The 112,996-nt window shown below is 72.3% G+C and carries 106 protein-coding genes, 2 tRNA genes, 4 pseudogenes and 1 riboswitch (2 of these 113 running past the window's edge); of the genes and pseudogenes, 82 read left to right on the plus strand and 30 right to left on the minus strand.

Features of this window, described 5'->3' with window-relative positions; genetic code table 11:
• On the plus strand, positions 1-416 hold the 3' portion of the coding sequence (locus ACFY0K_RS24260) for a GlxA family transcriptional regulator (protein ID WP_390641622.1). 553 nt of this gene lie to the left of the window's left edge; 416 of the gene's 969 nt are visible here — the last part of the coding sequence; its start codon lies beyond the left edge, outside the window; the stop codon is at positions 414-416.
• A 7-nt stretch (positions 417-423) separates the two neighbouring features.
• The gene (locus tag ACFY0K_RS24265) at positions 424-1,074 is read left to right on the plus strand and encodes a DJ-1/PfpI family protein (RefSeq protein ID WP_390641623.1); all 651 of its coding nucleotides are present in this window, start codon (positions 424-426) and stop codon (positions 1,072-1,074) included.
• Here ACFY0K_RS24265 and ACFY0K_RS24270 read toward each other — a convergent pair.
• On the minus strand, positions 1,046-1,801 hold the full coding sequence (locus tag ACFY0K_RS24270) for an enoyl-CoA hydratase/isomerase family protein (RefSeq protein WP_390641624.1): 756 nt from the start codon (positions 1,799-1,801) through the stop codon (positions 1,046-1,048). The genes ACFY0K_RS24265 and ACFY0K_RS24270 overlap by 29 nt on opposite strands.
• A gap of 266 nt (positions 1,802-2,067) precedes the next feature.
• On the opposite strand from ACFY0K_RS24270, the gene ACFY0K_RS24275 reads away from it, so the two are divergent.
• Complete coding sequence (locus ACFY0K_RS24275) at positions 2,068-2,562, plus strand: ATP-binding protein (RefSeq protein ID WP_351956417.1); 495 nt, start codon at positions 2,068-2,070, stop codon at positions 2,560-2,562.
• 9 nt (positions 2,563-2,571) lie between these two features.
• Here the strand turns inward: ACFY0K_RS24275 and idi are convergent, their stop codons facing one another.
• Complete coding sequence (gene idi, locus ACFY0K_RS24280; protein ID WP_390641625.1) at positions 2,572-3,165, minus strand: isopentenyl-diphosphate Delta-isomerase; 594 nt, start codon at positions 3,163-3,165, stop codon at positions 2,572-2,574.
• 204 nt (positions 3,166-3,369) lie between these two features.
• On the minus strand, positions 3,370-4,311 hold the full coding sequence (locus tag ACFY0K_RS24285; RefSeq protein WP_390641626.1) for a cation diffusion facilitator family transporter: 942 nt from the start codon (positions 4,309-4,311) through the stop codon (positions 3,370-3,372).
• 424 nt (positions 4,312-4,735) lie between these two features.
• Between ACFY0K_RS24285 and ACFY0K_RS24290 the strand changes: the two genes are divergently transcribed.
• The 20 genes and pseudogenes from ACFY0K_RS24290 to ACFY0K_RS24385 all read left to right on the plus strand — a co-directional run bounded on the left by ACFY0K_RS24290 (position 4,736) and on the right by ACFY0K_RS24385 (position 25,937).
• Complete coding sequence (locus ACFY0K_RS24290; RefSeq protein ID WP_390641627.1) at positions 4,736-6,502, plus strand: DUF5941 domain-containing protein; 1,767 nt, start codon at positions 4,736-4,738, stop codon at positions 6,500-6,502.
• Positions 6,499-7,251 carry a sugar phosphate nucleotidyltransferase gene (locus tag ACFY0K_RS24295; RefSeq protein ID WP_390641628.1) on the plus strand — a complete coding sequence of 251 codons (753 nt, stop codon included), beginning with the start codon at positions 6,499-6,501 and terminating at the stop codon, positions 7,249-7,251. Before ACFY0K_RS24290 ends, ACFY0K_RS24295 begins: the two co-directional genes overlap by 4 nt.
• On the plus strand, positions 7,239-8,300 hold the full coding sequence (locus ACFY0K_RS24300) for an iron-containing alcohol dehydrogenase family protein (protein ID WP_390641629.1): 1,062 nt from the start codon (positions 7,239-7,241) through the stop codon (positions 8,298-8,300). The genes ACFY0K_RS24295 and ACFY0K_RS24300 overlap by 13 nt, the downstream gene beginning before the upstream one ends.
• A 13-nt stretch (positions 8,301-8,313) precedes the next feature.
• Complete coding sequence (locus tag ACFY0K_RS24305; RefSeq protein ID WP_390641630.1) at positions 8,314-9,057, plus strand: CDP-alcohol phosphatidyltransferase family protein; 744 nt, start codon at positions 8,314-8,316, stop codon at positions 9,055-9,057.
• An 8-nt stretch (positions 9,058-9,065) separates the two neighbouring features.
• Entirely contained in the window at positions 9,066-9,938 is an 873-nt protein-coding gene (locus ACFY0K_RS24310; protein WP_351956418.1) for a glycosyltransferase, read from the plus strand.
• Between the two features lie 222 nt (positions 9,939-10,160).
• Positions 10,161-11,090, plus strand: coding sequence for an ABC transporter permease (locus ACFY0K_RS24315; protein WP_351955933.1), 930 nt, complete (start codon positions 10,161-10,163; stop codon positions 11,088-11,090).
• Complete coding sequence (locus tag ACFY0K_RS24320) at positions 11,083-11,862, plus strand: ABC transporter ATP-binding protein (RefSeq protein ID WP_351955934.1); 780 nt, start codon at positions 11,083-11,085, stop codon at positions 11,860-11,862. Before ACFY0K_RS24315 ends, ACFY0K_RS24320 begins: the two co-directional genes overlap by 8 nt.
• Before the next feature lie 358 nt (positions 11,863-12,220).
• Positions 12,221-13,123: a squalene synthase HpnC gene (gene hpnC / locus ACFY0K_RS24325; protein ID WP_390641631.1), complete on the plus strand. Its 903-nt coding sequence runs from the start codon at positions 12,221-12,223 to the stop codon at positions 13,121-13,123.
• Entirely contained in the window at positions 13,120-14,073 is a 954-nt protein-coding gene (hpnD, locus tag ACFY0K_RS24330) for a presqualene diphosphate synthase HpnD (RefSeq protein ID WP_390641632.1), read from the plus strand. The genes hpnC and hpnD overlap by 4 nt, the downstream gene beginning before the upstream one ends.
• A pseudogene (locus ACFY0K_RS24335) lies at positions 14,073-14,150 on the plus strand (DUF6380 family protein); the annotation flags it as partial. The gene hpnD and the pseudogene ACFY0K_RS24335, both read left to right, overlap by 1 nt.
• Positions 14,141-15,631, plus strand: a pseudogene (gene hpnE / locus ACFY0K_RS24340) (hydroxysqualene dehydroxylase HpnE); the annotation flags it as partial. The pseudogenes ACFY0K_RS24335 and hpnE, both read left to right, overlap by 10 nt.
• Positions 15,628-16,764, plus strand: a complete 1,137-nt coding sequence (locus ACFY0K_RS24345; protein WP_351955938.1) for a polyprenyl synthetase family protein — start codon at positions 15,628-15,630, stop codon at positions 16,762-16,764. The pseudogene hpnE and the gene ACFY0K_RS24345, both read left to right, overlap by 4 nt.
• Before the next feature lie 117 nt (positions 16,765-16,881).
• Positions 16,882-18,873 carry a squalene--hopene cyclase gene (gene shc / locus ACFY0K_RS24350; RefSeq protein WP_390641633.1) on the plus strand — a complete coding sequence of 664 codons (1,992 nt, stop codon included), beginning with the start codon at positions 16,882-16,884 and terminating at the stop codon, positions 18,871-18,873.
• On the plus strand, positions 18,873-19,514 hold the full coding sequence (locus ACFY0K_RS24355; protein ID WP_382726558.1) for a 1-hydroxy-2-methyl-2-butenyl 4-diphosphate reductase: 642 nt from the start codon (positions 18,873-18,875) through the stop codon (positions 19,512-19,514). Before shc ends, ACFY0K_RS24355 begins: the two co-directional genes overlap by 1 nt.
• A gap of 5 nt (positions 19,515-19,519) precedes the next feature.
• A complete protein-coding gene (gene hpnH, locus ACFY0K_RS24360; protein WP_089107242.1) occupies positions 19,520-20,542 on the plus strand; it encodes an adenosyl-hopene transferase HpnH in 1,023 nt (340 codons plus the stop codon).
• A 4-nt stretch (positions 20,543-20,546) separates the two neighbouring features.
• Positions 20,547-21,704: a flavodoxin-dependent (E)-4-hydroxy-3-methylbut-2-enyl-diphosphate synthase gene (gene ispG, locus ACFY0K_RS24365; protein ID WP_390641634.1), complete on the plus strand. Its 1,158-nt coding sequence runs from the start codon at positions 20,547-20,549 to the stop codon at positions 21,702-21,704.
• Positions 21,705-21,731: 27 nt separating this feature from the next.
• Positions 21,732-23,744 carry a 1-deoxy-D-xylulose-5-phosphate synthase gene (gene dxs / locus ACFY0K_RS24370; RefSeq protein ID WP_390641635.1) on the plus strand — a complete coding sequence of 671 codons (2,013 nt, stop codon included), beginning with the start codon at positions 21,732-21,734 and terminating at the stop codon, positions 23,742-23,744.
• The gene (locus tag ACFY0K_RS24375) at positions 23,741-25,126 is read left to right on the plus strand and encodes an aspartate aminotransferase family protein (RefSeq protein ID WP_390641636.1); all 1,386 of its coding nucleotides are present in this window, start codon (positions 23,741-23,743) and stop codon (positions 25,124-25,126) included. The genes dxs and ACFY0K_RS24375 overlap by 4 nt, the downstream gene beginning before the upstream one ends.
• Before the next feature lie 59 nt (positions 25,127-25,185).
• On the plus strand, positions 25,186-25,818 hold the full coding sequence (locus ACFY0K_RS24380) for a helix-turn-helix domain-containing protein (RefSeq protein ID WP_390641637.1): 633 nt from the start codon (positions 25,186-25,188) through the stop codon (positions 25,816-25,818).
• Positions 25,815-25,937 carry a DUF6126 family protein gene (locus ACFY0K_RS24385; RefSeq protein WP_351955945.1) on the plus strand — a complete coding sequence of 41 codons (123 nt, stop codon included), beginning with the start codon at positions 25,815-25,817 and terminating at the stop codon, positions 25,935-25,937. Before ACFY0K_RS24380 ends, ACFY0K_RS24385 begins: the two co-directional genes overlap by 4 nt.
• Before the next feature lie 21 nt (positions 25,938-25,958).
• On the opposite strand, the gene ACFY0K_RS24390 is transcribed toward ACFY0K_RS24385, so the two are convergent.
• Positions 25,959-26,756: a tyrosine-protein phosphatase gene (locus ACFY0K_RS24390; protein WP_390641638.1), complete on the minus strand. Its 798-nt coding sequence runs from the start codon at positions 26,754-26,756 to the stop codon at positions 25,959-25,961.
• Between the two features lie 198 nt (positions 26,757-26,954).
• Between ACFY0K_RS24390 and ACFY0K_RS24395 the strand changes: the two genes are divergently transcribed.
• The 3 genes from ACFY0K_RS24395 to ACFY0K_RS24405 all read left to right on the plus strand — a co-directional run bounded on the left by ACFY0K_RS24395 (position 26,955) and on the right by ACFY0K_RS24405 (position 31,436).
• Positions 26,955-29,027 (plus strand): alpha-galactosidase, encoded by a 2,073-nt coding sequence (locus ACFY0K_RS24395; protein ID WP_390641639.1) that lies wholly within the window; start codon positions 26,955-26,957, stop codon positions 29,025-29,027.
• 308 nt (positions 29,028-29,335) lie between these two features.
• Positions 29,336-29,492, plus strand: a riboswitch (cyclic di-AMP (ydaO/yuaA leader).
• 4 nt (positions 29,493-29,496) lie between these two features.
• Positions 29,497-30,423, plus strand: coding sequence for a peptidoglycan DD-metalloendopeptidase family protein (locus ACFY0K_RS24400; RefSeq protein WP_390641640.1), 927 nt, complete (start codon positions 29,497-29,499; stop codon positions 30,421-30,423).
• 227 nt (positions 30,424-30,650) lie between these two features.
• The gene (locus ACFY0K_RS24405) at positions 30,651-31,436 is read left to right on the plus strand and encodes an SGNH/GDSL hydrolase family protein (RefSeq protein ID WP_351955949.1); all 786 of its coding nucleotides are present in this window, start codon (positions 30,651-30,653) and stop codon (positions 31,434-31,436) included.
• A gap of 44 nt (positions 31,437-31,480) precedes the next feature.
• On the opposite strand, the gene ACFY0K_RS24410 is transcribed toward ACFY0K_RS24405, so the two are convergent.
• Positions 31,481-32,083 carry a TetR/AcrR family transcriptional regulator gene (locus ACFY0K_RS24410; protein ID WP_390641641.1) on the minus strand — a complete coding sequence of 201 codons (603 nt, stop codon included), beginning with the start codon at positions 32,081-32,083 and terminating at the stop codon, positions 31,481-31,483.
• A gap of 42 nt (positions 32,084-32,125) precedes the next feature.
• Positions 32,126-32,650, minus strand: coding sequence for a GNAT family N-acetyltransferase (locus tag ACFY0K_RS24415; RefSeq protein ID WP_382726528.1), 525 nt, complete (start codon positions 32,648-32,650; stop codon positions 32,126-32,128).
• Here ACFY0K_RS24415 and ACFY0K_RS24420 point away from each other — a divergent pair.
• The 3 genes and pseudogenes from ACFY0K_RS24420 to ACFY0K_RS24430 all read left to right on the plus strand — a co-directional run bounded on the left by ACFY0K_RS24420 (position 32,649) and on the right by ACFY0K_RS24430 (position 34,419).
• Complete coding sequence (locus tag ACFY0K_RS24420; protein ID WP_390641642.1) at positions 32,649-33,260, plus strand: helix-turn-helix domain-containing protein; 612 nt, start codon at positions 32,649-32,651, stop codon at positions 33,258-33,260. The genes ACFY0K_RS24415 and ACFY0K_RS24420 overlap by 2 nt on opposite strands.
• Positions 33,218-33,775 (plus strand): annotated as a pseudogene (locus ACFY0K_RS24425) (MFS transporter); the annotation flags it as partial. The gene ACFY0K_RS24420 and the pseudogene ACFY0K_RS24425, both read left to right, overlap by 43 nt.
• Before the next feature lie 101 nt (positions 33,776-33,876).
• Complete coding sequence (locus ACFY0K_RS24430; RefSeq protein ID WP_390641755.1) at positions 33,877-34,419, plus strand: MFS transporter; 543 nt, start codon at positions 33,877-33,879, stop codon at positions 34,417-34,419.
• 12 nt (positions 34,420-34,431) lie between these two features.
• Here the strand turns inward: ACFY0K_RS24430 and ACFY0K_RS24435 are convergent, their stop codons facing one another.
• Positions 34,432-35,610, minus strand: a complete 1,179-nt coding sequence (locus tag ACFY0K_RS24435) for a Glu/Leu/Phe/Val dehydrogenase dimerization domain-containing protein (RefSeq protein ID WP_390641643.1) — start codon at positions 35,608-35,610, stop codon at positions 34,432-34,434.
• A gap of 140 nt (positions 35,611-35,750) precedes the next feature.
• Between ACFY0K_RS24435 and ACFY0K_RS24440 the strand changes: the two genes are divergently transcribed.
• The 7 genes from ACFY0K_RS24440 to ACFY0K_RS24470 all read left to right on the plus strand — a co-directional run bounded on the left by ACFY0K_RS24440 (position 35,751) and on the right by ACFY0K_RS24470 (position 42,941).
• Positions 35,751-36,938, plus strand: coding sequence for an MBL fold metallo-hydrolase (locus ACFY0K_RS24440; RefSeq protein WP_390641644.1), 1,188 nt, complete (start codon positions 35,751-35,753; stop codon positions 36,936-36,938).
• A gap of 887 nt (positions 36,939-37,825) precedes the next feature.
• Positions 37,826-40,132 carry an ATP-binding protein gene (locus ACFY0K_RS24445; RefSeq protein WP_390641645.1) on the plus strand — a complete coding sequence of 769 codons (2,307 nt, stop codon included), beginning with the start codon at positions 37,826-37,828 and terminating at the stop codon, positions 40,130-40,132.
• Positions 40,133-40,224: 92 nt separating this feature from the next.
• Entirely contained in the window at positions 40,225-40,659 is a 435-nt protein-coding gene (locus tag ACFY0K_RS24450; protein ID WP_390641646.1) for a roadblock/LC7 domain-containing protein, read from the plus strand.
• Positions 40,660-40,661: 2 nt separating this feature from the next.
• Positions 40,662-41,033, plus strand: coding sequence for a DUF742 domain-containing protein (locus ACFY0K_RS24455; protein ID WP_351714358.1), 372 nt, complete (start codon positions 40,662-40,664; stop codon positions 41,031-41,033).
• A complete protein-coding gene (locus ACFY0K_RS24460) occupies positions 41,011-41,610 on the plus strand; it encodes an ATP/GTP-binding protein (RefSeq protein ID WP_351955959.1) in 600 nt (199 codons plus the stop codon). Before ACFY0K_RS24455 ends, ACFY0K_RS24460 begins: the two co-directional genes overlap by 23 nt.
• A 61-nt stretch (positions 41,611-41,671) precedes the next feature.
• Entirely contained in the window at positions 41,672-42,253 is a 582-nt protein-coding gene (locus tag ACFY0K_RS24465; protein WP_351955960.1) for a GAF domain-containing protein, read from the plus strand.
• A 67-nt stretch (positions 42,254-42,320) separates the two neighbouring features.
• Positions 42,321-42,941, plus strand: coding sequence for a TetR/AcrR family transcriptional regulator (locus ACFY0K_RS24470; protein ID WP_390641647.1), 621 nt, complete (start codon positions 42,321-42,323; stop codon positions 42,939-42,941).
• Between the two features lie 19 nt (positions 42,942-42,960).
• Here the strand turns inward: ACFY0K_RS24470 and ACFY0K_RS24475 are convergent, their stop codons facing one another.
• Complete coding sequence (locus tag ACFY0K_RS24475) at positions 42,961-44,100, minus strand: YbfB/YjiJ family MFS transporter (protein ID WP_390641750.1); 1,140 nt, start codon at positions 44,098-44,100, stop codon at positions 42,961-42,963.
• Between the two features lie 98 nt (positions 44,101-44,198).
• Entirely contained in the window at positions 44,199-44,501 is a 303-nt protein-coding gene (locus ACFY0K_RS24480) for a muconolactone Delta-isomerase family protein (protein ID WP_390641648.1), read from the minus strand.
• Between the two features lie 107 nt (positions 44,502-44,608).
• Between ACFY0K_RS24480 and ACFY0K_RS24485 the strand changes: the two genes are divergently transcribed.
• From ACFY0K_RS24485 to ACFY0K_RS24540, 12 genes are all read left to right on the plus strand, one after another.
• Positions 44,609-45,538 (plus strand): LysR family transcriptional regulator, encoded by a 930-nt coding sequence (locus tag ACFY0K_RS24485; RefSeq protein WP_390641649.1) that lies wholly within the window; start codon positions 44,609-44,611, stop codon positions 45,536-45,538.
• 129 nt (positions 45,539-45,667) lie between these two features.
• On the plus strand, positions 45,668-46,384 hold the full coding sequence (locus ACFY0K_RS24490; RefSeq protein ID WP_390641650.1) for an SDR family NAD(P)-dependent oxidoreductase: 717 nt from the start codon (positions 45,668-45,670) through the stop codon (positions 46,382-46,384).
• A 62-nt stretch (positions 46,385-46,446) separates the two neighbouring features.
• Positions 46,447-46,818 (plus strand): YybH family protein, encoded by a 372-nt coding sequence (locus ACFY0K_RS24495; protein WP_390641651.1) that lies wholly within the window; start codon positions 46,447-46,449, stop codon positions 46,816-46,818.
• A gap of 176 nt (positions 46,819-46,994) precedes the next feature.
• A complete protein-coding gene (tdh, locus tag ACFY0K_RS24500; RefSeq protein ID WP_351955966.1) occupies positions 46,995-48,023 on the plus strand; it encodes an L-threonine 3-dehydrogenase in 1,029 nt (342 codons plus the stop codon).
• Positions 48,024-48,066: 43 nt separating this feature from the next.
• Positions 48,067-49,260 carry a glycine C-acetyltransferase gene (locus ACFY0K_RS24505; RefSeq protein ID WP_390641652.1) on the plus strand — a complete coding sequence of 398 codons (1,194 nt, stop codon included), beginning with the start codon at positions 48,067-48,069 and terminating at the stop codon, positions 49,258-49,260.
• A gap of 82 nt (positions 49,261-49,342) precedes the next feature.
• The gene (locus ACFY0K_RS24510; protein ID WP_351955968.1) at positions 49,343-50,245 is read left to right on the plus strand and encodes a LysR family transcriptional regulator; all 903 of its coding nucleotides are present in this window, start codon (positions 49,343-49,345) and stop codon (positions 50,243-50,245) included.
• 46 nt (positions 50,246-50,291) lie between these two features.
• Positions 50,292-50,867, plus strand: coding sequence for a helix-turn-helix domain-containing protein (locus tag ACFY0K_RS24515; protein WP_390641653.1), 576 nt, complete (start codon positions 50,292-50,294; stop codon positions 50,865-50,867).
• Positions 50,864-51,400, plus strand: coding sequence for a GNAT family N-acetyltransferase (locus tag ACFY0K_RS24520; RefSeq protein ID WP_390641654.1), 537 nt, complete (start codon positions 50,864-50,866; stop codon positions 51,398-51,400). Before ACFY0K_RS24515 ends, ACFY0K_RS24520 begins: the two co-directional genes overlap by 4 nt.
• Before the next feature lie 30 nt (positions 51,401-51,430).
• Positions 51,431-51,793 carry an MmcQ/YjbR family DNA-binding protein gene (locus ACFY0K_RS24525; RefSeq protein ID WP_390641655.1) on the plus strand — a complete coding sequence of 121 codons (363 nt, stop codon included), beginning with the start codon at positions 51,431-51,433 and terminating at the stop codon, positions 51,791-51,793.
• A 154-nt stretch (positions 51,794-51,947) separates the two neighbouring features.
• Positions 51,948-52,021: transfer RNA gene (locus ACFY0K_RS24530), tRNA-Pro, on the plus strand.
• 149 nt (positions 52,022-52,170) lie between these two features.
• Positions 52,171-53,079 carry a TIGR01777 family oxidoreductase gene (locus ACFY0K_RS24535; protein WP_390641656.1) on the plus strand — a complete coding sequence of 303 codons (909 nt, stop codon included), beginning with the start codon at positions 52,171-52,173 and terminating at the stop codon, positions 53,077-53,079.
• A 106-nt stretch (positions 53,080-53,185) separates the two neighbouring features.
• Positions 53,186-53,698, plus strand: a complete 513-nt coding sequence (locus ACFY0K_RS24540; RefSeq protein ID WP_390641657.1) for a PadR family transcriptional regulator — start codon at positions 53,186-53,188, stop codon at positions 53,696-53,698.
• Between the two features lie 38 nt (positions 53,699-53,736).
• Here ACFY0K_RS24540 and ACFY0K_RS24545 read toward each other — a convergent pair whose 3' ends face one another.
• The 5 genes from ACFY0K_RS24545 to ACFY0K_RS24565 all read right to left on the minus strand — a co-directional run bounded on the left by ACFY0K_RS24545 (position 53,737) and on the right by ACFY0K_RS24565 (position 58,923).
• Entirely contained in the window at positions 53,737-54,264 is a 528-nt protein-coding gene (locus ACFY0K_RS24545; RefSeq protein WP_181808617.1) for an NUDIX hydrolase family protein, read from the minus strand.
• A 42-nt stretch (positions 54,265-54,306) separates the two neighbouring features.
• Positions 54,307-55,449 (minus strand): amidohydrolase family protein, encoded by a 1,143-nt coding sequence (locus tag ACFY0K_RS24550; protein WP_388598216.1) that lies wholly within the window; start codon positions 55,447-55,449, stop codon positions 54,307-54,309.
• On the minus strand, positions 55,449-56,852 hold the full coding sequence (locus ACFY0K_RS24555) for a glutamine synthetase family protein (RefSeq protein WP_388598215.1): 1,404 nt from the start codon (positions 56,850-56,852) through the stop codon (positions 55,449-55,451). The genes ACFY0K_RS24550 and ACFY0K_RS24555 overlap by 1 nt, the downstream gene beginning before the upstream one ends.
• A gap of 136 nt (positions 56,853-56,988) precedes the next feature.
• Complete coding sequence (locus ACFY0K_RS24560; protein ID WP_390641658.1) at positions 56,989-57,912, minus strand: SDR family NAD(P)-dependent oxidoreductase; 924 nt, start codon at positions 57,910-57,912, stop codon at positions 56,989-56,991.
• A gap of 123 nt (positions 57,913-58,035) precedes the next feature.
• On the minus strand, positions 58,036-58,923 hold the full coding sequence (locus ACFY0K_RS24565) for an SDR family NAD(P)-dependent oxidoreductase (protein WP_390641659.1): 888 nt from the start codon (positions 58,921-58,923) through the stop codon (positions 58,036-58,038).
• A 71-nt stretch (positions 58,924-58,994) separates the two neighbouring features.
• Here ACFY0K_RS24565 and ACFY0K_RS24570 point away from each other — a divergent pair, with 71 nt between their 5' ends.
• Positions 58,995-59,960 (plus strand): LysR family transcriptional regulator, encoded by a 966-nt coding sequence (locus tag ACFY0K_RS24570; RefSeq protein ID WP_390641660.1) that lies wholly within the window; start codon positions 58,995-58,997, stop codon positions 59,958-59,960.
• Between the two features lie 43 nt (positions 59,961-60,003).
• On the opposite strand, the gene ACFY0K_RS24575 is transcribed toward ACFY0K_RS24570, so the two are convergent.
• Positions 60,004-60,474, minus strand: coding sequence for a Dps family protein (locus tag ACFY0K_RS24575; protein ID WP_093497751.1), 471 nt, complete (start codon positions 60,472-60,474; stop codon positions 60,004-60,006).
• A gap of 131 nt (positions 60,475-60,605) precedes the next feature.
• On the opposite strand from ACFY0K_RS24575, the gene ACFY0K_RS24580 reads away from it, so the two are divergent.
• The 5 genes from ACFY0K_RS24580 to ACFY0K_RS24600 all read left to right on the plus strand — a co-directional run bounded on the left by ACFY0K_RS24580 (position 60,606) and on the right by ACFY0K_RS24600 (position 63,000).
• The gene (locus tag ACFY0K_RS24580; protein WP_390641661.1) at positions 60,606-61,379 is read left to right on the plus strand and encodes a sulfite exporter TauE/SafE family protein; all 774 of its coding nucleotides are present in this window, start codon (positions 60,606-60,608) and stop codon (positions 61,377-61,379) included.
• Positions 61,380-61,506: 127 nt separating this feature from the next.
• Complete coding sequence (rpmG, locus tag ACFY0K_RS24585; RefSeq protein WP_093497749.1) at positions 61,507-61,671, plus strand: 50S ribosomal protein L33; 165 nt, start codon at positions 61,507-61,509, stop codon at positions 61,669-61,671.
• Positions 61,672-61,712: 41 nt separating this feature from the next.
• On the plus strand, positions 61,713-61,973 hold the full coding sequence (locus tag ACFY0K_RS24590) for a type B 50S ribosomal protein L31 (RefSeq protein ID WP_390641662.1): 261 nt from the start codon (positions 61,713-61,715) through the stop codon (positions 61,971-61,973).
• Between the two features lie 34 nt (positions 61,974-62,007).
• Entirely contained in the window at positions 62,008-62,130 is a 123-nt protein-coding gene (ykgO, locus tag ACFY0K_RS24595; protein ID WP_046728129.1) for a type B 50S ribosomal protein L36, read from the plus strand.
• Between the two features lie 123 nt (positions 62,131-62,253).
• Complete coding sequence (locus ACFY0K_RS24600; protein ID WP_390641663.1) at positions 62,254-63,000, plus strand: cobalt-precorrin-6A reductase; 747 nt, start codon at positions 62,254-62,256, stop codon at positions 62,998-63,000.
• Between the two features lie 80 nt (positions 63,001-63,080).
• Here the strand turns inward: ACFY0K_RS24600 and ACFY0K_RS24605 are convergent.
• From ACFY0K_RS24605 to ACFY0K_RS24615, 3 genes and pseudogenes are all read right to left on the minus strand, one after another.
• Positions 63,081-63,439 (minus strand): annotated as a pseudogene (locus tag ACFY0K_RS24605) (MFS transporter); the annotation flags it as partial.
• Between the two features lie 55 nt (positions 63,440-63,494).
• Positions 63,495-64,277 carry a precorrin-6A synthase (deacetylating) gene (gene cobF, locus ACFY0K_RS24610; protein WP_390641664.1) on the minus strand — a complete coding sequence of 261 codons (783 nt, stop codon included), beginning with the start codon at positions 64,275-64,277 and terminating at the stop codon, positions 63,495-63,497.
• A gap of 45 nt (positions 64,278-64,322) precedes the next feature.
• On the minus strand, positions 64,323-64,832 hold the full coding sequence (locus ACFY0K_RS24615; RefSeq protein ID WP_351955984.1) for a DUF309 domain-containing protein: 510 nt from the start codon (positions 64,830-64,832) through the stop codon (positions 64,323-64,325).
• Positions 64,833-64,938: 106 nt separating this feature from the next.
• Here ACFY0K_RS24615 and ACFY0K_RS24620 point away from each other — a divergent pair.
• Positions 64,939-65,012 (plus strand) — tRNA-Pro (locus tag ACFY0K_RS24620).
• A gap of 69 nt (positions 65,013-65,081) precedes the next feature.
• Here ACFY0K_RS24620 and ACFY0K_RS24625 read toward each other — a convergent pair.
• Both ACFY0K_RS24625 and ACFY0K_RS24630 read right to left on the minus strand, forming a co-directional pair.
• Complete coding sequence (locus ACFY0K_RS24625; protein WP_390641665.1) at positions 65,082-65,936, minus strand: GNAT family N-acetyltransferase; 855 nt, start codon at positions 65,934-65,936, stop codon at positions 65,082-65,084.
• 198 nt (positions 65,937-66,134) lie between these two features.
• Positions 66,135-66,815, minus strand: a complete 681-nt coding sequence (locus tag ACFY0K_RS24630; protein WP_390641666.1) for a hypothetical protein — start codon at positions 66,813-66,815, stop codon at positions 66,135-66,137.
• Positions 66,816-66,879: 64 nt separating this feature from the next.
• On the opposite strand from ACFY0K_RS24630, the gene ACFY0K_RS24635 reads away from it, so the two are divergent.
• The 20 genes from ACFY0K_RS24635 to ACFY0K_RS24730 all read left to right on the plus strand — a co-directional run bounded on the left by ACFY0K_RS24635 (position 66,880) and on the right by ACFY0K_RS24730 (position 94,496).
• Entirely contained in the window at positions 66,880-67,371 is a 492-nt protein-coding gene (locus tag ACFY0K_RS24635) for a CGNR zinc finger domain-containing protein (protein WP_390641667.1), read from the plus strand.
• A gap of 232 nt (positions 67,372-67,603) precedes the next feature.
• A complete protein-coding gene (locus tag ACFY0K_RS24640; protein ID WP_390641668.1) occupies positions 67,604-68,341 on the plus strand; it encodes a DUF1275 family protein in 738 nt (245 codons plus the stop codon).
• Between the two features lie 188 nt (positions 68,342-68,529).
• Entirely contained in the window at positions 68,530-70,650 is a 2,121-nt protein-coding gene (locus ACFY0K_RS24645; RefSeq protein ID WP_390641669.1) for a glycoside hydrolase family 27 protein, read from the plus strand.
• 14 nt (positions 70,651-70,664) lie between these two features.
• Positions 70,665-71,954, plus strand: coding sequence for an ABC transporter substrate-binding protein (locus ACFY0K_RS24650; RefSeq protein WP_390641670.1), 1,290 nt, complete (start codon positions 70,665-70,667; stop codon positions 71,952-71,954).
• Position 71,955: 1 nt separating this feature from the next.
• Entirely contained in the window at positions 71,956-72,891 is a 936-nt protein-coding gene (locus ACFY0K_RS24655) for a carbohydrate ABC transporter permease (RefSeq protein WP_382732909.1), read from the plus strand.
• Positions 72,891-73,739 carry a carbohydrate ABC transporter permease gene (locus tag ACFY0K_RS24660; protein ID WP_390641671.1) on the plus strand — a complete coding sequence of 283 codons (849 nt, stop codon included), beginning with the start codon at positions 72,891-72,893 and terminating at the stop codon, positions 73,737-73,739. The genes ACFY0K_RS24655 and ACFY0K_RS24660 overlap by 1 nt, the downstream gene beginning before the upstream one ends.
• On the plus strand, positions 73,736-75,799 hold the full coding sequence (locus ACFY0K_RS24665) for an alpha-galactosidase (protein WP_390641672.1): 2,064 nt from the start codon (positions 73,736-73,738) through the stop codon (positions 75,797-75,799). The genes ACFY0K_RS24660 and ACFY0K_RS24665 overlap by 4 nt, the downstream gene beginning before the upstream one ends.
• Positions 75,800-75,839: 40 nt before the next feature.
• A complete protein-coding gene (locus tag ACFY0K_RS24670; protein ID WP_390641673.1) occupies positions 75,840-76,613 on the plus strand; it encodes an SDR family NAD(P)-dependent oxidoreductase in 774 nt (257 codons plus the stop codon).
• 52 nt (positions 76,614-76,665) lie between these two features.
• The gene (locus ACFY0K_RS24675; protein WP_390641674.1) at positions 76,666-77,421 is read left to right on the plus strand and encodes a FadR/GntR family transcriptional regulator; all 756 of its coding nucleotides are present in this window, start codon (positions 76,666-76,668) and stop codon (positions 77,419-77,421) included.
• On the plus strand, positions 77,418-78,563 hold the full coding sequence (dgoD, locus tag ACFY0K_RS24680; protein ID WP_390641675.1) for a galactonate dehydratase: 1,146 nt from the start codon (positions 77,418-77,420) through the stop codon (positions 78,561-78,563). The genes ACFY0K_RS24675 and dgoD overlap by 4 nt, the downstream gene beginning before the upstream one ends.
• Positions 78,560-79,387, plus strand: coding sequence for a hypothetical protein (locus tag ACFY0K_RS24685; protein WP_390641676.1), 828 nt, complete (start codon positions 78,560-78,562; stop codon positions 79,385-79,387). The genes dgoD and ACFY0K_RS24685 overlap by 4 nt, the downstream gene beginning before the upstream one ends.
• A gap of 20 nt (positions 79,388-79,407) precedes the next feature.
• Complete coding sequence (locus ACFY0K_RS24690) at positions 79,408-80,043, plus strand: bifunctional 4-hydroxy-2-oxoglutarate aldolase/2-dehydro-3-deoxy-phosphogluconate aldolase (RefSeq protein WP_390641677.1); 636 nt, start codon at positions 79,408-79,410, stop codon at positions 80,041-80,043.
• The gene (locus ACFY0K_RS24695) at positions 80,040-81,032 is read left to right on the plus strand and encodes a sugar kinase (RefSeq protein ID WP_390641678.1); all 993 of its coding nucleotides are present in this window, start codon (positions 80,040-80,042) and stop codon (positions 81,030-81,032) included. Before ACFY0K_RS24690 ends, ACFY0K_RS24695 begins: the two co-directional genes overlap by 4 nt.
• A gap of 484 nt (positions 81,033-81,516) precedes the next feature.
• The gene (locus ACFY0K_RS24700; protein WP_390641679.1) at positions 81,517-84,543 is read left to right on the plus strand and encodes an alpha-mannosidase; all 3,027 of its coding nucleotides are present in this window, start codon (positions 81,517-81,519) and stop codon (positions 84,541-84,543) included.
• 7 nt (positions 84,544-84,550) lie between these two features.
• Positions 84,551-84,988: an NAD(P)-dependent oxidoreductase gene (locus tag ACFY0K_RS24705; RefSeq protein WP_390641680.1), complete on the plus strand. Its 438-nt coding sequence runs from the start codon at positions 84,551-84,553 to the stop codon at positions 84,986-84,988.
• 208 nt (positions 84,989-85,196) lie between these two features.
• The gene (locus ACFY0K_RS24710) at positions 85,197-87,221 is read left to right on the plus strand and encodes a DUF2264 domain-containing protein (protein WP_390641681.1); all 2,025 of its coding nucleotides are present in this window, start codon (positions 85,197-85,199) and stop codon (positions 87,219-87,221) included.
• On the plus strand, positions 87,214-90,315 hold the full coding sequence (locus ACFY0K_RS24715; RefSeq protein ID WP_390641682.1) for an alpha-mannosidase: 3,102 nt from the start codon (positions 87,214-87,216) through the stop codon (positions 90,313-90,315). Before ACFY0K_RS24710 ends, ACFY0K_RS24715 begins: the two co-directional genes overlap by 8 nt.
• A gap of 114 nt (positions 90,316-90,429) precedes the next feature.
• Positions 90,430-91,650, plus strand: coding sequence for an ROK family transcriptional regulator (locus tag ACFY0K_RS24720; protein WP_382732872.1), 1,221 nt, complete (start codon positions 90,430-90,432; stop codon positions 91,648-91,650).
• Positions 91,651-91,820: 170 nt separating this feature from the next.
• Positions 91,821-93,641 carry an ABC transporter ATP-binding protein gene (locus ACFY0K_RS24725; protein WP_390641683.1) on the plus strand — a complete coding sequence of 607 codons (1,821 nt, stop codon included), beginning with the start codon at positions 91,821-91,823 and terminating at the stop codon, positions 93,639-93,641.
• Between the two features lie 189 nt (positions 93,642-93,830).
• Positions 93,831-94,496 (plus strand): NUDIX domain-containing protein, encoded by a 666-nt coding sequence (locus ACFY0K_RS24730; protein ID WP_390641684.1) that lies wholly within the window; start codon positions 93,831-93,833, stop codon positions 94,494-94,496.
• Positions 94,497-94,664: 168 nt separating this feature from the next.
• Here ACFY0K_RS24730 and ACFY0K_RS24735 read toward each other — a convergent pair whose 3' ends face one another.
• The 7 genes from ACFY0K_RS24735 to iolD all read right to left on the minus strand — a co-directional run bounded on the left by ACFY0K_RS24735 (position 94,665) and on the right by iolD (position 104,219).
• Positions 94,665-96,677: a beta-galactosidase gene (locus ACFY0K_RS24735; RefSeq protein WP_390641685.1), complete on the minus strand. Its 2,013-nt coding sequence runs from the start codon at positions 96,675-96,677 to the stop codon at positions 94,665-94,667.
• Positions 96,674-97,996, minus strand: coding sequence for a glycoside hydrolase family 36 protein (locus ACFY0K_RS24740; protein ID WP_390641686.1), 1,323 nt, complete (start codon positions 97,994-97,996; stop codon positions 96,674-96,676). Before ACFY0K_RS24740 ends, ACFY0K_RS24735 begins: the two co-directional genes overlap by 4 nt.
• Before the next feature lie 26 nt (positions 97,997-98,022).
• Positions 98,023-98,913 (minus strand): carbohydrate ABC transporter permease, encoded by an 891-nt coding sequence (locus tag ACFY0K_RS24745; protein ID WP_351956009.1) that lies wholly within the window; start codon positions 98,911-98,913, stop codon positions 98,023-98,025.
• On the minus strand, positions 98,910-99,890 hold the full coding sequence (locus ACFY0K_RS24750) for a carbohydrate ABC transporter permease (RefSeq protein WP_390641687.1): 981 nt from the start codon (positions 99,888-99,890) through the stop codon (positions 98,910-98,912). The genes ACFY0K_RS24745 and ACFY0K_RS24750 overlap by 4 nt, the downstream gene beginning before the upstream one ends.
• Positions 99,891-99,898: 8 nt before the next feature.
• Positions 99,899-101,212 (minus strand): ABC transporter substrate-binding protein, encoded by a 1,314-nt coding sequence (locus tag ACFY0K_RS24755; RefSeq protein ID WP_390641688.1) that lies wholly within the window; start codon positions 101,210-101,212, stop codon positions 99,899-99,901.
• A gap of 321 nt (positions 101,213-101,533) precedes the next feature.
• Positions 101,534-102,319: a GntR family transcriptional regulator gene (locus tag ACFY0K_RS24760; protein WP_390641689.1), complete on the minus strand. Its 786-nt coding sequence runs from the start codon at positions 102,317-102,319 to the stop codon at positions 101,534-101,536.
• 28 nt (positions 102,320-102,347) lie between these two features.
• Positions 102,348-104,219: a 3D-(3,5/4)-trihydroxycyclohexane-1,2-dione acylhydrolase (decyclizing) gene (iolD, locus tag ACFY0K_RS24765; protein WP_390641690.1), complete on the minus strand. Its 1,872-nt coding sequence runs from the start codon at positions 104,217-104,219 to the stop codon at positions 102,348-102,350.
• Between the two features lie 317 nt (positions 104,220-104,536).
• On the opposite strand from iolD, the gene ACFY0K_RS24770 reads away from it, so the two are divergent.
• The 6 genes from ACFY0K_RS24770 to ACFY0K_RS24795 all read left to right on the plus strand — a co-directional run bounded on the left by ACFY0K_RS24770 (position 104,537) and on the right by ACFY0K_RS24795 (position 109,095).
• The gene (locus ACFY0K_RS24770; protein WP_351956014.1) at positions 104,537-105,556 is read left to right on the plus strand and encodes a sugar ABC transporter substrate-binding protein; all 1,020 of its coding nucleotides are present in this window, start codon (positions 104,537-104,539) and stop codon (positions 105,554-105,556) included.
• A 5-nt stretch (positions 105,557-105,561) separates the two neighbouring features.
• The gene (locus ACFY0K_RS24775) at positions 105,562-106,632 is read left to right on the plus strand and encodes an ABC transporter permease (RefSeq protein ID WP_390641691.1); all 1,071 of its coding nucleotides are present in this window, start codon (positions 105,562-105,564) and stop codon (positions 106,630-106,632) included.
• 4 nt (positions 106,633-106,636) lie between these two features.
• Positions 106,637-107,548 (plus strand): ATP-binding cassette domain-containing protein, encoded by a 912-nt coding sequence (locus tag ACFY0K_RS24780; protein ID WP_390641692.1) that lies wholly within the window; start codon positions 106,637-106,639, stop codon positions 107,546-107,548.
• 4 nt (positions 107,549-107,552) lie between these two features.
• Complete coding sequence (locus tag ACFY0K_RS24785; RefSeq protein WP_390641693.1) at positions 107,553-108,455, plus strand: sugar phosphate isomerase/epimerase family protein; 903 nt, start codon at positions 107,553-107,555, stop codon at positions 108,453-108,455.
• 133 nt (positions 108,456-108,588) lie between these two features.
• Positions 108,589-108,759: a hypothetical protein gene (locus ACFY0K_RS24790; RefSeq protein WP_390641694.1), complete on the plus strand. Its 171-nt coding sequence runs from the start codon at positions 108,589-108,591 to the stop codon at positions 108,757-108,759.
• A 48-nt stretch (positions 108,760-108,807) separates the two neighbouring features.
• Positions 108,808-109,095 (plus strand): hypothetical protein, encoded by a 288-nt coding sequence (locus tag ACFY0K_RS24795; RefSeq protein WP_390641695.1) that lies wholly within the window; start codon positions 108,808-108,810, stop codon positions 109,093-109,095.
• Positions 109,096-109,346: 251 nt separating this feature from the next.
• Here the strand turns inward: ACFY0K_RS24795 and ACFY0K_RS24800 are convergent, their stop codons facing one another.
• A complete protein-coding gene (locus ACFY0K_RS24800) occupies positions 109,347-110,351 on the minus strand; it encodes a Gfo/Idh/MocA family oxidoreductase (protein WP_351956019.1) in 1,005 nt (334 codons plus the stop codon).
• Positions 110,352-110,494: 143 nt separating this feature from the next.
• Positions 110,495-111,661, minus strand: coding sequence for a phytanoyl-CoA dioxygenase family protein (locus tag ACFY0K_RS24805; protein ID WP_390641751.1), 1,167 nt, complete (start codon positions 111,659-111,661; stop codon positions 110,495-110,497).
• 122 nt (positions 111,662-111,783) lie between these two features.
• Between ACFY0K_RS24805 and ACFY0K_RS24810 the strand changes: the two genes are divergently transcribed.
• Complete coding sequence (locus ACFY0K_RS24810) at positions 111,784-112,815, plus strand: LacI family DNA-binding transcriptional regulator (RefSeq protein ID WP_382732564.1); 1,032 nt, start codon at positions 111,784-111,786, stop codon at positions 112,813-112,815.
• Between the two features lie 26 nt (positions 112,816-112,841).
• Here ACFY0K_RS24810 and ACFY0K_RS24815 read toward each other — a convergent pair whose 3' ends face one another.
• Positions 112,842-112,996: the 3' portion of a cupin domain-containing protein gene (locus ACFY0K_RS24815; protein ID WP_390641696.1), read on the minus strand. It continues 193 nt past the right edge of the window; 155 of the gene's 348 nt are visible here — the last part of the coding sequence; the start codon falls outside the window, past its right edge; its stop codon occupies positions 112,842-112,844.

Below are 112,996 nucleotides of genomic sequence, written 5' to 3' on the forward strand. Positions count from 1 at the left end.
ACCTGGTGGTGTTCCTGCGCAGGCCCGGCAACCAGGCCCAGTTCAGCGCCCAGCTCGCCGCCCAGACGGCGCGGCGCGCACCGCTCAGGGAGGTCCAGCAGTGGATCACCGAACACCCGGAGGACGACCTGAGCGTTGAGGCCCTGGCCGCTCGCGCCACGCTCTCGCCCCGCCACTTCGCCCGCGCCTTCCAGGCCGAGACCGGGACGACACCCGGCCGCTACGTCGACCGGGTCCGGCTGGAACACGCCCGCCGGCTCCTGGAGGACACCGGCGAGGGCGTCGAGGAGGTCTCCCGCGCCAGCGGCTACGGCACGCCCGAGGCGATGCGCCGCGCCTTCCTCCGGGCCGTCGGCACGACCCCCGCCGAATACCGGCGCAGGTTCAGCCCGGCCCCCGCCGGTCCACCCCGTTAGGAGAGCCATGCAGATCGCGATCGCCCTCTACGACCGCTTCACCGCCCTCGACGCCGTGGGGCCCTACGAGACCCTGGGCCGGATCCCGGACTCCGAGACCGTCTTCGTGGCCGAGCAGGCCGGCCCCGTCCGCACCGACAACGGGCAGCTCGCCCTGACCGCGGCGAAGACGTTCGCCGACGTGCCGCACCCCGATGTCGTGGTCGTCCCGGGCGGCCCGGGCCAGACCGCCCAGATGACGAACACGGCCCTCCTCGACTGGATCCGCGCCGCCGACGCCACCAGCACCTGGACGACCTCCGTGTGCACCGGCTCCCTGCTGCTCGCCGCCGCGGGCCTCCTCGGCGGACGGCGGGCCACCTCGCACTGGCTGGCCCTGGACGAGCTGCGCGGCTTCGGCGTCGAACCGACGGGGGACCGGGTGGTCCTCGACGGCAAGTACGTCACCGCGGCCGGTGTCTCCGCCGGCATCGACATGGGTCTGACCCTGATCGGCCGGATCTCCGGGGACGCGGTCGCCCAGGCGGTGCAGCTCGGGATCGAGTACGACCCGCAGCCGCCCTACGACGCGGGTTCCCCGCAGAAGGCGCCCGCCGAGGTCGTCGGCCTGCTCCGCTCGACGAGCCGGTTCATCCTCGGGGCGGAACTGCCCACGTGAACCGCGGCTGACGGCGCTCCAGGAAGGCGGCGACCCCCTCGGCGGTGTCGCCGCTGCCGCGCGCCTGCTCAGCCCAGTGCGCGTCCCGGTCCGTACGGCCGTTCGCGAACTCCTTCGCGGCGGCCTGCGTCAGCTGCGAGCGGCCGGCCAGGATCCGGGTGAACTCGGCCACCCGCTTGTCCAGTCCGCCCTCCGGCAGCACCTCGTCGACCAGACCGGTGCGCAGCGCCCGCTCCGCGTCGATCAGCTCGCCGGAGAAGAGCAGGTACTTGGTGGCGGCCGGGCCGACGAGGGACACCAGGCGGCGGGTGGAGGCGGCCGGGTAGACGATGCCGAGTTTGGCCGGTGTCACCCCGAACAGCGCGCCCTCCTCGGCGAACCGCAGGTCGCAGGCGGCGGCGAGCTGCGAGCCGCCGCCGACGCAGTGGCCGCGCACCGCGGCGAGCGTCGGCTTGGGGAACGCGGCGAGGGCCTCCTCGGCGGCGACGGCGAGGGACTGCGCCTCGGCGGGGGAGCCCCGGAGGGTGGAGATGTCGGCGCCGGCGCAGAAGGTGCCACCCTCGCCGGTGAGCACGAGGGCCCGCACGGCGGGGTCGCCCGCGAGGCCGTCCAGGAGCGGCGGGAGGGCGCGCCACATCTGCGCGGTCATCGCGTTGCGTTTGGCCGGGTTGCCGATGACTACCGTGGCGACGGCTTCTTCGACCCGGTGGGTCAGGCGGGACTCCATGGCCGGGATGCTATAGGCGCGGGCGGACCGTGCCCCTGGCGGCTGCCGTCGTATCTGCCGGAAAGTTCTCATACCCGTACAACACGAATAGTTCGCGAAGTCGGCATCGAGGAGGGCAAGAGTCGTTCCACAACTGACCTTGTCATACGCCAACGGTCAGATCCGCTCGATATTTGCTGACTTGTGTTCAGTCCTCCGGAGTGGAGCGGGTCGTTGCCAACACTCGACGTGTGGTGACAATCGAGCGCGAGGGTGGCGACCGGACGATGGAGAACCACGGGCGCGGGCACGACCCGCGTCCAGAGGGAGGCGGCCCACCGCCGCCGGATCCGCTGCCGTACGAAGGAGTCTGGCGGTTCACCGCCCCCGCCGTGGACGCCTCGGTCCCGCAGGCGCGGCGCGCCGTACGGGACCTGCTCCAGCGCCAGGGCGTCCCGGTCTCGGAGGACCTGGTGTACGGGCTGTTGCTGATCGTCTCCGAACTGGTCACCAACGCGGTCAAGCACGCGGCGCTGCTGTCGCCGGTGCTCGCCGTGGAGGTCGCCGTCGGCGCCGAGTGGGTGCGGGTGTCGGTGGAGGACAACCATCCCTACCGCCCGACCGCCCTGGAGGCCGACCACGGCCAGACCGGCGGCCGGGGGCTGCTGCTGGTGCGGGAGGTGGCCCGGGAGGCGGGCGGGGTCGTGGACGTGGAGCACACGTCGAGTGGCGGCAAGGTGATCTGGGCCGCCCTGCCGCTCAAACCCGCGACGGTGCCCTGAGCGGCCGGTTCACCAGCCCGCCGACGGGCCCGTCAGCTCCCTGATCGCCGGGCGGGCCGCGTCCAGCACGGTCATGAACCAGGACGAGAAGGGGTCCTTCGCGTGCCGCCCGGCCAGCTCGGCGGCCGTCACGAAGACGGTCGCCTCGACCTCCTCCGGATCCGGCGCGGGCGTCGCCTGCACCATGCCGACGAACAGGTGGTTGAACTCCTGCTCGACCAGGCCGGAGGCCGGGTCCGGGTGGTTGTAGCGGACCGTACCCGCCTCGGCGAGCAGCGACGGGGAGACCCCCAGCTCCTCGAAGGTCCGCCGGGCCGCCGCCGCGAAGGGCGACTCGCCGGGGTAGGGGTGGCCGCAGCAGGTGTTGGACCACACTCCGGGGGAGTGGTACTTGCCCAGGGCCCGCTGCTGGAGCAGCAGCCTGCCGTGTTCGTCGAAGAGGAAGACGGAGAAGGCCCGGTGCAGCTGCCCGGGCGGCTGGTGCGCGGCCAGCTTCTCCGCGGTGCCGATGGTCACACCCTTCTCGTCGACGAGTTCAAGGAAAATCGCGTCTGCGGTCCCTTCCGACGTGCTGTGCGTCGCGGTGGCAGGTGTGATCGGCATACCCATCCTTCGCCTCGGTCTTCGCACCAAGTCTGCCGTACGAATCCGACACTCCCGGCACTTCCCGGCACGGGCACGCCGGAAGAGGGACCCGGTACTTGATCGTGCCCTACGGGTGCGAGAGGGAACCGTCCGGGGGTCTCGAACACAAGGACGCCGGGGGAGTGCGGAGCGCTGTGTTCCGGGGCCCCGGGCCCGGCGGGGTCAGTGGCAGAGCCGGGCCTCGTGCTCCGCGTGCCCGCCCGGCTCCAGCTGGAAGGTGCAGTGCTCCACGTCGAAGTGGTGGCCCAGGCAGCCCTGCAGCTCGTGCAGCATCTTCTCGTGGCCGATGGCGCTCAGCACGTCCGAGCGGACCACCACGTGCGCCGACAGCACCGGCATCCCCGAGGTGATCGTCCAGGCGTGCAGATCGTGGACGTCCTCCACCCCGTCGAGCGCCAGGATGTGCGACCGCACCTGAGCCATGTCGACGTCCCGTGGCGCCGCCTCCAGCAGGACGTCCAGGGTCTCGCGCAGCAGCTTCAGCGTCCTCGGCACGATCATCAGGCCGATCACCAGCGAGGCGATCGGGTCCGCCGCCTGCCAGCCGGTGGTGAGGATCACCACGGCCGAGATCAGCACCGCCAGCGAGCCCAGCGCGTCCGCCGCCACCTCCAGGAAGGCGCCGCGCACGTTCAGGCTCTCCTGCTGGCCGCGCACCAGGAGCGTGAGCGAGATCATGTTGGCGACCAGGCCGATCAGACCGAACACGATCATCTGGCCGCCGTGCGTGTCCGCGGGGGTGAGGAACCGCTGGACCGCCTCGTACAGCACGTAGCCGCCGACCACGAGCAGCAGCAGGCAGTTCGCCAGGGCGGCGAGGATCTCGGCCCGGGCGAGGCCGAAGGTGCGGTTGGTGCTCGGCGGGCGGTTGGCGAAGTGGATCGCCAGCAGGGCCATACCCAGGCCCAGCGCGTCGGTCGCCATGTGGGCCGCGTCCGCGATCAGTGCGAGCGAGTCGGCCACCAGGCCGCCGACGATCTCGACCACCATCACCCCGAGGGTGATGGCGAGCGCCACCCGGAGCCGGCCGCGGTACGCCGCCGCGGCCGTACCGGTGGGCGGCGCGTGGGTGTGGCCGTGGCCGTGGTCGTGCCCTGCCCCCATGGGATACGCCTCCAGTGTTCGCCCGGGATCACAGTGAACTACGGGTGGGGGGTATCCGGCAACGCGGCACTGAACACCGTTGTCATGTGCCCTGACCTGCGGAAACGAACCCCAGGTCAGGGCAGCCTCAGTTGCCTCGGGTGCCGGGCCGGGCGCCGCGGGCGACCGGCCCGGCACCCGAGGCGCGGTGTCCCCAATGCCCGTTCTGCGATCGCCATTTGTGGGCCGGGGCCCGGATCGCGGATGATGATCTCGGCAAAGGCAGGGGCAGAGCGGGCCGACCGTGCCGTGAACGGCCGGTGAACAAGCAGTCCTCACCATCCGCTAACCTCTGCCGAATGCCGTCCGGGGGCCACCAGGCACACCCCGCCCCACCACGCAGCAGACCGGCGTCCGGACGCCGGCACCCAGGGAGTGAGTTCGGTTGTCGACCGCCATCGTCACCGGTCCGCCGGTGCCCGGATCGTCACTGGAGAGCGATCTGCGGGCCCTCGGCTTCGAGGTGCGGGCGGCGTCGGACACCGCCGAGGCCGAGGCCCTGCTCACGGCCGTACCCGCCGACCGGCGCGTCGCCGTCGTCGACGCCCGCTTCGTCGGCCACGTGCACGCCCTGCGCCTCGGCCTCACCGACCCCCGCTTCCCGCTCGCCGCGATCCCCGGCGCCGTCACCGCCCAGCCGGCCGCCCGTCCGGCCCTGGCCCGGGCGCTGGCCCGGGAGGCCGCCGCCGGCGGCGCCACCGCCCTCGCCGTGGACGGCCTGGTCACCGCCCTGGACGCCGACGTCCACCGCCCCGAGCTGGGCAGCCTGGTCGCCGCCGTCCCCACCGACCCGCAGGTCCGCAACGAGGCCCGGCAGGCCGTCGCCGGCGTGGACGACGAGGCGATACGCCTCAAGTCGGCCGTGAAGTCCCGGGACGGCTTCTTCACCACCTTCTTCGTCAGCCCGTACTCGCGGTACATCGCCCGCTGGTGCGCCCGGCGCGGACTGACCCCCAACCAGGTCACCACCGCCTCGCTGCTCACCGCCCTGATCGCCGCGGCCTGTGCGGCCACCGGTACCCGGACCGGCTTCGTCGCCGCCGGCGTCCTGCTGATCTGCTCGTTCGTCCTGGACTGCACCGACGGCCAGCTCGCCCGCTACTCCCTGCAGTACTCCACCCTCGGCGCCTGGCTGGACGCCACCTTCGACCGGGCCAAGGAGTACGCCTACTACGCGGGCCTCGCCCTGGGCGCCGCCCGCGGCGGCGACGACGTGTGGGCCCTCGCCCTCGGCGCGATGATCCTGCAGACCTGCCGGCACGTGGTCGACTTCTCCTTCAACGAGGCCAACCACGACGCCACCGCCAACACCAGCCCCACCGCCGCCCTCTCCGGCAGGCTCGACAGCGTCGGCTGGACGGTCTGGGTGCGCCGGATGATAGTCCTGCCCATCGGCGAACGATGGGCACTGATAGCCATCCTCACGGCCGCTACCACCCCGCGGATCACGTTCTACGTGCTGCTGGCCGGCTGCGCCTTCGCCGCCACCTACACCACGGCCGGACGGGTGCTGCGGTCGCTGACCCGGAAGGCCAGGCGGACGGACCGGGCGGCGCGGGCCCTCTCGGACCTGGCGGACAACGGTCCGCTCGCCGGGTTCGTGTCCCGCACCCTGCGCGCGCCGCTCGGCTCCCCCTTCCTGGTGGCCCTCGCCGGCGTGGCGGTTCTCACCGTCTCCCTCTTCTCCGGTGTGACGTGGGCCCCGGTCGCGGGCGCCGTCGTCTACGCCCTCGCCTCCGGCCAGGCCCTGGCCCGGCCCCTCAAGGGCGCCCTCGACTGGCTGGTCCCGCCCCTCTTCAGGGCCGCCGAGTACGGCACCGTCCTCGTCCTCGCAAGCAAATCCGGGGTGAACGGAACCCTTCCCGCGGCTTTCGGTCTGGTGGCCGCCGTCGCCTACCATCACTACGACACGGTGTACCGCATCCGCGGCGACGCCGGGGCGCCGCCGGCCTGGCTGGTACGTGCCGTCGGGGGGCAGGAGGGGCGGACGCTGCTCGTCACCGTCCTGGCCGCGGTGCTCACCGCCGCGCAGTTCAAGGCCGCGCTCACGGTCCTCGCCGTGGTCGTGGCCGGGCTGGTGCTCGTCGAGAGCATCCGCTTCTGGGTGTCCGCAGGGGCGCCCGCCGTACACGACGAAGGAGAACCCGCATGATCGGCCTCGTGCTGGCGGCCGGCGCCGGCCGGCGTCTGCGCCCCTACACCGACAGCCTGCCCAAGGCGCTGGTGCCGGTGGGGCCCGCCGGGATAGAGGACTCGATCACGGTGCTCGACCTGACCCTCGGAAACTTCGCCGAGATCGGCCTGACCGAGGTCGCGATCATCGTCGGCTACCGCAAGGAGGCCGTCTACGAGCGCAAGGCGGCCCTGGAGGCCAAGTACGGGCTCAAGCTCACCCTCATCGACAACGACAAGGCCGAGGAGTGGAACAACGCCTACTCCCTGTGGTGCGGCCGTGACGCCCTCAAGGACGGTGTGATCCTCGCCAACGGCGACACCGTGCACCCGGTCTCCGTCGAGAAGACGCTGCTCGCCGCCCGCGGCGACGGCCGGCGGATCATCCTCGCCCTGGACACCGTGAAGTCCCTCGCGGACGAGGAGATGAAGGTCGTCGTCGACGCCGGCAAAGGCATGACGAAGATCACCAAGCTGATGGACCCCGCCGAGGCCACCGGCGAATACATCGGCGTCACCCTCATCGAGGGCGACGCCGCGCCCGAGCTGGCCGACGCGCTGAAGGCGGTCTGGGAGACCGACCCGCAGCAGTTCTACGAGCACGGCTACCAGGAGCTGGTCAACCGCGGCTTCCGCATCGACGTCGCGCCGATCGGCGACGTCCGGTGGGTCGAGATCGACAACCACGACGACCTCGCCCGGGGACGGGAGATCGCGTGCCAGTACTGACCCGGCTGATCCCCTCGCCCGTCGTCGTCGACATCCGCCCGGGGGCCCTCGACGACCTCGCCGGCGTGCTCGCCGACGAACGCATCTCGCACTCCGGCCGGCTCGCGGTCGCCGTCAGCGGCGGCTCCGGTTCGCAGCTGCGCGAGCGCGTCTCGCCGAGCCTGCCCGGCGCCACCTGGTACGAGGTCGGCGGCGGCACCCTCGACGACGCGATCCGGCTGGCCGGCGAGATCAAGGCCGGCCACTACGACGCGGTCGTCGGCCTCGGCGGCGGCAAGATCATCGACTGCGCCAAGTTCGCCGCGGCCCGGGTCGGCCTGCCGCTGGTCGCCGTCCCGACGAACCTCGCGCACGACGGCCTGTGCTCGCCCGTCGCCACCCTCGACAACGACGCGGGCCGCGGCTCGTACGGCGTGCCGAACCCGATCGCGGTCGTCATCGACCTCGACGTCGTCCGGGAGGCCCCGGCGCGCTTCGTGCGCTCCGGGATCGGGGACGCCGTCTCCAACATCTCGGCGATCGCGGACTGGGAGCTGTCCCACCGCGTCACCGGCGAGAAGATCGACGGTCTGGCGGCCGCCATGGCCCGGCAGGCCGGCGAGGCGGTGCTGCGCCACCCCGGCGGCATCGGCGAGAACGACTTCCTGCAGGTCCTCGCCGAGGCGTTGGTGCTCAGCGGGATCGCCATGTCGGTGTCGGGCGACTCCCGCCCGTCCTCCGGCGCCTGTCACGAGATCAACCACGCCTTCGACCTGCTCTTCCCGAGGCGTGCCGCCAGCCATGGCGAGCAGTGCGGGCTCGGCGCGGCCTTCGCGATGTACCTGCGCGGAGCCCACGAGGAGTCCGCGTTCATGGCCGATGTGCTGCGCCGGCACGGACTGCCGGTGCTGCCTGAGGAGATCGGCTTCACCGTGGACGAGTTCGTCCGGGTCGTCGAGTTCGCCCCGGAGACCCGGCCCGGCCGCTACACCATCCTCGAACACCTCGACCTCAAGACCCACCAGATCAAGGACTTCTACGTCGACTATGTCAAGGCCATCGGTAGCTGAACTCCGTCCGGTCGTGCACCCCGTGGGGGTCAAGGACCGGCGCAGCGGTGAGCACTGGATGGGGCGCCTCTACATGCGTGAGGTGTCCCTGCGGGTCGACCGCTACCTGGTGAACACCAGGGTCACGCCCAACCAGCTCACGTACCTGATGACCGTCTTCGGCGTCCTCGCCTGCCCGGCCCTGCTGGTGCCGGGCGTCTGGGGCGCGGTGCTCGGCGTGGTCTGCGTCCAGATGTACCTGCTGCTCGACTGCGTCGACGGCGAGGTGGCCCGCTGGAAGCAGCAGTACTCGCTGGGCGGCGTCTACCTGGACCGGGTCGGTGCCTACCTCACCGACGCCGCCGTCCTGGTGGGCCTCGGGCTGCGTGCCGCGGACCTGTTCGGCAGCGGCCGCATCGACTGGCTGTGGGCCTTCCTGGGCACCCTGGCCGCGCTCGGCGCCATCCTGATCAAGGCCGAGACCGACCTGGTGGGCGTGGCCCGGCACCAGGCCGGCCTGCCGGTGGTCAAGGAGGCCGCCGCCGAGATGCGCTCCTCCGGGATGGCGCTCGTCCGCCGGGCCGCCGCCCTGTTCCGGTTCCACCGGCTGATCCTCGGTATCGAGGCCTCGCTGCTGATCCTGCTGCTCGCCGTCGCCGACCACTACCACGGCGACCTCTTCTGGACCCGGCTCGGCACCGCCGTGCTGGCCGGCATCGCGCTGCTGCAGACCCTGCTGCACCTGGTCTCGGTCCTCGCGTCGAGCAGGCTGCGGTGAGCGCCGGGCTGAAGGTCGGCGCGGTCGTCATCACCATGGGCAACCGCCCCGACGAACTGCGCGCCCTCCTCGACTCGGTCGCCAAGCAGGAAGGCGACCGGGTCGAGGTCGTCGTCGTCGGCAACGGCTCGCCCGTCCCGGACGTGCCGGACGGCGTCCGCACCCTGGAGCTGCCCGAGAACCTCGGGATCCCCGGCGGCCGCAACGTCGGCATAGAGGCCTTCGGCCCCAGCGGCCGCGATGTCGACATACTGCTCTTCCTCGACGACGACGGTCTGCTCGCCGAGCACGACACCGCCGAACTGTGCCGCCAGGCGTTCGCCGCCGACCAGCGGCTCGGCATCATCAGCTTCCGCATCGCCGACCCGGACACCGGCCAGACCCAGCGCCGGCACGTGCCGCGGCTCCGGGCCTCCGACCCGATGCGCTCCTCCCGGGTCACCACCTTCCTCGGCGGCGCCAACGCCGTCCGCACCCAGGTCCTCGCCGAGGTCGGCGGCCTGCCGGACGAGTTCTTCTACGCCCACGAGGAGACCGACCTGGCCTGGCGGGCCCTGGACGCCGGCTGGATGATCGACTACCGCTCCGACATGGTCCTCAACCACCCCACCACGGCCCCCTCCCGGCACGCGGTCTACCACCGGATGGTCGCCCGCAACCGGGTCTGGCTGGCCCGCCGCAACCTGCCCGCCCTCCTGGTGCCGGTCTACCTCGGGGTGTGGATGCTGCTGACCCTGGTGCGCCGCCCCTCCCGCCCCGCCCTGCACGCCTGGTTCGCCGGCTTCCGCGAGGGCTGGACCACCCCGTGCGGACCCCGCCGCCCGATGCGCTGGCGGACCGTGTGGAAACTCACGCGACTGGGCCGTCCACCGGTGATCTGACAAGCTCTGAGGTGCGTGTCCGCGCGTACGGCGTGCGGACACGCCTCGGGAACGGCCGTGCACGGCGGACGGACGCCCCCGGGGAATGTGTCTGACGGCGGGGACGTGTCGTCCCCAGTAGCACAATTCCGTAAGGCGAACGTAAGAAGCATCCGAGGGCGGGTTCGAAGGCGAATCCGACGACGGACGCGAAGACGGATCCGAAGACGAAGGCATCCACCCTTGAGTGAGACAACGCATGACGGCGGGATCGCGGTGACCGCGGTGCCGTCCCCCGACGAGGGCCTCACGGCGGCGCAGCTGGCCGCCAGGTACGGGCTCGCGGTGAGCGGCGCACGCCCCCCGCTGGCCGAGTACGTACGCCTGCTCTGGGGACGGCGCCACTTCATCCTGGCCTTCTCGCAGGCGAAGCTCACGGCCCAGTACAGCCAGGCCAAGCTCGGCCAGCTCTGGCAGGTGGCCACGCCGCTGCTCAACGCGGCGGTGTACTACTTCATCTTCGGCGTGATCCTGCACGCGAGCCGGGGCATGTCGCAGGACGTCTACATTCCGTTCCTGGTCACCGGCGTGTTCACCTTCACGTTCACCCAGAGCTCGATCATGACGGGCGTGCGGGCGATCTCGGGCAACCTCGGTCTGGTGCGTGCACTGCACTTCCCGCGGGCCTCGCTGCCGATCTCCTTCGCGCTCCAGCAGCTCCAGCAGTTGCTGTTCTCGATGATCGTCATGGTCGCGGTGGTGGTCGGCTTCGGCAGCCGGCCGGGCCTGTCCTGGGTGCTGGTCGTCCCGATCCTGTTCCTGCTGTTCCTCTTCAACACCGGCCTGGCCCTCGTCGTGGCCCGGCTGGGCGCCAAGACGCCGGACCTCGCCCAGCTGCTGCCGTTCATACTGCGCACCTGGATGTACATGTCCGGTGTGATGTTCTCGATCACCAAGATGATGGAGGGCCGGCCGGAGTGGGCGCGCACGCTGCTCCAGGTCAATCCCGCCACCGTCTTCATGGACCTGATGCGCTTCGCCCTCATCGACGGCTACGGCGCCTCGAACCTGCCGCCGCACGTCTGGGCCGTCGCGCTGGCCTGGGCCGTGGTCGTGTTCGCCGGTGGTTTCGTGTACTTCTGGAAGGCTGAGGAGCGGTACGGCCGTGGCTGAGCAGAGCATAGGGGAGCGGATCCCCACCGTCATCGCGGAGGACGTGCACATCGTCTACCGCGTCAACGGCGCCAAGACCGGCAAGGGCAGCGCGACGGCCGCCCTCAGCCGCATCTTCAGGCGCGGCGACGAGCGGGGCGTCCGCAAGGTGCACGCGGTCCGCGGCGTCTCCTTCGTCGCCTACCGCGGCGAGGCCATCGGCCTGATCGGCTCCAACGGCTCCGGCAAGTCCACCCTGCTGCGTGCCATCGCCGGCCTGCTGCCCGCGGAGAAGGGCAGGGTCTACACCAACGGCCAGCCCTCGCTGCTCGGTGTCAACGCGGCCCTGATGAACGACCTCACAGGTGAGCGCAACGTCATCCTGGGCGGCCTGGCCATGGGCATGTCCCGCGAGGACATCCGGGCCCGCTACCAGGAGATCGTCGAGTTCTCCGGCATCAACGACAAGGGCGACTTCATCACCCTGCCGATGCGCACCTACTCCTCCGGCATGGCGGCCCGCCTCCGCTTCTCCATCGCGGCCGCCAAGGACCACGACGTCCTCATGATCGACGAGGCGCTGGCCACCGGTGACGCGGCTTTCCGCAAGCGCTCCGAGGACCGGATCCGGGAACTGCGCGAGCACGCCGGCACGGTGTTTCTGGTCAGTCACAACAACAAGTCGATCCGCGACACGTGCGACCGCGTGCTGTGGCTGGAGCGCGGTGAGCTGCGCATGGACGGCCCGACCGAAGAGGTGCTCAAGGAGTACGAGAAGTTCACGGGCAAGTAGCCCCGTCCGGCCCAGGCCCCGCCGGAACCTTTCCGGCGGGGCCCGCGTCTGCAAAGGAAACGTCAACTCGGGCTCGCCTTAGGAATCTTGACGCCAATCGGTGTGTTGTTGTGATCTGCGGGACACCCCGACGAACCTCGATGCGTTGTACAACGTAAGCTGTACCGGTCCCGGAAAGCGGCAAGAGGGGCGATAATGCGCGACACCCTCCGCCGGGCCGCCCCGCGGGCCGCTGGGCGGCGTGTCCGAAATAGTGTGTATTGGGTCGGCAGTGTAGAACGGGAGATGTGACGGCAATGGCTACGGAAACTCCCCAGCTCAACGCAGGCCGCGCCGTCCCCGCCCCGGGCAGCGAACGGTGACGGCAGCCGGCCCGGTGCGCACCGGAGGCCCGGAGCGCGGCACCCTGGACAAGGCCGCGGACGAGAACTTCCCCGTGGCCCCTTTCTTCCTGCCGAAAGCCTGGCGCGACGACCTGATGGCGGTGTACGGCTTCGCCCGCCTCGTCGACGACATCGGCGACGGTGACCTCGCCCCCGGCGGCGCCGACGCCCGCCTCCTCGGGGTCTCTCCGGAGCAGGCCGAGGACCGCCTGGTCCTGCTCGACGCCTTCGAGGCCGACCTGCGACGCGTCTTCGACGCCGTCCCGCACCACCCCCTGCTGCGCCGCCTGCAGCCCACGGTCCGCCGCTGCGGACTGACCCCCGAGCCCTTCCTCGGCCTGATCGCGGCCAACCGCCAGGACCAGCTCGTCAAGCGCTACGAGACCTACGACGACCTCCTCGCCTACTGCGAGCTGTCCGCCAACCCCGTCGGCCGTCTGGTCCTCGCCGTCACCGGTACCTCGAACTCCGAGCGCATCCGGCTCTCCGACTCGATCTGCACCGCACTCCAGATCGTCGAACACCTCCAGGACGTGGCCGAGGACCTCGGCCGCGACCGGATCTATCTGCCCGCCGAGGACATGAAGCGCTTTCACGTCCAGGAGGCGGATCTCGCCAGGAAAACCGCAGGCGCATCGGTGCGTGCACTGGTTGCATACGAAGCACAACGCGCCCGCGATCTCCTGAATGAAGGCGCCCCCCTTGTGGGTAGCGTCCACGGCAGGTTGAAGCTGCTGCTTGCGGGGTTCGTGGCGGGGGGAAGGGCGGCGGTCCATGCGATCGCCGCCGCCGAATACGACGTACTTCCCGGCCCGCCCAAGCCCGGCAAGGGCCGGTTGCTGCGTGAGGTGGGCGTGACTCTGCGAGGAGAGGGGTGATCCGGACCGTGGACTCTCCCACACACGTGTCCGCACCGGTACTCGCCGCCTACAGCTACTGCGAGACGGTCACCGGACAGCAGGCACGGAACTTCGCCTACGGCATCCGGCTGCTCCCGGCGCCCAAGCGGCGCGCCATGTCGGCGCTCTACGCGTTCTCCCGGCGTGTCGACGACATCGGCGACGGCGAGCTGGCGGACGACGTGAAGGCGGCCCGCCTGGAGGACACCCGGGCGCTGCTGGCCCGGGTCCAGGACGGCGCGGTCGCCGAGGACGACACCGACCCGGTCGCGGTCGCCCTCGCCCACGCCGCCCAGGCCTTCCCGATCCCGCTGGGCGGCCTGGACGAGCTGATCGACGGCGTCCTGATGGACGTCCGCGGCGAGACCTACGAGACCTGGGACGACCTCAAGGTCTACTGCCGGTGTGTGGCCGGCGCCATCGGCCGGCTCTCGCTCGGCGTGTTCGGTACGGAACCGGGGGCGCGCGGCGCCGAGCGCGCGCCGGAGTATGCCGACACGCTCGGGCTCGCGCTCCAGCTCACCAACATCCTCAGGGACGTCCGCGAGGACGCCGGCAACGGCCGTACCTATCTGCCGTCCGACGACCTCGCCAAGTTCGGCTGCTCGGCCGGGTTCCACGGGCCGACCCCGCCGGAGGGCTCCGACTTCGCCGGTCTCGTGCACTTCGAAGTACGGCGCGCCCGTGCCCTTTTCACCGAGGGCTACCGGCTGCTGCCCATGCTCGACCGGCGCAGCGGCGCCTGTGTCGCCGCCATGGCCGGTATCTACCGCCGCCTGCTCGACCGCATCGAGCGCGAACCCGAGGCGGTGCTGCGCGGCCGGGTCTCACTGCCGGGACGCGAGAAGGCGTACGTCGCCGTGCGTGGCCTGTCCGGACTCGACACCCGGCGCCACACCTCCCGCCTGACCGCCAGGAGGCGCGCCTGATGGACACAGTGGGCCAAGGTGACTCCACCGGAGAGAAACGGCAGGCAACCCTCCGGCCAGGCGTGGCGTCCCTGACTGCGACGGCCCGACCTGCCCCGTTCCACCGGCACGGCGGGCGGGCAGGGGAGGAAGCACGATGACCGACGGCACGCGATCCGAGCGGACGCACGACGACATCCCGTCCGGGCGTACCGCGGTCGTGATCGGCGGCGGCCTCGCGGGCATCACGGCCGCACTCGCGCTCGCCGACGCGGGGGTGCGCGTCACCCTGGTCGAAGGCAGGCCGAGGCTCGGCGGGCTCGCCTTCTCCTTCCAGCGCGGCGACCTGACCGTGGACAACGGCCAGCACGTGTACCTGCGTTGCTGCACCGCCTACCGCTGGTTCCTCGACCGCATCGAGGGCACGGCGCTGGCACCGCTGCAGGACCGCCTCGACGTACCCGTCCTCGACCTCGCCAAGCAGGAGGGGCGGCGCCTGGGCAGGCTCCGGCGCGACCCGCTGCCCGTCCCCCTGCACCTGGGACGCAGCCTGGCCGCCTATCCGCACCTCTCGCTCGCCGAACGGGCCAGGGTCGGACGTGCCGCGCTCGCGCTCAAGGGGCTCGACCTCACCGATCCGAGCCTGGACACACAGGACTTCGGCAGCTGGCTGGCCGCCCACGGCCAGTCGGCGCGTGCCGTCGAGGCCCTGTGGGACCTGGTCGGGGTCGCCACCCTCAACGCGGTCGCGGGCGACGCCTCGCTGGGGCTCGCCGCGATGGTGTTCAAGACCGGTCTGCTGTCCGACCCGGGCGCGGCCGACATCGGCTGGGCCCATGTGCCGCTGGGCGAACTGCACGACCGGCTGGCCCGCAAGGCGCTCGACTCCGCGGGCGTGCGTACCGAGGTCCGTACACGCGTCACCTCCGTCTCCACCAACGAGAACGGAACCTGGAGCGTTCAGGTTCCCGGCGAGACGCTCACCGCCGACGCCGTCGTGCTCGCCGTCGCCCAGCGCGAGGCGTACGACCTGCTCCCGGCCGGTGCCCTCGACGCCCCGGAGAACCTGCTGGAGATCGGCACCGCGCCGATCCTCAACGTCCACGTGGTCTACGACCGCACGGTGCTCACCAAGCCGTTCTTCGCGGCCCTCGGCACCCCCGTCCAGTGGGTGTTCGACCGCACCCACGCCTCCGGTCTGCGCACGGGACAGTACCTCGCGCTCTCCCAGTCGGCCGCCCAGGACGAGATCGACACCCCCGTGGCCGACCTGCGCGAGCGCTATCTGCCCGAGCTGGAACGACTGTTGCCCGCGGCGCGCGGCGCCCGGGTGCAGGACTTCTTCGTGACCCGGGAGCGCACGGCGACGTTCGCCCCCACCCCCGGCGTCGGGCGGCTGCGGCCCGGCGCCCGCACCAAGTCACCCGGCCTCTACCTGGCCGGAGCGTGGACCGCCACCGGGTGGCCCGCGACCATGGAGAGTGCGGTCCGCAGCGGTGTCAGCGCGGCCGATGCCGCGTTGCGCACCCTGGGCCGGCCCCGCCCCCGTCACCTCTTCGAGTTCGAGGAGGCGGCGTGACGCTCGACCAGCAGGCGGCAGGCCCCCGCACCCCCGGTACCGCAACAAGAGGAGAAACTGTGCCCACTGTGCCCCCGGCCTCGAAGGGCGCTCGAGAGACCGCAGTGGACGTGACCGCGCTCCTGGAGCGCGGCCGGACCCTTGCCACACCGGTACTGCGGGCGGCCGTCGACCGCCTGGCACCTCCCATGGACACCGTGGCCGCCTACCACTTCGGCTGGATCGACGCCGAGGGCAACCCCGCCGACGGCGACGGCGGCAAGGCCGTACGCCCCGCGCTCGCCGTGCTCTCCGCCGAGGTCACCGGCGCCGCCCCCGAGGTCGGCATCCCCGGCGCGGTCGCCGTCGAGCTCGTGCACAACTTCTCCCTGCTGCACGACGACCTGATGGACGGCGACGAACAGCGCCGGCACCGCGACACCGTCTGGAAGGTGCACGGCCCCGCCCAGGCCATCCTGGTCGGCGACGCCCTGTTCGCCCTCGCCAACGAGGTCCTGCTGGAACTCGGCACCGTCGAGGCCGGCCGTGCCACCCGCCGGATCACCACCGCCACCCGCGCCCTGATCGACGGCCAGGCCCAGGACATCTCCTACGAGCACCGCGACCGGGTCAGCGTCGAGGAGTGCCTGGAGATGGAGGGCAACAAGACCGGCGCCCTGCTCGCCGCCTCCAGCTCGATCGGCGCGGTGCTCGGCGGCGCCGACGACCGCACCGCCGACACCCTGGAGAAGTACGGCTACCACCTCGGCCTCGCCTTCCAGGCCGTCGACGACCTGCTCGGCATCTGGGGCGACCCGGAGGCCACCGGCAAGCAGACCTGGAGCGACCTGCGCCAGCGCAAGAAGTCCCTGCCGGTCGTCGCCGCGCTCGCCGCGGGCGGGCCCGCCTCCGAGCGGCTCGGCGAGATCCTCGCCGCCGACGCCAAGAGCAGCGACTTCGAGAACTTCTCGGAGGAGGAGTTCGCCGCCCGTGCCGCCCTCATCGAGGAGGCCGGCGGCCGCGAGTGGACCGCCGAGGAAGCCCGTCGTCAGCACACCATCGCCATCGAAGCCCTCCACGCCGTCGACATGCCCGACCGGGTACGGGCGCAGTTCACGGCGCTGGCCGACTTCGTCGTCGTACGAAAGAGATGATCATTATCGGTCGAATAGTCCTCGCGTAGTCGCCGGCCGGTGCGAACGCGCAGCCAGCACCGGCCGACGGCGGACCCACAGCAGAACGATTTCGCACGACTGCACGAAGGGGAAGCCATGACAGCGACGACCGACGGAAGCACCGGGGCCACCCTGCCGCCCCGGGCCGACTCGGCCAGCACCGAACTCACCACCCCCGTGACGGCCGGGGTGCAAGAAGCCGCCGAACGCGCCGTACGGCGTGCCACCGACCATCTGCTCGCCCAGCAGGACGCGGAGGGCTGGTGGAAAGGTGACCTGGAGACCAACGTCACCATGGACGCCGAGGACCTGCTGCTCCGTCAGTTCCTCGGCATCCGCGACGAGGCCACGACCGCCGCCGCCGCGCTCTTCATCCGCGGCGAGCAGCGCGAGGACGGCACCTGGGCCACCTTCTACGGCGGCCCCGGCGAACTCTCCACCACCATTGAGGCGTACGTCGCCCTCCGGCTGGCCGGCGACGCGCCGGACGCCCCCCATATGGCGAAGGCGTCGGCCTGGATCCGCGAGCGCGGCGGGATCGCCGCCGCCCGGGTCTTCACCCGGATCTGGCTGGCCCTGTTCGGCTGGTGGAAATGGGAGGACCTGCCGGAACTCCCGCCGGAACTCCTGTACTTCCCCAAGTGGTTCCCGCTCAGCATCTACAACTTCGGCCAGTGGGCCCGCCAGACCATCGTGCCGCTGACCGTGGTCTCGGCCAAGCGTCCGGTGCGTCCGGCCCCCTTCCCGCTGGACGAGCTCCACACCGACCCGGCCGACCCGAACCCGCACCGGCCGCTTGCCCCGGTGGTGAGCTGGGAGGGCGTCTTCCAGCGGCTCGACAAGGTTGTCCGCGGCTACCGCAGGGTCGCGCTGGGCCGGCTGCGCGGCTCCGCCCTGAAGTCCGCAGCCCGCTGGATCGTCGAGCGCCAGGAGAACGACGGCGCATGGGGCGGCATCCAGCCCCCGGCCGTGTACTCGGTGATCGCCCTGCATCTGCTCGGCTACGACCTCGAACACCCCGTGATGCGCGCGGGCCTCGAGTCGCTGGATCGTTACGCCGTGTGGCGCGAGGACGGCGCCCGGATGATCGAGGCCTGCCAGTCCCCGGTGTGGGACACCTGCCTGGCGACCATCGCCCTGGCCGACGCCGGACTCCCCGCCGACCACCCGCAGCTCGTCAAGGCCGCCGACTGGATGCTCGGCGAGCAGATCGTCCGCCCCGGCGACTGGGCGGTCAAGCGGCCCCAGCTCCCGCCGGGCGGCTGGGCGTTCGAGTTCCACAACGACAACTACCCCGACATCGACGACACCGCCGAGGTCGTCCTCGCGCTGCGCCGGGTCAGGCACCACGACCCGGAGCGGATGGAGAAGGCCATCGGGCGCGGGGTGCGCTGGAACCTCGGCATGCAGTCGAAGAACGGCGCCTGGGGCGCGTTCGACGTCGACAACACCAGCCCGTTCCCCAACCGGCTGCCGTTCTGCGACTTCGGCGAGGTCATCGACCCGCCGTCGGCCGACGTCACCGCGCACGTCGTGGAGATGCTCGCCTTCGAGGGCATGTCCCACGACCCGCGCACCCGGCGCGGCATCGAGTGGCTGCTCGCCGAACAGGAGCCGAACGGCGCCTGGTTCGGGCGCTGGGGCGTCAACTACGTCTACGGCACCGGGTCGGTGGTACCCGCGCTCACCGCCGCCGGGCTGCCGGCCTCGCACCCGGCCATCCGGCGCGCGGTGACCTGGCTGGAGCAGGTCCAGAACGAGGACGGAGGATGGGGCGAGGACCTGCGCTCCTACAAGTACGCCGACGACTGGAGCGGCCGCGGCGCCTCCACCGCCTCCCAGACGGCGTGGGCGCTGATGGCGCTGCTCGCGGCGGGGGAGAAGGACGCCAAGGCCGTCGAGCGGGGCGTCCGGTGGCTGGCCGAGACCCAGCGCGAGGACGGCTCCTGGGACGAGCCGTATTTCACCGGCACCGGCTTCCCCTGGGACTTCTCCATCAACTACCACCTGTACCGGCAGGTCTTCCCGCTCACCGCGCTCGGCCGCTACCTGTACGGCGAGCCCACCCCCGAGGCAGAGGGGGCCTGATGAGCGCCACGCCCGCGCCGGCCCCGCTGCTGATCGCCTGCGCACTCGGCATCGAGCACCTCGCCCTGCGCGCCGGCGAGAGGGGCGGCTCGGGCGGACCCGTCACCGTGCTGCGCACCGGCATGGGCCCCAGGGCGGCGGAACGGTCCGTCACCCGGGCCCTGGCCGATCCCGCGCTCGCCGGCGCCGCGGTCCTGGCGACGGGCTTCTGCGCGGGACTCGCCCCCGGCATGCACCCCGGCGACCTCGTCGTCGCCGAGGAGACCCGGGACCCCCGCGGCAGCGTCCCGTGCGTGGGCACCGAACTCCTCGTGAAGGAACTCGTACGGACCCTGCCCGGCCGCACCGTCCACACCGGACCGGTCACCGGCTCCGATCATGTCGTCCGCGGTCACGAGCGGTCGGATCTGCTCGCAACCGGCGCGATCGCGGTCGACATGGAATCGGCGGCCACGCTCCTGAGCGCCGTGCACGCGGGCGAGCGCCCGGTTGCGGCCGTCAGAGTGGTCGTGGACGCTCCAGAACATGAACTCGTCCGGATCGGCACGGTGCGCGGTGGAATATCTGCTTTCCGCGTCCTTCGATCCGTTCTTCCAGCTTTCTTCGAATGGCACCGTTCTTTGCTGCTCCCCCGGAGGTGAGCCAGATGGCCATGCCGCTGCGTCAGTCGATCAAGGTCGCTACTTACTTGGCCGAACAGAAGCTCCGCAAGCGGGACAAGTTCCCGTTGATCGTGGAGCTGGAACCCCTCTTCGCGTGCAACCTGAAATGTGAGGGCTGCGGCAAGATCCAGCACCCGGCAGGGGTGCTGAAGCAGCGCATGCCGGTCGCGCAGGCGGTCGGTGCGGTGCTGGAGTCCGGCGCTCCGATGGTGTCCATCGCGGGCGGCGAGCCCCTGATGCATCCTCAGATCGACGAGATCGTGCGGCAGTTGGTGGCGAAGCGGAAGTACGTCTTCCTGTGCACCAACGCGATGCTGCTGCGCAAGAAGATGGACAAGTTCACGCCCTCGCCGTACTTCGCCTTCGCGGTGCACATCGACGGGCTGCGCGAGCGGCACGACGAGTCCGTTGCGAAGGAGGGCGTGTTCGACGAGGCGGTGGAGGCCATCAAGGAGGCCAAGCGGCGCGGCTTCCGGGTGACCACCAACTCGACCTTCTTCAACACGGACACCCCGCAGACCATCATCGAGGTGCTCAACTTCCTCAACGACGACCTCAAGGTCGACGAGATGATGATCTCGCCCGCCTACGCCTACGAGAAGGCCCCCGACCAGGAGCACTTCCTCGGCGTCGAGCAGACCCGCGAGCTGTTCAAGAAGGCCTTCGCGGGCGGCAACCGCAAGAAGTGGCGGCTCAACCACTCCCCGCTCTTCCTGGACTTCCTGGAGGGCAAGGTCGACTTCCCGTGCACGGCCTGGGCGATCCCGAACTACTCGCTCTTCGGCTGGCAGCGCCCCTGCTACCTGATGAGCGACGGGTACGTGCCGACGTACCGCGAACTCATCGAGGAGACCGACTGGGACAAGTACGGCCGCGGCAAGGACCCGCGCTGCGCCAACTGCATGGCGCACTGCGGCTACGAGCCCACCGCCGTCCTCGCCACCATGGGGTCGCTCAAGGAGTCGCTGCGCGCGATGCGCGAGACGGTCTCCGGGAACCGGGAGTAACGGCATGACCGCGGTGTCCCTGGGCCTCCCGGAGGTCCCGGCCCGGCCGGTCGCCGAGCGGCGCCGGTCGCGGCAGATCCACGTCGGCCCGGTGCCGGTCGGGGGCGGCGCCCCGGTGTCGGTGCAGTCGATGACCACCACCCGCACCTCCGACATCGGCGCCACCCTCCAGCAGATCGCCGAACTCACCGCGTCCGGCTGCCAGATCGTCCGCGTCGCCTGCCCCACGCAGGACGACGCGGACGCCCTGGCGACCATCGCGCGGAAGTCCCAGATCCCGGTGATCGCGGACATCCACTTCCAGCCGAAGTACGTCTTCGCGGCCATCGAGGCCGGCTGCGCGGCGGTCCGCGTGAACCCCGGCAACATCAAGAAGTTCGACGACCAGGTGCGGGAGATCGCGCGGGCCGCCAAGGACCACGGCACCCCGATCCGCATCGGGGTCAACGCGGGCTCGCTCGACCGGCGACTGCTGGAGAAGCACGGCAAGGCCACCCCCGAGGCGCTGGTCGAGAGCGCTCTGTGGGAAGCCTCGCTCTTCGAGGAGCACGACTTCCGGGACATCAAGATCTCGGTCAAGCACAACGACCCGGTCGTCATGATCGAGGCGTACCGGCAGCTCGCCGCCCAGTGCGACTACCCGCTGCACCTCGGGGTCACGGAGGCCGGCCCGGCCTTCCAGGGCACGATCAAGTCGGCCGTCGCCTTCGGGGCGTTGCTCTCGCAGGGCATCGGTGACACGATCCGCGTCTCGCTGTCCGCCCCGCCCGCCGAGGAGGTCAAGGTCGGCATCCAGATCCTGGAGTCGCTGAACCTCAGGCAACGGCGCCTGGAGATCGTCTCCTGCCCGTCCTGCGGGCGCGCCCAGGTCGACGTCTACAAGCTGGCGGACGAGGTGACGGCGGGCCTGGAGGGCATGGAGGTGCCGCTGCGCGTCGCCGTCATGGGCTGCGTGGTCAACGGCCCCGGCGAGGCACGGGAGGCCGACCTGGGGGTCGCCTCCGGCAACGGCAAGGGGCAGATCTTCGTCAAGGGCGAGGTCGTCAAGACCGTGCCCGAGTCGAAGATCGTGGAGACCCTCATCGAGGAAGCGATGAAGATCGCCGAGCAGATGGAGCAGGACGGCGCCGGGTCCGGAGCACCCGCCGTCACGGTGAGCTGAACAGCACGGACCGAGAGGGGGCCGAGCGTGACGATTCTGGAGACCATCCGGGGACCACGCGACCTGAAGGCGCTGTCCGAGGCGGAACTCGGCGAACTGTCCGAAGAAATACGCGAGTTCCTGGTGCACGCGGTCGCCAGGACCGGCGGCCACCTCGGGCCCAACCTGGGCGTCGTGGAGCTGACCGTCGCACTGCACCGGGTCTTCGAGTCCCCGGCCGACCGCATCCTGTGGGACACCGGCCACCAGAGCTACGTCCACAAGCTGCTGACCGGCCGTCAGGACTTCTCCAAGCTGCGCGGCAAGGGCGGCCTGTCCGGATACCCCTCGCGCGAGGAGTCCGAGCACGACGTCATCGAGAACAGCCACGCCTCCACCGCGCTCGGCTGGGCCGACGGCCTCGCCAAGGCCCGCCAGGTGCAGGGGGAGAAGGGCCACGTCGTCGCGGTCATCGGCGACGGCGCGCTGACCGGGGGGATGGCCTGGGAGGCGCTCAACAACATCGCGGCCGCCAAGGACCGGCCGCTGATCATCGTCGTCAACGACAACGAGCGGTCGTACGCGCCCACCATCGGCGGCCTCGCCAACCACCTCGCCACGCTGCGCACGACGGACAGCTACGAGAGGGTGCTGGCCTGGGGCAAGGACGTGCTCCTGCGCACCCCCGTCGTGGGCAACACCATCTACGAGTCCCTGCACGGCGCCAAGAAGGGCTTCAAGGACGCCTTCGCCCCGCAGGGCATGTTCGAGGACCTGGGCCTCAAGTACGTCGGCCCGATCGACGGCCATGACATCAGAGCCGTCGAGTCGGCGCTGCGGCGCGCGAAACGTTTCCACGGGCCGGTGCTCGTGCACTGCCTCACGGAGAAGGGGCGCGGCTACGAGCCCGCCCTCGCCCACGAGGAGGACCACTTCCACACCGTCGGCGTGATGGACCCGCTCACCTGCGAGCCGCTCGCGCCGTCCAACGGCCCCTCCTGGACCTCGGTGTTCGGCGACGAGATCGTCCGCATCGGCGAGGAACGGGACGACGTCGTGGCCATCACCGCGGCCATGCTGCACCCGGTCGGCCTCGGCAAGTTCGCCGAGCGCTTCCCCGGCCGGGTCTGGGACGTCGGCATCGCCGAGCAGCACGCGGCAGTCTCGGCGGCCGGCCTCGCGACCGGCGGCCTGCACCCGGTCGTCGCCGTCTACGCCACGTTCCTGAACCGTGCCTTCGACCAGTTGCTGATGGACGTGGCGCTGCACCGCTGCGGGGTGACGTTCGTCCTGGACCGGGCGGGCGTGACGGGAGTGGACGGCGCGTCGCACAACGGCATGTGGGACATGTCGATCCTCCAGGTCGTCCCCGGCCTCAGGATCGCCGCCCCGCGCGATGCCGAACAGCTGCGGCTCCAGCTGCGCGAGGCGGTCGCCGTGGACGACGCGCCGACCCTGGTGCGGTTCCCGAAGGAGTCGGCGGGCCCGGAGATCCCGGCGGTCGACCGGGTCGGCGGGATCGACGTCCTGCACCGCGGGGAGGATCCGCGGGTGCTGCTGGTGGCGGTCGGCGTGATGGCACCCGTCTGCCTGCAGGCCGCGGAGCTGCTGGCCGCGCGGGGGATCGCCTGCACGGTCGTCGACCCTCGCTGGGTCAAGCCGGTGGATCCCGCGCTGCCGGGTCTGGCGGCCGAGCACGAGCTGGTCGCCGTCGTCGAGGACAACAGCAGGGCGGCCGGGGTGGGCGCGGCGGTGGCGCTGGCGCTGGGCGACGCCGAAGTGGACGTGCCGGTGCGGAGGTTCGGGATTCCCGAGCAGTTCCTGGCGCACGCCAAGCGGGGAGAGGTGCTGGCCGACATCGGGCTGACGCCGGTGGAGATCGCCGGTGCCATCGGGGCGGGTTTCGAGAGGCGGGGGGTTCAGGGCGCCGAAGGGGGTGCGGCGGGGGGTCGTGTGGCGGGTGCGGGCTCGTCCGGACTGGTCGCGCAGTTCCCCGCGCCCCTGAGGGGCGCCTCAGTCGAGGGCGCTGTCATGGATGGCGCTTACGAGGAGAAAGAATGAGCAAGGAGTTCGACCTCGGGGCGCTGCTCGCCGCGCGCGGCGCCGAGCGCTACGAGTTGCACAGCAAGTACCTGAACCACCAGCTCCCGCGCATGCTGCACACCATCGGCTTCGACAAGGTCTACGAGCGGGCCGAGGGCGCGCACTTCTGGGACGCGGACGGCAACGACTACCTGGACATGCTCGCCGGGTTCGGGGTGATGGGGCTGGGCCGCCACCACCCTGTCGTCCGCAAGGCCCTGCACGACGTCCTGGACGCCCAGCTGGCCGACCTCACCCGCTTCGACTGCCAGCCGCTGCCCGGGCTGCTCGCCGAGCGGCTCCTCGCGCACAGCCCGCACCTGGACCGGGTGTTCTTCGGCAACAGCGGCACCGAGTCGGTGGAGACGGCCCTGAAGTTCGCCCGTTTCGCCACCGGCAGACCCCGCGTCCTCTACTGCGACCACGCCTTCCACGGCCTGACCACCGGCTCGCTTTCGGTCAACGGCGAGGACGGCTTCCGGGACGGCTTCGCCCCGCTGCTGCCCGACACCGCCGTACCCCTCGGTGACCTGGACGCGCTCGCCCGGGAGCTGAAGAGGGGCGACGTGGCCGCCCTGATCGTCGAGCCGATCCAGGGCAAGGGCGTGCACGAGGCGCCGCCCGGCTACCTGCGGGCCGCACAGGAGCTGCTGCACAAGCACAAGGCCCTGCTCATCGCCGACGAGGTGCAGACCGGCCTCGGCCGCACCGGCGACTTCTACGCCTACCAGCACGAGGAGGGCGTCGAGCCGGACCTGGTGTGCGTGGCCAAGGCGCTGTCCGGCGGGTACGTCCCGGTCGGCGCCACCCTCGGCAAGGACTGGATCTTCAAGAAGGTCTACTCCTCCATGGACCGCGTCCTGGTCCACTCGGCCAGCTTCGGCGCCAACGCCCAGGCCATGGCCGCCGGTCTCGCCGTCCTCTCCGTCATGGAGAACGAGCAGATCGTCGCCAATTCCCGGGCCGTGGGGGAGCAGCTCAGGTCCCGGCTCGCCGCCCTGACCGACAAGTACGAGCTGCTCGCCGAGGTACGCGGCCGGGGCCTGATGATCGGCATCGAGTTCGGCCGGCCCAGCTCGCTGAAGCTGCGCAGCCGCTGGACCATGCTGCAGGCCGCCCGCAAGGGCCTGTTCGCCCAGATGGTCGTCGTACCGCTGCTGCAACGGCACCGGATCCTCACCCAGGTCTCCGGCGACCACCTGGAGGTGATCAAACTCATCCCGCCGCTGGTCGTCGACGAGTCCGACGTGGACCGCTTCGTGGACGCCTTCACGGACGTCATGGACGACGCCCACAGCGGCGGCGGCCTGATGTGGGACTTCGGCAGGACGCTGATCAAGCAGGCGGTGGCCAACCGCTAGCCTTTTGCCTGCGAGGCAAAAAAATTGCCTCGCAGGCAAAGCTGCGGCTGAATGGAGGCATGAGCTCCTCCGAGAACGAGCGGGCGGGCGGGCCGGTCGACGACCTGCCCGCCGTCGCCCCGCAGCTGCGCTCCCTGCGCCGCCGCGCCGGCCTCACCCTGGAGGCCGCCGCCCGCGACGCCGGTCTGTCGCCCGCGCACCTGTCCCGGCTGGAGACCGGGCAGCGGCAGCCCTCGCTGCCGATGCTGCTCGCGCTCGCACGTGTCTACGGTACGACGGTATCGGATCTGCTGGGGGAGACCGTCGCCGACCGGGACGCGATCGTGCGCGCCGGCGACATGGAACCGACCCGCGCCGGCGGCTGGACGTACTGGCAGGCCGGGGCGTCCGGCCGGGGGATGCAGGCGCTGCGCGTCCGGGTGCCGTACGGCACCCAGGGCGACATCGTGCGGGTGCATCCCGGCGAGGAATGGCTGTACGTCCTGCGCGGCCGGCTCCGGCTGCGCCTCGGTGACACGACCCATGTGCTCGCGCCCGGCGACAGCGCGCACTTCGACTCGCTGACCCCGCACCGGCTCGCCGCCGAGGACGGGGACGGGGTCGAGCTCCTGTTCGTCCACACCCTGCTGCAGAGTCCCACGGCCATGCTGTGCCTGGGACCCGGCACCGGCATCCCTGGAGAGCTGCCATGAGCAATATCGAGGAGAAGTTCCCCCGGTCCCTGTGGATCCGGCTGGTCATCTACCTCGCCGTCGGGCACGTCCTGGCCGGCTTCCTCTACCTGCTGTTCGCGCTGGGCGGCAACAGCTGACCCGCCGCCCGCCGCCAGGCCTCAGTCGAGCAGGCGCCCGCGCAGCCGCTCCCTGGTCTCCGGGGTCAGCTTCAGGCCCTGCTCGAGGTAGGCGTCGACGTCGCCCCACGTCTCGTCGATGCTCTCGAAGGCCGCCGCGAGGTACTCCGCACGGGCGTCGAAGAGCGGGCTGAGCAGCTCCATCACCTCGGGGCTGTACACGCTCTCCCCGCTGCCGCTGCGCTTCACCTTGTAGCGGCGGTGCTTGGCGTTGGACTCCAGGTAGTCGGCGAGGATCGCGTCCCGCTCCACACCCACCGCGAGCAGCGTCACCGCTATGGAGATGCCCGCCCGGTCCTTGCCGGCCGCGCAGTGCATCAGCGCCGGGACGCTGTCCTCGGCGAGCGCGTGCAGCACGCGCGAGTGCTCGTCGGTGCGGTCCTTGACGATCGTGCGGTACGAGGCGACCATCCGGGCCGCGGCCTTGCCGTCGCCCAGGAGCCCGCGCAGCTGCTCGATGTCACCCTCGCGGACCATCGTCCAGAACTCGGCGCCGTGCGCCGGGTCGGTCAGCGGCAGGTTCACGTTCCGCGTGCCGGGCAGCTCGACGTCCGGGCCCTCCAGCTTCTGGTCGGCCGCGTTGCGGAAGTCGAAGACCGTGTGCAGGCCGAGCGAGGCGAGGAACTCCGTGTCCTCCTCGGTCGCGTGCGCCAGATGGCCACTGCGGAACAGCACGCCCGGTCGCACCCGTCGCCCGTCCACGGTCGGCAGGCCGCCCACGTCACGGAAGTTGCGCACACCGGCCAGCTCGGGCTCGGTCGACGGGACCTGCTGCGTCACGGGGGGCTCCTCCCGGTCGGCCCCGTCGGCGCTGCTCGTCGACGGGCACTGGACCGACCATACGACATCGGTTTCCACGGGCAATGAGTTGTCCACAGGCATCGCCTCCGCGGCCCGTGCCCCTTGCTTCCGGGGCCCGTAGCCGTTGATGATGTTGGGGCTTGAGCGGATCTGTTGGCCCCTGTGTGAGGTTTCTCGATGGTGGACATCGCCGAAAACGGTCGTACCTGGCTGCTGTCAGGCCCCGGCAGCAGCTACGCGCTGCATCTGACGGAGACCGACGAACTGCTCCACCTGCACTGGGGGCCGAGGATCCGGCTCGCCGACGCCGAAGAGCTCACCACCCGGGTCCTGCCCGGCTACTGGCCCTTCGAGTCCCCGCTGGACGGCCGCGAGGAGTACCCCGTCGAGGGCGGCCCCCGCTTCGTGCGCCCCGCGCTGTCCGTGCGGACCGAGGAGCGCCGGGGCACCGAGTGGACCTTCGACACGTACGAGGTCGAGGACGACGAGCTCCGGCTGCGCTTCACGGACGACGGCATCGTCATCACCCTGCACTACCGGATGCGCGGCGACGTCGTCGAGCGCTGGGTGAGCGTAGCCAACGAGGCACGCACGCGCGTGGAGCTGCTGCGCGCCGACCCCGCCACCTGGACGCTCCCCGACCGCGAGGGCTGGCGGCTCTCCCAGCTGCACGGACGCTGGGCCGCCGAGTCCCGCCTCACCAGGGCCCCGCTCACCTACGGCGAGAAGGTCATCGGCAGCCGCCGCGGCCACACCGGCCACCAGCACCTGCCCTGGGTCGCCCTCGACACCGACGCCACCGAGGAGCGCGGCGAGGTCTGGGGCTGCGCCCTCGGCTGGTCCGGCTCCTGGCGGATCGCGGTCGCCCAACTTCCCGACGCGCGCGTGCAGATCACCGGTGGCGCCGGCTACGACGACTCGGGCCTGCTGATGCTGGCCGAGGGCGAGTCGTACACCAGCCCGGTCTTCGCGGGCCTGTGGACCGACGGCGGCTTCGGTGGGGCGAGCCGCGCCTGGCACGCCTACCAGCGGGCGTACGTCATCCCGGACGCCGACCAGGACCGGCCGGTGCTGTTCAACTCCTGGGAGGCCACCACCTTCGACATCTCCGAGGAGCAGCAGGCCACCCTCGCCCGCCGAGCCGCCGCGATCGGCGTCGAGCTGTTCGTGGTCGACGACGGCTGGTTCGGCGCCCGCACCAGCGACCGCGCCGGCCTCGGCGACTGGACGCCCAACCCCGACCGCTTCCCCAAGGGCCTCAAGCCCCTCGCCGAGTACGTGCACGCCCTCGGCATGCAGTTCGGCATCTGGGTCGAGCCCGAGATGGTCAACCCGGACAGCGACCTGTACCGCGCCCACCCCGACTGGGTGCAGTACCAGCAGGGACGAAAGCGCACGGAACTCCGCAACCAGCTCGTCCTCAACCTGGCCCGCGAGGACGTCCAGGAGTACCTCTGGGGGCAGCTCGACGCCCTGCTGTCCAGCGCCCCGATCGACTACGTCAAGTGGGACTTCAACCGCTGCTTCACGGACGCGGGCTGGCCCGGCGAGCCCTACCCGCAGCGCCTGTGGGTCGACCACGTGCGCGGCCTGTACGCCCTGCTCGACCGGATCCGCGCGGCCCACCCGAACGTCGCCATCGAGTCCTGCTCGGGCGGTGGCGGGCGGATCGACCTCGGGATCATGAGCCGTACCGACGAGGTGTGGACCTCCGACAACACCGACCCGCTGGACCGGCTCGCCATCCAGCACGGCTTCAGCCAGATCCACCCCGCCCGGGTCATGTCGGCCTGGGTCACCGACAGCCCGAACCACCAGCTCAACGGCCGGATCAGCAGCCTGCGTTTCCGGTTCGTCAGCTCCATGGCCGGGGCGCTCGGGGTCGGCGGCGACCTCTCGCAGTGGACCGAGGAGGAGCTGGCCGAGGCCGGGCGCTGGGTGGAGCTCTACAAGGAGATCCGGCCCCAGGTGCAGCGCGGCGAGCAGTTCCGGCTGCGGCCGCCGGCCGGCGGGCTCAGCGCGGTGCAGTACACGCTCGGCGACGAGACCGTCGTCCTGGCCTGGCTGCAGGCGCAGAGCTACGGCGAGCCGGCGCCGGCGCTGCGGCTGCAGGGGCTCGACCCGACCGCGTCGTACGAATGCCGCGAAACGGGCGAAGTGCATCGGGGTGCCGTGCTGTCGCACCACGGGCTGCGCACCGGGCTGAAGGGTGACCTGGACGCGGCGGTCTTCCGGCTCCGCCGGGTCTGACGCATACGCCCGAATTGGAACCTTCGTCATAACTTGCTCTGGAATAAGCGGACGTGGTGTGACGTGCGTGAGGAGCGTCATATTCGTGACCGTCCGTCGCGCGTCATGCTCACGTAATCCTGATGTTCCGCAAGCGAATTGGAAATGCGACTGGGGCCGGAATTCACGGAGGGTGACCGGAACTTCCCTTTATGGATCACGTCGGAACCGGACGGCCGGAACCGGGTGCTTGTCCACGTCCGTCTTACTCGCTTACGTTCGCCGCACATCCGGTCGGAACGCCGAATCCTGCCGCCGCCCGGAGTCCCCACACACACTCACCCGTGCCCGGCAGGAGCGGGGGACCCACCAGGTATGACCGCCTGTTCCGGTTCCCGGGACGGCTCGGGGTGCAGCCACTTCCTTGTGGCCGGGCAGCTCCAGCCCGAACCCGACAGCTCACCTCGCAGGCGCAGGAGAGGAATGCGCCATGCCCGCGAAGGGTAAGCACCGCCGTCCCAAGTCCCAGCGCCTCACCCGTTCGATGGCCGTCGCCGGAACCGGTGGCGCCGCGCTGGCTCTGCCGCTCATGGGAGCCACCGGCGCCCACGCGGCCACCACGCAGTCCCTTTCCGAAAAGACCACCCAGTCGCTTCCCGTGGCCGAGAAGGCCGCGGTGAAGGAGGCGCCCGCAGGGCATTCCGGCGCCGCGCATTCCGCGCATCGGATCTACACGGTGGTGCCCGGCGACTACCTCTCGAAGATCGCCCGCGACCAGAACGTCCGCGGTGGCTGGCACCGGCTCTACGCCGACAACCGGCAGGCGGTCGGCGGCAATCCCTCGTTGATCCACCCCGGCCTCAAGCTCACCCTCGGCGGCCGGCACGCCGCGCCGACCGACTCCGGCTCTCGTCCCGAGGCGCAGTGGAGCCCGCAGTCGTCCACCTCGTCCTCGGTCACCTCCTCGGACACCTCGGACGTCTCGGGTGATTCGGCCACGACCGCCGCCGGCTTCACCCTCCCGGTCGCCGGTGGCGCCATCGGCACGGGCTACCACGTGGCCGGCAGCATGTGGTCCAGCGGCTACCACACGGGCGTCGACTTCGTCGTCCCGACCGGCACCCCGGTCAAGGCCGTCGGCGCCGGCACCGTCGTCACGGCCGGCTGGGGCGGCGCCTACGGCAACCAGGTCGTCATCCGGCTCGCCGACGGCTACTACGCGCAGTTCGGCCACCTCTCCGCCCTGTCCGTCTCGGTCGGTCAGACCGTGACCGCGGGCCAGCAGATCGGCCTCTCCGGCGCGACCGGCAACGTGACCGGCCCGCACGTCCACTTCGAGATCCGCACCACCCCCGACTACGGCTCGGACGTGGACCCGGTCGCCTACCTCCGCTCCAAGGGCGTCACCGTCGGCTGACCCGGCAGGCCCCGACCTCCGGCATTCCGGGGCCGCTCCACACGCGGCCCCGGAATCAGGATCGACACGTCAACGCCGCTGGTCAGGGACTTATTCCAAGATTGGCAAAGTATTTAGCAGTGTCTTATCTCACCGAGCGTCAACCCCTTATTACGGTCGCGTAGGTCACAGCCGAAGGTGAATCATGGCCCGACGTGGGAGACGATTCGAAGAGTGACAATGCATCAGTGATCGGGTCGTACGCAGCGGTGGGGGACAGCTTCACCGAGGGCGTGGGAGACCCCGGCCCCGACGGGGCGTTCGTCGGCTGGGCCGACCGGTTCGCGGTACTGCTGTCCGACCGGCGGCCCGAGGGCGACTTCAGCTACACCAACCTCGCCGTACGCGGGAAACTGCTCGACCAGATCGTGGCGGACCAGGTGCCGCAGGCCCTGGAACTCGCCCCGGACCTGGTCTCCTTCTGTGCGGGCGGCAACGACATCATCCGCCCCGGCACCGACCCCGACGAAGTGGCCGAACGGTTCGAGCGGGCCGTGGCCCGGCTGACCGAGGCCGTCGGCACGGTGCTCGTGACCACCGGCTTCGACACCCGCGGCGTGCCCGTCCTCAAGCACCTGCGCGGCAAGATCGCCACATACAACGGACATGTCCGGGCCATCGCCGACCGGTACGGCTGCCCGGTCCTCGACCTGTGGTCCCTCAAGACCGTGCAGGACCGGCGGGCCTGGGACGGCGACCGCCTGCACCTGTCTCCCGAGGGGCACACGCGCGTGGCGCTGCGCGCCGGTCAGGTGCTCGGCATCGAGGTGCCGGCCGACCCCGACCAGGCATGGCCCCCGCTGCCGCCCCGCGGCACCCTGGAGGTCCGCCGCGACGACGTGCACTGGGCCCGCGAGTACCTGGTCCCCTGGATCGGGCGCCGGCTGCGCGGCGAGTCCTCCGGCGACCACGTGACGGCCAAGGGCGCGCTCTCCCCGGACGACATCAAGATGCGGATCGCTTCCGTGGCCTGAGGCGGAGCCGGCGGGTAAGGGGTGGCCGCACTGCGGGCCGCCCCTTACTGCTGCTCGGGCAGCCCCAGTTCGCGCGCCAGCGCCTCGTCGGCCCAGGCCTGGGCCCTGGCCCGGGGTACGGCGCCCGGGTACGAGGTCAGCTGGACGGCGAGCCCGTCGAGCAGCGCGGTCAGCCGCAGCGCCGCCGCCGTGGGGTCCGGGCACCGGAACTCGCCGGCCGCCACCCCCTCGGCGATGACCTCGGCTATGGCCGCCTTCCACTGCTGGTCCAGCCCCTTGGTGACGTCCCGCAGCGCGGGCTCCCGCAACGCCACCGCCCAGCCCTCGATCCACAGCCGCCAGCCCTTGGCCTGGCCGGTCGGCGCGTACCAGCGCACCGCGGCCCGCAGCCGGCGCAGCGCCGACGTGCGGCGCCCCAGCAGCTTGCGCAGATGCGCCAGGTCGTCCTCGGCGGCATAGGTGAAGGCGGCGGCGACCAGCTTCTCCTTCGTCGAGAAGTGGTACAGCACCAGCGCGTTGCTCACCCCGAGGGCCGAGGCCACATCGGCGATCCGCACCGCCGCCACGCCCCGCGCCTCGATCTGCCCGATGGCCGCCCGCAGCAGTTCCTCCCGCCGCTCGGCCACGCTCAACCGCACTCTCGCCACGCGGTCACCCTAATCGGTCGTCCCGCCACCCGCGTTGCCGTCTCAGGCCAGCGGCAGCCGCATGATCGTCAGGTCCAGCCAGCGGCCGAACTTGGTGCCCACCTCCCGGACCGTGCCGACGTGCTCGAAGCCGAACCGGTCGTGCAGCCGGACCGACGCGGCGTTCCCGGCCTCGATGCCGGCGATCATCACATGGTGGCCGGCCTCGCGCGCCGAGGCGATGAGCGGGCCGAGCAGGGCGGAGCCGATGCCGAGCCCGTGGCTGCCCTCACGGACGTACACGGAGTTCTCCACCGTGTGCCGGTAGCCGTCCAGGGCGCGCCACGGGCCGTAGACCGCGAACCCGGCCACCTCGCCCGGCGCGTCGGCCGGCTCGGCCACGAGCGCCGAGCCGCGTTCCAGATGGGCCGCGAACCAGGCCGCGCCCTCCGCGGGGGACTGCGGGGTCTCGGTCCACAGCGCCGTCGAGTGCTCGATCGCGTGGTTGCGGATCGCGCGGACGGCCTCCTCGTCGGCGGGCCGGGCCGGGCGCACCACCACCAGGCCTCTCTCGTATATTGGATTCATGTCCAACATAGTAGAACCCTCGGCCGACCCCTTGGTGCGGCAGATCGCCGCACGGGTCCGCACCGAGCGGGAGCGCCGCCGCTGGACGCTGGCGCAGCTCGCGGACGCCTCCGGCGTCTCCCCGGCGATGATCAGCCGGATCGAGCGCGGCGAGAGCAGCCCCACCGCGGTCGTCCTCGGCAAGCTGTCCGCCGCCTTCCAGATCGGCGTCGCCTCGCTGCTGTCCCTCGCCGAAGGCGCGCAAGGCGCGCAGGAGTCCGTGGCCGACACCCAGGGAGTACGGCGCGCGGCCGACGCCGCCGAGTGGCGCGACCCCGGCACCGGCTACCGGCGCCGCCAGATCACCGGCCCGCGCTTCCCGGCGGAGATCGCCGAGATCCGGCTGCCCGCCGGAGCCCGGGTGCCCTACCCGGCCGCGGCCTTCGCCTTCGTACGGCAGCTGGTCTGGGTCCTCGACGGCCGGCTCACCTTCCACGACGGCGACACGGTCCACGAACTCGGGGCCGGCGACACCGTCGAACTCGGCGCACCGGCCGAGCGCGTCTTCGCCAACACCACCGACGCCGAATGCCGTTACGCCGTCGTCCTCACCCGCGACGCGCGGCCGTGAGCCCGCCGCTGCCCCGCGGCGGCACGTTTCTGCTGGCCGTCACGGCCGGGACGGCGATCGCGAACAACTACGCCGTGCAGCCCGCGCTCACCGCGGTCGCCACCGACCTGGACGTGCCGCTCTCCACGATCGGCCTGGTGCCCACCGCCGCGCTCGCCGGCTGCACGACCGGCTTCGCCCTGCTGCTCCCGCTCACCGACCACCTCGCCCCGAACCGCCTGGTCGCCGCACAGCTCACCGCCCTGGCCGCCGCCCTGGCGCTCGCCGCCACCGCGCACCACGCGTCCGTGCTGCTGGCCGCCTATCTGCTCGTCGGAGCCGCCGCGAGCGTGGCCGCCCAGGCCGGCAACATCGCCGGCCGCCATGCCCGGCCGGGCCGCGGCGGAACCGGCGTCGCCCTCGTCGCCGCCGGCATGTCGGCCGGCATCCTGCTCAGCCGGCTCGCGGGCGGCGCCCTCACCGACGCCTTCGGCTGGCGCCGGATGCTCCTCGTCTTCGCCGCCCTCGCCCTGCTCGGCGCGCTCGCCGCCGCGACGCTCCTGCCCGGGCAGCGCCCGCCCGCCTCCCGCGGCTACCGTGCCACCCTGGCCGCCCTCCCGCCGCTGCTCCTGCGCCGGTGCTCCTGCGCCGGCCGGGACTGCGCCGCGCGGTGGCCACCGGAGCGCTCTGGTACTTCGCCTTCAACCTCTGCTGGATCGCCCTCACCCTGGCCCTGGCCCGGCCGCCGCACTCGCTCGGCCCGGCCGCCATCGGCCTCTACAGCCTGGCCGGGCTGCTCGGCTTCGCCGCGCTCCCGTACACCGGCCGCCTCACCGACCGGTACGGCCCGCGCACGGTCATCGGCGTCTCCATGGCCGCCGCCGCAGCCGGTACCGCCCTGCTGGCCACGGGCCTGGACGCCCCCTGGCGCACGGCCCTCGGCCTCGCCCTCTTCGACGCCGGCTGCTTCGCCGCGCAGGCCGCCAACCAGAGCCGCGTGATCGCCCTCGACCCCGCCCGCTCGGGCAGCCTGAGCAGCGTCTACCTGGTGGTGTACTTCTCGGTCGGCGCCCTGGGCACGGCCGTCGCCGCACCCCTGCTCGACACGCTCGGCTGGCAGGCCACCAGCCTCACGGCCACCGGCGCGCTGCTGCTCGCCGCTGCGCTCGGGCGCCGCTGAGGACGTGCCGCGTCACCGGTACCAGCCGAACCGCTCCGCGATCACCGGCAGCCGGTCGGCCACCAGGGCGTGGGCCGCGGCCCGCGGTGTCGTGCCGTCGGCCGCCGCGCGGTCCAGCATCAGCTCCACCAGGGCCCGCATCGAGCGGCGGATGTGGGCGAACGCCTCGTCGGCGTCGGGACCGATGTCGCCGAACAGGGTCCACCACCACCAGGCGTTGGTGCCCGAGTTGACCACCACGTCCGGCAGCACCGTCACCCCGCGCGCGGTGAGCCGCTCCTCCGCCTCGGGGAGCACGGGCATGTTGGCCGCCTCCACGATCCAGCGCGCGGCGATCACGTGCTCGTTGTCCGCGTCGACCACGTACGACACCGCCGCCGGCACCAGCACCTCCGCGTCCGCGGACAGCCACGCGTCACCCGGCAGTTCCAGGTCACCGGGGCGCAGCACCGCGCGGTCGACGGTGCCGTACGCGTCCCGCGCGCGCAGCAGCGCCTCGACGTCGAGACCCGCCGGGTTGGCGATCGTCCCCTTGACGTCGGCGACGGCCACGACCGTGAGCCCCGCGCGGGCGAGGAACCGCGCCGTGGCCCCGCCCATCGTGCCGAGCCCCTGCACGGCGACCCGCGTCCCCGCGTAGGGCACCCCGGCCCGGTCCAGCGCCGCCAGCGCCGACTCGGCGACCCCGCAGCCGCCGGCCAGCTCGTCGAGGCCGATCCCGTCCACCTCGACGGCGAAGGCGTCCGCCAGCCGCCGCCGGGCCGCCGCCTCGTCGTCCAGCAGCGGGTACACGGCCTGGACCGAGGAGACCAGCCCCGCCTCGGCCGCCGCCCGGTCCACCAGGTCCTGGGTGAGCCCCAGGTCCTCGCCGGTGGTCCAGAAACTCTCCACGTACGGCCGCATGGCGCGCAGGTAGCGGACCAGCAGGGCGTACGCCCCCGGGTCCTGCGGATCGCAGTCGATGCCGCCCTTGGCGCCGCCCAGCGGGATGTAGCGGCCCTCGGGGTTGTAGTGCAGGGCCTCCTTCATCGTCATGCCGCGCGCGAGCCCGGTCACCTCCTCCAGGGTGCAGCCGGGCCGCATCCGCAGACCGCCGCTGGCCACGCCCCGCACCAGCCGGTCGACGACCAGGAAGCCCCGGCGGCCGGTGACGTGGTCGGTCCAGACGAGGGACATCAGGGGAGCGGTCACGGAAGCTCCTCGGGAGCGGTGTGAAGGAACAGTGTTACTGAACAGTGGGTCAGTATCGGGAGGCGGGTGGGGCGGTGTCAACGCCCACTGCCGCAAGGGCCGACCATAATGGGGACCTCGGCGACACCTCTGGAGGTACCGTGACCGGTTTGCGTTCCCTGAGCTCCGGGCTCCGCGTGCTGCGGCCCGCGGCCTTCGGCGCGGACCCCGGCGGCGAGCGCATGGCCCGCATCCAGCGCTCCCCGCACTTCAAGGACGGCGTCTTCCAGAACCCCGGCGGCACCACCCGGATGCGTCCCTCGGGCTCGATGGTGGAGTTCGCGAAGACGTACTTCGAGAAGGAGCAGCGCGCTCGCCGAGCTCCCCGTGGCACCGTCCCGGTGCACCCCACCACCGTCGCCGACCTCGCCGCACCCCCCGCCACCGGCCTGCGGGTGACCTGGATGGGCCACTCCAGCGTCCTTGCGGAGATCGACGGACACCGCGTCCTGTTCGACCCCGTCTGGGGCGAGCGCTGCTCCCCGTTCCCGTTCGCCGGGCCCAGGCGGCTGCACCCGGTGCCGCTGCCGCTCGCCGCGCTCGGCCCGGTCGACGTCGTGGTCATCTCCCACGACCACTACGACCACCTCGACCTGCCCACCATCAAGGCGCTGGCCGGCACGGACACCGTGTTCGCCGTACCGCTCGGCGTCGGCGCCCACCTCGAACAGTGGGGTGTACCCGCCGGCCGGCTGCGCGAGCTGGACTGGCACGAGGAGACCAAGGTCGGCGGGCTCACCCTGACCGCCACCCCGGCCCGGCACTTCTGCGGCCGGGGGCTGCGCAACACCCAGCACACCCTGTGGGCGTCCTGGACCGTCGCCGGCGAGGAGCACCGGATCTACCACAGCGGCGACACCGGCTACTTCGACGGTTTCAAGGACATCGGCGCCGACCACGGTCCTTTCGACGTGACGATGATCCAGATCGGTGCGTACAGCGAGTTCTGGCCCGACATACACATGACGCCCGAGGAGGGCGTGCGCGCCCACCTCGACCTCCAGGGCGGTCAGCCGCACGGCGTGCTGCTGCCGATCCACTGGGGCACCTTCAACCTCGCCCCGCACGCCTGGGCCGAGCCGGGGGAGTGGACCAAGGACGCCGGTGACGAGGCGGGCCAGGCGGTCGCGCTGCCGCGTCCCGGCGAACCCTTCGAACCGTCCGGGAAGCTGCCCGCGGACCCCTGGTGGCGTACGGTCTCGGCGCCGATCGCCCGGCCGTGGCAGCGCGAGAAGCGGACCGAGGGCGCCCCCGGGCAGGAGGACCTCGGCCTCGCGGGCGAACGGTGACGACGGTCCACCGGCGCGGAATGTGACGAAGCACCTGTGACTCCGGCACCGCTGTGGCGGTGCCGTGGAAGTGACGTGCATGCCCCTGCGCAACGTGGGCAGGGGCACCGCCATGAGCCATGAGCCATGAGCCATGAGCCATGAGCCATGAGCCATGAGCCATGAGCCATGCGCATATGCCAAGTCCCGCTTACTTACCGGGACTTGAACTCTCCCGGCGCTTCTGCACCGAGGCCCTCCGGCCCCTCCTGGAGGAGGCCGCTCCCGGTGCCCCTCCACTCCGCCGTCCGCGTCGGGTCGGATTCGGAAGTGCTCGGTTGGAACCGCCACGCCGGACGCATCGGACAAGGTCCCGAGCCGCCCGGACCTGGCGCGGGCCGCGGCCGACGCCGTGACGGGCGTCGGCGCCCACGACGGCCCGCCCCGCGCCCCGCCGGAGGACCGCCGGAGCCAGAACGGTCACCGTGGGTGACGCTCTGGGGGGTGCTGGGAGGAGCGTGGGCGGCCCCACGGCCGACCTGGGGGGCGACCGCGGGCCTGCGGGCGGAGGGGAGGCGAGTGAAGCGGAATGCCGGAGGTCCAGGCTCGCGTCTTCTGCGTGTGACCGTTTCTGAGCAGGTCGGATCGGTGAGTGACTGTTCGGGGGTGAGGCGCCGACGGGGTTATCGGTCTTTCGTACGACGGCTCATACCAGAGCGGGACCATCTCCGGGGGACTTTGTCAACTGCCCACCGCACATGATGCGTCGGCGACTACTGTGAGTGTCCGTCGGACGACACGGGGCCGAATTCTTTTGCGGTCCCCTCGCCCGGCACCGCGATGGCGCATGCCCGACTCGCGCGCCCCGCGCGAGAGACCAGGCCCGACGGACCAGTACGAGGACGCAGATGTCTCACCTCCGTGCACCGGCCGCCCGCGCCGACCGCCGTGAGGGCGGCCGGCACGGACGACCGGTCGCCAGACCCGTTCCCGCGCTGCCCGAGACCCACATACGGCCTCAGCTGATGCGGCTGGCGGTACTGCCACCGGTCGCGGTGGCACTCAGCGGCTGCGCTGCCGTCCTGTTCACCGTCCGCTCCACCGGCGCCCGGCCCAGCCTCACCCTGCTGGCCGTGCTCACCGGAGCGGTCTCGGTGACGGCCGCGGGCATCGTGATCGCCGCCGTGGCCGCGGGCCGCGCCGCCCGCTCGGTCAGCGACCGCGTCGCCGTCCTGCGCCGCAACGCCGCCCGCGGCGAGGCCGATCTGCTCGCCCTCGTCGACGCGCTGCGCCGCGGCGAGACCCCGCCCCAGCGCAAGCCGCGCGGGGGTCCGCCCGAGGACGCGGACGACTTCGAGCTGCTCGCCGCCGACCTGTCCCGCGCGCACGACGGCGCCGTCACCGCCGTCGTCCAGGCGGCCCAGCTCTCCAGTCAGGCCGGCAGCGAACAGAAGCTGGAGGTGTTCGTCAACCTGGCGAGGCGGCTTCAGTCCCTCGTGCACCGGGAGATCTCGATCCTCGACGAACTGGAGAACGAGATCGAGGACCCGGACCTCCTCAAGGGCCTCTTCCACGTCGACCACCTCGCCACCCGGATCCGGCGGCACGCCGAGAACCTCGCCGTCCTCGGCGGCGCCGTGTCCCGGCGGCAGTGGAGCAACCCCGTCTCCATGACGGAGGTGCTGCGTTCCGCCATCGCCGAGGTCGAGCAGTACTCCCGGGTCAAGCTCGTCCCGCCGATCGACGGCGAACTGCGCGGGCACGCCGTCGCCGACGTCATCCACCTCCTCGCCGAACTCGTCGAGAACGCCACGGTGTTCTCCGCCCCGCACACCCAGGTGCTGCTCCGCGCCAACCTCGTCACCTCCGGCCTCGCGGTCGAGGTCGAGGACCGCGGACTCGGCATGCCGGTCGGCGAACAGTCCAAGATGAACGCCCTGCTCGCCGACCCCGACCAGGTCAACGTCGCCAGCCTGCTGGCCGACGGCCGCATCGGCCTCTTCGTCGTCTCCCAGCTCGCCCGCCGGCACGGCATCAACGTCCGCCTCCAGACCAACATCTACGGCGGCGTCCAGGCCGTCCTGGTCGTACCGCAGGGCCTGCTGGGCACGGCACCGGGCGTACCAGGCGTACCTGGTTCGGTTCCGCAGCCGCTCGGCACGGCGAACGGGGGCGGCGCGCCGGGGGCGCAGACCGGTGCGCCCGGCACCGGGGGAGCCCGGCCGTCCGACGGCACCGGAGTGCCTTCAGGCGTCCGTGGCACCGCCGGACCGGACACGGGCGCCCGAAGCAGGGCCGCCGCGGTCGGTCCGCCGGCCGGCCGAGGCCCCGGACAGCAGCAGAGTCCCGCCACCGCCGGGCGGCGCCGGCACGCGCAGCAGGACAGCACGCCCGCGCCGCTGCCGGTGCGCGGTGCCCAGGAGACCCGCCCGAACCCCGCCGAGGCGCTGCCCGGCATCCGCCCCGAGGACCGGCCGGCGGTCGCCGAGCACGCGGGTGCCCCGCCGGTACCGCGGGTCGGCGCCGTGCGGGGCACGATGGGCAAACCCCAACTGCCGCGCCGCCGCGCCCAGGAGCACATCGTTCCCCAGCTGCGCGGCGGCCCGGCACCCCGCCCGGAGAACGAGAACCCGGCCGGACACGACCCCGGCCTGATGGCCGCCTTCCAGCGCGGCATCGGCCTCGCCGAGGCCCAGCAGCACCTGGAGGCCACCGAGACGGAGCCGAACGCCGCCGCGCCGGTGGGCGGGACACATGGCGGGTCGCCCCATGACGGCTTCACCATCATGGGCTTCGCCGACATGGCCGCCCACGACGCATCCGGTGACCGACCGCCCAACACGTCGCATGCCACGCACATGGACGCGGCACACGTAGAGACGGCACACATGGCGCCAGACCCGATGGCGGCGGACTCCCTGGCCCCAGGCCACATGGACCCAGGCCACACGGCCTCGGACCACACGGCCTCGAATCACACGGCCTCGGACTACACGGCCTCGAATCACACGGCCTCGGACTACACGGCCTCGAATCACATGGCCACAAGCCACCCGTCCACGGACCACATGGCCCCCGCACACATCACCCGGCCCCACCGGGACTCCGCCGAGAGCCAGCCGGCATCGCGGCCCCAGTCGTACTCCCAGGCCCTGCGTCCGGTGCACACCTCCGAATTCACCTCCCGGCCCGACGGGAGCGCACCTGCCGGATGACCAGCACTCTTTCCACCCCCGCCCCCACCCCCACCCCCACCCCCACCCCCAGCGCTCCCGCTGGTCTTCGTACCCCAAGGAGTCGATCCACCATGGCGAGCGATGCGCCGACCGCCCAGGTATCCGACCTCGACTGGCTGATGAGCGGCCTGGTGCAGCGGGTGCCGCACACCACCAGCGCGGTGCTCCTGTCCTGCGACGGGCTGGTGAAGTCCGTGCACGGCCTGGACCCGGACAGCGCCGACCACATGGCAGCGCTCGCCTCCGGCCTGTACTCGCTCGGCCGCAGCGCGGGCATCCGGTTCGGCGACGGCGGGGACGTCCGACAGGTCGTCGTCGAACTCGACTCGACGCTGCTGTTCGTCACCACCGCCGGCTCCGGCACCTGCCTCGCCGTGCTGGCGGGCCGGGAGGCCGATGCCGCGGTCCTCGGCTACGAGATGGCGATGCTGGTCAAGAGCGTTCGCCCGTACCTCGTCACCGCGCCCCGGCAGCACGCCGTCGAATCCCCGGCGATGAGGCCTTGAGGGTGGCGGCAGCCGGCGACGGGCCCTGGCTCGACGACGCGGCCGGACGCCTCGTGCGCCCGTTCACGGTCAGCAACGGCCGGACCGAGCCCAGCATCGCCCTCGACCTCATGTCGCAGGTGATGGCCACCGGGTCCACGCCTCTCGGCTACCTCGGTCCCGAACACGCACAGGCCCTCGACCTGTGCCGCGCCCCCGTCTCGGTCGCCGAGGTCGCCGCGCACCTCAAACTGCCCGCCGTGGTCACCAAGGTGCTGCTCTCCGACCTCGTCGACTGCGGGGCGCTGACCGCCAAGCCCCCCGTGTTCCACCACAACCCCACTGACCGGTCCCTCCTGGAGGCAGTGCTCGATGGACTACGACGACAGCTCTGATCCCTTCCCCACCGCACTGAAAATCCTGGTGGCCGGTGGGTTCGGGGTCGGCAAGACCACCTTCGTGGGTGCGGTCAGCGAGATCGCGCCGCTGTCCACGGAGGAACTCCTCACCACGGTCAGCGCCGCGACCGACAGTCTCGACGGGATCGAGAACAAGGTCGAGACGACCGTGGCCATGGACTTCGGCCGCATCACCCTGGACCCGGAGCACGTGCTCTACCTGTTCGGCACGCCCGGACAGGAGCGGTTCTGGTTCATGTGGGACGAACTGTCCGAAGGTGCGCTCGGCGCGGTCATCCTCGCCGACACCCGGCGCCTGGAGGACTGTTTCGCGGCCGTCGACTTCTTCGAGGAGCGCGGCCTGGGCTTCATCGTCGCCATCAACGAGTTCGACGGCTCCTACCGCTACGACCCCGAGGAGGTGCGCGCCGCCATCGACCTCGACCCGGAGGTCCCGGTGGTGCGCTGCGACGCCCGGATCTCCAGCTCCGGGGTGCAGACCCTGCTCACCCTCGTCCGCCATCTCATCGCCCACGCTCCGGTCTCCGCGCCGAGCCGCGGCGCCCACAGGTGAACCCCATACACCCCTCACGGAGCCCGTATATGACCCGCGTCCACTGCGACGGAGCCCGCGCATGAGGTACGACCCGTCGCGCCCGGCCGGCCGGCTGCTGCTCACGCCGGAGGACAAGGAGGCCCCCGAACGCACCCGGCGCCTCGGCCAACTGCGCCTGGGCGAAGACCCGGACCCCGCCCTCGACGCCTACGCGGACCGACTCGCCGGGGTCACCGGAGCGCCGTACGCCATGGTCAACTTCATCGACGTGAACCGTCAGTTCTTCGCGGGCCTGCACCTGCCGGACGTGGCACCGCCCGTGGTACGGCCGGACGGCAGCACCCCGGTACTGGGCCGTGAGCTGCCCCGCGACCACGGTTTCTGCCCCCATGTGGTGGTCCGGCGCAAGGCGCTGGTCCTGGAGGACGTCTGCGACTACCCGCGGTTCGCGGGCAACGCGGTCGTCGACGAGTTCGGCATCCGTTCCTATCTGGGCGCGCCGCTGATCGACAGCACGGGGACGGTGCTCGGCACGGTGTGCGTGGTCGACGTGGAGCCGCGGCCCTGGGGCCGGCCCGGTCTGGAGACCATCAAGTCGTCGGCGGCGGAGCTGGTGGCCCGCATCGAGCGGCGCGAGGCGGACGGTCTGCCGCTGCTGTGACGGCGGAACAGCACGGGAACGAGCCCGTTGCTAGCCGACCGGTCTAGTACCCCCGTACCCTGGTGGTATGGGACGTACCAGTGACGCCAGGCGGAAGATCCTCGACGCCGCTCGCTCGCTGATCGAAGGGCGCGGCTACGCGGCGCTCGGCGTGGCCGAGATCTGCAAGGCCGCCGAGGTGCCGAAGGGCAGCTTCTACTACTTCTTCGAGTCCAAGGAGGCTCTCGCGCTCGCCGTCGTCGACGAGCACTGGGCGGCGCAGCAGCGCGACTGGACCCGGGCCCTGACCGGCGACGCGGAGCCGCTGCGGCGGCTGCGGCGGCTGTTCGAGGAGACCGAGGCGGGTCAGCTCGCCGGCCAGCGGGGCTGCGGGACCGTGGCGGGCTGCCTGTTCGGGAACCTGGCGCTGGAGCTGAGCAACCAGACCGAGGCGGTCCGCGGACGGCTGCAGGAGATCTTCGACGCCCAGGTCGGCATGGTGGAGTCGGTCGTCGCCGAGGCCCGGGAGCTTGGCGAGGTGAACGTGACCGACACCCGGGAGGCGGCGCGCGCGGTGGTGGCCCAGCTGGAGGGCCAGGTGATGTTCGCCAAGCTGTACAACAGCACCGGCCGGCTGAGCCCGCTCTGGGACAACTGCCGGGCCCTGCTCGGCGTCACAGCGGCGCAGGGCACGGGGGCCGGAGTCTAGGAACGGGCCCGGGAGGGGCCTAGGAGCGGGCGGCCTCCGCCGGTTGCGGGTGCCGTACCGGCACTGTGTGGTCCGCACCCATGTGGTGCGGGAAGCCGATGCGCAGCACGGCGGCGGCGACGGCGGCCGTGAGGACGACCAGGGCGGCCAGGAGCAGGGCCGGGTGGTAGCCGTGGCGCAGCAGCGGGGCGACGAGCAGTGGGCCGAGGATCTGGCCGGCGGAGTACCCGGCGGTCAGCAGGGCGACGGAGCGTGGGAAGCGCAGGTGCGCGCCCGTGGCCAGGGCGAGGGTGCTCACGCCCAGGAACGTGGCGCCGAACAGCACGGCCGAGCCGAGGGCGGCGGCCGTACTCCCGGTCAGCGCGGGCAGTGCGATGCCGGCCGCCTGGATCGTGAGCGCGGTCAGCAGCAGGCCGGGGCGGGACCAGTGGTGCCCGAGCCGGGCCCACAGCGCCGAGGACGGCACGGCGGCCAGCCCCACCAGCACCCAGGCGCCGCTGGCCACCCAGCCGGGGGAGCCCTGGCCGATCGCCGCGACCAGGAAGGTACCGGCGACGATGTAGCCGACGCCCTCCAGGAAGTAGCTGACGAAGAGCGCGCCGAACCAGCGGTGGGTGCGGATCCCGGGCCGGGTGCCGCCGGATCCCCCGGCGGCCGGCGCGGCCTCGGGGCGCAGCCGCCACGAGGCCGCGGCCAGCACCGCGGTGAGCGCGCCGGCCGCCCACCAGGCCGCCCGCCAGTCGGAGACGGACCGCAGGGCCAGGACCAGCAGTCCGGACAGCGCGATGCCGGCGCCCACCCCGCCGAAGGCCCAGCCGGGCAGGTGCGCCGGGTGGTTCCGCAGACGGTGCAGCACAGAGGCGACGGCGATCACGAACACCAGGGCGCTGGCGGCTCCGGCCAGCAGCCGCAGCGCGCCCCACACCGCCGTGCTGTGGGTGAGGGGCATCGCGGCGAGCGTGGCGGTCAGCAGGAGCAGGGCGCCGCGCAGCACGGCCCGTGACCGGACCAGCGCCGGGGCCAGGGTGCCGGCCAGCGCGCCGACGAGGTAGCCGGCGTAGTTGGCGGTGGCCAGGTTCGCCCCGGCTCCGGCGGACAGGCCGGCCTGGTCGTGCATCAGGGGCAGGATCGGGGTGTAGACGAAACGGCCGACGCCCATGCCCGCGGCGAGCGCCGCGGCGGCCCTGGCGACATGCGCCCAGGGAGAACCCGAGGCGGAGCCGGAGCCGGACGCGGCGGCTGACGCGGAGGCAAGAGTCATCGGGTGACCTCGGCCCGGCCCGGGTCGTTGGGGTGGGACTCCAGCGGGGTGACGGTGACCGTCATCCACGGGCGCAGCGGCAGGGTGCCGAGCACCTTCTCGTGGAGTTCCGCCTCGTCGGCGGCGCACCAGACGCCGATGCTGCGCAACTCGCCCACGGGGCGCCACAACCGGGCCAGGTGACCGGTCGCGGCCAGTTCCCGCGCCCGCACGGCCTCCGCGGCCCGCCGCCGGCCGACCTCGTCCTGGCCCGTGCCCTCGGGAATGTCGGTGGTGATCTCGACCAGGAACTCGCGCACGATGTGCTCCCTAGGTTGTCGTTGGTTCCATCGTGCGGCGCCGCCGGCACCGCTGCCACGACCGGCCGGCTCACTGCTGGGAGGCGCAGCCTTCCAGCGCGCGTAGCATGACGCGCGTGGAACTGCGCCAGCTGCGGTACTTCGTCGCCGTCGCCGAGGAGCTGAACTTCGGCCGGGCCGCCGAGCGGCTGCTCATCGCCGGCCCGTCCCTCTCGCAGCAGATCAAGGCGCTCGAACGGGACCTGGGCGTCCGGCTGTTCGACCGGGACCGCCGCTCGGTCTCCCTCACCCCCGCCGGTGCCGCGCTGCTCCCGCACACCCGGGACCTGCTGGCGCGGGCCGACGACCTCAGGCGCCGGGCGGGCCGCCTCTCGGGCTCCGAGTCGGTACGGCTCGGTTACGTCAACTGGCTTCCGCCGGACCTGGGTTCGCGGACGGCCGCGGTGGCGCGGGTCCATGTGGACGCGTGGGTCGCGCCCTCCCACACCCAGGCCGCACGGGTCGCCGACGGCAGCCTGGACCTGGCCGTCTGCTGGGTGCGTACCGAGGACCTCGAACGGTACGGGCTGCGGGCCCGGCTGATCGGCGCGGACCGGCTGTACGCCGTCGCCAAGGGCACCGACCCGAGCGACCTGCCGGCCGAGGACGCCGACGTCCTGATCGACGACGACGTCACCTCCTGGGCCTCGTGGAACGCGTACGCCGAGGAGCTCACGCGGGCCGTCGGCGCCCGCCCGGTGCGCATCTCCGACGGGGCCGTCACCGGCCCCGCCTACTTCGACCACGTCCGGCGCTGCACCCGGCCCGTCCTCAACTCGCCCAAGGGCCAGGCCGCTCCGCTCCCGCCCGACCTGGTCCGCCGCGAGATCGTCACCCCGAAGGTGTACTGGACCTGGTCCCTGGTCTGGCGCGCGAGCGAGGACCGGGCCGGTGTCCTGGCCGTCGTCGACGCCCTGTGCGACGGCGTCGGCGACCTCGGGATCCACGCCCCGGACGCCTGGTTGCCCGCAGACGACCCCTACGCCCTCCGCGGCTGAGCCGCGCTGGGAGGCCATGCCTCCCAGCCGGGAGGAAACCGATCCTGGCGCGCCCGGCGGGCCCGGCCTACGGTCCCAATAGTCGACCGGTCGGCTAGTGACCGGTCAGCCACTACGGAGAAGGCCAGCATGAGCACGCAGCAGCAGCAGAAGGTCGCGATCGTCACCGGTGCCTCGCAGGGCATCGGCGCCGCCCTCGTCGAGGGTTACCGCAAGCTCGGCCACGCGGTCGTCGCCACCTCGCGCACCATCGCCCCCGCCGACGACGCCGGCGTCCTGACCGTCCAGGGCGACATCGCGGACCCGGCGACCGCCGAGCGGGTCGTGGCCGCCGCCGTCGAGCGGTTCGGCCGGATCGACACCGTGGTCAACAACGCCGGCGTCTTCGTCGCGAAGCCCTTCACCGAGTACACCGCCGCCGACTACGCGGCCGTGACCGGCATCAACGTCGCCGGCTTCTTCCACCTCACCCAGCAGGCGGTCCCGCACCTGCTGGCCCAGGGCGGCGGGCACATCGTCTGCGTCACCACCAGCCTCGTCGACAGCGCGGACGCCCGGGTCCCCTCCGTCCTGGCCTCGCTGACCAAGGGCGGCCTGCAGTCCGCGACCAAGTCCCTCGCGATCGAGTACGCCACCCGTGGCATCCGTGTCAACGCGGTGTCACCCGGCACCATCAAGACCCCCATGCACCCGGCGGAGACCCACGAGTTCCTCGCCGCCCTGCACCCGGTCGGCCGGATGGGTGAAGTGGGCGACATCGTCGACGCGGTGCTCTACCTGGAGACCGCGCCGTTCGTCACCGGCGAGATCCTGCACGTCGACGGCGGTATGAGCGCCGGACACTGACGGCACGGCCCGTCTTTCACAGAGGACCCACCGAGGACCCCCTAGGAGAAGAAGGAGCGGACATGACCAGCACGACGGAGGACACGGCGGTCCTGAGCGCGGTGCTCGACCGGTGGAAGGCGGCCGTCGACGCACACCAACCCGAGAGCGTCGCGGCCCAGTTCACCGAGGACGCCGTCTTCCAGGGACTGCGCCCCTACAGCGTCGGACGGCAGGGCGTCGCCGCGTACTACGACTCCCAGCCCCTCGGGATGAAGGCGGCGTACCGCCTCCTGGAGACCCGGCGGCCCGCCGACGGCGTCGTCCTCGGCTACCTGGCGGTCGAGTTCTCCTTCACGGACCGGCCCCCGCTGGACGTGAAGCTCTCGGTCCTCGTCACCCGGACGGGCGAGGACTGGCACATCGCCCACTACCAGGTCTCCCGCCTCGACTAGCCGTCCCCTGCCGGGTGTTCCGGGGGCGTGAAGCCGAGCTGTGGCGGCGCTTAAGAAATCCTCGATGGACCGATGCGCCCGGGTGCGGCAGATTGCTGTGAGATTTCACCCCCTCCCCGGCCGCGGACCGCTTCGGCGTCCCCGCGGCCGGGACCTCACGCACAGGAGCCGTAGCGTTGAAGGCGCTGGTCAAGGAGAAGGCGGAGCCCGGGCTGTGGCTCACGGACGTGCCGGAGCCCGCGGTCGGACCCGGTGACGTACTGATCAAGGTCCTGCGGACCGGTATCTGCGGCACCGATCTGCACATCCGGGCCTGGGACGGCTGGGCCCGGCAGGCGATCACCACCCCGCTCGTGGTCGGCCACGAGTTCGTCGGCGAGGTCGTGGCGACCGGCCGGGACGTCACCGACATCAAGACGGGCGACCGCGTCAGCGGCGAGGGCCACCTCGTGTGCGGCAAGTGCCGCAACTGCCAGGCCGGCCGGCGCCACCTGTGCCGGGCCACGATCGGCCTCGGCGTCGGCCGGGACGGGGCGTTCGCCGAGTACGTCGCGCTGCCCGCGGGCAACGTCTGGGTGCACCGCGTCCCCGTCGACCTCGACGTGGCCGCGATCTTCGACCCGTTCGGCAACGCCGTGCACACCGCCCTCTCCTTCCCGCTGGTCGGCGAGGACGTCCTCATCACCGGGGCGGGGCCGATCGGCCTCATGGCCGCCGCGGTGGCCCGGCACGCGGGCGCCCGCCACGTCGTGATCACCGACGTCAGCGAGGAGCGCCTCGACCTCGCCCGCAAGATCGGCGTGAGCCTCGCCCTGAACGTGTCACGGGCCGGGATCGCCGACGGGCAGCGGGAGCTGGGGCTGCGCGAGGGCTTCGACATCGGCCTGGAGATGTCCGGCAGGCCCGAGGCCATGCGCGACATGATCGCCAACATGACGCACGGCGGCCGTATCGCCGTGCTCGGCCTGCCCGCCGAGGAGTTCCCCGTCGACTGGGCCCGGATCGTCACCTCGATGATCACCATCAAGGGCATCTACGGCCGTGAGATGTTCGAGACCTGGTACGCGATGTCGGTCCTCCTGGAAGGCGGACTCGACCTCGCCCCCGTGATCACCGGCCGCTACGGCTACCGCGACTTCGAGGCGGCCTTCGCCGACGCGGCGAGCGGCCGCGGCGGCAAGGTCATCCTCGACTGGACCGCGTAGTCCGTCGCACCAATCCGCGCGAAAACCCCTGGGAGCTTCTGGAATGTTCGACTCCGTGCGCGACGACCTGCGTACCACCCTCGACGAGATCCGCGCCGCCGGCCTGCACAAGCCCGAGCGCGTGATCGGCACCCCGCAGTCCGCGACCGTGTCCGTCACCGCGGGCGGCCGCCCCGGCGAGGTCCTCAACTTCTGCGCCAACAACTACCTCGGCCTCGCCGACCACCCCGAGGTGATCGCCGCCGCCCACCAGGCCCTGGACCGCTGGGGCTACGGCATGGCCTCCGTCCGCTTCATCTGCGGCACCCAGGAGGTCCACAAGGAGCTGGAGGCGCGGCTTTCGGCGTTCCTCGGCCAGGAGGACACGATCCTCTACTCCTCCTGCTTCGACGCCAACGGCGGTGTCTTCGAGACCCTGCTCGGCGAGGAGGACGCGGTGATCTCCGACGCCCTCAACCACGCCTCCATCATCGACGGCATCCGCCTCTCCAAGGCCCGCCGCTTCCGCTACGCCAACCGCGACCTGGCCGACCTGGAACGGCAGCTCAAGGAGGCGCAGGGCGCCCGGCGCCGGCTCGTCGTCACCGACGGCGTGTTCTCCATGGACGGCTACGTGGCCCCGCTGCGCGAGATCTGCGACCTCGCCGACCGCTACGACGCGATGGTCATGGTCGACGACTCGCACGCCGTCGGCTTCGTCGGCCCGACCGGGCGCGGCACCCCCGAGCTGCACGGTGTGATGGACCGCGTCGACATCATCACCGGCACCCTCGGCAAGGCCCTCGGCGGTGCCTCCGGCGGCTACGTCGCGGCCCGCGCCGAGATCGTCGCCCTACTCCGCCAGCGCTCCCGCCCCTACCTCTTCTCCAACACCCTGGCCCCGGTGATCGCCGCGGCCTCGCTCAAGGTCCTCGACCTGCTGGAGTCGGCGGACGACCTGCGAGTCCGGCTCACCGAGAACACCGCCCTGTTCCGCCGGCGGATGACCGAGGAGGGCTTCGACGTCCTCCCCGGCGACCACGCCATCGCCCCCGTGATGATCGGCGACGCGGCCGAGGCGGGCCGGATGGCCGAGCTGCTGCTCGAGCGGGGCGTGTACGTGATCGGCTTCTCCTACCCGGTGGTCCCGCAGGGCCAGGCCCGGATCCGGGTCCAGCTGTCCGCGGCCCACTCGACGGAGGACGTCAACCGCGCGGTGGACGCCTTCGTCGCGGCCCGGGCGGAGCTGGCGGCCTGAGCGGACCCGCCGTCGGGCCGGAAGCTCGGCCCGACGGCCCGGGCGGCCCGAGCAGCTCAGACATATTGCGATAATCAATCTCATGATCGAGGCGCGGCGGCTCCACATCCTTCGTGCGGTGGCCGACCACCGCACGGTGACGGCGGCTGCCGCCGCGCTCTATCTGACCCCCTCGGCCGTTTCCCAACAGCTGACGGCCCTCGAACAGGAGACCGGCCACCGCCTGGTCGAACGCAGCGCCAAGGGCGTACGGCTGACCGCGGCCGGCGAGATCCTGCTCGCCCACACCAACGCGGTCCTCGCCCAGCTGGAGCGGGCCGAGGCCGAGCTGGCCGCGTACGGCTCCGGCGAGGCCGGCACGGTCACCGTCGCCGCCTTCGCCACCGGCATCGCCCAGGTGGTCGCCCCGGCCGTGGCCCGCCTCGCCGGCACCGCCCCCGGCATCCGCATCCGCGTCCAGGACGCCGAGGGCGACGCCAGCCTCCCGATGGTCCTGGACCGGCAGGTCGACGTCGCGGTGGCCGTCGAGTACCGCGGGGCCCCGCCCGCCGACGACCCCCGGCTCACCCACGTGCCGTTGTACGCCGAGCCGTTCGACGCCGTCGTCCCGCTCCACCACCGGCTGGCCGGTACCTCCGAGATCCTCCTCGCCGAACTCGCCAAGGACACCTGGATCGGGCCGTACCCCGGCAACCCCTGCCACGACGTCGCCGTCCTGGCCTGCGAGAGCGCCGGCTTCCAGCCCCGCTTCGAGCACTCCTCCGACGACTTCCGGGCCGTGGTGGCCCTGGCCGCGGCCGACGCGGGAGTGGCCCTCGTCCCGCGTTCCGCGCTGCGCGGCATGGACCTGACCGGCGTGGTCGTACGCCCTGTCGACGGCGTCGCACCGACCCGCCGTGTCTTCGCGGCCGTGCGGCGCGGAGCCGAGGCCCATCCGCTGATCCGCCCGGTGCTCGACGCCCTGGACGAGGCGGCACGGCTGTGAGCTTTCCTTAACACCGGCGTTTCACATCGGGGATATCGTCCCGGATGTGAAACAGACTGAGACGGTCGACCCCGTCGACGCCCGCCTCGGCGGCCGCCTCGCCCAACTGCGGGCCGAACACGGCTGGTCCCTGGGTGAGTTGGCGGAACTCAGCGGAATCAGCAAGTCCACCCTGTCGCGGGCCGAACGGGCCGAGACCAGCCCCACGGCAGCCCTCCTCAACCGCCTCTGCAACGTCTACGGCCGGACCATGTCCCAGCTGCTCAGCGAGGTCGAGGCGGCACCCGCGCCCGTGCTGCGCGCCGCCGAGCAGCAGGTGTGGGAGGACCGCGCCTCCGGCTTCGTACGCCGGTCGGTGTCGCCGCCGCACGGCGGGCTGCGCGGCGAACTCGTCGAGGGCCGGCTCGCGCCGGGCGCGGACATCGCCTACGACCGCCCGCCGGTGCCCGGCCTGGAGCAGCACATCTGGGTGCTCGACGGGAACCTGGCCGTGACGGCCGAGGGAACCGAGCACCTCCTGGACGCCGGGGACTGCCTGCGGCTGCGGGTGTGGGGACCGACCCGGTTCCGGTGCGCGGGACCGGCGCGGACGCGGTACGTGCTGGCGGTGGTGCGGCCGTGAGGACACTGCGCCTGGACGCGGATCAACTGCCGCAGCGGGTGGGGGAGCTGGCCGAGCTGCTGGCCGACACCGTGAACGGCGGGGCGTCCGTCGGCTTCCTCGCCCCCCTCGGACCGGAGCGGGCCGTCGCCTGGTGGCGGGAGCGGGCGGCCGCCGTGGCCGCCGGGCAACTCGCCGTCTGGGCCGCGCTGGACGACACCGGCCGGACCGTGGGCACGGTCGGCCTCGCCTTCGCCCACCCCGGCAAACCCAACAGCCCGCACCGCGCCGAGCTGGTGAAGCTGATGGTCCACCGGGACGCCCGGGGCCAGGGCATCGGACGCGGCCTGCTGGCCGTCGCCGAAGAGGCCGCGGCCGCCGCCGGGATCACCCTGCTCCATCTGGACACCGAGACGGACAGCCCCGCGGAGCACCTCTACCGCACGGCCGGCTGGACCCGCGCGGGCGTCATCCCCGACTACGCCCTCGACCCAGCCGGCGTACTGCGCCCGACCACCCTCTACTACAAGCGCGTGGGCACTCCGGGCGGGTGACTGTCAGTGGCAGCGGCTACGGTTCGGGGCATGCCGGACGCCGAAGACGTACGCCGAGTCGCCCTGTCCCTGCCGGACACCGGCGAGAAGATCGCCTGGAGCATGCCCACGTTCCGGGTCGCAGGGAAGATGTTCGCCACGCTCCCCGAGGACGAGACCTCCATAGCCGTGCGCTGCCCCAAGGATGAGCGCGACGAACTGGTGCTCGCCGAGCCCGGCAAGTTCTGGATCGCCGATCACGAGGCGCAGTTCGCCTGGGTCCGGGTGCGGCTCGCCGCCCTGGAGGACGAGGGCGAGCTGCGCGACATCCTCGCCGACTCCTGGCGGCAGGCGGCCCCGCCCCGGCTCCTTGACTCCTACCCGGAGTTGGGGCTGCCCGGAGCGGACGGCTGATCCCCGCGGACCGGTGCCACGGGCGCAGGCGGCGGTGCCGGACTCGGGACCGAGCGGATCCGGCCCCGGAGAAACGCGTGCGCGACCACCGACCCGAGTGCGGTATTGTTTCCCTGCACGTTTCGACCAGGGAAACCCCAGGTCAGGCGGGCACCGGGACGTGGCGCAGCTTGGTAGCGCACTTGACTGGGGGTCAAGGGGTCGCAGGTTCAAATCCTGTCGTCCCGACGGTGCGAAGGGTCTTCGCAGGCGAGAGCCTGTGAGGGCCCTTTTTCGCGCGTCCGCGCGGTACTCGCTTACGCCGTACGGACATCCGGCCGGAGTACTCTGACGGGAACTGGTTTGAACTCTCAAACAGTCGCTCATCGGAGAACGTCATGCGCGTCGCCATCACCGGCTCCACCGGACTCATCGGCTCCGCCCTCACTCGCTCCCTCCTCGCCGACGGCCACCGCGTGCTGCGTCTGACCCGTGGCCGGACCGCGGCCCGGGCGGCGGACGGGAGTGAATCCGCGTCGTGGGAGCCCGGCGCCCGGCTGGACCCGGCCGTCCTGGCCGGAGTCGACGCCGTGGTCCACCTCGCCGGAGCCGGGGTCGGCGACCGGCGCTGGAGCGCGGCCTACAAGCAGGAGATCAGGCTCAGCCGCCTCCAGGGGACGCGGACCATCGCCGAGGCGTGTGCCGAGGCCGCCGTGCGGCCCCGGGTGCTGATCTCGGCCTCGGCCACCGGCTACTACGGCGACACCGGCGACCGTGTCGTCACGGAGTCCGCCCCGGCCGGCAGCGACTTCCTGGCCTCCGTCTGCGTCGGCTGGGAGGCCGCCGCCGCGCCGGCCGAGCGGGCCGGAGTCCGGGTCGTGCACCCGCGTACCGGCCTCGTGGTCTCCGCCGACGGCGGCGCCTGGGGCAGGCTCTTCCCGCTCTTCCGGTACGGCCTCGGCGGCCGGCTCGGCTCCGGCGACCAGTACTGGCCGTTCATCTCGCTGCCCGACCACATCGCCGCCCTGCGCCACGCGATCGGCCACGACGACCTCGTCGGCCCCCTCAACTTCACGGCCCCCGAGCCGCTCACGAACCGCGCGATCACCCGTGCGACGGGCCGGATCCTGCACCGTCCCACCCTCGCCGCCGTCCCCGCCTCCGCGCTGCGGATCGTCCTCGGTGAGTTCGCGGGGAGCATCACGGGCAGCTGCCGGGCTGTCCCGGACGGTCTGCTGAAGGCGGGGTTCATCTTCCGGCAGCCCGGCATCGACAAGGCGCTGCGCGCCGCGCTGGACCAGGGCTAGCGGGCGGCCGAACGGCTCCCGGCCCGTCCCGTCGATACTCCAGCAATGACAGGTCGAATCCATGATGTCCTGCTGAATCTGTCAATGTTGGAACTACGATGGAATCATGAGCCTTCGCCACGCACTCATCGGACTCCTCGTCGACCGGCCCGCCAGCGGCTACGACCTGCTGAAGCTTTTCGACACCTCGCTGGCCCACGTCTGGCCGGCCACCCAGAGCCAGGTCTACGGGGAACTGAACCGCCTCGCGGAGGCCGGACTGGTCGACGTGTCCGCCGAGGGGCCGCGCCGGCGCAAGGAGTACCGGGTCACGGAGGAGGGGCTCAAGGAGCTGCGGGAGTGGCTGGCCGCCCCGACCCCGGAGCAGCCGCGCCGCAGCGAACTGCTGCTCAAGGTCTTCTTCTTCGGCCTGGCGTCGGACGCCCAGGCCCGCGCGGTCCTCGCCGAGCGGGAGCAGCTGGCCGGGGCCTACCACGAGCAGCTCGCGGAGCTCAGAGCCGAACTGGAGCAGGACGAGGGGCCGTTGACCACCAACGGCCGCATCGCCCTGGAATACGGTCTGCGCTGGGCCGAGATGGAGCGGGACTGGGCCCGCTGGGCCGCCGAACAGCTCGGCTGAACGCCGTCGGCGGCACCCGGCGGGGCCCGGACGTCTCCCTAGCTCACGAACCCCACATGGGCCAGGGCCTGCTTCAGCAACACCCCGTGACCGCCCGGCATCTCGCTCTGCACGGCCTCCAGCATGGCCTCCTGCGGACTGAACCACACCAGGTCCAGGGCGTCCTGCCGGGGCCGGCAGTCACCGGTGACCGGCACGATGTAGGCCAGCGACACCGCGTGCTGACGCGGGTCGTGGTACGGGGTGACGCCCAGCGTCGGGAAGTACTCGGCCACCGTGAACGGCTGCAGGGAGGCCGGCACCCGCGGGAGCGCCACCGGGCCGAGGTCCTTCTCCAGATGGCGCAGCAGGGCGTCGCGGACCCGCTCGTGGTGCAGGACACGGCCGGAGACGAGGGTCCGGCTGACCGTTCCGTCCGGGCCGATGCGGAGCAGCAGGCCGATGCTGGTGACTTCGCCGCTGTCGTCGACGCGCACGGGCACGGCCTCCACGTACAGGATCGGCATGCGGGCGCGTGCCATCTCCAGCTCGTCGGAGGACAGCCAACCGGGCGTGGTTTCGGTCATGTCAGACATTGCTTGATCATACTTTCCGGACAGGGCGCGCGGTCAGTCGCGGCCGGGGTCGGATGCGGGAAGTCCGTACAGGCGACGGGCGTTGTCGCGTCCCGTCCAGGCGGCGATCCGCACCGCGTCGGTCGGGCTCAGTTCGTCGGCGTCCACCCGGGCCTGCAGCATTCCGGCCAGCCCCTGCCGGAAGGACAGCGCACCGAGGTGGTGGAACTCGGCCACACCATAGGCGTCCGAGCTGTACAGCAGCTTGCGGAACGGGGTGATCTCCATCGCCTCCGCCAGCACCGCCCCGGCCCGTGCCGGACCCACGTGGTGCAGGGCGAGCCCCACGTCGAGGTGCACGTGCTCGAAGACCGCGGCCAGGTAGGCGGCCTGGCGCTGGTAGGGCCAGCAGTGCAGCAGGAGCACCGGGACGGTGCCGGTGGTCAGCCGCAGCCAGTCGGTGAGCAGGGCCGGGTCGGCGTGGTGCAGCCGCAGGTCCGAATCCCCGAAACCGGCGTGGAGCTGGAGCGGCAGCCCGAGCCCGACGGCGGTCCACAGCAGATGACGCATCAGCACCGGGTCCGTCAGCCTGCCGCCCGCGGCGAACCACAGCGCGGCCGCCCGGGTCACCTCCGCGTACGTCGGCCGTGCCGGGTCCAGGCCGAAGCCGGTGCGGTAGGCGGCCACCGACTTGACCGCGACCACACCCGGCCGCCGTACCGCCTCCTCGGCCGCGGCCCGGAAGGCGCCCGCGTATCCGGCAGCGTCGATGCCCTGTGCGGCCACCGCCTCGGCGACGCTCTCCAGACGCACGACCTCGTAGGCGCGCGCGCCGGCCGCCGCCGCGAGTTCGGCGGGGGAGGTGACCGGGTGCGGGGCGTAGCCGGTGTCCACGCAGAACGCCTCCGTGTGCGCGGCCGTCAGGAACCGGCGGTTGACCTCCTGCCAGCCCAGTTCGGCCCGGCGCGCCAGGTAGTCGGCCACGGGCGCGTGCCGGTCCAGGCCGAGCAGGGGCGCGCAGTGCCGTCGTACGGCGAGGCCGGCCGGGGTGTCGAACGGCGAGACGCCCGGCCAGGCCTCGCCCTCGGTCAGCAGCGACTCGAACTCGGGCTCGGTGAGGTCGGCGGTGACCGCGCCGTGGCAGTGGTGGTCGACGAGCGGGAGCGCGTCGAGGGCTTCCCGGACCGGTCCCGGCATCAGTACTTCCAGCGGTAGGCCGCCGCCACCCCGGCCTCGTCGAGCCCGGCGACGGCCGCCGTCTCGCCCTCGCGTACGGCGACCACCGCGTCCGCGAGGACCGGGCCGAGCGCGGTGCGCAGCACCTCGTCCTCGCGGAACTCGTCGACGGCCTGCGCGAGCGAGGTCGGCAGCCGGCGCACGCCCCGCGCCACCGCCTCGTCCGGGACCAGCCGGCCCGGGTCGTCGGTGACCTCCTCGGGCAGCGGCGCGGCCGAGGCGAGCCCGTCCAGTCCGGCGGCGATCACGCAGCCGAGGGCCAGGTACGGGTTGGCGGCCAGGTCGACCGGCTTGACCTCCAGGTTGGCCTCATGGCTCTGGTGGCCCGTCGTACCGGTGACTACCCGGATCCCCGTCTCGCGGGTCTCCCGGCCCCAGGCCGTGTACACGCCCGCCCACTGCGCGGGCCTGAGCCGCAGATAGCTGGCCGGGCTGGGTGCGGTCACCGCCGTCAGCGCGGGCAGGTGGGCCAGCAGCCCGGCGATGAACGACTCCGCCGCGGCCGTCATGCCGTACCGGGCGTCGCCCCCGGCGTGCAGGTTGACGCCGCGGCGCCACAGGGAGAGATGCAGGTGTCCGCCGTTGCCGACGCCCCGCTCGGCGACGGCCGGGGCGAAGGAGGCGCGCAGGCCGTACTTCTGCGACACGGCACGGATGGTCTGCCGGACCAGCACGCTCTGGTCGGCCGCCGCCACCGGGTCCAGGGCGTCGGTGGAGAGCTCGAACTGGCCGGGCGCGTACTCGGGGTGGAGCTGGGCGACCGCCACCTCCTGCTTCTCGAAGGCCGCGAGCAGGTCGGCGGTGTAGTCGCTCAGCTCGGTCTGCCGGGCGGCGCTGTACGCGGGACCCGACGTGGCCGGTGCGAACTCGTCGGCCGGCGCGGCGGCCCGGCCGAGTGTCCACTCGATCTCGACCCCGGCCTTGAAGGTGATGCCGTGCCGGTCCTCGGCGTCGGCGACGACCCGGCGCAGGAAGGTGCGGCTGCACCCCGGATGCCGTTCACCTTCCTGGGTGACCCGGTCGACCGGCGCCCAGGCCCAGCCGGGCTGCCCCGCCAGCACCACAAGCCGGTCCAGGTCCGGAACGAGGCGCAGATCGCCGTCGGGCGAACCGAGCACGTCGGTGCGCACGATCGAGTCGTTCGCCAGGAAGGTGTCGAACACCGGGGACATGCCGACACCCCAGGCCACCGCCGGCTGCAGCCCCTGCCAGGGGACGGTCTTCACCCTGCAGATCCCGGCGGTGTCCACGAAGGCCAGCACGATCCCGCGCACGCCCTGCGCGGACAGCTCGTGGGCGAGGGCATGGGCCCGGGCCAGATCGCCGGGGTTCCCGCCGGGTACGGGGTCGACCAGGGGTGGCATACGACGTCCTCCTCGACGGGCTCGGATGCACGCGTCCCGGCCAGGGTTTCACGCCGACGGCGCCGAACTGCGCCACCGCCGCCGGGGAGTCGGCCCCGGCGGCGCGTCCGGCTCCCGGCGGCCCGGGGCTCAGGGCTCAGCCGGCGAGGAGTTCCTCCGACAGGTCCCAGAGCCGGCGCGCGTTGTCCGGGTCGACGGCGTAGCGCGCCACCCCGTAGAGCCTGCCGGTGCGGCGGCCGACGACCTCGCTCTCGTTGCAGTCGTCGAAGTACCGGGCGCCGATCCCTTCGAGCAGGGGCGAGGTGGCGAGCAGGACGGACGTGGCCGCGCCCTGTTCCGTGGTCTTGATCAGGTCCGCCGCGACCCGCCCGCTGCCGCGGCCGCCGGTGTGGCGCTGAAGGTTGGTGTAGATGGCGCCGGGCATCAGGGCGTTGGCGGTGATGCCGTCCGCGGCCCAGCGCCGCGTGGCCTCCACCGCGAACAGGACGTTGGCGGTCTTGGACTGGCCGTAGGCCAGCCACGGGTCGTACGGCCGGAAGGCGAAGTCGATGTCGTCCCAGACCACGGGGGAACGCTGGTGGCCGGTTGAGCTGACCACGACGATCCGGGCGGCGCCGTCCGCGGCCAGCGCCCCGTGCAGGGCGTTCGCCAGGGCGAAGTGGCCCAGGTGGTTGGTGGCGAACTGCCACTCCCGGCCCTGCTCCGTGTACTGCTCGGGGCAGGCCATGACGCCCGCGTTGTTCACCAGCACGTGCAGCGGGCCCTGCCAGGAGGCGGCGAAGGCCGCGACCGACGCCGGGTCGGTCAGCTCCAGCGGGGCCACCCGCACCTGCCGGTTTCCGGTCGTCTCGGCGATGTCCTTGGCGACCCGCTCGCCCGCGGCCAGGTCCCGTACCGCGAGGGTGACCTCCGCACCGGTCGAGGCCAGCGCCCGGGCCGTCTCCGCCCCGAGGCCCGAGGAGGCGCCGGTGACCACGGCCCGGCGGCCCGTCAGGTCGATGCCCGCGGCGACCTCGGCGGCCGTGCTGGAGAAGCCGAAGGGGGTGCTGATGGTGGTCATGAACGAACTCCTTGCGGTGCGGCGGGGCTGTGCGGTGCGGGGCACTGCGGGACTGTGCGGGTGCGGGGCTGTGCGGGTGCGTCACCCGCCCGGTGTGCTGCCGGACGGCGTCGGGTCCGGCGCTCAGGGCCTGACGAGCCTGTCCTGCTCCACCGGAGGGGTGCCGTCATGCCAGGGGAGCGGCTTGCCGAAGCGGATCAGTTCGCCGTAGAGGCCGGGGTCGACGTCCTCGGCGAAGACCAGGTCGAGCACCGCACGGGCGGCCTCGGCGGGGGACTGGGCCCCGCTGTAGTCGCTGAACCAGGGGCGGGACGTGGCGGTGTCGACCATGCCGGGGCAGACCGAGGCGACCAGCGTGCCGGTCGCCAGGTCCTGCTCGCGGCGCTCCTCGGCGACCGCGCGGACGGCGGCGACCTGGGCCACCTTCGAGGGCACGTTCAGCCAGACCGGCCAGCCCGCCTCCGCCGCGGTGCGATTGTGGATGGCGCTGCGCCAGGACTCGACGGCGTACTCGACCTGGTCGAGGCTCGCCCCGTCGAACAGGTGGTGCAGCCGCGGGTCGAGGTGGCCGAGGGTGCCGAGCGAACTGGCCACCACGAGCAGCCGGCCGCGCGGGCGCAGGACGGCGCCGAAGGAGCGCAGGATCGCGTGGGTGGCGGTGTTCGAGACGTCGATGAACTCGTCGGCCCGCTCGGCCTGCGAGTCCTCGGGCAGCACCCGGGCGACCGCGTTGGAGAGGACGATGTCCACCCCGCCGTACCGGGCCCTGAGGTCGTCGGCGAGCCGGGCGATCGCGTCGGTGTCGGTGACGTCCAGGACGCGGCCCTCGACGCCGGCGCGTGTGCTGGGCAGCCGGGCGACCTCGACGGCGGCGTCCGTCACCCGTTCCGGGTCGCGTCCGGTGAGCAGGACCAGGTCGTCCGGGCCCAGCCGCGCGGCGAGGCCTTCGGCGAGGGCGCGGCCGAGTCCCTGGTTGGCGCCGGTGACGAGAGCGATGCGGGAAGCGTTCATGCGTCCCACGCTAGAAACCGCGCGTCCATGAGTCCAACGAGAGTTACGCACGGCTAGTATGCGTGAACGTCATGGACTTCAACGATGTGTCACTGACCGCGCTGCGGGTCTTCCGCGCGGTCGCCGAACAGGGCACCTTCACCGCCGCCGCGGCCTCGCTGGGCTACACCCAGTCCGCGGTGTCCCGGCAGATCGCCGCGATCGAGCGCGCGGCGGGCGCGGAACTCCTCGAGCGGCGCCGCGACGGGGTACGGCTCACCGTGGCCGGCCGGGTCGTCATGCGGCGCGCGACGACCGTGCTCGACGAGATCGAGGCGACGGCGAGGGAACTGTCCGGGCTGCCCGGCGAGGGCGGGACGGTCCGCCTCGGCTGGTTCCCGACCGCGGGTGCCGTGCTGGTCCCGCTCGCTCTGACCGCGCTCCGCCGGACGGACCCCGGCCTCCAGGTCATCGGCCGCGAGGGCACCACCCCCGCGCTGGTGCGAGCCTTGCGCGCCGGCAGCATCGACCTGGCCCTGCTCGCGTCGGCGCCGCCGTTCCGGGCGCCGGACGCCGAATCGCCCCCGCTGGTGCTGCAGACCCTGACCGAGCGCGCCCTGTGCCTCGCGCTGCCGGCCGGCCATCCGCTGGCCCGTGGCGACTTCGTCGATGTGGCCGACCTGCGCGGGCAGCGCTGGATCGCCGGTTCCGCCTCGGGCGAGGACCGGTTGATGGGGGTGTGGCCCGGCCTTGACGAGCGGCCGGAGATCGCTCACGTCGCCCGGGACTGGCTGGCCAAGCTCCATCTCGTCGCCGCCGGTTGCGGGCTGACGACCGTACCGGCCGCCCTGGCCCCCGCGGCGCCGGCCGGTGTCCGGATCCTGCCGGTCCGCGGCGGGCCGCAGGAGCAGCGCCGTCAGCTGCTGGCCCGGCTGCCGCATCCGCCGGCCGAGGCGGTCACCCGGGTGGCGGCCGCCCTGCGGGCTGCGGCGCTCGACGCGGACGTACCTGATCGAGCGGGCCGACCCGAGCGAGTCGCTCGTCCGGAGCGGCCCTAGCGGCCCTAGCGGCCCGAGCGGCCCGAGTGAGTCCTCGGCGCGCTCAGTTGTTCTCGGCGGCGAACATCCAGCGCTGCTTCTCCAGGTCGGCGGTGATCGAGATCAGCAGGTCCTGGGTGACCGGGTCGGGCTCGTCGGTCGCGGCGATCCGCTCGCGCAGCCGCCCGATGGCCGCCTCCAGGGTCCGCACCATCAGGTCGACGACCTCGTCGTCGCGCAGCCAGCCGTCCTTGGGACCGGGCAGCGAGAAGGCCGCGGCGACGGTCTCCGGGCGGCCGTCCGGCGGCACGCCGAGGGCGGCGGCACGCTCCGCGACGGTGTCCGAGTAGGCGCGCGCGGTGGCGACCACCTCGTCGAGCTGGAGATGGATCGAGCGGAACCGCGGCCCCACGATGTTCCAGTGGGCCTGCTTCCCCATCAGCGACAGTCCGAGCAGATCCACCAGGGTCTCCTGGAGGGCACCCCCGGTGACCCGGAGCGCCTGGTCGGGCAGCGTGCTCTTCACCACGGACATGGTGCGCGTCTCCCTTCTGAGCTGTGCCGTCGTCGCAGCGCGGGTGCCCTGGCGCAACGGCCGCAAACGCAACCGACCAGCGAGACGGTACTTACACCATCGGGTTGTCCGGACATAACATCGGTCCCCGCATGAACACGATGACGCTCTGGCACATATCCGGCTGGGAGTTCGCCGCCCTGGCATTCGCCGCCCTGCTCGTCGGCTTCTCCAAGACAGCCGTCAGCGGGGCCAACACCGTCAGCCTCGCCGTCTTCGCCGCCGTCCTCCCGGCCCGCGCCTCCACCGGCGTCCTGCTCCCGCTGCTCATCGCGGGGGACGTGCTGGCCGTGGCGACCTACCGGAGGCACGCCCACTGGCCCACGCTGTGGCGGCTGTTCCCGGCGGTCGCGGCCGGCGTGGTGATCGGCACGCTGTTCCTGGTCCGGGCCGACGACGGCGTCGTACGCATCTCGATCGGCGCGATCCTGCTGCTGATGGCCGGGGTCACGCTGTGGCGGCGCCGCACCGCCGACCGTCCCGACGACCCGGACAAGGTCACCACCCGCGCGGGCCGGGCGAAGGCCGGTTCCTACGGCGTGCTCGGCGGTTTCACCACGATGGTCGCCAACGCGGGCGGCCCGGTGATGTCGATGTACCTGCTGTCGGCCGGCTTCCGCAAACTCGGCTTCCTCGGTACCTCGGCGTTCTTCTTCCTGATCGTGAACCTCTCCAAGGTGCCCTTCAGTGCCGGCCTCGGCCTGATCGACGGCAACTCGCTGCTCCTGGACGCCGCGCTCGTGGTGTTCGTCGTGCCGGGCGCGCTCATCGGCAGGTGGGCGGTGCACCGGATCAACCAGCGGCTGTTCGAGCAGCTGGTCATCGCGGCGACGATCCTGGGCGGCCTGCAGCTCCTGCTGCGCTGAGCGGTCCGCCGGCCCGTCCTCGGCCGGTCCGGCGACCCGGGAATGCGACGGGGGGAGGTGTTGTTGCAGAGGTCGTGAATGACATGCCCGGATCAAGAACCTCGGGTGTGGGCGAAGGGAGAACCTCATGGCACGCAGCACCGCGCGTCCCGTCGTCAGGCTGAAGTCGACGGCCGGGACCGGAGTCACCTACGTGACCCGCAAGAACCGCCGGAACAACCCCGACCGGCTGGTCCTGCGCAAGTACGACCCGGTGGCCGGCGCCCACGTCGACTTCCGCGAAGAACGCTGAAGCAGACCGCAAGCACACCGGCAGCCTAGAGAGGAAACCCCATGAAGGCCCGCATTCATCCCGCGTCCCGACTCGTGGTCTTCCGGGACCGCGCCGCGGACACCGCGTTCCTGACCCGCTCCACCGCCGACTCGTCCCGGACGATCGGGTGGGAGGACGGCAACACCTACCCGCTGATCGACGTGGAGATCTCGTCCGCGTCGCACCCCTTCTACACCGGCAGGGCGCGAGTCCTGGACAGCGCCGGCCGAGTGGAGCGCTTCGAGCGCCGTTACGGCCGCACCGCCGCCGCCCGCGGCTGACCGGCCCGGCGGCCGACCCGAGGAGAACAGAACCATGAAGGTACGCAAGTCCCTGCGCTCACTGAAGGCCAAGCCCGGCGCCCAGGTGGTCCGCCGACGCGGCGTGGTCTACGTGATCAACAAGAAGGACCCCCGGTTCAAGGCCCGTCAGGGCTGACGGGGTGCGGTTCCACGACGGCCGCCCGGCGCATCCCGCCGGGCGGCCGTCGTACGTCACGGCGTCGGCCGGCCGTCCGGCCCCCCGGCGTCGCCCCCTGCGCAGGCCCCGTACGCTCGCCCCATGCCCCCGCACGTCCTGATCCTCGGCGGCACCGCCGAGGCCCGCCGTCTCGCCACCGAGTTGTCGGGGCGCCCCGGAGTCCGTGTCACCACGTCGCTCGCGGGCCGGGTCACGCGGCCGGGCACGCTCGCCGGCGAGGTGCGGATCGGCGGGTTCGGCGGCGCGGCCGGCCTCGGCGACTGGCTGCGCGAACACCACGTGGACGCGCTGGTGGACGCCACCCACCCGTTCGCCGGGACTATCACCGCGAACGCGGCCCGCGCCGCCCGGGCCACCGGGATCCCCTCCGTCGTCCTGCGCCGCCCCGGCTGGCAGCCGCGCCCCGGCGACGACTGGCACCCGGTACCGTCCCTGCCCGCGGCGGCGGCCGCCCTGCCCCGCTTCGGCCCCCGCGTCCTGCTCACCACCGGCCGGCTCGGGCTGTCCGCCTTCGCCCACCTGACGGACCGGCACTTCGTCGTACGGTCCGTGGAACCCCCCGAGCCGCCCCTGCCCCGGCACACCGAAGTGCTGCTGGCGCGCGGACCGTTCACCGTCGCCGACGAGACCGCGCTGCTCACCGGGAACCTGATCGACGTCCTGGTCACGAAGGACAGCGGGGGAGCGGCCACGGCCGCCAAGCTCACGGCCGCACGGGAACTCGGGCTGCCCGTGGTCGTCGTACGGCGGCCCCCGCTGCCGGACGGCGTGACGGCGGTGCCGGACGTCGCCGGCGTACTGGAACGGCTCGGGCTCGCCCCGGCGTGACCACCCCGGACGTCAGGCCGTCCTGGCGGCGGACGCCGGCTCGGCCGGCTGTTCGGACAGGCCGTCGGTCAGGTCCTGAAGATCGACGCGATGAGCAGGCCGGTCACGACGAAGCTGAGTACGGAGCAGACCGTGAAGACCGGGTTGCCGAACAGCCGCATGGGGAGCATCGGTTCCCGCGCCCGGGTCTCCACCCGGCAGAACAGCGCGAGCGCCACCGTGCCCCCGCACGAACAGGCCGATGACAGTGCCCGAGCCCACGGCTACTCGTTGCCGCCCCAGCTCGTCGCCAGGATCAGCGAGCTCGCGCCGACCGCGACCAGCGCGAGCCAAGGTAGTCGATGACCGGCTTCGCCGCCGACCTCACCACCTGGATGGTGCGGGCGGCGGCCACCACCACGATCGCGACGGGCACGTTGACGTAGAACGCCCAGGGCCATCGCCCTCACAGGTGGGCTACCGCCGCATACCGGCAGGGGCGACCCGGGTACCGCTCAGCCCTCCTTCGGAACCTCCGGGTGGCGGCGCAGCAGATACGTGTCCATGATCCAGCCCTTGCGCTCGCGTGCCTCGGCCCGCAGCCGCTCGATGCGCGGACCGGCCTCGGCGATCGGACCGGAGACCAGGATCTCGTCCGGGGTGCCGAGGTACGCGCCCCAGTAGATGTCGATGTCCTCGTCCGCGTACCGGAGGAAGGCCTGGTGCGCGTCGAGCATCACCACCACGTCGTCCACCCCGTCCGGCAGCCCCTCGGCGAGCCGCCGCCCGGTGGTGATCTGCACCGGCCGGGCCACCCGGTTCAGCCCCGTGCGGTGCCGGGCCGCCAGCGCCGAGACACTGCTGATCCCGGGCACCACGTCGTACCCGAACCGCACCGTGCCCCGGGCCAGCACCTCCTCCAGGATCGCCAACGTGCTGTCGTACAACGACGGATCGCCCCACACCAGGAACGCGCCCGTCTGCTCCTCGCCCAGCTCGTCGCGGATCAGCCGCTCGTAGATGTCCGCGCGGGCAGTGCGCCAGTCGCCGACGGCCGGCGAGTACGCCCCGCCGCCCGCGGCCCGGTCCCGCTCCGGGTCCCGCGCCTCGACCACCCGGTAGCCGCCGTCCGGTATGTGCGTGCCGAGCATGTCCAGGCGCAGCTGTGTCAGGTCGCTCTTGACCTCCCCCTTGTCGAGGAGGAAGAACACGTCCGTGCTCTTCAGCGCCCGGACCGCCTGGAGGGTGAGCTGGTCGGGGTCGCCCGCACCGATACCGATGACATGAATCTCTCGCACGTCCCCGAGTCTGCCGCATGCCACTGACAGCGGGTCACCCCGGTGCTACCCGGGGCCGCACAGCCGGGGCGCCTCGCCCTTCGCGTCGACGCTCCCGGCGCCGCCCTCCACCCGCCCGGCCAGCTCCCGCGCCCACCGCGCGAGCCCGTCGACATCGATCCCGTACGGCCGCGCCCCGCCGCCCCCGCCCGCCCACTCCTCCACCGCACCCGCACCGCGCCGCAGCAGCCGCGCCCCGCCGGTCACGTTCCCGCGGGCCGCGTGCGTGAGCCCCACGGCCAGCTGGGCGAGCCCCCGCCACAGCGTCCGCTCCGCCTCGGGCCCCGACTTCCAGGCGTCCTCGAACACCTCGTGCGCGTGGAACGGCTTCCCGGCGTCGAGCAGCGACTGCGCCTCGGCGACCGTCGCCCGCGGAGTCCGTACGACCCCCTCGGGCTGCCGCTCGACGCCCGGCGCGCCGTACGGCAGCGGCCGCCCCAGCCCGTCCCGCGGGCGGGCACTGCGCGCCCGCCCCTCGGTGTCCCGGTCCCGTCCGCCACTTCCCACGTCTCCCATACGACCGATTGTCTCCCCACGGTCCCCCGCCCTCTTTCTGCCCGGCCGGGTACGTGGGGTAAGGTGCTGTCCACGCGATCACGCGGGTCACCGCGAGTGAACGCATCGGGACGTGGCGCAGCTTGGTAGCGCACTTGACTGGGGGTCAAGGGGTCGCAGGTTCAAATCCTGTCGTCCCGACGGTGCGAAGGGTCTTCGCGGGCGAGAGCCTGCGAGGGCCCTTTTCCGTGGATCGGCCTGCGCGTACACCTATGATCGCGCGGGCTGGTCGGCGATCAGCAGGGTGGTGCCGGCCGGGCGGAAGCCGAGGCGCGCATAGATCCGGGCTACGGCTTCCTCTGCGTACGCGAGGAAGACGGTGCTCACCCCGTGGCTGCGAGCGTGGTCGGCGAGCGCCGCCGTGACCGCGGCGGCCAGCCCCTGGCGGCGGGCGGCGGGCAGGGTGCCGATGCCGCCGATCTCGGTGGTGCCGTTCGCCGGGTGGTAATGGCCGACGGCCAGGGGGGTGCCGTCCGGGGCGAGGGCGGCGATGAGCGTCTTGTGCCCGGCGCGGACCGTGGGGCGAGTCGTGGCCACCGTCCCGTCCTCGGTCAGTTCCCCGGCCACCGCCGTCAGCTCCTCGCGACCCGCCGAGCCCGACGCGGTGCCCTTCTGGCCGAAGGCCAGGCGAGGCAGAGCGAGTGCCGCCGGCAAAGCCGGGTCGTCCGCCGTCAGCACGCGCAGCGTCACGCCCTCCGGCAACGGCTGCGGGCCGACCGGGTGGTGCGGATGCAGGGCCATCAGCGGGCGTTCCGCCACAGTAAGACCGGCCGCCTCGACGCTGGCGCGCAGTGCCGGTGCCGCCTCGGCCAGCCACTCGAAGGCCTCTGGCACGCCGAGTTCGCGCTGCCGGGCCCGCACTCGCGCGATGTCGGCGGCGGTGTCGGCCGGGGCACCGCCCGTGACGGGCTGGGCGTGACCGGGGCCGCCGTAGTACGGGGCACCTGGTTCACGTCGCACGAACAGCCGTAACGAGCCGAACTCCTCGGCGTCGGAGAACAGCAACGGCACAGTGGCGTAGTACTGCTCGATACGGTCACGCAGCGCGTCGCTCACGCGGGGCATCCCACCACGGACCGCGCCGCACCGCATCCGGGATTCCCGCCCGGCAACGGTTCGCCGGGCAGGATCCGCGACCGCCGGTGGTTCGTCCGACGGCGCTGGCGCAGTCCTCTGGTGTACGTCGCGGGGCCGGTCCCGGCCGGGCACGCCGGTGACTCGGTCGTTCCGGGCGTACCGGGTGAACTGTTTTTTGCTGTCGAGTCAGTTGCCGGACACGAGCCATCCGATGCCCAGTTCCTCCGCGCCCGGGCGGAACGTCCTTATGAGTTCGGCACGTTCGGGGTCGTCTTCGGGGAGGTTGTCGGCGAGGAGGGCCTGCGCGGCGACGGTCTGCGGCCGGGCGCCGAGCGCGGCGCGCAGGTGGAGTGAGCGGCGCAGCATCGCGATCCGCTCGGCGGGCTCCTTGTGCGGTGCCAGGTGCCGGATGATGTAGGACTCGAAGTAGCCGTCGCCGGTCCTCGTGGCGATGTCGAGAGCGGTCTCGTAACGCGGGAGGGCACCGGCCGGGTCCTCGTCGATGTTGTCCAGCAGGACGGCCCAGTGGTACTCGGCCCAGCCGCGCAGTTTCTCGTCGTCACTCGCGGCCGCCGCGCGGTAGCCGGCCTCGGCCACGGCGCGGTCGTCGGGGCGGGGGGCGTGCCGGAACAGCAGGCGGCTGTAGGCCAGTCGCGCTGTGAGCAGGTGAGCGGTCGGTGAGGCGGGGTCGAGCGCCGCGACCGCCTTCTCGGCCTCCTCGTGACCGTCGGTCCGGAAGAACCAGCGGTCGACGGCGATCTCCGCGCGCAACTCGGGCTCGGTGTCCGGGCCCAGGGTGGCGAGCGCCGCGTCCCACTCGCCGAGCAGCAGCAGGCGACGGGCTATGTAGGTGTCATGAGCTAACATGACGCCTACATTAGGAAGCGGCGATGTAGGTGGTCAAGTGCATTACGGTGACTACATTGGGAATGTGGCGCGGCTGGCCGTCGAGCTCGCCAACACGGGGACCCTCGACCGGCACGGCGAACTCGTCGCCGCGTTCTTCGCCGAGCACGAGGTCGCTCCGCCCCCCGACGGCGACTACGGCGAACTGCCGGACCTCGTGCGGGCGGCCCTGGCGCAGGCGGTCGACGGCGCCGCCCCTGACGCGGTGCACCGGTTGCTGCGCGACTATCCGCCGGAGATGCACCTCTCCGACCACGACGGTCCCGGCCGCTGGCACATCCACTTCAGCCGCAACGGCACCCCGGCCCGGCGCTGGGTCGGCCAGTTGGTCGCCGCCAAGCTCGCCCTGGTCGTGGCCGGGGATCCGGCGGTGACGCTCGGGCGGTGCGCCGCGGCGGGGTGCGGGAACTACTTCGTGGACCAGTCGCGGAACCGGACGCGCCGGTTCTGCTCCAACGCGTGCGCGAGCCGGACGACGGTCGCGGCGCATCGGGCCCGGGCGGCGAAGAACGGCTGAGCGCTTCGCGGCAATCGCCGCCGTGTGTCGGTGTCGGCTGTCGTCTGCGGCGCCGTCGTGGCTGGTCGCGCAGTTCCCCGCGTCCCTGACGGGGTGCTGTGGCGAGCGTCCGCGACGGGGTGCTGTCGGACCGTGAGGGGCGGCCTGGTCCGCGCCGCCTGCGCGTAGTCGATCCACCCGGCGTCGCACGGCAACCGGGAGCGGCGCTCACCTCACGTTACGCTCGGACACCGTGAGTGACGCACCGCGTGAGCAGGCGACAGAGGTCTCCGGGGAACCGCCGGCGGAACCGGGCACCCACCTGCGCGTCGCCGTCGTGCTCCTGGTCGCGGCCTCCGGGGCGGTGGAGACCATCTCCTTCACCGCGCTGGACCATGTCTTCGCCGGGGTCATGACCAGCAACCTTGCCCTGCTCGGAATGGCGGCCGGCCGCGGCCAGGCCACGGGTGTGACCGCGGCGGTGCTGGCGCTGGCCGGATTCGGGCTGGGCGCGGCCGGTACCGCCCGGTGCACCCGCCGGGAGGAGGGCACTGCCACTCACTGGTCGCGGCCGGTGCTGCTCTGTCTCGCCGGCGAGGCGCTCCTGCTGGCCGCGGGCGCGGTGGTCTGGGCCGTCCTCGGCGGGACGCCGGGGCGGGCGGCCCGGGACGTCCTGCAGTTCGGTGCCGCGCTCACGATGGGCATCCAGTCGGGAGCCATGGTGGCGGCCGGCCGGGCCGCGGCGCCGACCACGTATCTGACCGGCACCCTGGCCACCTACATCGTCAAGGGCGTGGGAGCGGGCCGCCCGAACCGCTGGGTGCCGGTCCGGCTGGCGGCCCTCATCGCGGGCGCGGCGGCCTGCATGGCGGTCCTGCGGACGGCGCCGGACTGGGCCGGTCTGCTCCCGCCGGTGCTCGTCATGTCGGCCCTCCTCAGTGCGGGCGCGCCCGCGAACCGTTCCCGCCGCGCCGCTCCCGGCGGGGAGTGAGACGCGAGCGTCGTTCGCCGGGCCAGGTGGCGCTGCTCGGCCCACCTTCCCTTGCTTCTACTAAATTAGTAATTAATCTTGACACGGTTTCGGCCACAGGCCACAGTCGTCGCCGTGACCTCGCGGGCCCGCTCCGGAAGGGCGGCCCGCGTCTCGTTCTCCTGCTTCCCAACCTTCGGGAGAGGCACGTGACTTCGCACCCGCCCGCAGCCGGAACCCGGCACCACCGGATCACCAGGCCCGCCCTGGTGGCCGCCGTCGCGGTGGTCCTGGCCGCCACCGTGACCCCCGACGCCGTCGCGCGGACGACCGTCGACCAAGGCGCACCCGCCGGCTACGACAGCGGCCTCGCGCCGACGCCCTACATGGGCTGGAACACCTACTACGGGCTCGGCGCACCCACCGAGAAGGAGGTGCGCGCCGTCGCCGACAAGCTGGTCAGCAGTGGTCTGCGGGACGCCGGCTACGACATCGTCTGGCTGGACGGCGGCTGGCAGGCCGACAACCCGCGGGACGCCCAGGGCCGGTTGACGGCGAACCCGGACCGCTTCCCGTCCGGTATCCCCGCTCTCGTCTCCTACCTGCACAAGCGCGGCCTGCGGGCCGGCATCTACACCGACGCCGGCACCTACGACGGCGGCAAGAGCTGCGGTCTCGGCAGCCGTGGGTACTACGACCAGGACGCGCGGCAGTTCGCGAGCTGGAAGATCGACGCGATCAAGGTCGACTTCCTCTGCGGGATCGGCGCGAAACTCGACCCGGGCCCCGCTTACAAGGAGTTCAGCGACGCCGTCGCCAAGTCCGGCCGCAAGATGCTGCTGAACCTCTGCAACCCGCTCACCGACGACTGGGGCCTGCCGCACACCCCCGAGCAGGACGCCCACAACACCTACGTCTACGCCCCCGCGATCGCCGACTCCTGGCGCACCGGCACCGACATCGCCTGGGGCACCCCGAGCCCGGGCGAGTGGCCCAACATCCTGCGCAACATGGACGCCAACGCCTGGCACCCCGAGGCGCAGGGCCCCGGCCACTACAACGACCCCGACTACCTCATCCCCATGCGGAAGACGACCGACGGGACGTACGAGCTCACCCAGGAGGAGTCCACCACCCAGTTCGTGATGTGGGCCGAGATGGGCTCGCCGCTGATGCTCGGGTCCGACCCGCGCACCCTGCCCGACTCGATGCTCGCGACCCTCCGCAACCCGGAGATCATCGCCGTCGACCAGGACCCCCTCGCCGTCCAGGGCGTACGCGTGGCGACCGACTCGGTCGGCGACGTGTACAGCAAGGTCCTGCAAGGACACGGGCAGCGCGCGGTCGTCCTGCTCAACCGCTCGGACCAACCGGCCGAGCGCACCGTGCAGTTCGCCGACACCGGCCTCGGCGGCCCGGTGCGCGTCCGTGACCTGCGGGCACGCGCCGACCGGGGCACGCACACCGGGTCGTACACCGTCGAGGTCCCGGCGCACGGCACCGCGTTCCTGAAACTGACCGGCGCCGACGCGCTGCCGGGGACGGACCTGGGCGTGACGGCCACGGCCAGTCCGGCCGTGACGAGCGACGGCTCCACCTTCTTCCGGGGCCCGCACGGCTCGCTTGTCGAGAAGACCGGCGGAAGCACCAAGGACCTCGGCGGTCCCGCGCAGGGCGGGATCCTCGGCCAGCCCGCCGTGTACGCCTCCGCCGGCGGCCGTATCGACGTCTTCGTACGCGGCGCCGATTCCCGGGCCTACCGCCGGGTCCACGCCGACGGCCGCTGGGGACGTTGGCAGTCCCTGGGCGGGGAGCTCACCGACGCGCCGTCCGTCGCCTTCACCGATCCCGCCCACTGGACGCTGTTCGCGCGCGGCGCCGACGGCACGGTGGTGCAGCGCGGACCGGCGTCCGGCTGGTCCTCGCTCGGCGCGCCCGCGGGCCTGCAGGTCTCCGGCCGGCCGTCGGCCGCCGTCGACGCGCAGGGACGCGTCCACGTCGCCGTCCGCAGCACCGCCGACGACGTGTGGACGCGGACGCGGGACACCTCGGGGGAGTGGTCCGACTGGACCTCGCTCGGCGGCACCGTCAGCGGCAGCCCGACGCTGGTCGCCGCCGGGGACGCGGTGCTGCTGTACGCGCGGGCCGCCGACTACACGCTCTGGCAGCAGCGGTACGCCGACGGCGCCTGGCAGGGCTGGAGCAAACGACAGGAGTTCCCGAGCGCCGCGTTCGACGGCGCGCTCGGCGCGGTCGCAGCCCCGGACGGAGCCGTGGACGCGGTCTTCCGCGGAGTCGACGGCCACGTGTACCGGACCCGATTCAACTGAACGAGGACATCACCATGGCCAACCCCCAGACCAGCAGACGGCGTTTCCTCACCGGACTCGGTGCCGCCGGGACCGCGGCACTGCTCAGCGGCTGCGTCACCTCCACCTCCTCCGGGAAGACCTCCTCGAAGGGCCCGGCGACCCTCCAGTCCAACCTCTCCGCCCCGCAGGCCAAGGCCGCGATGGAGGACCTGGTCGCGGCCTACGGGAAGAAGGGGTCCGGCAAGGCCGGCCTGAACACGGTCGCCGCCGAGACCTTCCGCACCCAGCTGCCGACCTACCTCACCTCCGCCAACCCGCCGGACGTGTACACCTGGTACCCCGGCTCGGTCGCGGACGCCTACGCCAAGAAGAACCTGCTGCTCGACCTCGACGAGGTGTGGAGCTCCTCGCCCGACCTCAAGCGGTACACCAAGGCACTGAGCTCGCTGTGCACCGCGAGCTCCGGCAAGAAGGTCTTCGTGCCCAACACCTACTACTGGTGGGGCATGTTCTACCGGAAGTCCAACTTCGCCAAGTGGGGCGTGAGCGAGCCCAGGAGCTGGGACGAGTTCCTTTCCCTGTGCGACAAGCTCAAGTCCAAGGGCGTCGCACCGATCGGGCTCGGAGCGGGCGGCAACACCCCGTGGGTGGCGTCGGCCTGGTTCGACTACCTCGACATCCGGATCAACGGCGCCCAGTACCACCGCGAACTCCTCGCCGGGAAGCACCGGTTCGACGACCCCGAGGTACGCAAGGTCTTCGACCGCTGGCAGGAGGTGCTGCCGTACTTCGACCCGAACGGCACCGCGCTCGCCTTCCAGGACGCGACCACCGCGCTGCTGGGCGGCAAGACCGGCATGATGCTCATCGGCACCTTCTTCGCCGACTCGGCACCCAAGAGCGCCCTGGACGACATCGACTTCTTCCGCTTCCCCGTCATCGACTCCAAGATCCCGCTCGCCGAAGAGGCGCCGGTCGACGGCTACTTCGCCAGCGCCCGCACCGGCCGCCGCGACCAGGTCTTCGACCTGCTGAAGTACCTCGCCACCGCCGAGGCCCAGGAGATATACATCAAGGGCTCCTCCGGGACCGTCCTGCCCTGCAACCCGGACGCCAAGGACGCCGGCACCGCGCTGGTGAAGAAGGGCCGTGCGCACGTCGCGGAGGCCGCCGAGATCACCCAGTTCTTCAACCGGGACTCCAGCGACGCCCTCCAGCCCACCGCGGACACCGCCCTGACCAAGTTCCTGGCCAAGCCGAAGCAGATCGGCGGCATCCTGACCGACTGGCAGCGCGATGCCCAGAAGATCTGGAACGCCTGACGTGGCCGTACTCACCGCCCCCGACCGGAAGACCCCGGTCCGCCTGCCCCTCAGCGGCAGGCGGGCCCGGGGCCCCCGGCGCACCCCGCCGATGGTCCTCGCCTTCGTCCTGGTCCCGCTGCTCGCCGAGGCCGTGTGGGTGTTCTGGCCCGCTCTGCAGGGCTTCTACCTCGCCCTCACCAAGTGGGACGGCGTCTCCCCGCCGCAGTTCGTCGGCCTGGACAACTTCCGGGAGATGGCCCACGACGACGTCTTCCGCAGCGCGCTCGGCCACACCGTGCTGTGGCTGGTCCTCTTCGGCGGCCTGTCCGCCGTCCTGGGCCTGGCCGCCGCGCTGCTGCTCCAGCAGGAGCGGCGCGGCGTCGGCTTCTACCGGGCCGCCCTGTTCCTGCCGGTGGTCTTCTCGCTGGTGGCCACCGCGCTCGTCTGGCAGGCGATCTACCAGCCCGACGGCGTCCTCAACCGGGTACTGGAAGGGGTGGGCCTCGGCAGCCTCCAGCACGCCTGGCTCGCCGACCAGGACACCGCCCTGTACGCGGTGATCGTGCCCGCCCTGTGGCGCCAGATCGGCTACGTCATGGTGCTGTACCTGGCCGGCCTCAAGGGCATCGACCCGGCGCTCTACGAGGCCGCCAAGGTCGACGGCGCGAGCGCCTGGCAGCGGTTCCGGCACGTCACCCTGCCCCAGCTGCGCAGCGTCAACGCCGTCGTGCTGTCGGTCATCGTCATCGACTCACTGCGCTCCTTCGACGTCGTCTGGTCCCTCACCCGCGGCGGCCCCTACCACTCCTCCGAACTGCTCAGCACCTACATGTACTCCACCGCCTTCCAGTCCCTGCGCCTCGGCTACGGCTCCGCCCTCGCCGTCGTGATCTTCGTCCTCGCCTTCGGCGTCATCGCCTCCTACCTCGTCCGCGCCTTCCGGGAGGCCGACTGATGTCCGCCAACTCCACGGCGCTGCGCCGCAGAAGGGCGGCCACCGCCGGATTCCACCTCGGCGCCGGCGCCCTGGCCGTCCTGTGGCTGCTGCCCATCGCCCTGGTCGTCGTGACCAGCCTGCGCTCCTTCGACGACATCGCCGCCCACGGCCTGGGCAGCTGGCCGCACTCCTTCACCCTGGGCAACTTCGGCCGGGCCTGGACCGACGGCGGCCAGCAGCAGGCACTGATCAACAGCCTGCTCGTCACGATCCCCTGCGTCCTGGTGACCCTGGCCCTCGCCGCGATGGCCGCGTTCGCCCTCAGCCGCTACGAACTCCCGTTCCGGCGCGCTCTGCTGCTGCTCATGCTCGGCGGCAACCTGCTGCCCCCGCAGATCCTGCTCATCCCCGTCTCCAAGCTCAGCGAGGTGATGGGCGTCTACGACACCCTGCCCGCGCTGATCGGCGTCCAGATCGGCTTCGGCGTCGGCTTCTACGTCTTCGTCCTGCACGGGTTCATGCGGTCGATCCCGGCGGAGATCCAGCAGGCGGCGGTCGTGGACGGCGCCGGGCCCTGGCAGATCTTCTGGCGGATCATCCTCCCGCTGACCCGCCCCGCCCTGGCGGCCCTCAGCGCGCTGTCCTTCACCTGGATCTTCAACGACCTGCTCTGGGCGATCACCGTCCTGCGCAGCGACACCAAGATGCCGATCACCGCCGCCCTCATCGGACTCCAGGGCCAGTACGTGTCGGAGTGGAACGTGGTCGCGGCCGGGTCGGTCATCGCCGCCGCGCCCACGGTCGCCGTCTTCCTGCGCTTCCAGCGGCACTTCGTCGCCGGCCTCAACCTCGGAGCGGTCAAGTGACCCACCAGCGCTGGACCTTGCGGACGGAGCACACCAGCTACACCGTCCGCCTTTCCCCGGACGGCCCCTGGGCCGAGCTCGACGCCTGGGGCCCGCTCGGCGTCGAGGACGGGCCCTCCGCCCTGGACTGGTCCCACCGCACCCACTTCATCACGCCCGCCGACGCGGCCCCGGCCGAGTATCTGCCGTACGGACTGCGGCCGTTCACCGGGTCCGAGCTGGTGGTGGCAGGTCCGGGCGCGGACCGCGGCGTGTGGTGGGAGTTCGACGGCGCCGAGGAGGCGCCGGGATCCCTTCGGCTCGCCTTCGTGGACGGGCTGACCGGCCTGCGCACGGTCCTCTGCTACGAGACCGTCCCGGGCACCGACGTGATCCTCCGCTGGGCCGAGTTCACCGCCACCACCGAACTCCGCCTGGAACGGCTCGACTCGGCCGCCGTCAACGTCCCCGTCAGGGGCACGGCCCGGCTGACGTATCTCTCCGGTCAGTGGTCGCAGGAGTTCCAGCGCACCCGACTCGACCTCACCAGAGGCACGTTCACCATCGGCAGCACGCAGGGTGCGCCCGGCCACGCGTACGCGCCCTGGCTCGCCGTGCAGGACGAGGAGGCCGCGTACGGCGTCGCCCTCGAATGGCCGGGCAACTGGCACATCACGGCGGAGGCCGAGCCGGGCGGTGCCGTACGGGTGCGCGCGGGGCGGGTCCCGCACGAGGGCGCGGTGCGCCTGGCCCCCGGACAGACCCTCGCGACTCCGCGCCTCGCCTGCGCGTTCAGCCCGGACGGCCTCGACGGACTGTCCCGGGTCTGGCACCGCTACGAACGCCGCCTCTCCGGCGACCGGCTGCACCGCACCCGCAAGGTCCTCTACAACTCGTGGGAGGCCACCGGCTTCGACGTCGACGCGGCCGGGCAGCTGGAGCTGGCGAAGGCCGCCGCCGGCATCGGAGCCGAGCTGTTCGTCGTGGACGACGGCTGGTTCACCGGCCGCGCCGACGACACCGGGGGACTCGGCGACTGGTACCCGGACCCGGACGCGTTCCCGCGCGGCTTCGGCCCGTTCGTCGAGGAGATCCGCGCGCTCGGCATGGACTTCGGCCTGTGGGTGGAGCCGGAGGCGGTCAGCCCCGGCAGCCGGCTGCACGCCGAACACCCCGAGTGGGTCTACCGCGTCGACGGCCGCCCGGCCCGGCTCGTCCGCAACCAGCTGCTCCTCGACCTGGGCCGGACCGACGTCCAGGACTTCGTCATCGGCACCCTCGACCGGCTGCTCGGCACCTACGGCATCGGCTACCTGAAGTGGGACATGAACCGCCCGCCCACCGAACGCGGCCGCCCCGGCGCCGGTCCCGCCGACCTCGTCGACCTGGACGCCGAGCACGTCGCCGGATACCTGCGGGTCCTCGACCACCTGCGCGCCGCCCACCCCGGCGTCACCGTCGAGGGCTGCGCCGGCGGCGGCGGACGGATCGAGCACGCCACCATCGCCCGCACCGACGTCGTCTGGCCCAGCGACAACACCGCGCCGATGGACCGGCTGCGCGTCCAGCACGGCTTCCTGCACGCCCACGCGCCGCACGTCATGAGTTCCTGGGTCACCGACGCGCCCGGCATCTTCGACCCGCGTCCGCGCAGCCTCGCCTTCCGCTTCGTCAACGCCATGTGCGGAGTCCTCGGCATCGGCGCCGACCTGCGCGCCTGGGCCCCGGAGCAGCGCGCCGAGGCCGCCCGGTGGACCGCCCGGTACAAGGAGGTGCGGGACGTCGTCCACCACGGCGAGGCCCGGCTGCTCGGCACGCCGGACGACCCCACCTGCGGCGTGCAGTTCGACGCCGGTGACCGTACCGTCGTCGCCGCGCTCTCCACCGGCCGCCTCGACGGGGCGCCGCTGCTGCCCGGCCGCCCCGACCGGCTCCGGCTGCGCGGCCTGGACCCGGCGGCGCGCTACCGGGACACGGCCACCGGAACGTCGTACGGCGGAGCGCATCTGCTCCACCACGGCCTGCCGTTCGCGTGGAGTGCCGAACACGACGCCGACCTGGTGGTGCTGAGCCGCCTGTAGGCCGCATATGTTTCCAGCAGCTCACCCTCTAAGGAGCCCGATGGACCAGTCCGTACGACGGTACGGTGCCCGTTTCACCGGCCGCACCGCCGTGGTGACCGGCGCCGCCTCCGGCATCGGTGCCGCCACCGCCGCACGCCTCGCCGGGGAGGGCGCGGCCGTCGTGCTCGCCGACATCGCCGACGAACGCGGTCAGGCCGTGGTGGACGGGATCGAGAAGGACGGCGGCCGGGCCCGTTACGTGCACGCGGACGTCGCCGCCGAGGACGACTGGGCGCGGATCGTCACCACCGCCCACGCCTTCGGCCCGGTCGACGTGCTCGTCAGCAACGCCTACACCGTCGAGGTCCGGCCGGCCGGCGAGATGACCCTGACGTCCTGGCAGCGGCAGCTCGCCGTCAACCTCACCGGCGGCTTCCTCGGCGTCAAGGCGGTCCTGCCCGACCTGCGCGCCCGCCGCGGTGCCGTCGTCCTCACCTCGTCCGTGCACGCCCACGCCGGCATCCCCGGCCACCCCGCCTACGCCGCGGCCAAGGGCGGCCTGCTGTCCCTGTGCGGGCAGCTCGCCGTCGAGTACGGGCCCGAGGTCCGCGTCAACGCGGTACTCCCCGGGCCGATCCTGACCGGGGCCTGGGACCGGGTGGAGCCCGCGGAACGGGAACGCAGCATCGCCCAGACGGCCGCCCGCCGCTTCGGCACCCCCGAGGAGGTGGCCGCCGCGATCGCGTTCCTCTGCGCCGACGAGGCCTCCTACATCACCGGGTCGAGTCTTGTCGTGGACGGCGGCTGGAGCGTCGTGAAGGCCTCCGCATGACGCCCTTGGACCAGAACGAGGACCGGAACGTGGAAGAGAAAGGCTGTACGACATGACGCCCTACGCCCGCCGCGGCGTGCACGGCCAGACCGTGGAGGCCCTGGCGCGCCGCATCCTGGGTGGCGAGATCCCGGAAGGGGCCACGCTGGACCTGGTGGCGCTGCAGAGCGAACTCGACGTCAGCCTCACCGCCCTGCGCGAGTCCCTCAAGGTGCTCGCCGCCAAGGGCATGGTCGACGCCCGCCAGAAACGCGGCACCTTCGTACGGGCCCGAGCGGACTGGAACCTGCTCGACGCCGACGTGCTGCGGTGGCAGTTCGAGGGCGGCGGGACGACCGGCGCGGAATGGTCGCTGCTGCGCAACCTCGCCGAGGTCCGCGCCATCATCGAACCTGCCGCCGTCCGGCTCGCCGCCGAACGCCGCACCGAGGCCGACCTGTTGCTGCTGGAGACGGCGGTGGAGGCGATGGGGCGGGAGGAGACCGACCCGGGCCACGCCGTCGACGCCGACCTCGCCTTCCACCGCGCCCTGCTCGCCGCCACCCACAACGAACTGCTCGAACGCATGGAGATGGTGATCGAGTCGGGACTCGCCCACCGCGACCGGATCGTGCACAGCTCCCCGCACAGCGAGGACCCCGTTCCCGCCCACCGCGCCGTCCTGGACGCGGTGCGCGACCGCGACCCGCAGGCGGCCGAGACGGCCATGCGGGCCCTGCTCGACCAGGCGGGCCGCGACCTGGCACGGCTGGACAGCCCCGAAGAGGGGACCGGAAGCAACGACACGGAAGGCAGCGGCGACCGGTGAAGATCGAGCGGATAGAGACCTTCCTCGTCCCGCCACGCTGGCTGTTCTGCCGCGTCGAGACCGACGACGGAGTGGTCGGCTGGGGCGAGCCCGTCGTCGAGGGCCGCGCCGAGGTCGTCCGCGCGGCCGTGGACGTCCTCGCCGAGTACCTGGTGGGGCAGGACCCGCTGCGCATCCAGGACCACTGGCAGGTGCTCACCAAGGGCGGCTTCTACCGGGGCGGTCCTGTGCTGTCGAGCGCCGTCGCGGGCCTCGACCAGGCCCTGTGGGACATCGCGGGCAAGACCTACGGCGCGCCCGTGCACGCCCTGCTGGGCGGTCCGGTGCGCGACCGGGTGCGGGTGTACGCCTGGGTCGGCGGCGACGAACCCGCCCAGCTGACCGAGCAGATAGCCGCCCAGGTCGAAGCGGGCTTCACCGCGGTGAAGATGAACGCCGCCGGGGCCACCTCGCCGCTGGCGACGGCCGCGGAGACGGCGGCCGTGGTGGCCCGGGTGAGCGCCGCCCGGGACGTCCTCGGCCCGGACCGGGACGTCGCCGTCGACTTCCACGGCCGCTTCACGGTCGCGAGCGCCCGCCGCGTCCTCACCGAACTCGCGCCGCTGCACCCGCTGTTCGTGGAGGAGCCGGTCGTCCCCGAACAGGGCCACCTGCTGCCCGGCCTGGTCACCGCGAGCCCGGTGCCGCTGGCCACCGGCGAACGCCTGTACTCGCGCGCCGAGTTCCTGCCCGTCCTCGCCGCCGGCGTCGCGGTCGCCCAGCCGGACCTCTCGCACGCCGGCGGCATCTCCGAGGTGCACCGCATCGCCTCGCTCGCCGAGACCTACGGGGCCCAGCTCGCCCCGCACTGCCCGCTCGGGCCCATCGCCCTCGCGGCCAGCCTCCAGGTCGCCTTCGCCACCCCGAACTTCCTCATCCAGGAGCAGAGCCGGGGCATCCACTACAACAAGGACGCCGACCTGCTCTCCTACCTCGTCGACCCCGAACCCTTCCGGTTCGTGGACGGGCACGCGCACCGCGGTGACGCCCCCGGCCTCGGCATCACCCTCGACGAGGCGGCCGTCCGCGCCGCGGACCGCGCCGGGCACCAGTGGCGCAACCCGGTGTGGCGGCACGCCGACGGCTCCTTCGCGGAGTGGTGACCGTGCCGCTCGACGTCGTGACCGACCTCGCGCACGGCGGCCGCTGGACGTCGCTGCGTCAGGGCGGCCGCGAGTGGCTGTGGCGGCGCGCGAGCCCCGAACGCGAGGGTGTCGCACCGGGTGACGCGTTCGTGGACGCGGGAGGGCTGGAGGAGTGCGTCCCGACCGTGCGCGGCACCCCCGACCACGGGGACGCGTGGTCCCGGCCCTGGACGCGGGACGGGGAGGGGGACGGAGAGACGGTGCGCTGCGACCGCTTCGCCCTGACGCGCACGCTGCGCGGTACGGACGACGGTGTCGAGGCCGCCTACGTGCTCACGGCCGAGCCCGGTTTCCGCTTCCTCTGGGCCGCCCACGCGCTCCTCGACCTCTCCGAGGAGGCCGTCGTACGGGCCCGGGAGGGGGCGACCACCCGGCTCTTCCCGGAGGCGGCGCCCCTGCTGGGCCGTCCCTGGCCCGCCGGTGCCCCCTGGGTGGAGGGCGACTGGCCGGCCCCCCAGGGGCTGCGGCTCGACCGGTTCGGGCCGAACGACGGTACGGCGGTCGGGGCCGTGGTGGCCGGCGGCCGGTGCTGTGTGCACGACGGCGCGGACCGGCTCGGCTTCGCCGTCGAGGCGGCGGGCCAGCCGGTGTCGGTCGCCCTGTGGCGCAACCTCGGCGGCTTCCCCGCCGGCCGGCCCTATCGCAGTACAGGCGTGGAGCCGATGCTCGGCCGCGTCTTCGACCTGGCCGACGCGGGCCCCGACGACGCCGCCCGCGTCCCCGCCTCGGGCGAGGTGCGCTGGCGGCTCACCGTCGGCACGTCCTGCCCGTGCCCCCGCTGACCATGGAAGGAGCCCCGCTCGTGGATCTGCGAGCCGCCCTCGCCGCCCGCCGCCTGCTCGCCATCGTGCGCGGCGGCGACCCGGACGCCGCCCTGCGCACCGTAATGACCCTGACCGAGGAGGGCATCGAACTGATCGAGGTGTCGCTCAGCGGCGCCGACGCCCTCACCGTCATCGCGCGGGCCCACAAGGAACTCGGCCCCGGCCACCCGCTGGGCGCCGGCACGGTGCTGACCGCCGCCGACGCGCACGCCGCCCACCGCGCCGGCGCCGCCTTCGCCGTCACCCCCGGTCTCGGCGCCGGTGCCGACACCGCGCGGGAACTCGGCATGCCGGTCCTGGCGGGCGTGCTGACCCCCACCGACGTGATCGCGGCGCAGGCCCGTGACGCGGCCGCCCTGAAGCTCTTCCCGGCCGCCGAGGCCGGGGGAGCGGCCTATCTGAAGGCGCTGCGCGGGCCGTTCCCGGACGCGGCGTTCGTCCCGGTCGGCGGCGTCGACGTGGCGGCCGCGCGGGCCTACCTGGCCGCCGGGGCCACCGCGGTCGGCGTCGGCTCGCCCCTCGTCGGGGACGCGGCGGACGGCGGCAGCATCGGCGCGCTGCGCGACCGGGCCCGCGCGTTCCGCGCCGTCGCAGGGGAGGAGGGGCCCGCGTGACGGCTGCCTGGCGTCCGGCTCCGGGACCGGTCGTCTGCCTCGGCGAGACCATGGCCGCCCTCGTCCCCGACCCGCCCCGGCCGCTGGCGGAGGCCGGGCAGCTGCGGCTGTCCGTCGCGGGAGCCGAGTCGAACGTGGCCATGTACCTCGCCGACCACGGCGTTCCGGTCCACTGGCTCTCGGCCGTCGGCGACGATCCGCTGGGCCGCCGGGTGTGCGCCGCGGTCGCCGCCGCCGGGGTCGACGTGACGCGGGTGCGCACCGACCCGCACCGGCCCACCGGCCTCCTCCTCAAGAACCCGGGACCGGCCGGAACCGGCGTCCACTACTACCGCGCCGGCTCGGCGGCCTCGGCCCTCGGCCCCGATCTGCTCGACGGCGAACCGGTGCGCTCGGCCGCCCTCCTGCACCTCACCGGCATCACCCCCGCCCTCTCCGCCTCCTGCCGCGCCCTGGTGACGCGGGCCCTGGACACCCCTGCCGCCGAACGGCCGTACGCCGTCAGCTTCGACGTCAACCACCGGGCCGCGCTGTGGCCGGACGGCACCGCGCCGAGGGTGCTGCGCGCCCTCGCCGACCGTGCCGACATCGTCTTCGTGGGCCTGGACGAGGCCCAGCAGCTGTGGGACGCGGACCTGACCGTCACGGGCCTGCGGGACCTGCTGCCCGGCCCGCGGATCCTCGTCGTCAAGGACGGCGCCCGAGCCGCGACCGCCCTGACCGGGGAGGGCGCCTGCACGGTGCCCGCGCTGCGGACGGCCGTGGTGGAACCGGTCGGGGCGGGCGACGCCTTCGCGGCGGGCTTCCTGGCCGGGCTGCTGCGCGCGGAGCCGCTGCCCCGCGCCCTCCGGCTCGGTCACCTCACCGCCGTGTCCGCGCTCGGGGTGACGGGGGATCACGGGCCGCTGCCCGAGGCCACGGACATCGCCCGGCTCCTCGAACTCCAGGAACCGGACTGGCAGCGGTACCGGGCTCCGAGCGGACGTTAGTTAATCAAGGCGATGGAATAATCGGATAGTCGGTGGCCGTCGCTGGACTCGCCGGCGCGATCGGCGGGTCCGGGGACGGCCTTTCCGGTCGGCCGGGACGGCGCTCCAGGCCTGGGGCGCCCGGAACGGTGAGGTCGGCTTCCCTGCGACGGCGTGGGCCGATGTCTGTGCGAAGGCGGATTGGGTCGGTGCCCGCGCGAGGTCGGTCGGTTTTGGCATGAGCGTGCCATTCACGGTTCGTAAAACGTATTGACAAACCGTGGAGGCGTTCATAGGTTCACATGGCCCCCGCCCGACCCGCCCTTTGGACACCGACCGCCGTGCCCACCCCTGCGGCGCCGATGGGAGCGTGCGATCACCTTGACCACCGACTTCCGGCGAGGCACGCACGCCGGCCGAAAGGGCCTGCTGTGGGCGAGCCGCTGAACCCCCGGAACACCGGCACCGCTCCAACGACCCTCCCTCGCAACAGGAGACCCCCTTCATGCACGACGACCGGAACCTGGTCGAGGCACGTCTGGCACGCGTCCTCAAGGAGCGCATCCGTCCCGCCGTCCACCCCCTCACCACACCGCTGAGCGTGGAGATCTGGTCCACCCCGGGTGAACCCGTCCCGGTGGCCGAGGGGCTGGCCGCCCCGACCCGCCCCATCACCCCGGGTACCTCGTGGGGCACGCCGTGGGGAACCAGCTGGTTCAAGGTCACCGGCACCGTCCCCGCCGAGTGGGCCGGCCGGACGGTCGAGGCCGTCCTCGACCTCGGCTTCACCCCGCGCACCCCGGGCTTCCAGTGCGAGGGCCTCGTCCACCTGCGCGACGGGACTCCGGTGAAGGGCCTGCATCCCCGCAACTCCCACGTGCGCGTCGGCTCGCCGGTGGCCGGCGGGGAGCAGGTCCACTGGCGCATCGAGGCCGCCTCCAACCCCGACCTCGACGCGAGCGGCGTGCCGTTCCAGCCCACCCCGATGGGCGACCGGACGACCGCGGGCGACGCGCCCCAGTACGTGCTGGGCGAGATGCGGCTGGCGGTCTTCGACGAGACGGTGTGGAACCTGGTCATGGACCTGGAGGTGCTCGGTGAGCTCATGGCGGAGCTGCCCGTCGACGGGGCGCGCCGCTTTGAGATCCTGCGTGCGGTCGGCCGGGCGCTCGACGCCGTCGACCTCCAGGACGTGAACGGCACGGCGGCCGAGGCCCGTTCCCGTCTCGCCGAGGTCCTCGCCGCCCCCGCCGTACCCTCCGCGCACCGGATCAGCGCGGTCGGGCACGCGCACATCGACTCGGCGTGGCTGTGGCCGCTGCGCGAGACGGTCCGCAAGGTGGCCCGGACGGCCTCCAACATGACGGCCCTCCTGGCGGAGGAGCCCGAGTTCGTCTTCACCATGTCCCAGGCCCAGCAGTTCGCCTGGATCAAGGAGCACCGGCCCGAGGTGTACGCGAAGGTGAAGAAGGCCGTCGCGGACGGGCGGTTCGTGCCGGCCGGCGGGATGTGGGTGGAGTCGGACACCAACATGCCGGGCTCGGAGGCGATGGCCCGTCAGTTCGTGCACGGCAAGCGGTTCTTCCTCGAGGAGTTCGGGATCGAGAACGACGAGGCGTGGCTGCCCGACACCTTCGGCTTCGCCGCGGGACTGCCGCAGATCATCAGGGCGGCGGGCTCGACCCGCCTGCTCACCCAGAAGATCTCCTGGAGCCGGACCAACAGCTTCCCGCACCACACCTTCCAGTGGGAGGGCATCGACGGCACCCGGATCTTCACCCACTTCCCGCCCGTCGACTCCTACAACTGCGAGATGGCGGGACGTCAGATCGCGCACGCGGCAGCCAACTTCAAGGAGAAGGGCGTCGCCACCCGCTCCCTCGCGCCGACCGGGTACGGCGACGGAGGCGGCGGCACGACGCGTGAGATGGTCGCCAAGGCGGCCCGGCTGCGCAGCCTGGAGGGCTCGGCCACCGTCGAATGGGAGGCGCCCGCCGACTTCTTCGCCAAGGCCGAGGCCGAGTACCCCGACCCGCCCGTCTGGGTCGGCGAGCTCTACCTCGAACTGCACCGCGCCACCCTCACCAGCCAGGCGCAGACCAAACGCGGCAACCGGCGCAGCGAACACCTGCTGCGCGAGGCCGAGCTGTGGGCCGCGACGGCCGCGGTGCGCACCGGGTTCCCCTACCCCTACGAGGAGTTGGACCGGATCTGGAAGACGGTCCTGCTCCACCAGTTCCACGACATCCTGCCCGGCTCGTCCATCGCCTGGGTGCACCGCGAGGCCCGCGAGACCTACGCGCGGCTGGCCGGGGAGCTGGAGGACGTCATCGGCGCGGCGCAGCGGGCCCTGGCGGGGGAGGGGACGCGGGAGCTGGTGTTCAACTCCGCCCCGCATGCCCGCCGCGGAGTCCCGGCAGGGAGCGCCTCGGCGCAGGCCGTCCAGGGCGGCACCGCGGCACCCGTCCCGCGCGAGGGCGGCGGCTACGTGCTCGACAACCATCTGCTGCGGGTCGAGATCGACGGCCGGGGACTGGTGGTCTCGGTCTACGACCGGGCCGCCGACCGGGAGGCGATCGCACCGGGACAGGCCGCCAACCTGCTCCAGCTGCACCCCGACTTCCCCAACCAGTGGGACGCGTGGGACGTCGACGCCTTCTACCGCAACGTCGGCAGCGACCTCACCGAGGTCACCGCACTGGAGGCCGAGGGCGGTGCGGTGCGCGTCGAGAGGGCCTTCGGCGGCTCCCGCGTCACCCAGCTGCTGTCGGTCCCCGCGGACGCCAAACGCCTCGACATCGACACCGAGGTGGACTGGCACGAGACCGAGCGCTTCCTCAAGCTCGCCTTCCCGCTCGACGTCAAGGCCGACCGGTACGCCTCCGAGACCCAGTTCGGGCACGTCCACCGGCCCACCCACCAGAACACCAGCTGGGAATGGGCCAAGTTCGAGGCCTGCAACCACCGGTTCGTGCACCTGGACGAACCGGGCTGGGGCGTCGCCGTCGTCAACGACGCGACCTACGGCCACGACGTGACCCGCGCCGTGCGCACCGGCACCGACGCGGGCACGACCACCACCGTACGGGCGTCGCTGCTGCGCGCGCCCCGCTACCCGGACCCGGAGACCGACCAGGGAGTGCACCGTTTCCACCACGCCCTGGTGCCCGGTGCGACGATCGGGGACGCCGTCCGTGAGGGCTACCGGGCCAACCTCCCCGAGCGCCGGGTCACCGGAGCCGGAGCCGCGGTGCCGCCGTTGGTGACGGTGGACAACGAGGCCGTCGTCGTCAGCGCCGTGAAGCTGGCCGACGACCGCAGCGGCGACCTCGTGGTCCGGCTCTACGAGGCGCACGGAGGCCGGGCCCGCGCCACCGTCCGCGGCAGCGGCTTCGCGGCGGACCGGGCCGTCCTCACCGACCTGCTGGAGCGCCCGCTCCCGGACACCGAGCCGCCCGCCACGGCGGACGGTGCCGTCGTCCTGGCCCTGCGGCCGTTCCAGCTGGTGACGCTGCGGTTGCCGTGCGCCTGACCCCGCGGTGCAGGCGGCCCGGCTGGGCGCGGAGCGGGTCGGCCTGGCCGAGCTGTGCCGCCTTTCGGCGGTGGTCAGCGTGCACGCGCCGCTGCTGCCGGAGACGACCGGTCTGCTGGACGCCGGGATGCTCGCCCTGATCCCGGACGGCGGCGTGCTCGTCAACACGGCCCGCGGCGCCATCGTCGACACCGAGGCGCTGACCCGTGAGTGCGCGTCCGGCCGGCTGGAGGCGTACCTGGACGTGACGGACCCCGAACCGCTGCCGCCGGGCCATCCTCTGCTGTCCCTGCCCAACCTGCTGGTCACCCCGCACATCGCCGGCGCCCAGGGCAGTGAGGTGCGCCGCCTGGGCCGGTACGCGGTCGCGGAGGTCGAGCGCTGGGCGCCCGGTGAGCCACTGCTCGGGGAGGTGACCCGGGAGGCGCTGCACCGACTGGCCTGACCGGGGCGCTCCGGGCGCGGCCGCCCTGCGCTCCTCCCGTAGGCCGCGAACCACCCACCAATTTGCCTGGCGGAAGCATTCACGTTGACCCATCGATCGGATTTACGTACTCGTACCGGGTGCGGGGTGGCCGGCACCCTCCTGGACGACACCCGCAAGAGGACCAGATCCGCGCCGAGTTCGAACAGGCATGGGAGACCCGGAACTCATGAACCGCACACCAGCCGAGGACCGCGCCCACTGGGAGTCGGCCGCGGACCGGATGCTGCTCGCCGTCCGGCCGTACGCCACCGAGGACCACGCGCTGGTCCGGCTCCCCGGAGTGCCCAGCGCCAACGGCGAACTCAGCGACGGCCTGGAGGGCTTCGCCCGTACGTTCCTGCTGGCCGGCCTCCGGCTGGCGGGGGCGGGCGGGGCCGACCCGCACGACCTGGCCGGCTGGTACGCGGCCGGGCTGGCCGCCGGCACCGACCCCGGCCACCCGAACCGCTGGCCCACCTTCGCCGAGCGCAACCAGGCCAAGGTCGAGGCCGCCTCCGTGGCCCTCGCCCTGCACGAGACCCGGCCCTGGATCTGGGACCGCCTCGACGACCGGGTCAGACAGCGGATCCTCGACTGGCTCGCCCCGATGGCCGGCGACGCCATGCCCGGCAACAACTGGATCTGGTTCCAGGGCGTCACCGAGGCGTTCGCCCGCACGGTCGGCGGCGAGTGGCGCCGGCAGGACCTGGACCGGGTCATCGCGCTCACCGACGGCTGGTACGCGGGCGACGGCTGGTACTCCGACGGCCTCACCGGCGGCGAGCGGCGCAACTTCGACCACTACAACGGCTGGGCCATGCACCTCTACCCGCTGTGGTTCTGCCGCATCCTCGGCGCCGCCGCGCCCACCGGGCTCCTCGACCGCTACCGGGCCCGGCTGCACCGCTTCCTGGAAGACCAGCGGCACCTGATCGGCGCCAACGGCTCGCCGCTGATCCAGGGCCGCTCGCTCACCTACCGGCACGCGGCGCTCGCCCCGCTGTGGACCGGCGCCCTGTTCGACGCCACCCCGCTGGCGCCGGGGGAGACCCGGGCGGCCGCCAACCGCATGCTCGGCCACTTCGGCACCGACGCCGACGGCCTGCTCAGCCTCGGCTGGCGGCGCCCGTTCCGCGGCATCCTCCAGGTGTACTCGGGCCCCGCCTCCCCGTACTGGGCGTCGAAGGGCTTCATCGGCCTCCTGCTGCCGCCGGACCACCCGGTGTGGACCGAGCCGGAGCGACGACTCGCCGTGGAACAAGGGGATTTCACGCGCCCCCTGGCCGCTCCCGGCTGGCTGGTCTCGGGCACCGCCGCCGACGGCGTGGTACGCGTCGTCAACCACGGCGGCGACCACGCCGACCCGGCCCGCCCGCACGCGGACGACCCCTGCTACGCGCGGTTCGCCTACTCGACGCACACCGCGCCCGAGACACCCGGCGACCCGACCCGTCCCGGCGGGAGCGCGGATGCCGACCCGCTCGACAACGCCGTGGTGCTCCTTGACGCCGCGGGCCGCGCCTCGCACCGGCGCCCGGCCACCCGGGTGTCCCTGGACGGTGCCACGGCCGTCTCCCGCTCCCGCGCGCACTGGCCCGCGGACGCGACCTGGGACCCGTTCGGCGGACCCGACACCCACTACACCCCGGGCCCCTGGATCACCGTCGGATCCGCGCTGCGCGGCTCGGTCGAGGTACGGGCCGTGCGCGTCGACGGCGACCCCGGCGACGGGCACGTGCTGCGCGTCGGCGGCTGGGCCCTGGCCGGCCGGGCGGACGACGTCCCCGCCAGGACCGGCGACGACGACCACGGCGCGGCCACCGGGGCCGTCGGCGTCGCCGCCCGGGGCGCCGGTGACGACGCGGCCCCCGGCGCTACCGCCCGGGTAGCCGGCGACGACGGGCTGGTCTCGCTCGTCGTCGGTGAACGGGCTCTGCCGCGGGCCGCCGTGGCCACAAGCACCGACAGCAACGCGCTCGGCTCCCCGTCCGCCACCCCCTTCGCCGAGACCGACGGGCCCGTCGCCCACGGCACCCTGCACGTCGCCCTGATCCACCTCGGCGGTGCCGACCCCGCCGCCCTGCCCGAGGTCACCGCGCGCGCCGAGGGCAGCACCCTGCTCGCGGAGGTGACCTGGCCGGACGGCACCCGGGACACCCTCCTGCTGCCCCACCCCGACGACGACATCCGGAAGGACCAGCACCGTGCATGACGACCGCCGGATCACCGAGACCCGGATCCGCAAGCTGCTGGACCGGATCGTGCGCCCCGCCCTCTACAGTGCCGCGCGCCCCTTCGAGCTGAGCGCCTGGTTCGTGGACGGCGAACCGGTCCCCGTCGCCGACGCGCTGCGCGCCGACTACACGCCGTTCACGCTCGGCAACGCCTGGGGCGGCCCCTGGGCGACGACCTGGCTGCGGGCGAGCGCGGAGATCCCCGCGGAGTGGGCGGGCCGGCGCGTCGAGGCCGTCTTCGACCTGGACTTCGACCTGACCAGGGGACCCGGCGGCCAGGCGGAGGGTCTGGTCCACGACGCCCAGGGGGCACCGATCCAGGGCCTGCACCCGTACCACCGAACGGTGTTGCTGGCCGGCTCCGCCGCCGGTGGCGACCGGGTCGACCTGCTGGTCGAGCTGGCCGCCAACCCGCCGATCGTCGCCAGCGCGAGCGTGGGCGTCCACTTCGGCTCGCCCGACACCGCGGGCACCGCACCCCTCTACCGGCTCCTCCAGGCCGAGATCGCGGTGCGCGAGGACGAGGTCTGGCATCTCGTCCACGACATCGAGGTCCTCGACGAACTGATGCACGAACTGCCGCCCGGATCCAGCCGGCGGCACGAGATCCTGCACGCGCTGCGCCGGGCCGCCGACGCCGTCGACCCGGCCGACGTGGCGCGGACGGCAGCCGCGGCCCGGGAGCGGCTGGCCGAGGTGCTGTCCCGGCCCGCGCACGCCTCCGCGCACACCGTCGCCGCCGTCGGCCACGCCCACATCGACTCGGCGTGGCTGTGGCCGGTGCGGGAGACCGTGCGCAAGTGCGCCCGCACCTTCGCCAACATGACCACGCTGGCCGAGGAGTACCCCGAGCTGGTCTTCGCCTGCTCCTCGGCGCAGCAGTACGCGTGGATGAAGGAGCAGCGCCCGGAGATCTTCGCCCGGATGAAGAAGGCCGCGGCCGACGGGAACTGGGTGCCGGTCGGCGGTATGTGGGTGGAGGCGGACGGCAATCTGCCCGGCGGTGAGGCGCTCGCCCGCCAACTCGTGTACGGGCGGCGCTTCTTCGCGGAGGAGTTCGGCGTCGAGCAGCACGGCGTGTGGCTGCCCGACTCCTTCGGCTACACCGCCGCCTATCCGCAGCTCGCCAGGCTGGCCGGCGCCCGGTGGTTCCTCACCCAGAAGCTCTCCTGGAACGAGACGAACAGGCTGCCGCACCACACCTTCGCCTGGGAGGGCATCGACGGCACCCGGATCTTCACCCACTTCCCGCCCGTCGACAGCTACGTCGCCTCCCTCACGGCGGCTGAACTCGCCCACGCCGAAGGCAACTTCGCCGACAAGGGGGCGGCAACCCGGTCGCTGGCCCCGTTCGGCCACGGCGACGGCGGGGGCGGTCCCACCCGCTCGATGCTGGAGAAGGCCCGCCGGCTGCGCGACCTGGAAGGCTCCCCGAAGGTCGTCATCGAGTCCCCGGACGCGTTCTTCGCCGCGGCCCGCGCCGAGTACAAGGACCGACTTCCGGTGTGGCGAGGTGAGTTGTACCTGGAGAACCATCGCGGCACCTACACCAGCCAGGCGCGCACCAAGCGCGGTAACCGGCGCAGCGAGGCGCTGCTGCGCGAGGCCGAGCTGTGGGCCGCCACCGCCGCCGTCCGGGCCGGGGCGCCGTACCCGTACGAGCGGCTGGAGTCGCTGTGGCGGCGGGTGCTGCTCAACCAGTTCCACGACATCCTCCCCGGCTCCTCCATCGCCTGGGTGCACCGGCAGGCCGAGCGGGAGTACGCCGAGATCCACGCGGAGCTGGAGACGCTGATCGAGGAGGCCGTGGCCTGCCTGCCCGGCCCGCCGGCGCTGCTCAACGCCGGGCCGTACCCGCGCCGTGAGGTCGTGGCCGTCCCCGGGGCCGCCGACGGCCAGCGCCTGTCGGACGGCCGTACCGCCGTCCTCGCCGAGGCGGGCGCGCTCGCCTCCGGCTCCACGGTCGAGGGGCCCCACGGCTCGGTCACCGCCACCGCGCGCGACGGCGGCTTCGTCCTCGACAACGGGGTGCTGACCGTCGTCGTCGACAGCCGTGGTCTTCTCACCTCGGTGTACGACCACGCGGCCCGGCGCGAGGCGATCGCTCCCGGAGCCGCCGGGAACCTCCTGCAACTCCACCCGGACGACCCCAACCTGTGGTCCGCGTGGAACCTCGACCCCTACTACCGGGACACCGTGCGCGACCTGGACGAGGCCGAGTCGGTGACACTCGTGGACGCGGGACCGCTGCTCGCGTCGGTGCGGGTCGAGCGCGCCTACGGATCCTCGCGGTTCGTGCAGTACGTCGAGATGGCCGCCGAGAGCCGTCAGGTGAGCGTCCGCAACGACATCGACTGGCAGGAGCGGGACACCGTGCTCAAGGCGGCCTGGCCGCTGGACGTGCACGCGGACCAGGAGAGCGCCGAGATCCAGTTCGGGCACGTCCGGCGGCCCACCCACGAGAACACCAGCTGGGACGCGGCCCGCTTCGAACTGTGGGCGCACCGCTTCGTGCACGTGGGCGAACGCCACTGGGGCGCCGCCCTGCTCACCGACTCCACGTACGGCCACGACGTCCGCCGCGACACCCGCGACGACGGGGGTACGACCACCACCCTCCGGCTCTCCCTCCTGCGGGCCCCGCACAGCCCGGACCCGCAGGCCGACCGTGGCCGGCACGGCTTCGGCTACGCGCTGCTCACCGGCGCCGGCGTCGAGGAGGCCGTGGCCGGCGGCTACGCCCTGAACCTGCCGCTGCGGCCCGCCCCGGCCGCGGCCCGGGCGCTGGTCGCCCTGGACACCACCGATGTCGTGGTGGAGTCGGTCAAGCTCGCCGACGACCGCAGCGGTGACGTCGTCGTGCGCCTGTACGAGGCGTGCGGGGGAGCGGTCCGGGCCCGCCTCACGGCGGGCTTCGCGACCGCCGCCGTGCACGACTGCGACCTGCTGGAGCGGCCGGAGCAGGAGCTGGCGCCCGGCTCCGGCGAGGCGGCCGTCGACCTCGGGTTCCGGCCGTTCCAGATCCGGACCCTCCGGCTGCGCCCGGCCGGCGGAACCCCGGAACGAGCCTGACGTGTACGCGCAAAGTCGAGCCGAGGCCGAGGGGCCGTGCCCTACCATTCCACCAACCGAATGCGTCGGAAGGGCGGGCGCGGGGTGCCGCCGGCCGAGGCAGGGAGAAGCACGGTGACCAGCACGACGGGGAGCACGGCGAGCACCGGGCAGCCCACCATCCGGCGCGGCACCAACCTGCCGCGCCTCGGCGACTTCAACGAGTCCGTGATCCTGGACGCCATCCGCCGGCACCCCACGGGTCTGAGCCGGGTGGAACTCGCCCAGGCGACCGGGCTGTCCGCGCAGACCGTCTCGAACATCACGCGCCGGCTGCTCGACTCGGGCGTCGCCCGGGAGTCGGGCAAGCAGAGCACCGGCAGCGGAAAGCCCCGCACCCTGCTGGAGGTCGTCCCCGCCGCCCGCTACGCGGTGGGGGTGCACCTCGACCCCGCGGTCATCACCTGCGTCCTGGTCGACCTGCTCGGCACCGTGGTGGCCCAGCGCAGCGTGGTGACACCGAGCGGCGGCGACACCGATGCGATCGCCGCGGACATGGCGGACTCGGTGTCCGCGATCGTCGCCGAGTCGGGTGCCGACCGGGAGCGGGTCCTCGGCCTCGGCATCGCCGCCCCCGGCCCCATCGACGCGGCCGCCGGCTGGGTCGTGGACCCGCCCGAACTGCCCGGCTGGGGCCGCTACCCGCTGCGCGACCGGCTCAGCGAGGCGACCGGGTTCCCGGCGCTGCTCGACAAGGACGTCACGGCCGCCGTCGTCGCCGAGCGCTGGACCGGAGCGGCCACCGACAGCCGCAACCTGCTCTTCTTCTACCTCGGCACCGGATCCGGCATGGGCCTGGTGGTGGAGGACACCGTGCTGCGCGGTGTCTCCGGGAACGCGGGCGAGGTCGGCGGCCTCGGCGCCGCCTCCTCGACGAAGACGCTCGTCGAGGAGGGCGTCGCCCTGGGCGTGCTCGGAGCCGAGTACACGGTGACGAACCCGGCCGACGCCCAGCGCGGTCTGGAGCGGCTGGTGGAACTCGCCGCGGCGGGCGACGCACAGGCGGACGGCATCATCGAGCGCCTCGCGATCCGGATCGGCCGGGGCGTCTGCGCGGCGGCGACCCTCCTGGACGTCGACACCATCGTGTTCGGCGGACCGACCTGGAAACTGCTCGCCGACCGGCTGCTGCCCGTCATCGAACCGATGGTCGCCCGCTCCCCGTTCGTGAAGCCGACCCACCCGACGGCGGTCGTCTCCACCACCCTCGGCGAGAACGTCGCCGCCGTGGGCGCCGCCTCCCTCGTCCTCGACCAGGCGCTCTCCGCCCAGCCGAGGTCGCTGCTGCTGGGCTGAGCCCAGAGCGGTCGAGCGTGTGTTCGCTCCGTAGTCGCCGACGAAAAAACACGTGGACCGAGCAACCCCCGCCGCGGGACACTTCCCTTTCCTGACCTGCCGATTCCAGGCCGTCGCGGACCATGCGGCGGCCGACTCGGCATGCCGTACGACGACTACACAGGGTTGAGATGACATCCTCAGTCGATTTACCTGCGACCGGACCCCGGCAGGGCGCGGTCCTGCTCGCGCTGCGCTGCTACGGACGGGAGCTGGCCCGGCTCAAGTGGCTCACGCTGCCCGGAATGCTGCTGCCGGCGCTCGGCAACATCGGAATCAACTACCTGGCACCGCTGGTGGTGGCCAGGCTCGTCGGCCGGATCGCCGACGGCCACGGCCTGGACCTCGGCGCCACCCTGCCGTACGTCCTCGCCTTCGGCGGTGTCCTGCTGCTGGCGGAGGCGCTGTGGCGGATCGGTCTGCACTGTCTGAACCGCCTGGACGCCCTCGGTATCGAGCAGTTGTACGTCATCGGCATGGACGAACTGTTCGCCAAGGACGCCGCGTTCTTCCACGACAACTTCGCCGGGTCGCTCACCAAGCGGGTGCTGAGCTTCGCCACCCGCTTCGAGGAGTTCGCGGACACGCTGACCTTCAACATCGTCGGCAGCTTCGTACCGCTCGCGTTCGGGTCGGTGGTGCTGTGGCGCTATGAACCGCTCCTGGTCGTCGGGCTGCTGACGATGATCGCGGTCACCGGCGTGTGCGTGGTGCCGCTGATCCGCCACCGGCAGCGGCTGGTCGCCCAGCGTGAGGACGCCATCGCCCGGGTGTCCGGGCATGTCGCCGACAGCCTGATGAACATGGACACGGTCCGGGCGTTCGCCGCGGAGGAGCGGGAGGCCGCCGAACACCGGTCGCGGGTCGCCGAGTCACGGCGGCGCACCCTGCGCTCCTGGGACTACGGCAACCTGCGCATCGACACCTTCGTCGCGCCGATGTCCGTGGCGACCAACGCGCTGGGCCTGCTGCTCGCGGTCGCGCTCGCCGGTGGCGGGCACAGCGTGGAGGCGGTCGTGGTCGCCTTCACGTACTACTCCAACGCGACGCGGATCATGTTCGAGTTCAACCAGATCTACCGGCGCATGGAGAGCTCCATGACGGAGGCGGCCCAGTTCACCGAACTGCTCCTCGAATCGCCGACCGTGGTGGACCCGGAGGCTCCGGAACCGCTCGCGCCGCGGGCCGCAGGCGTCCGCTTCGAGAAGGTCTCCTTCGCCCACGCGGGTGCCAAACCGCTGTTCGAAGGGCTTGAGCTGGACGTGCCCAGCGGATCGAAGTTCGGGTTCGTCGGCCGGTCGGGCGGCGGCAAGACCACGCTCACCCGGCTGCTGCTGCGGATGACCGACATCGACGCCGGCCGGATCACGATCGGTGGCCAGGACATCAGCCGGCTGCGCCAGGCCGACCTGCGCAGCCAGATCGCCTACGTCCCGCAGGACCCGGCGATGTTCCACCGCACCCTGCGGGAGAACATCGCCTTCGCCCGGCCGGACGCCACCGACGCCGAGGTCCGGCTGGCCGCCGAGGCCGCGCACGTCACGGAGTTCGCCGACGCGCTGCCCGACGGCTTCGACACGATGGTGGGGGAGCGTGGCGTCAAGCTCTCCGGCGGCCAGCGCCAGCGGGTCGCCCTGGCCCGGGCGATCCTCCGGGACGCCCCGATCCTGCTCCTGGACGAGGCGACCAGTGCGCTGGACTCCGAGAGCGAGATCCTCGTCCAGGAGGCGCTGTGGCGGCTCATGGAGGGCCGCACGGCACTGGTGGTGGCGCACCGGCTGAGCACGGTCGCCTCCATGGACCGGCTGGTGGTCCTGGACCGTGGCCGGATCGTCGAGCAGGGCACGCACCACGAACTGCTCGCCGCGGAGGGCGCCTACGCCAAGCTGTGGCGGCACCAGTCGGGCGGGTTCCTCGACGAGGGGCCGGCGGCGCGGGCCGAAGTGCACTAGGCGCTGCGCTGGAGGGGCCGAGGGGGCGTTGTCGTCTGGCTGCGGGCTTGTTGTGGCTGGTCGCGCAGTTCCTCCCCCAGCCTTCGGCCGGGGGCACCCCCAGCGCCCCTTCGGGGCGCCCCTGCGGGCGGGTGGTAGACAGGTGACCATGAGCCACCTGAACGCCCTCGCCCGCACGGCGGGACTGCGATGACCGCCGGGATCGACACCCCCGACCGCCGGGGCCGTACCGGTCTCGACCGGGCCGGTCTGGATCTGACCGGCAACCCCCGTGTGAAGGTCCGGGACGTGAAACTGCTGTCCAGTCACTGGTACGTCGAGCGGGCCACCACCTTCGACCTCCAGCACGCCGACGGCACCTGGCACACCGAGGAACGCGAGACCCACGACCGGGGCAACGGCGCCACGCTCCTCCTCTACGACGCCGATCGCGAAACCGTACTGCTCACCCGGCAGTTCCGGTTCCCGGTCTACGTCAACGGTCACCCCGACGGCATGCTGGTCGAGACCCCGGCAGGGCTCCTGGACGACGAGGCCGAGCACCCGGAGCACGCGGTGCGCCGCGAGGTCGTCGAGGAGACGGGCCACACCGTCGGCGAGGTCGAGCACGTCTTCGACGTCTACATGAGCCCGGGCTCGGTCACCGAGCGGATCTCGTTCTACGCGGCCGCCTACGGCCCCTCGACCCGCACCCACGAGGGCGGTGGCCTCGACGAGGAGGGCGAGGACATCGAGATCCTCGAACTCCCCTTCCGGCGCGCCCTGGAGATGATCCGAACGGGCGAGATCGCCGACGCCAAGACCATCATGCTGCTGCAGTGGGCGGCCCTGGACGGCCCGTTCGCCCGAGGCTGACGTGCGCCCCGCGCCCCCCGAGGGGCGCGGGGCTGCATCGACAGACGCCAGCCACAACGCGCCCTTTCAGGGGCGCTGGGGGTGCCCCCGGCCGAAGGCTGGGGGAGGAACTGCGCGACAAGCCACGACGGACCCGCAGCCGCCGAACGGCCTCACCGCCCCCGGCGGCTACGCGTCCCGCCGCGACTCCCGCACGACGGCGACCTCGCCCGGCGCCACGACGACCGTCCCGTCGGCCGGCTTCCCGGACAGCAGCTCCACCGACCCTGCGGCGACCGGGACTTCGGCTCCCCCGCCGACGTGGTCGATCACGAACACGTAGTCCGCGTCCGCACCCCGCCGCACCACCACCTCCACACCGGCCGGAGCGACCCGCCCGGACGCCACGCCCGCCTCGGCGCGGATCCGGCCGAGCAGCCCCGCCAGGGTGTCGGGGTCCGGGAGCGTCGCCACGTACCAGGCGGTGCCCGCGCCGTACCCGTGCCGGGTCACCGCAGGGACTCCGGCCAGCGGCCCGTCGGCGTACGACGTCACCGCCTCCGCGCCCGCGAGCCGCACCCGCTCCGACCAGAGCGAGCCCCGGCCGCCCGCGCTCAGCGTCACCCGCTCCTCGGGCAGCAGCGGGAACAGCTCGTCCGTGGAGACGCCCAGCAGCTCCCGGAAGGCGCCCGGGTAACCGCCCAGCCGGACATGGCAGTTCTCGTCCACCGCGCCGCTGTGGAAGCCGACGGCGAGGGTGCCGCCGGCCTCCGTGAAGGCCGCGAGGTTCGCCGCGCCGGTGTCGTCCACCAGGTACAGGCTCGGCGCCAGCACCACCTTGTACGCCGACAGGTCGGCGTCCGGGCGGACGAAGTCCACCGCGACGCCGGCCCGCCACAGCGGCTCGTACCAGGCGCGGACGACGTCCAGGTAGCGAAGCCGCTCGCTCGGCTGCGAGGGCAGCTCCACGGCCCACCGGGCGTCCCAGTCCCAGACGACGGCCACCTCCGCCGTGCCGGTGCTGCCGCGCACCTCGGCGAGTGCCTTGAGATCGGCGCCCAGCCGGACCACGTCCCGCCAGATCTGGCTGTCGGTCCCGGCGTGCGGCAGCATCGCCGAGTGCCACTGTTCGGCACCCGCCTTCGCCGCCCGCCACTGGAAGTAGCAGATGCCGTCGGCGCCGTGCGCCACGTGCGCGAGCGCGTTGCGGCGCAACTCGCCGGCGGTCTTGGCCCGGTTGACGGGCTGCCAGTTCACCGCGCCCGTCGAGTGCTCCATCAGCAGCCACGGCCCGCCCGCCAGCGAGCGCATCAGGTCGCCGCTGAGCGCGATGTCGATCTGCGACTCCGGGTCGGCCGACATCAGGTAGTGATCGTTGGCCACCACGTCCAGCTCCGGCGCCCAGCGCCAGTAGTCGAGGGCGTCGAAGTTGAACATCACCATGAAGTTGGTGGTAGCCGGGATGGCGGGTGCCGCCGCCCTGAGGACGTCCCGCTCGGCCGTGTACAGGGAGAGGAGTTCGTCCGAGCAGAACCGCCGCCAGTCCAGCTGGTGCGTCGGGTTGGGCACGGCGCCGGTCGCGCGGGGCGGCAGGACCTCGTCCCAGTCGTAGTACCACTGGCTCCAGAAGGTGGTGCCCCAGGCGTCGTTGAGGGCCGCCAGGTCGTCGCCGTAGCGGGCCCGCAGCCAGCGGCGGAAGGAGGCCGCGCTGGTGTCGCAGTAGCAGGCCGCGTTGTGGCAGCCGTACTCGTTGTGGACGTGCCACATCCTGACGGCCGGGTGGCTCGCGTACCGGTCCGCGATCGCGCCCGCGATGCGCAGCGCGGCCTCGCGGTAGGCGGGGCTGCTCGGGCAGAACGTCTGGCGGCTGCCGTAGGACAGGGTGCGGCCGTCGTGGTCCACCGGGAGCGCCTCGGGGTGGGCGCGGAAGAACCAGGCCGGCGGGGCGGCCGTCGGGGTGGCGAGGTCGGCTGCGATGCCGTTCTCGTGGAGGAGGTCGAGGATCCGGTCCATGCGGGAGAAGTCGTAGACGCCCTCGGAGGGCTCCATCAGCGCCCACGAGAAGATGCCGACGCTGACCATGTTCACGCCCGCCTCGCGCATCAGGCGGACGTCCTCGGCCCACACCTCCTCGGGCCACTGCTCGGGGTTGTAGTCGCCGCCGTAGGCGATGCCGGGGACGGAGAGGGTGCGGTCGGTCATCGGTTGGCTCCGGTGGCTGCGGTGAGAAGGCGGCGGGTCGTCTCCACGCCCCACTGATCGAGGGAGAGCAGCCGGTCGCTGGAGGCGACCAGGCCGCCGACGGCCTCCACGTGCGCCGCCCAGCGCGCACGCGTCTCCACGGCGGGGCGGGCCATCAGGCAGTCGGGGTCGTTGACCCAGAGGCGGTTGTGCTGCCACTGGCGGCCGACGCCGGTGAACTCGGCCGGGTCCTGGCCCGGCTGGCTGTAGTCGTCGGCCTCGGGGCGGCGGTGCGGAGCCGTGTCCGGGCTGACCCGCATCGCGTCGAACAGGCCGATGGAGGGCAGCATCGGCGCGCCGCAGCCCAGCAGGTAGGCGTCCGCGCCGATCGCCTCCCGGATCAGGCCGACGCCCAGCCGGTACGCGGTCAGCGCGTCCGCGCCCGAGTGCCGTACCCCGTCCATGGCGCCCGCGTAGAGGAAGTCGGCCTTGAAGTAGTCGTAGCCCTCGGCGCGCAGCGTCGCGAAGACGTCGGTGAGGTAGGCCGCGGCGCCCGGGTGGGTGGTGTCCAGGACGTACAACGCGTGGCCCCAGTTGCGGCCCGCGCGCAGCGCTCTGCCGTCCGGGTCGCGGACCAGCCAGTCCGGGTACGTCTCGGCGAGGTCGCTCCCCGGGTCGACCAGGAACGGCGCCGTCCAGATGCCCGCCCGGCGGCCGCGGGCGCGGATGGCGTCGGCGATGCCCCGCCGGGAGCGGAAGCGGCCGGAGAGGGTCAGCCAGTCGCCCAGGGCGCTCTGGTGGCCGTCGTCGATCTGCACCACGTCGATCGGCAGGTCCAGGGTGTCCATCGCCCGCAGGTTCTCGTGGATGTCGTCCTCGGTGACGGCCGTGAAGTACTCGTACCAGGAGCACCAGACGGTGGGCGCCGGGCGGGGTGCCGGCACGGCCAGGGCGACGGCCCACTCGCCCAGCACGGACTGGATGTCCGCGCCGGTCCACTCCTTGACCGGGCCGTCGGCCTCGACCTCGGCGACCCCGCCCGCCACGGTCAGCCGGACCGACGGCACCTCGTGCAACGGGTCGGCCGCCGCCCACAGCCGTACCGGGGAGCCGTCGGCCGGGTCGAGTGCCAGCAGGCCCTCGCCCTGGAAGGCCCCGGCGGGGACACCGCGGCCGGGGCGGTAGCACACGGTCGCCCAGTTGGCGTTCGCAGGGCGGTACGGGGCCGCGCCGAGGGCGTAGGCGCCGCTGGGCGACCAGGACTGCCAGCCTTCCTCGTGGACACGGGCGGTGCGCGTGTCCACGGGCACCGCGGCGACCGGGGTGAACGGGTTGTGCACGAGGTTCTCTTTCGAAGGGGGCCGGATCAGCCCTTGGCGGAGCCCAGGGTCAGACCGCTGACGAACTGCTTCTGGAGCGCGAAGTACACGATCAGCGTCGGGATCGCGGTCAGCAGGGAACCGGCGGCGACCAGGTTCGGGTCGGTGAAGTACTGGCCGGAGAGGTTGTTCAGCGCCGACGTGATCGGCATGTTCTCACCGGTCGAGATCAGCACCAGCGCCCAGAAGAAGTCGTTGTAGATCCAGATCGACAACAGGGTCGCCAGGGCCGCCATAGCCGGCTTGCACAGCGGCAGCGTGATCTGCCAGTACAGCCGCCACACCGAGGCGCCGTCCACCAGCGCGGCCTCGGTCAGCTCGTGCGGCAGCGAACGCATGTAGTTCGACAGCACGAACGCGCAGAAGCCGGACTGGAACGCGACATGGATCAACACCAGGCCGAGCGCCGAGTCGTACAGCTTGCCGCTCTGCGTGATCCCCGGCAGGTTCGTCAGCAGGTACATCCGGTACAGCGGGGTGATGATGACCTGCTGCGGCAGCAGGTTGCCGGCCGTGAACACCAGCAGCAGGAACAGGTTGACCCGGAAGTCGAAGCGGGCGACGTAGAACGCGACCATCGACGACAGGAACAGCGTGAGCAGCACGGCCGGGACCGCGATGACCAGCGTGTTCATGAAGTAGTGCGTCATGTCCGACTGCGTGAACGCGTTCTTGAAGTTGTCGAAGTTCAGCGTGTGCGGCCAGGACACGTAACCGCGGTCGCTGGTCTCGCTGTACGGGCGCAGCGCCGAGAAGATCGCCCACAGCAGCGGCGCCAGCCACGCCAGGGCCGTGAGGGCCAGGAACGCGTGCAGCAGCACGCGGGCCGGGCGGATCGGGTTGCGCTGCTTGGGCAGCGCGCTGCTCACGGTGCTCATGCGCGGCGCTCCTTCCGGAAGGTCGCGATCAGGTAGGGAATGATCACGATCAGCGAGATGAACAGCAGCACCACCGCGATCGCCGAGCCGTAACCGATGCGGCTGGACTCGCCGATGATGTTGTTGGTCACCAGGATGGAGAGCAACTCGGTTCCCTGGGCGCCCTTGTTGAAGACGAAGACCAGGTCGAAGGCGCGCAGTGCCTCGATGATGGTCACGACCAGGACGATGGTGTTGGTCGGCCGCAGCGTCGGGAAGATGACGTTCTTGAACGTCTGCCACTCGTTGGCGCCGTCGAGGGCCGAGGCCTCCCGCAGCGACGGGTCGACGCTCTTCAGGCCGGCCAGGTAAAGGATCATCATGTAGCCGGTGTGCCGCCAGGACGCGGCGACCAGGACCGCCCACAGGTTGAGGTTCGGGTCACCGATCCAGTCGATGTAGTGGCCCGGCTTGTTGGCGCCGATGATGCTGTTGATCAGACCCGTGTCCGGGTTGTAGATCAGCTGCCACACGAACCCGATGCAGGCCAGGGAGATGACGACCGGGAGGAAGAACGCCGTCTGGTAGACCCGGCTGAACCGGATCTTCTTGTCCAGCTGCACGGCCAGGAACAGGCCGAACGGCGTCGGGATCAGGATGAGCACCACGAACCAGATGACGTTGTGCTCGACGGCCGGCCAGAACTGCGGGTTGTCGCTGAAGAGTTGATGGAAGTTGTCGAGCCCGACCCACTTGATGGAGTCGAACCCGATGCCGTCCCAGGAGGTGAAGGCAAGCAGGATCGAGGCCAGGGCGGTCACCCAGACCAGGAGTACATGGAGGATCGTCGGCACGCCCGCCATGAAGGCGAGGGTGATCCGGTCACGGCGGGTCAGCAGGCGCTTGTGGCCCCGCTGGACCCGCTTCTTCTCGGACGCGCGCCCAGGAGGCGGCACGGCGGCCGCCTCCTGGGACTTCGTGGGGGTGTCGGTCGACATTCGGGAGCTCACTGGGACGCGAAGATCGTCTTCTTCTGGCGCTCGATGGACGAGAGCAGACTGTCGATCCCCTTCGGGTTCTGCAGGAACTTCTGCAGACCGGGCTGCATCACCGTGGAGGTGAAGTCCGGGCGCGAGTCGCGGTCCATGAACTGGGTGAGGTTCTTGGCGCCGCTGATCATCGTGTACGCCTTCTTCTGCAGCGCGGAGTAGGACGAGGTGTCGGCCTTGCTGGAGGCGGCCACCACGCTGGAGTCGGCCTTGAGGTAGATCTGCTCGGCCTCGGGGGTGCCCAGGTACTCCATGAGCTTGACGACGCCGTCGTGGTTCTTGGGGGACTTGCTGACCATGAAGCCGTCGGTGGGCGCTTCGACGGTGTCCTGGCCGTACGCGGAGTTGATCTCCGGGAAGGCGAAGAAGTCGAGGTCGTCCAGGTCCGCCTTGTTGGTGAACTGCTGGGCCACGAAGGAGCCGAGGACGTACATGCCGGCCTTCTTGGACACCAGGGTCTGTGCGGCGTCCTGCCAGGTGCGGCCCATGAAGCCGTCCTGGTGGTAGGGGAGGATCTCGGCCCAGTGGTCGAAGACGGCCTTGACCTTGGGGTCGGTCCACGCCTCCTTGCCCGCCATCAGGGACTTGTGGAAGTCGTAGCCGTTGAGGCGGAAGTTGATCTGGTCGAAGGTACCCATCGCCGGCCAGGCGTCCTTGTCGCCGAACGCGATCGGGACCAGGCCGTCGTTCTTCATCTTCTTGCACAGGGCGACGAACGCGTCCCAGGTGGTGGGGACTTCGTAGCCCTTGGCCTGGAAGACGCTCTTGCGGTAGAAGATCGCCCAGGGATACGTGTACAGCGGGACGAAGTAGTACTTGCCGTCCTCGCCCTTGCTGAGCTGCTTCATCGCGTCGGGGAAGTTGTCCCCGATCTTGGCCCACACGTCGTCGATCGGCGAGGCCAGGTTCTTGGCCGCGAAGAACTGCATGCGGTAACCGGCGAACCAGGTGAACACGTCGTCCGGCGTACCCTGCAGGTAGGAGTTGATCTGCTCCTGGAAGGTGTTGTGGTCCTTCGTGTTGACGTCGACCTTGATGCCGGACTGCTTGGTGAAGGCGGCGTAGATCTCCGCGAAGGCCTTCTTAGGCACGGCGTCGGAGGAGTTGGAGCCGAGGCTGACCGTCTTCGGGTCGGAGGAGGATCCGCTGCCGCCGCAGGCGGAGAGCAGGGGTATGCCGGCGCCCGCGAGGAGGGCGGCCGAACCGGCACCGCGCAGGACGTTACGGCGGCTCGGACCCGGCACGTGAAGACCGGACGGGGAGATGCGCATGGCGGCTCCTGTAGTAACAGGGTTCGGCAAGGGGAAGAGTTGATCTTCGAAAGGTCCCGAAACCGATCAGAAACCAACTCGGCCGAACATCGTGGGCGCAATAACAGCCGCTTGTCCGCTCATGCGTCAATAGCCTGCGGCTCTCTCGCCCGTCTCTTGCCCGAAACGTAATCGACATGGTCGCCTGCCGGTTTGTTGAACAAAGCGGGACGACGGAGCCCCCACGGGACAAACTCCGTGGGGGCTCGTGTGCGGGCGTGTTGGTTTCGGCTGTCGGGACCAGCGGTTAAACCCGCAGCAATCGCCCCGGCACGGCATGTCCTACGGCCGTACCAGCAGTTGGAAGTCGAAGGCGTACCGGGACGCCCGGTAGACATGGCTGCCGTACTCCACCGGCCGCCCGGTGTCGTCGTACGCGGTCCGCTGCATGGTCAGCAGGGCGGCGCCCTCCCTCTCGTCGAGCCGCACGGCCTCCTCGGCGGTGGCGCTGCGGGCGCCCACCGTCTGCCGGGCGCTGTGCAGGGTGATGCCGGCCGCGCGCATCATCCGGTACAGACCGGTCGACTCCAGCCGCTCCGTGTCGAGTTCGAGCAGGGCGGCGGGCAGGTAGTTGCACAGGAACGCCACCGGCTGGCCGTGCGTGCAGCGCAGCCGTTCCAGGACGACCACCTCCGCGCCCTCCGCGATGCCGAGCGCGGCGGCCACCTCGGCGCCCGCCGGAATCCGCTCGTTGCCCAGCACCCGGGTGGTCGGGCCCTGCCCGGCCGACTCCAGGTCGTCGTAGAGGCTGCTCAGCTCCAGCGGCCGCTTGACCTGACTGTGCACCACCTGGGTGCCCACGCCCCGGCGGCGCACCAACAGCCCCTTGTCGACGAGGGACTGGATGGCCTGGCGGACCGTGGGCCGGGACAGCCCGAGCCGCACCGAGAGGTCGATCTCGTTGCCCAGGAGGTTGCCCGGGGCGAGCACCCCGTGCTCTATGGCCTCCTCCAGCTGCTGGGCGAGCTGGTAGTAGAGCGGAACCGGACTGCCGCGGTCCAGGGCGAAGTCCAGGGTGTCGAGCGCCGAGACGGTCGCGCTGCGGGCGGAATCACCGGTACGGGCCACCGGGACACCTCCTTCCGGGGGTCGGGGGTCACAGGTGCCGGCGGCGGTCGGCGACCTGCCGGTCGTACTCCTCGCGGGCGTGCACGGCGGCCTCGCGGGCGGCGGTCTCGGCGACCGGCACGTCCCACCAGGCCTCGGCCCCGGGCGCGGTCGGCGCCGGGTCCGTCTCCACGTACACGCACGTCGGCCGGTCGCTCGCGCGGGCCGCCGCAAGGGCCTCGCGCAGTTCCCGCACGGTCTTGGCGCGCAGCACCTCCATGCCGAGGCTGGCCGCGTTGGCGGCGAGGTCCACCGGCAGCGGGGCGCCGCCGAAGGTGCCGTCGGCGGAGCGGAAGCGGTAGGCGGTGCCGAACCGCTCGCCGCCGACCGTCTCGGAGAGGCCTCCGATGGAGGCGTACCCGTGGTTCTGGATGAGGACCAGGTTGACCGGCAGGCCCTCCTGGACGGCGGTGACGATCTCGGTCGGCATCATCAGATAGGTGCCGTCGCCGACCAGCGACCAGACCACCGTGTCCGGGGCCGCCTGCTGGACGCCGATGCCGGCCGGGATCTCGTAACCCATGCAGGAGTAGCCGTACTCCAGGTGGTACTGGCGCGGCGAGCGGGCCCGCCACAGCTTGTGCAGGTCGCCCGGGAGCGAGCCGGCCGCGTTGATGACAACGTCGTCATCGCCCACGACGGCGTCGAGGGCCCCGAGCACCTGGGTCTGGGTGGGCACGGCGTCCTCGTCGTCGGCGCGGTAGGCGGCCTCGACGACCGCGTCCCAGCGCTCCTTGCCGGCCCGGTACTCGGCCTCGTAGGCGCCGTCCACGCGGTACCCGGACAGTGCCCCCGTGAGCGCCTCCAGGGCCGTCCGTGCATCCGCCACGACCGTCCGCGCGGCCAGCTTGTGGGCGTCGAAGCCGGTGATGTTCAGGTTCAGGAAGCGGACCTCCGGGTTCTGGAAGAGGGTGCCGGAGGCCGTGGTGAAGTCCGTGTACCGGGTGCCGACGCCGATGACCAGGTCGGCGGTGCGCGCCAGGTCGTCCGCGACGGCGGTCCCGGTGTGCCCGATCCCGCCCAGGTCGGCCGGGTGGTCGTGGCGCAGCGAGCCCTTGCCCGCCTGGGTCGAGGCGACGGGGATGCCCGTGGCCCCCACAAGGGCCCTCAGGGCGTCTTCCGCGCGGCTGTGGTGGACTCCGCCGCCCGCGACGATCAACGGCCGCTGAGCGGCCCGTACGGCGCTCACGGCGTCCGCCAGCTCCACGGGGTCGGGGGCAGGCCGCCGGACCCGCCACACACGCTCGGCGAAGAACTCCTGGGGCCAGTCGTACGCCTCCGCCTGGACGTCCTGGGGGAGGGCGAGGGTGACCGCGCCGGTCTCGGCCGGGTCGGCGAGGACCCGCATGGCGTTCAGCGCGGAGGGGATCAGCGCCTCGGGGCGGGTGATCCGGTCGAAGTAGCGGGAGACCGGGCGCAGGGTGTCGTTGACGGAGACGTCGAACTCGCTCGGGTGCTCGAGCTGCTGCAGCAGCGGGTCCGGCGCGTGGCTCGCGAAGTAGTCGCCGGGGAGCAGCAGCACCGGCAGCCGGTTGATGGTGGCGAGGGCGGCGCCGGTCACCAGGTTGGTGGCGCCCGGGCCGATGGACGTGGTCACCGCCTGCGCCGAGAGCCGGTCCAGCTGGCGGGCGTGCCCGACCGCCGCGTGCACCATCGCCTGCTCGTTGCGGCCCTGGTGGTACGGCATGACGTCGCTGTACTCCAGGAGCGCCTGGCCGATTCCCGCGACGTTGCCGTGGCCGAAGATGCCCCAGGTGCCGGCGATCAGCCGGTGCCGGACACCGTCGCGCTCGGTGTACTGGGCGGACAGGAACCGCACCAGCGCCTGGGCGACGGTCAGGCGGGTGGTCGGCTGGCTCATGGAGGACCTCATTCGGACGGGGTGTGTCGGACGGCGGGCGGGCGTCGGCGGACCGGGCAGGGGTACGTCCGGTGGGAGCGGGTAAGCACGTGGGCGGATGCCCCTCAGGTGTAGATCGGGGCGGGTCGCGCTGTCAATGGTTTGTACTTACATTCGGACCTGTATGTGAAATGATGTCTTAACAAAGTATTGACAGCGGGCCTCACAGGGACTTGTATCCCGTCCCAGCGCACAGCAGTGACCCGGACCGTCTCCGTCGGCCCGGGCCGGGGATCCGCCGGATCCCTTCCTTCTCCGGTCGCACAGTGAGGTGCAGGATGGACCGCTCTTCCCAGTCCCGTTCGCGCAGGCTGGCCCCGATCGTGGCCGTCGCCGCGGCGGCAGCCCTGACCCTCGCAGGCTGCTCCAGCAGCTCCGGCGGAAAGAAGTCCGAAGAGGGAGGATCGGCGGCCTCTGCGGGCAAGGCGTCCACTCCTCGCATGACGGTCGCGCTGGTCACCCACCAGTCGCAGGGCGACACGTTCTGGGACATCGTCCGCAAGGGTGCCCAGGCCGCCGCCGACAAGGACAACATCAAGCTCGTCTACTCCGCCGACCCGAACGCGGGCAACCAGGCCGGCCTGGTGCAGAACGCGATCGACCAGAAGGTCGACGGGATCGCGGTCACCCTGGCCAAGCCGGACGCCATGAAGGCCGTCGTCGCCAAGGCCGTCTCCGCGAAGATCCCGATCGTCGGCCTCAACTCCGGTCTGGGCGACTGGAAGAAGCTCGGTCTGATGGAGTTCTTCGGCCAGGACGAGTCGGTCGCGGGCGAGGCGCTCGGCAACCGGCTGAACTCGGAGGGTGCGAAGAAGGTCGTCTGCGTCATCCACGAGCAGGGCAACGTCGGCCTCACCCAGCGCTGTGACGGCGTGAAGAAGACGTTCTCGGGGACCACGGAGACCCTGTACGTCAACGGCACGGACGCGCCCTCGGTGAAGTCCACGATCACCGCCAAGCTCACGCAGGACAAGGCCATCGATCACGTGATCACCCTCGGCGCCCCGATCGCGCTGATCGCCACGCAGTCGGTGTCCGACGCGGGCAGCAAGGCGAAGGTCGCCACCTTCGACCTCAACAAGGACCTCACCACGGCCATCAGCAAGGGGACCATCGAGTTCGCGGTGGACCAGCAGCCCTACCTCCAGGGCTACCTGGCGATCGACTCGCTGTGGCTCTACAAGAACAACGGCAACTACAGCGGCGGCGGTGAGCAGCCGGTGCTGACCGGCCCGGCCTTCGTCGACAAGTCCAACGTCGACAAGGTCGCCGAGTTCGCCGCGAAGGGCACCCGGTGATCGGTATGAGTCAGCAGGCACAGCCGGCGGTGGCGACGCCGTCGGCCCCCGGCCCGAAGGAGAAGGACGGGCGGACCGCACAGCGCCCCCTGGCGCTGCGGATCCTGGCCCGGCCGGACGTCGGCGTCTTCCTCGGCGCGGTCGCGGTCTACGTCTTCTTCCTGGTCGCCGCCCCGCCGGTGCGCGAGGCCAGTTCGATGGCGAACATCCTCTACCAGTCCTCGACCATCGGCATCATGGCGCTGCCGGTCGCCCTCCTGATGATCGGCGGCGAGTTCGACCTCTCCGCCGGCGTCGCGGTGATCACCTCGGCCCTCACCGCCGCCATGCTCAGCTACCAGCTCACCCTCAACGTCTGGGCGGGCGTGATCGTCGCGCTCGTCGTGTCGCTGGGCATCGGCTTCCTCAACGGCTGGCTGGTCGTCAAGACCGGACTGCCGAGCTTCCTCATCACCCTGGGCAGCTTCCTGATCCTCCAGGGCGTGAACCTCGCGGTGACCAAGCTGGTCACCGGCAACGTCGCCACCGACGACATCAGCAACATGGACGGCTTCAACCAGGTCAAGGCGGTCTTCGCGTCCTCCTTCGACATCGGCGGCGTCCAGGTGAAGATCACCATCTTCTGGTGGCTGTTCTTCGCCGCCATCGCCACCTGGGTCCTGCTGCGCACCAAGTACGGCAACTGGATCTTCGCGGTCGGCGGCAACAAGGACAGCGCCCGCGCGGTCGGCGTCCCGGTGAACTTCACCAAGATCTCGCTGTTCATGCTGGTCGGCTTCGCCGCCTGGTTCGTCGGCATGCACCAGCTGTTCTCCTTCAACACCGTGCAGTCCGGCGAGGGCGTGGGCCAGGAGCTGATCTACATCTCCGCCGCGGTCATCGGCGGCTGCCTCCTGACCGGCGGCGCCGGTTCGGCCATCGGCCCGGTCTTCGGCGCCTTCATGTTCGGCATGGTCCAGCAGGGCATCGTCTACGCGGGCTGGAACCCCGACTGGTTCAAGGCCTTCCTCGGCGTGATGCTCCTCGGCGCCGTGATGATCAACCTGTGGGTCCAGCGGACCGCGACCAGGAGGTGACCCGATGACAGACAACACCACCGGAACCCACGGCGCCGTCCTCCAGGACGACGCGCCCGCCGACGGCGCCCCGATCGTCGAACTGCGCGGCGCCGGCAAGTCCTACGGCAACATCCGTGCCCTGCACGGCGTCGACCTCAAGGTCTTCCCCCGTCAGGTGACCTGCGTGCTCGGCGACAACGGCGCCGGCAAGTCCACCCTCATCAAGATCATCTCGGGGCTGCACCAGCACACCGAGGGCGACTTCCTCGTCGACGGCGCCCCGGTCCGCTTCTCCACCCCGCGCGACGCCCTCGACAAGGGCATCGCCACCGTCTACCAGGACCTCGCCACCGTCCCCCTGATGCCGGTGTGGCGGAACTTCTTCCTCGGCTCCGAGATGACCAAGGGCCCCTGGCCCGTGCGGCGTCTGGACATCGCGAAGATGAAGGAGACCGCCGACCGCGAACTGCGCAACATGGGCATCGTCCTGGACGACCTGGACCAGCCCATCGGCACCCTCTCCGGCGGCCAGCGCCAGTGCGTGGCCATCGCCCGCGCCGTCTACTTCGGTGCCCGCGTCCTCATCCTGGACGAGCCGACCGCCGCCCTCGGCGTCAAGCAGTCCGGCGTGGTCCTGAAGTACATCGCCGCCGCCCGCGAACGCGGCCTCGGCGTCATCTTCATCACCCACAACCCGCACCACGCCTACATGGTCGGCGACCACTTCAGCGTCCTGCGCCTCGGCACCCTCGAACTCTCCGCCGAACGCAGCGCCATCACCCTGGAGGAGCTCACCAACCACATGGCGGGCGGCGCCGAACTCGCGGCCCTCAAGCACGAGCTGTCCCAGGTCCGCGGCGTCGACACCGAGGAACTGCCCGAGGAGGAAGAGCTCACCGCTCCCGCCGTGACCGGTCCGGAAGGGAAGTCGTGACCCCATGACCGACCCTCTCGACCGCATCCGGGTCGGCTCGGCTCCCGACTCCTGGGGCGTCTGGTTCCCTGACGACCCCCGGCAGGTCCCCTGGGAACGCTTCCTCGACGAGGTCGCCGAGGCCGGCTACTCCTGGATCGAGCTCGGCCCCTACGGCTACCTCCCCACCGACCCGGCCCGCCTCACCGACGAGATCGCCGAGCGGGACCTGCAGGTGTCGGCGGGCACGGTCTTCACCGGTCTGCACCGCGGCCCGGCCGTCTGGGAGTCGACCTGGGAGCACGTCAGCCAGGTCGCCGCGCTCACCCAGGCCATGGGGGCGAAGCACCTGGTGGTCATCCCGTCCTTCTGGCGGGACGACAGGACCGCCGAGATCCTGGAGCCGCCGGAGCTGACCGGCGAGCAGTGGGCCCACCTGACCAAGGGCATGGAGCGGCTCGGCCACGAGGTGAAGGAGACGTACGGCCTGGACATCGTCGTCCACCCGCACGCCGACACCCACATCGACACCGAGGACCACGTCGAGCACTTCCTCGACTCGACCGACACCGACCTGGTCAACCTCTGCCTGGACACCGGTCACTACGCCTACTGCGGTGGCGACAGCGTCAAACTGATCGAGACCTACGGCGAGCGCATCGGCTACCTCCACCTCAAGCAGGTGGACCCGGCGGTCCTCGCCGACGTCCGGGCCAAGGGCACCCCGTTCGGGCCCGCCGTGGCGCAGGGCGTGATGTGCGAACCGCCGGCCGGCGTGCCGGAGCTGGGCCCGGTGCTGGCGGCGGCGCAGCGGCTGGGGGTCGACCTGTTCGCCATCGTCGAGCAGGACATGTACCCGTGCGAGCCGGACAGGCCGCTGCCCGTCGCGGTGCGCACCCGGAGGTTCCTGCGGTCCTGCGGCGCCTGACCGCCGCTTCCCAGGGCCCCGTGGAGCTCTTCTCCAGGGGGCCCCGCGCGCCCCGGCGGGTTCGGGAACACCCGCCGGGGCGCGCGCGTTAGCCTGATGACGGGTGACGCCCGCTACGACGGGGAGGACGAAGATGAGCCACGAGGAGACCGCGGCCGAGGCCGTGACGCGCAAGGAGCGGTTCGGCGCGCTGCCCCAGCGGATCCGCCCGGAGGACATGGTGGAGACCAGGCCGGCCGTTCAGCACGACCCCGACCGGGACGCCTACGACCCGGACGAGTTCGCGGTGCGCTACGGCCTCTGACGCGGTGCGCCACGGCCTCTGAGCCGCCGCCGGGAGCCGGACCGCGCCGTGGGCGAGCAGGCTCTCGGCGCGGTCTGCCGGGCCGGGCGCGGCCGCCGGCCCAGCACCCGCGCCGCCTCCTCGGTGGTGTGCCGGTTGCGGCGGCCCAGCGGCGGGGTGATCTCCCGCAGCCCGGGGTCCCGGAGGCGGGCCGCGGCGCACGGCGAAGTCGGGCAGCAGGCGGGTGGAGATCTGCCGTCCACGCGCGCCGGGGACGTCCCGCAGCACCCGGGCCATGTCCGCCATCCACAGGAACTCGCCGGTGGCGAGGAAGCGTTCGCCCGCCGCGGCCGGTGAGGTCATCGCCCTGAGGCGGACGTCGACCAGGTCCCGGCCGTCCACCGCCGCAGGCCCGGCATCCACCCGGAGGCCGCGCTCCTCCAGCTCGGCGTCCTGTGGCGGACCGACACGGCACGCGGCGACGCCGAGGCGCGGGCGGCGCGGATCCCGACGCTGATCGTGGACGGGCTTCGGGGGTGACGGGCAGGACGGCGAGGCGGGGGCCGTCCTCCGGCCCCGCCCCGCCGCCGTACGGAGGTCCGCGGGTGTCAGGCCCCGCGGACCTCCGCGATCGTCACCGGCCGGTGCTCGTGCAGGGACAGCGTGCAGGCGTCGGCGATCCAGCCGGCCTCCAGGGCGTCCTCGACCGTGCACGGAGAGGGCCGGGTGCCGGCCACGACCTCGGTGAACGCGGTGAGCTCGGCGCGGTAGGCCGCGGTGAACCGGTCCATGAAGAAGTCGTGCGGGGTGCCCGCGGGGAAGGTCACGCCGGGCTCCACCGAGCGCAGCGGGAGCTTGTCCTCCAGGCCGACGGCGATCGAGTCGGCGAAGCCGTGCAGCTCCATGCGGACGTCGTAGCCCCGGGCGTTGTGGCGGGAGTTGGAGACCACCGCGATGGTGCCGTCGTCGAGGGTGAGGATCGCACCGGTGGTGTCGGCGTCCCCGGCCTCCTTGATGTACTCGGCGCCCCGGTTGCCGCCGACCGCGTACACCTCGGTGACCTCACGGCCGGTGACCCAGCGGATGATGTCGAAGTCGTGCACGGAGCAGTCCCGGAAGATCCCGCCGGACGCGGCGATGTACGCGGCCGGGGGCGGGGCCGGGTCCAGGGTGGTGGAGCGCACGGTGTGCAGCTTGCCGAGCTCGCCCGCCTGGACGGCGGCCCGCGCGGCGACGAAGCCCGCGTCGAAGCGGCGGTTGTAGCCGATCTGGATCGGCACCCCCCGGCCCTGGACGGCCGTGAGGACCTCGACGCCCTCCGCCATCGTCTTCGCGACCGGCTTCTCGCAGAAGACCGGCACACCCGCCTCGACACCGGCCAGGATCAGGGCCGGGTGGGCGTCGGTGGCGGCGGCCACGACGATGCCGTCCACGCCGGCCGCCAGCAGCGCCTCGGGCGAGTCCACGACCTCGGCACCGAACCTCTCGGCGGCGGCCTTGGCCGCGTCCGCGAACGGGTCGGTGAAGACGAGCGACTCGACGACGTCGAGCCCGGAGAGGGTCTCGGCATGAAAAGCACCGATACGGCCGAGACCGAGGATTCCGATACGCATTGAGTATTGCTCCTTGATGTTGATGGAGGGGCCGTCGGCAGGCGCCCCGTAAGGGGCGCTGGGGGTACCCCCGGCCGAAGGTTGGGGGAGGAACTGCGCGACCAGCCACGACGGCGCCGCACACGGCACACGGCCTGTCGGCTTCAGCTCTCCCGCCGCACCGCGGCGTGCCGCAACCCGTCCCGCAGCACCCGCGGCGCCCACCCCTCCCGCAGCGCCCGCCGCACGAGGTCCGCCTGCGAGGGCGGGGCCATGCCGTCGACCGGCGGATCGCTGTCGAGGTTGGTCGGGAACGGGTAACCCTCGGCGCTCGCGGCGATGACGTGCTCCAGCCAGGCCTCGCCCGCCCCCTCCGACCGGCGCCGGCGCAGCAGCGGGTAGACCGCGTTGGCCACCGCCTCCCGGTCCACGCTCTCCATGGCCCGCCCGAACGCGGAGGACACCTGGAGCAGGTTGGCCATCCGGCGCACGTCGAGGGTCCGGTTGGTGCCGGCCGCGTGGAACACCGCCGGGTTGAAGAACACCGCGTCGCCCTTCGCGAGCGGCAGCTGCACATGGCGGGCCCTGAAATACTCCTGGAACTCCGGCCGCCGCCAGGCCAGGTAGCCGGGCTCGTAGGTCTGCGAGTACGGCAGGTACATCGTCGGCCCCGACTCCACCGGCATGTCGCAGTGCGCGACCGCGCCCTGGAGGGTGAGCACGGGGGAGAGGCGGTGCACATGGGCCGGGTAGGCCTCCGCCTGTTCGTCGGAGAGGAAACCCAGGTGGTAGTCGCGGTGCGCGGTCTGTGCCGCGCCGCCCGGGTTGACCACGTTGACCTGCGAGGTGATCTGGTAGCCGGGGCCCAGCCAGGCCCGGGAGGCCAGGGCCACGACGTCGTTGGCGTAGTAGTCGGCGAACGCCTCCGGGTCGTAGAGCGCCGCCTTCTCCAGGGCGTTCCACACCCGTTCGTTGGCCCCGGGCGTCGCGAAGTGGTCGCCGGCCCCCGCGCCGGACTCGTGCTGCTCCGAGATGAGCGCCTCGAACACCGCGGTGGCCCGGTCGACCACCGCCGGGTCGGGGAACGCACCCCTGAAGACGACGACGCCGGGACCGTCGGCCAGGGCGCGCACGAGTTCGGTCCGCACCTCGTGGCTCGCGTCGGCGGAGCGCAGCCGCGCGCTGTCGTAGACGAGGACGTTCTCCTCGACGGCCGAGGCGTGCGGGTAGGCGGTCCGGTCGGTGGTCCGCTCGACCAGGCCACGGAAGGCGTCGAGATCGCAGTCCTGCGGCGAGAGCCAGGCACGGCCCTGTTCGGCGGCGAGGGACATCGATGTCCTGCTTTCGGTCACGGCCGTGGTCCCGGCCACGGCGGGGCTCTGCCATTCTTGTCAGCACAAACCCCTCGAACAACCAGCAGCGACCCGTCAAAAAACCCTCAAGGAGGCAGCCCGTGGGCCACCCCTTCCCCATCCGTGAGATCGCCCGGCAGGCAGGGCTCAGCGAGGCCACCGTGGACCGGGTCCTGAACGGCAGGGGCGGCGTCCGGGAGAGCACCGCCCGCGAGGTGGAGCGGGCCATCGCCGATCTGGACCGGCAGCGCACCCAGGTCCGGCTGGTGGGCCGCACCTTCATGGTCGACATCGTGATGCAGGCGCCCGAGCGGTTCACCACGGCCGTGCGGGGCGCGCTGGAGGCCGAGCTGCCGGCCCTGCACCCGGCGGTGGTGCGCTCCCGGTTCCACTTCCGGGAGACCGGGCCGGTCGCGGAACTGGTGCGGACGCTGGACCGGATAGCCCGCCGCGGCTCGCAGGGCGTGATCCTCAAGGCACCGGACGTCCCCGAGATCACCGCCGCCGTCGGGCGGCTCAGGTCGGCGGACATCCCGGTCGTCACCCTCGTCACCGACCTGCCCGCCAGCGGCCGGCTGGCCTACGTCGGCAGCGACAACCGGGCCGCCGGCGCCACCGCCGCCTACCTGATGGGCCAGTGGCTCGGCGACCGGCCGGGCAACGTCCTCACCAGCCTGAGCAGCGGCTTCTTCCGCAACGAGGAGGAGCGTGAGATGGGCTTCCGCAGCGCCATGCGGGCCCGGCACCCCGAGCGGACCCTGGTGGAGATCGCCGAGGGACAGGGACTGGACGCCACGCAGTACGACCTGGTCCGCGCCGCCCTGGAGCGCGATCCGGAGATCCGCGCCGTGTACTCGATCGGCGGCGGCAACATCGCCACCCTGCGCGCCTTCGCCGACCTGGACCGCGAGTGCGCCGTGTTCATCGCCCACGACCTCGACCACGACAACACCCGGCTGCTGCGCGAGCACCGGCTGTCCGCCGTCCTCCACCACGACCTGCGCCAGGACATGCGCGAGGCCTGCCACCTGGTGATGCGCGCCCAGGGCGCGCTGCCCCCGGCCGGACCGACCCTGCCGTCGGCGATCCAGGTGGTCACGCCCTACAACATGCCGGCGGCCACGAACCGCTGAGCGCCCTCACGACGCGCCGGCCCTGCTCACAGACTGATCGCGTACGCCTTGCGCAGCGTCTCGTGCACCGTCCAGGTGGTGCGGTCGCCCGCACGCAGGACACCCATGTCGCCGGGGCCCACGGTGAACGTCGCCCCGCCCTCGACCTCGATGGTCGCCGAGCCGCTGACCACCACGAACA

It is taken from the genome of Streptomyces sp. NPDC001507 (assembly GCF_042894765.1).
Taxonomy (GTDB): Bacteria; Actinomycetota; Actinomycetes; order Streptomycetales; family Streptomycetaceae; genus Streptomyces.

Excerpts from the sequence above, each read along its gene's own strand:
- ACFY0K_RS24265 (WP_390641623.1), top strand. The coding sequence starts at position 424 with ATGCAGATCGCGATCGCCCTCTACGACCGCTTCACCGCCCTCGACGCC.
- ACFY0K_RS24270 (WP_390641624.1), bottom strand. The coding sequence starts at position 1,801 with ATGGAGTCCCGCCTGACCCACCGGGTCGAAGAAGCCGTCGCCACGGTA.
- ACFY0K_RS24275 (WP_351956417.1), top strand. The coding sequence starts at position 2,068 with ATGGAGAACCACGGGCGCGGGCACGACCCGCGTCCAGAGGGAGGCGGC.
- idi (WP_390641625.1), bottom strand. The coding sequence starts at position 3,165 with ATGCCGATCACACCTGCCACCGCGACGCACAGCACGTCGGAAGGGACC.
- ACFY0K_RS24285 (WP_390641626.1), bottom strand. The coding sequence starts at position 4,311 with ATGGGGGCAGGGCACGACCACGGCCACGGCCACACCCACGCGCCGCCC.
- ACFY0K_RS24295 (WP_390641628.1), top strand. The coding sequence starts at position 6,499 with ATGATCGGCCTCGTGCTGGCGGCCGGCGCCGGCCGGCGTCTGCGCCCC.
- shc (WP_390641633.1), top strand. The coding sequence starts at position 16,882 with ATGACAGCGACGACCGACGGAAGCACCGGGGCCACCCTGCCGCCCCGG.
- ACFY0K_RS24355 (WP_382726558.1), top strand. The coding sequence starts at position 18,873 with ATGAGCGCCACGCCCGCGCCGGCCCCGCTGCTGATCGCCTGCGCACTC.
- hpnH (WP_089107242.1), top strand. The coding sequence starts at position 19,520 with ATGGCCATGCCGCTGCGTCAGTCGATCAAGGTCGCTACTTACTTGGCC.
- ispG (WP_390641634.1), top strand. The coding sequence starts at position 20,547 with ATGACCGCGGTGTCCCTGGGCCTCCCGGAGGTCCCGGCCCGGCCGGTC.
- ACFY0K_RS24375 (WP_390641636.1), top strand. The coding sequence starts at position 23,741 with ATGAGCAAGGAGTTCGACCTCGGGGCGCTGCTCGCCGCGCGCGGCGCC.
- ACFY0K_RS24380 (WP_390641637.1), top strand. The coding sequence starts at position 25,186 with ATGAGCTCCTCCGAGAACGAGCGGGCGGGCGGGCCGGTCGACGACCTG.
- ACFY0K_RS24385 (WP_351955945.1), top strand. The coding sequence starts at position 25,815 with ATGAGCAATATCGAGGAGAAGTTCCCCCGGTCCCTGTGGATCCGGCTG.
- ACFY0K_RS24395 (WP_390641639.1), top strand. The coding sequence starts at position 26,955 with ATGGTGGACATCGCCGAAAACGGTCGTACCTGGCTGCTGTCAGGCCCC.
- ACFY0K_RS24400 (WP_390641640.1), top strand. The coding sequence starts at position 29,497 with ATGCCCGCGAAGGGTAAGCACCGCCGTCCCAAGTCCCAGCGCCTCACC.
- ACFY0K_RS24420 (WP_390641642.1), top strand. The coding sequence starts at position 32,649 with ATGTCCAACATAGTAGAACCCTCGGCCGACCCCTTGGTGCGGCAGATC.
- ACFY0K_RS24415 (WP_382726528.1), bottom strand. The coding sequence starts at position 32,650 with ATGAATCCAATATACGAGAGAGGCCTGGTGGTGGTGCGCCCGGCCCGG.
- ACFY0K_RS24445 (WP_390641645.1), top strand. The coding sequence starts at position 37,826 with ATGTCTCACCTCCGTGCACCGGCCGCCCGCGCCGACCGCCGTGAGGGC.
- ACFY0K_RS24450 (WP_390641646.1), top strand. The coding sequence starts at position 40,225 with ATGGCGAGCGATGCGCCGACCGCCCAGGTATCCGACCTCGACTGGCTG.
- ACFY0K_RS24460 (WP_351955959.1), top strand. The coding sequence starts at position 41,011 with ATGGACTACGACGACAGCTCTGATCCCTTCCCCACCGCACTGAAAATC.
- ACFY0K_RS24465 (WP_351955960.1), top strand. The coding sequence starts at position 41,672 with ATGAGGTACGACCCGTCGCGCCCGGCCGGCCGGCTGCTGCTCACGCCG.
- ACFY0K_RS24470 (WP_390641647.1), top strand. The coding sequence starts at position 42,321 with ATGGGACGTACCAGTGACGCCAGGCGGAAGATCCTCGACGCCGCTCGC.
- ACFY0K_RS24475 (WP_390641750.1), bottom strand. The coding sequence starts at position 44,100 with ATGGGCGTCGGCCGTTTCGTCTACACCCCGATCCTGCCCCTGATGCAC.
- ACFY0K_RS24485 (WP_390641649.1), top strand. The coding sequence starts at position 44,609 with ATGACGCGCGTGGAACTGCGCCAGCTGCGGTACTTCGTCGCCGTCGCC.
- ACFY0K_RS24490 (WP_390641650.1), top strand. The coding sequence starts at position 45,668 with ATGAGCACGCAGCAGCAGCAGAAGGTCGCGATCGTCACCGGTGCCTCG.
- ACFY0K_RS24495 (WP_390641651.1), top strand. The coding sequence starts at position 46,447 with ATGACCAGCACGACGGAGGACACGGCGGTCCTGAGCGCGGTGCTCGAC.
- ACFY0K_RS24505 (WP_390641652.1), top strand. The coding sequence starts at position 48,067 with ATGTTCGACTCCGTGCGCGACGACCTGCGTACCACCCTCGACGAGATC.
- ACFY0K_RS24510 (WP_351955968.1), top strand. The coding sequence starts at position 49,343 with ATGATCGAGGCGCGGCGGCTCCACATCCTTCGTGCGGTGGCCGACCAC.
- ACFY0K_RS24525 (WP_390641655.1), top strand. The coding sequence starts at position 51,431 with ATGCCGGACGCCGAAGACGTACGCCGAGTCGCCCTGTCCCTGCCGGAC.
- ACFY0K_RS24535 (WP_390641656.1), top strand. The coding sequence starts at position 52,171 with ATGCGCGTCGCCATCACCGGCTCCACCGGACTCATCGGCTCCGCCCTC.
- ACFY0K_RS24540 (WP_390641657.1), top strand. The coding sequence starts at position 53,186 with ATGAGCCTTCGCCACGCACTCATCGGACTCCTCGTCGACCGGCCCGCC.
- ACFY0K_RS24545 (WP_181808617.1), bottom strand. The coding sequence starts at position 54,264 with ATGACCGAAACCACGCCCGGTTGGCTGTCCTCCGACGAGCTGGAGATG.
- ACFY0K_RS24550 (WP_388598216.1), bottom strand. The coding sequence starts at position 55,449 with ATGCCGGGACCGGTCCGGGAAGCCCTCGACGCGCTCCCGCTCGTCGAC.
- ACFY0K_RS24555 (WP_388598215.1), bottom strand. The coding sequence starts at position 56,852 with ATGCCACCCCTGGTCGACCCCGTACCCGGCGGGAACCCCGGCGATCTG.
- ACFY0K_RS24560 (WP_390641658.1), bottom strand. The coding sequence starts at position 57,912 with ATGACCACCATCAGCACCCCCTTCGGCTTCTCCAGCACGGCCGCCGAG.
- ACFY0K_RS24565 (WP_390641659.1), bottom strand. The coding sequence starts at position 58,923 with ATGAACGCTTCCCGCATCGCTCTCGTCACCGGCGCCAACCAGGGACTC.
- ACFY0K_RS24570 (WP_390641660.1), top strand. The coding sequence starts at position 58,995 with ATGGACTTCAACGATGTGTCACTGACCGCGCTGCGGGTCTTCCGCGCG.
- ACFY0K_RS24575 (WP_093497751.1), bottom strand. The coding sequence starts at position 60,474 with ATGTCCGTGGTGAAGAGCACGCTGCCCGACCAGGCGCTCCGGGTCACC.
- ACFY0K_RS24580 (WP_390641661.1), top strand. The coding sequence starts at position 60,606 with ATGAACACGATGACGCTCTGGCACATATCCGGCTGGGAGTTCGCCGCC.
- rpmG (WP_093497749.1), top strand. The coding sequence starts at position 61,507 with ATGGCACGCAGCACCGCGCGTCCCGTCGTCAGGCTGAAGTCGACGGCC.
- ACFY0K_RS24590 (WP_390641662.1), top strand. The coding sequence starts at position 61,713 with ATGAAGGCCCGCATTCATCCCGCGTCCCGACTCGTGGTCTTCCGGGAC.
- ykgO (WP_046728129.1), top strand. The coding sequence starts at position 62,008 with ATGAAGGTACGCAAGTCCCTGCGCTCACTGAAGGCCAAGCCCGGCGCC.
- ACFY0K_RS24600 (WP_390641663.1), top strand. The coding sequence starts at position 62,254 with ATGCCCCCGCACGTCCTGATCCTCGGCGGCACCGCCGAGGCCCGCCGT.
- ACFY0K_RS24615 (WP_351955984.1), bottom strand. The coding sequence starts at position 64,832 with ATGGGAGACGTGGGAAGTGGCGGACGGGACCGGGACACCGAGGGGCGG.
- ACFY0K_RS24625 (WP_390641665.1), bottom strand. The coding sequence starts at position 65,936 with ATGCCCCGCGTGAGCGACGCGCTGCGTGACCGTATCGAGCAGTACTAC.
- ACFY0K_RS24630 (WP_390641666.1), bottom strand. The coding sequence starts at position 66,815 with ATGTTAGCTCATGACACCTACATAGCCCGTCGCCTGCTGCTGCTCGGC.
- ACFY0K_RS24650 (WP_390641670.1), top strand. The coding sequence starts at position 70,665 with ATGGCCAACCCCCAGACCAGCAGACGGCGTTTCCTCACCGGACTCGGT.
- ACFY0K_RS24660 (WP_390641671.1), top strand. The coding sequence starts at position 72,891 with ATGTCCGCCAACTCCACGGCGCTGCGCCGCAGAAGGGCGGCCACCGCC.
- ACFY0K_RS24670 (WP_390641673.1), top strand. The coding sequence starts at position 75,840 with ATGGACCAGTCCGTACGACGGTACGGTGCCCGTTTCACCGGCCGCACC.
- ACFY0K_RS24675 (WP_390641674.1), top strand. The coding sequence starts at position 76,666 with ATGACGCCCTACGCCCGCCGCGGCGTGCACGGCCAGACCGTGGAGGCC.
- ACFY0K_RS24700 (WP_390641679.1), top strand. The coding sequence starts at position 81,517 with ATGCACGACGACCGGAACCTGGTCGAGGCACGTCTGGCACGCGTCCTC.
- ACFY0K_RS24710 (WP_390641681.1), top strand. The coding sequence starts at position 85,197 with ATGAACCGCACACCAGCCGAGGACCGCGCCCACTGGGAGTCGGCCGCG.
- ACFY0K_RS24725 (WP_390641683.1), top strand. The coding sequence starts at position 91,821 with ATGACATCCTCAGTCGATTTACCTGCGACCGGACCCCGGCAGGGCGCG.
- ACFY0K_RS24730 (WP_390641684.1), top strand. The coding sequence starts at position 93,831 with ATGACCGCCGGGATCGACACCCCCGACCGCCGGGGCCGTACCGGTCTC.
- ACFY0K_RS24735 (WP_390641685.1), bottom strand. The coding sequence starts at position 96,677 with ATGACCGACCGCACCCTCTCCGTCCCCGGCATCGCCTACGGCGGCGAC.
- ACFY0K_RS24745 (WP_351956009.1), bottom strand. The coding sequence starts at position 98,913 with ATGAGCACCGTGAGCAGCGCGCTGCCCAAGCAGCGCAACCCGATCCGC.
- ACFY0K_RS24750 (WP_390641687.1), bottom strand. The coding sequence starts at position 99,890 with ATGTCGACCGACACCCCCACGAAGTCCCAGGAGGCGGCCGCCGTGCCG.
- ACFY0K_RS24755 (WP_390641688.1), bottom strand. The coding sequence starts at position 101,212 with ATGCGCATCTCCCCGTCCGGTCTTCACGTGCCGGGTCCGAGCCGCCGT.
- iolD (WP_390641690.1), bottom strand. The coding sequence starts at position 104,219 with ATGAGCCAGCCGACCACCCGCCTGACCGTCGCCCAGGCGCTGGTGCGG.
- ACFY0K_RS24770 (WP_351956014.1), top strand. The coding sequence starts at position 104,537 with ATGGACCGCTCTTCCCAGTCCCGTTCGCGCAGGCTGGCCCCGATCGTG.
- ACFY0K_RS24775 (WP_390641691.1), top strand. The coding sequence starts at position 105,562 with ATGAGTCAGCAGGCACAGCCGGCGGTGGCGACGCCGTCGGCCCCCGGC.
- ACFY0K_RS24780 (WP_390641692.1), top strand. The coding sequence starts at position 106,637 with ATGACAGACAACACCACCGGAACCCACGGCGCCGTCCTCCAGGACGAC.
- ACFY0K_RS24785 (WP_390641693.1), top strand. The coding sequence starts at position 107,553 with ATGACCGACCCTCTCGACCGCATCCGGGTCGGCTCGGCTCCCGACTCC.
- ACFY0K_RS24790 (WP_390641694.1), top strand. The coding sequence starts at position 108,589 with ATGAGCCACGAGGAGACCGCGGCCGAGGCCGTGACGCGCAAGGAGCGG.
- ACFY0K_RS24800 (WP_351956019.1), bottom strand. The coding sequence starts at position 110,351 with ATGCGTATCGGAATCCTCGGTCTCGGCCGTATCGGTGCTTTTCATGCC.
- ACFY0K_RS24805 (WP_390641751.1), bottom strand. The coding sequence starts at position 111,661 with ATGTCCCTCGCCGCCGAACAGGGCCGTGCCTGGCTCTCGCCGCAGGAC.